The sequence below is a fragment of the Mesorhizobium sp. WSM3224 genome (genome assembly GCF_000427725.1).
GTDB lineage: Bacteria > Pseudomonadota > Alphaproteobacteria > Rhizobiales > Rhizobiaceae > Mesorhizobium.
In genome coordinates this window covers 1-111,244 of sequence record NZ_ATYO01000006.1, presented here as the reverse complement: position 1 = coordinate 111,244, position 111,244 = coordinate 1, and the positions used below count along the sequence as shown (strand labels likewise).

At 63.8% G+C, this 111,244-nt stretch carries 112 protein-coding genes, 1 tRNA gene and 1 pseudogene (1 of these 114 cut by a window edge); 62 read left to right on the top strand and 52 right to left on the bottom strand.

The window, feature by feature from the left end; all coding sequences use genetic code 11:
• Positions 1–360 carry the 5' portion of a helix-turn-helix domain-containing protein gene (locus YU3_RS0112830; protein ID WP_027166631.1) on the bottom strand. It extends 162 nt beyond the left edge of the window, so 360 of the gene's 522 nt are visible here — the first part of the coding sequence; the start codon lies at positions 358–360; its stop codon lies beyond the left edge, outside the window.
• A gap of 88 nt (positions 361–448) precedes the next feature.
• Between YU3_RS0112830 and YU3_RS0112825 the strand changes: the two genes are divergently transcribed.
• The 4 genes from YU3_RS0112825 to YU3_RS0112810 all read left to right on the top strand — a co-directional run bounded on the left by YU3_RS0112825 (position 449) and on the right by YU3_RS0112810 (position 2,907).
• Positions 449–1,273 (top strand): alpha/beta hydrolase, encoded by an 825-nt coding sequence (locus tag YU3_RS0112825; RefSeq protein ID WP_027166630.1) that lies wholly within the window; start codon positions 449–451, stop codon positions 1,271–1,273.
• A gap of 159 nt (positions 1,274–1,432) precedes the next feature.
• Positions 1,433–2,089 (top strand): glutathione S-transferase family protein, encoded by a 657-nt coding sequence (locus YU3_RS0112820; RefSeq protein WP_027166629.1) that lies wholly within the window; start codon positions 1,433–1,435, stop codon positions 2,087–2,089.
• Positions 2,090–2,095: 6 nt separating this feature from the next.
• Positions 2,096–2,431, top strand: a complete 336-nt coding sequence (locus YU3_RS0112815) for a metalloregulator ArsR/SmtB family transcription factor (RefSeq protein ID WP_027166628.1) — start codon at positions 2,096–2,098, stop codon at positions 2,429–2,431.
• Positions 2,432–2,442: 11 nt separating this feature from the next.
• Positions 2,443–2,907 (top strand): SRPBCC family protein, encoded by a 465-nt coding sequence (locus YU3_RS0112810; RefSeq protein ID WP_027166627.1) that lies wholly within the window; start codon positions 2,443–2,445, stop codon positions 2,905–2,907.
• Between the two features lie 62 nt (positions 2,908–2,969).
• Here the strand turns inward: YU3_RS0112810 and YU3_RS0112805 are convergent, their stop codons facing one another.
• The 3 genes from YU3_RS0112805 to YU3_RS0112795 all read right to left on the bottom strand — a co-directional run bounded on the left by YU3_RS0112805 (position 2,970) and on the right by YU3_RS0112795 (position 4,819).
• Positions 2,970–3,245: a metalloregulator ArsR/SmtB family transcription factor gene (locus YU3_RS0112805; protein ID WP_027166626.1), complete on the bottom strand. Its 276-nt coding sequence runs from the start codon at positions 3,243–3,245 to the stop codon at positions 2,970–2,972.
• 32 nt (positions 3,246–3,277) lie between these two features.
• Positions 3,278–4,525: an MFS transporter gene (locus YU3_RS0112800; protein WP_027166625.1), complete on the bottom strand. Its 1,248-nt coding sequence runs from the start codon at positions 4,523–4,525 to the stop codon at positions 3,278–3,280.
• 99 nt (positions 4,526–4,624) lie between these two features.
• Positions 4,625–4,819 (bottom strand): DUF1192 domain-containing protein, encoded by a 195-nt coding sequence (locus tag YU3_RS0112795; protein ID WP_027166624.1) that lies wholly within the window; start codon positions 4,817–4,819, stop codon positions 4,625–4,627.
• 112 nt (positions 4,820–4,931) lie between these two features.
• Here YU3_RS0112795 and YU3_RS0112790 point away from each other — a divergent pair, with 112 nt between their 5' ends.
• The 3 genes from YU3_RS0112790 to YU3_RS0112780 all read left to right on the top strand — a co-directional run bounded on the left by YU3_RS0112790 (position 4,932) and on the right by YU3_RS0112780 (position 7,328).
• A complete protein-coding gene (locus tag YU3_RS0112790; protein ID WP_027166623.1) occupies positions 4,932–5,942 on the top strand; it encodes an NAD(P)H-quinone oxidoreductase in 1,011 nt (336 codons plus the stop codon).
• Between the two features lie 298 nt (positions 5,943–6,240).
• The gene (locus YU3_RS39245) at positions 6,241–6,381 is read left to right on the top strand and encodes a DUF1127 domain-containing protein (RefSeq protein WP_084508056.1); all 141 of its coding nucleotides are present in this window, start codon (positions 6,241–6,243) and stop codon (positions 6,379–6,381) included.
• A gap of 254 nt (positions 6,382–6,635) precedes the next feature.
• On the top strand, positions 6,636–7,328 hold the full coding sequence (locus YU3_RS0112780; protein ID WP_027166622.1) for a DUF1013 domain-containing protein: 693 nt from the start codon (positions 6,636–6,638) through the stop codon (positions 7,326–7,328).
• A gap of 70 nt (positions 7,329–7,398) precedes the next feature.
• On the opposite strand, the gene YU3_RS0112775 is transcribed toward YU3_RS0112780, so the two are convergent.
• The 3 genes from YU3_RS0112775 to YU3_RS40540 form a co-directional block, all read right to left on the bottom strand.
• Positions 7,399–8,118: a YafY family protein gene (locus tag YU3_RS0112775; RefSeq protein ID WP_027166621.1), complete on the bottom strand. Its 720-nt coding sequence runs from the start codon at positions 8,116–8,118 to the stop codon at positions 7,399–7,401.
• A gap of 18 nt (positions 8,119–8,136) precedes the next feature.
• Positions 8,137–8,547: a hypothetical protein gene (locus YU3_RS0112770; protein ID WP_036258376.1), complete on the bottom strand. Its 411-nt coding sequence runs from the start codon at positions 8,545–8,547 to the stop codon at positions 8,137–8,139.
• A 208-nt stretch (positions 8,548–8,755) separates the two neighbouring features.
• Positions 8,756–8,920 carry a hypothetical protein gene (locus tag YU3_RS40540; RefSeq protein ID WP_156913455.1) on the bottom strand — a complete coding sequence of 55 codons (165 nt, stop codon included), beginning with the start codon at positions 8,918–8,920 and terminating at the stop codon, positions 8,756–8,758.
• Between the two features lie 185 nt (positions 8,921–9,105).
• Between YU3_RS40540 and YU3_RS36425 the strand changes: the two genes are divergently transcribed.
• Complete coding sequence (locus YU3_RS36425) at positions 9,106–9,285, top strand: hypothetical protein (protein WP_036258375.1); 180 nt, start codon at positions 9,106–9,108, stop codon at positions 9,283–9,285.
• Here YU3_RS36425 and YU3_RS0112755 read toward each other — a convergent pair.
• The 7 genes from YU3_RS0112755 to tkt all read right to left on the bottom strand — a co-directional run bounded on the left by YU3_RS0112755 (position 9,282) and on the right by tkt (position 18,800).
• Positions 9,282–10,034: an SGNH/GDSL hydrolase family protein gene (locus YU3_RS0112755; protein WP_027166619.1), complete on the bottom strand. Its 753-nt coding sequence runs from the start codon at positions 10,032–10,034 to the stop codon at positions 9,282–9,284. The two genes, YU3_RS36425 and YU3_RS0112755, sit on opposite strands and share 4 nt — an antisense overlap.
• 66 nt (positions 10,035–10,100) lie before the next feature.
• A complete protein-coding gene (locus tag YU3_RS0112750) occupies positions 10,101–10,841 on the bottom strand; it encodes a thioredoxin family protein (RefSeq protein WP_027166618.1) in 741 nt (246 codons plus the stop codon).
• Between the two features lie 155 nt (positions 10,842–10,996).
• Positions 10,997–12,022 carry a class I fructose-bisphosphate aldolase gene (locus YU3_RS0112745; RefSeq protein ID WP_027166617.1) on the bottom strand — a complete coding sequence of 342 codons (1,026 nt, stop codon included), beginning with the start codon at positions 12,020–12,022 and terminating at the stop codon, positions 10,997–10,999.
• A 117-nt stretch (positions 12,023–12,139) separates the two neighbouring features.
• Positions 12,140–13,336: a phosphoglycerate kinase gene (locus YU3_RS0112740; RefSeq protein ID WP_027166616.1), complete on the bottom strand. Its 1,197-nt coding sequence runs from the start codon at positions 13,334–13,336 to the stop codon at positions 12,140–12,142.
• Positions 13,337–13,597: 261 nt separating this feature from the next.
• Positions 13,598–15,487 carry a potassium/proton antiporter gene (locus YU3_RS0112735; RefSeq protein WP_027166615.1) on the bottom strand — a complete coding sequence of 630 codons (1,890 nt, stop codon included), beginning with the start codon at positions 15,485–15,487 and terminating at the stop codon, positions 13,598–13,600.
• A 155-nt stretch (positions 15,488–15,642) separates the two neighbouring features.
• The gene (gene gap, locus YU3_RS0112730; protein ID WP_027166614.1) at positions 15,643–16,653 is read right to left on the bottom strand and encodes a type I glyceraldehyde-3-phosphate dehydrogenase; all 1,011 of its coding nucleotides are present in this window, start codon (positions 16,651–16,653) and stop codon (positions 15,643–15,645) included.
• A gap of 155 nt (positions 16,654–16,808) precedes the next feature.
• Positions 16,809–18,800 carry a transketolase gene (gene tkt, locus YU3_RS0112725; RefSeq protein ID WP_027166613.1) on the bottom strand — a complete coding sequence of 664 codons (1,992 nt, stop codon included), beginning with the start codon at positions 18,798–18,800 and terminating at the stop codon, positions 16,809–16,811.
• 265 nt (positions 18,801–19,065) lie between these two features.
• Here tkt and YU3_RS0112720 point away from each other — a divergent pair, with 265 nt between their 5' ends.
• The 3 genes from YU3_RS0112720 to YU3_RS0112710 all read left to right on the top strand — a co-directional run bounded on the left by YU3_RS0112720 (position 19,066) and on the right by YU3_RS0112710 (position 20,553).
• The gene (locus YU3_RS0112720) at positions 19,066–19,338 is read left to right on the top strand and encodes a DUF4164 domain-containing protein (protein WP_027166612.1); all 273 of its coding nucleotides are present in this window, start codon (positions 19,066–19,068) and stop codon (positions 19,336–19,338) included.
• Positions 19,339–19,342: 4 nt separating this feature from the next.
• Positions 19,343–19,708, top strand: a complete 366-nt coding sequence (locus YU3_RS0112715; RefSeq protein WP_027166611.1) for a cell division protein ZapA — start codon at positions 19,343–19,345, stop codon at positions 19,706–19,708.
• A 185-nt stretch (positions 19,709–19,893) separates the two neighbouring features.
• Positions 19,894–20,553, top strand: coding sequence for a peroxiredoxin (locus tag YU3_RS0112710; RefSeq protein WP_027166610.1), 660 nt, complete (start codon positions 19,894–19,896; stop codon positions 20,551–20,553).
• A gap of 259 nt (positions 20,554–20,812) precedes the next feature.
• Here the strand turns inward: YU3_RS0112710 and rpoH are convergent, their stop codons facing one another.
• Both rpoH and YU3_RS0112700 read right to left on the bottom strand, forming a co-directional pair.
• Positions 20,813–21,724, bottom strand: coding sequence for an RNA polymerase sigma factor RpoH (rpoH, locus tag YU3_RS0112705; protein ID WP_027166609.1), 912 nt, complete (start codon positions 21,722–21,724; stop codon positions 20,813–20,815).
• A 216-nt stretch (positions 21,725–21,940) separates the two neighbouring features.
• Entirely contained in the window at positions 21,941–22,996 is a 1,056-nt protein-coding gene (locus tag YU3_RS0112700; protein WP_027166608.1) for an RluA family pseudouridine synthase, read from the bottom strand.
• A 26-nt stretch (positions 22,997–23,022) separates the two neighbouring features.
• Between YU3_RS0112700 and YU3_RS0112695 the strand changes: the two genes are divergently transcribed.
• The 6 genes from YU3_RS0112695 to YU3_RS0112670 all read left to right on the top strand — a co-directional run bounded on the left by YU3_RS0112695 (position 23,023) and on the right by YU3_RS0112670 (position 26,835).
• Positions 23,023–23,406 (top strand): hypothetical protein, encoded by a 384-nt coding sequence (locus tag YU3_RS0112695; RefSeq protein WP_027166607.1) that lies wholly within the window; start codon positions 23,023–23,025, stop codon positions 23,404–23,406.
• A gap of 11 nt (positions 23,407–23,417) precedes the next feature.
• Positions 23,418–23,831, top strand: coding sequence for a VOC family protein (locus YU3_RS0112690; protein ID WP_027166606.1), 414 nt, complete (start codon positions 23,418–23,420; stop codon positions 23,829–23,831).
• A gap of 86 nt (positions 23,832–23,917) precedes the next feature.
• Positions 23,918–23,992, top strand: a tRNA-Glu gene (locus tag YU3_RS0112685).
• Between the two features lie 747 nt (positions 23,993–24,739).
• Positions 24,740–25,321, top strand: a complete 582-nt coding sequence (locus YU3_RS0112680) for a VOC family protein (protein WP_027166605.1) — start codon at positions 24,740–24,742, stop codon at positions 25,319–25,321.
• Positions 25,322–25,343: 22 nt separating this feature from the next.
• Entirely contained in the window at positions 25,344–26,183 is an 840-nt protein-coding gene (locus tag YU3_RS0112675; RefSeq protein ID WP_027166604.1) for a glutathione S-transferase family protein, read from the top strand.
• Positions 26,184–26,457: 274 nt separating this feature from the next.
• Positions 26,458–26,835 carry a hypothetical protein gene (locus YU3_RS0112670; RefSeq protein WP_051333941.1) on the top strand — a complete coding sequence of 126 codons (378 nt, stop codon included), beginning with the start codon at positions 26,458–26,460 and terminating at the stop codon, positions 26,833–26,835.
• Positions 26,836–26,877: 42 nt separating this feature from the next.
• Here the strand turns inward: YU3_RS0112670 and YU3_RS0112665 are convergent, their stop codons facing one another.
• Positions 26,878–27,099, bottom strand: coding sequence for a hypothetical protein (locus YU3_RS0112665; RefSeq protein ID WP_027166602.1), 222 nt, complete (start codon positions 27,097–27,099; stop codon positions 26,878–26,880).
• 297 nt (positions 27,100–27,396) lie between these two features.
• Here YU3_RS0112665 and YU3_RS0112660 point away from each other — a divergent pair, with 297 nt between their 5' ends.
• The 8 genes from YU3_RS0112660 (at position 27,397) to phoB (ending at position 37,989) form a co-directional block, all read left to right on the top strand.
• Positions 27,397–28,326 (top strand): DUF2865 domain-containing protein, encoded by a 930-nt coding sequence (locus tag YU3_RS0112660; protein ID WP_027166601.1) that lies wholly within the window; start codon positions 27,397–27,399, stop codon positions 28,324–28,326.
• 618 nt (positions 28,327–28,944) lie between these two features.
• Positions 28,945–32,307 carry a response regulator gene (locus tag YU3_RS36415; protein ID WP_245273496.1) on the top strand — a complete coding sequence of 1,121 codons (3,363 nt, stop codon included), beginning with the start codon at positions 28,945–28,947 and terminating at the stop codon, positions 32,305–32,307.
• Between the two features lie 492 nt (positions 32,308–32,799).
• A complete protein-coding gene (gene pstS / locus YU3_RS0112645; protein WP_027166599.1) occupies positions 32,800–33,858 on the top strand; it encodes a phosphate ABC transporter substrate-binding protein PstS in 1,059 nt (352 codons plus the stop codon).
• 64 nt (positions 33,859–33,922) lie between these two features.
• Positions 33,923–34,909, top strand: a complete 987-nt coding sequence (gene pstC, locus YU3_RS0112640; RefSeq protein ID WP_027166598.1) for a phosphate ABC transporter permease subunit PstC — start codon at positions 33,923–33,925, stop codon at positions 34,907–34,909.
• Positions 34,910–34,912: 3 nt separating this feature from the next.
• Positions 34,913–35,764: a phosphate ABC transporter permease PstA gene (gene pstA / locus YU3_RS0112635; protein WP_027166597.1), complete on the top strand. Its 852-nt coding sequence runs from the start codon at positions 34,913–34,915 to the stop codon at positions 35,762–35,764.
• The gene (gene pstB, locus YU3_RS0112630; protein ID WP_027166596.1) at positions 35,761–36,564 is read left to right on the top strand and encodes a phosphate ABC transporter ATP-binding protein PstB; all 804 of its coding nucleotides are present in this window, start codon (positions 35,761–35,763) and stop codon (positions 36,562–36,564) included. The genes pstA and pstB overlap by 4 nt, the downstream gene beginning before the upstream one ends.
• 20 nt (positions 36,565–36,584) lie before the next feature.
• Positions 36,585–37,286, top strand: coding sequence for a phosphate signaling complex protein PhoU (phoU, locus tag YU3_RS0112625; RefSeq protein WP_027166595.1), 702 nt, complete (start codon positions 36,585–36,587; stop codon positions 37,284–37,286).
• A gap of 13 nt (positions 37,287–37,299) precedes the next feature.
• Positions 37,300–37,989 (top strand): phosphate regulon transcriptional regulator PhoB, encoded by a 690-nt coding sequence (gene phoB / locus YU3_RS0112620; protein ID WP_010911896.1) that lies wholly within the window; start codon positions 37,300–37,302, stop codon positions 37,987–37,989.
• A 316-nt stretch (positions 37,990–38,305) separates the two neighbouring features.
• Here phoB and YU3_RS0112615 read toward each other — a convergent pair whose 3' ends face one another.
• A complete protein-coding gene (locus YU3_RS0112615; protein ID WP_027166594.1) occupies positions 38,306–39,547 on the bottom strand; it encodes an ROK family protein in 1,242 nt (413 codons plus the stop codon).
• Positions 39,548–39,815: 268 nt separating this feature from the next.
• Here YU3_RS0112615 and xylF point away from each other — a divergent pair, with 268 nt between their 5' ends.
• The 4 genes from xylF (at position 39,816) to YU3_RS0112595 (ending at position 45,003) form a co-directional block, all read left to right on the top strand.
• Positions 39,816–40,856: a D-xylose ABC transporter substrate-binding protein gene (gene xylF, locus YU3_RS0112610; RefSeq protein WP_027166593.1), complete on the top strand. Its 1,041-nt coding sequence runs from the start codon at positions 39,816–39,818 to the stop codon at positions 40,854–40,856.
• A gap of 143 nt (positions 40,857–40,999) precedes the next feature.
• Complete coding sequence (locus YU3_RS0112605; RefSeq protein WP_027166592.1) at positions 41,000–42,316, top strand: sugar ABC transporter permease; 1,317 nt, start codon at positions 41,000–41,002, stop codon at positions 42,314–42,316.
• A 15-nt stretch (positions 42,317–42,331) separates the two neighbouring features.
• Positions 42,332–43,144 carry an ATP-binding cassette domain-containing protein gene (locus YU3_RS0112600; RefSeq protein WP_027166591.1) on the top strand — a complete coding sequence of 271 codons (813 nt, stop codon included), beginning with the start codon at positions 42,332–42,334 and terminating at the stop codon, positions 43,142–43,144.
• Positions 43,145–43,377: 233 nt separating this feature from the next.
• Complete coding sequence (locus YU3_RS0112595; protein ID WP_027166590.1) at positions 43,378–45,003, top strand: CHASE domain-containing protein; 1,626 nt, start codon at positions 43,378–43,380, stop codon at positions 45,001–45,003.
• Positions 45,004–45,085: 82 nt separating this feature from the next.
• On the opposite strand, the gene YU3_RS0112590 is transcribed toward YU3_RS0112595, so the two are convergent.
• From YU3_RS0112590 to YU3_RS0112570, 5 genes are all read right to left on the bottom strand, one after another.
• Positions 45,086–45,331, bottom strand: a complete 246-nt coding sequence (locus tag YU3_RS0112590; protein ID WP_027166589.1) for a YMGG-like glycine zipper-containing protein — start codon at positions 45,329–45,331, stop codon at positions 45,086–45,088.
• Positions 45,332–45,636: 305 nt separating this feature from the next.
• Entirely contained in the window at positions 45,637–45,807 is a 171-nt protein-coding gene (locus YU3_RS41225) for a hypothetical protein (protein WP_198021660.1), read from the bottom strand.
• A gap of 135 nt (positions 45,808–45,942) precedes the next feature.
• Complete coding sequence (locus YU3_RS0112580) at positions 45,943–46,974, bottom strand: PAS domain-containing sensor histidine kinase (RefSeq protein WP_036258368.1); 1,032 nt, start codon at positions 46,972–46,974, stop codon at positions 45,943–45,945.
• Positions 46,975–47,147: 173 nt separating this feature from the next.
• Positions 47,148–47,312: a DUF1328 domain-containing protein gene (locus YU3_RS39240; RefSeq protein ID WP_027166587.1), complete on the bottom strand. Its 165-nt coding sequence runs from the start codon at positions 47,310–47,312 to the stop codon at positions 47,148–47,150.
• Positions 47,313–47,482: 170 nt separating this feature from the next.
• The gene (locus tag YU3_RS0112570) at positions 47,483–48,277 is read right to left on the bottom strand and encodes a response regulator (protein ID WP_027166586.1); all 795 of its coding nucleotides are present in this window, start codon (positions 48,275–48,277) and stop codon (positions 47,483–47,485) included.
• A gap of 220 nt (positions 48,278–48,497) precedes the next feature.
• Here YU3_RS0112570 and YU3_RS0112565 point away from each other — a divergent pair, with 220 nt between their 5' ends.
• On the top strand, positions 48,498–48,701 hold the full coding sequence (locus tag YU3_RS0112565) for a NepR family anti-sigma factor (RefSeq protein ID WP_027166585.1): 204 nt from the start codon (positions 48,498–48,500) through the stop codon (positions 48,699–48,701).
• 2 nt (positions 48,702–48,703) lie between these two features.
• Positions 48,704–49,255: an RNA polymerase sigma factor gene (locus YU3_RS0112560; RefSeq protein ID WP_027166584.1), complete on the top strand. Its 552-nt coding sequence runs from the start codon at positions 48,704–48,706 to the stop codon at positions 49,253–49,255.
• Positions 49,256–49,295: 40 nt separating this feature from the next.
• Here the strand turns inward: YU3_RS0112560 and YU3_RS0112555 are convergent, their stop codons facing one another.
• Positions 49,296–49,616 carry a histidine kinase gene (locus YU3_RS0112555; protein ID WP_051333939.1) on the bottom strand — a complete coding sequence of 107 codons (321 nt, stop codon included), beginning with the start codon at positions 49,614–49,616 and terminating at the stop codon, positions 49,296–49,298.
• 213 nt (positions 49,617–49,829) lie between these two features.
• Here YU3_RS0112555 and YU3_RS0112550 point away from each other — a divergent pair, with 213 nt between their 5' ends.
• The 4 genes from YU3_RS0112550 (at position 49,830) to YU3_RS36405 (ending at position 51,982) form a co-directional block, all read left to right on the top strand.
• Entirely contained in the window at positions 49,830–50,591 is a 762-nt protein-coding gene (locus YU3_RS0112550) for a Crp/Fnr family transcriptional regulator (protein WP_027166582.1), read from the top strand.
• Positions 50,592–50,873: 282 nt separating this feature from the next.
• Entirely contained in the window at positions 50,874–51,200 is a 327-nt protein-coding gene (locus YU3_RS0112545) for a DUF883 C-terminal domain-containing protein (RefSeq protein WP_027166581.1), read from the top strand.
• Between the two features lie 6 nt (positions 51,201–51,206).
• Complete coding sequence (locus tag YU3_RS0112540) at positions 51,207–51,671, top strand: phage holin family protein (protein ID WP_027166580.1); 465 nt, start codon at positions 51,207–51,209, stop codon at positions 51,669–51,671.
• A gap of 107 nt (positions 51,672–51,778) precedes the next feature.
• Positions 51,779–51,982, top strand: coding sequence for a hypothetical protein (locus YU3_RS36405; protein WP_036258418.1), 204 nt, complete (start codon positions 51,779–51,781; stop codon positions 51,980–51,982).
• A 5-nt stretch (positions 51,983–51,987) separates the two neighbouring features.
• Here the strand turns inward: YU3_RS36405 and YU3_RS0112530 are convergent, their stop codons facing one another.
• Positions 51,988–52,908 (bottom strand): diacylglycerol kinase family protein, encoded by a 921-nt coding sequence (locus YU3_RS0112530; RefSeq protein ID WP_027166579.1) that lies wholly within the window; start codon positions 52,906–52,908, stop codon positions 51,988–51,990.
• A 244-nt stretch (positions 52,909–53,152) separates the two neighbouring features.
• Here YU3_RS0112530 and YU3_RS0112525 point away from each other — a divergent pair, with 244 nt between their 5' ends.
• Positions 53,153–54,517 (top strand): PRC-barrel domain-containing protein, encoded by a 1,365-nt coding sequence (locus tag YU3_RS0112525; protein WP_027166578.1) that lies wholly within the window; start codon positions 53,153–53,155, stop codon positions 54,515–54,517.
• Positions 54,518–54,622: 105 nt separating this feature from the next.
• Here the strand turns inward: YU3_RS0112525 and YU3_RS0112520 are convergent, their stop codons facing one another.
• A complete protein-coding gene (locus YU3_RS0112520; RefSeq protein ID WP_036258363.1) occupies positions 54,623–56,191 on the bottom strand; it encodes an alkaline phosphatase family protein in 1,569 nt (522 codons plus the stop codon).
• A gap of 214 nt (positions 56,192–56,405) precedes the next feature.
• Here YU3_RS0112520 and YU3_RS0112515 point away from each other — a divergent pair, with 214 nt between their 5' ends.
• From YU3_RS0112515 to YU3_RS0112500, 4 genes are all read left to right on the top strand, one after another.
• The gene (locus YU3_RS0112515; protein ID WP_027166576.1) at positions 56,406–57,338 is read left to right on the top strand and encodes a VOC family protein; all 933 of its coding nucleotides are present in this window, start codon (positions 56,406–56,408) and stop codon (positions 57,336–57,338) included.
• Between the two features lie 4 nt (positions 57,339–57,342).
• Positions 57,343–57,981 (top strand): alpha/beta hydrolase, encoded by a 639-nt coding sequence (locus YU3_RS0112510; protein ID WP_027166575.1) that lies wholly within the window; start codon positions 57,343–57,345, stop codon positions 57,979–57,981.
• Entirely contained in the window at positions 57,974–58,273 is a 300-nt protein-coding gene (locus YU3_RS0112505; protein WP_027166574.1) for a GNAT family N-acetyltransferase, read from the top strand. Before YU3_RS0112510 ends, YU3_RS0112505 begins: the two co-directional genes overlap by 8 nt.
• Before the next feature lie 261 nt (positions 58,274–58,534).
• On the top strand, positions 58,535–59,593 hold the full coding sequence (locus YU3_RS0112500) for a dipeptidase (RefSeq protein WP_027166573.1): 1,059 nt from the start codon (positions 58,535–58,537) through the stop codon (positions 59,591–59,593).
• 155 nt (positions 59,594–59,748) lie between these two features.
• Here the strand turns inward: YU3_RS0112500 and YU3_RS0112495 are convergent, their stop codons facing one another.
• From YU3_RS0112495 to YU3_RS0112480, 4 genes are all read right to left on the bottom strand, one after another.
• The gene (locus YU3_RS0112495; RefSeq protein WP_027166572.1) at positions 59,749–60,009 is read right to left on the bottom strand and encodes a hypothetical protein; all 261 of its coding nucleotides are present in this window, start codon (positions 60,007–60,009) and stop codon (positions 59,749–59,751) included.
• 2 nt (positions 60,010–60,011) lie between these two features.
• On the bottom strand, positions 60,012–61,250 hold the full coding sequence (locus YU3_RS0112490; RefSeq protein WP_027166571.1) for an aminomethyltransferase family protein: 1,239 nt from the start codon (positions 61,248–61,250) through the stop codon (positions 60,012–60,014).
• A gap of 253 nt (positions 61,251–61,503) precedes the next feature.
• Entirely contained in the window at positions 61,504–63,078 is a 1,575-nt protein-coding gene (locus YU3_RS0112485) for an NAD(P)/FAD-dependent oxidoreductase (protein ID WP_027166570.1), read from the bottom strand.
• Complete coding sequence (locus YU3_RS0112480) at positions 63,065–64,684, bottom strand: NAD(P)/FAD-dependent oxidoreductase (RefSeq protein WP_027166569.1); 1,620 nt, start codon at positions 64,682–64,684, stop codon at positions 63,065–63,067. The genes YU3_RS0112485 and YU3_RS0112480 overlap by 14 nt, the downstream gene beginning before the upstream one ends.
• A gap of 266 nt (positions 64,685–64,950) precedes the next feature.
• On the opposite strand from YU3_RS0112480, the gene YU3_RS0112475 reads away from it, so the two are divergent.
• The 5 genes from YU3_RS0112475 to YU3_RS0112455 all read left to right on the top strand — a co-directional run bounded on the left by YU3_RS0112475 (position 64,951) and on the right by YU3_RS0112455 (position 70,056).
• Positions 64,951–65,745 (top strand): class I SAM-dependent methyltransferase, encoded by a 795-nt coding sequence (locus tag YU3_RS0112475; RefSeq protein WP_027166568.1) that lies wholly within the window; start codon positions 64,951–64,953, stop codon positions 65,743–65,745.
• A gap of 6 nt (positions 65,746–65,751) precedes the next feature.
• The gene (betI, locus tag YU3_RS0112470; protein WP_027166567.1) at positions 65,752–66,438 is read left to right on the top strand and encodes a transcriptional regulator BetI; all 687 of its coding nucleotides are present in this window, start codon (positions 65,752–65,754) and stop codon (positions 66,436–66,438) included.
• A 48-nt stretch (positions 66,439–66,486) separates the two neighbouring features.
• Positions 66,487–67,569, top strand: a complete 1,083-nt coding sequence (locus tag YU3_RS0112465; RefSeq protein ID WP_027166566.1) for an ABC transporter substrate-binding protein — start codon at positions 66,487–66,489, stop codon at positions 67,567–67,569.
• A 115-nt stretch (positions 67,570–67,684) separates the two neighbouring features.
• Entirely contained in the window at positions 67,685–68,761 is a 1,077-nt protein-coding gene (locus YU3_RS0112460) for an extracellular solute-binding protein (protein ID WP_027166565.1), read from the top strand.
• Positions 68,758–70,056: a flavin monoamine oxidase family protein gene (locus YU3_RS0112455; protein WP_027166564.1), complete on the top strand. Its 1,299-nt coding sequence runs from the start codon at positions 68,758–68,760 to the stop codon at positions 70,054–70,056. The genes YU3_RS0112460 and YU3_RS0112455 overlap by 4 nt, the downstream gene beginning before the upstream one ends.
• Here YU3_RS0112455 and YU3_RS0112450 read toward each other — a convergent pair.
• From YU3_RS0112450 to YU3_RS0112440, 3 genes are read right to left on the bottom strand one after another with little or no spacing between them, the layout of a single operon-like run.
• Positions 70,020–71,093, bottom strand: a complete 1,074-nt coding sequence (locus tag YU3_RS0112450) for an ABC transporter ATP-binding protein (protein ID WP_027166563.1) — start codon at positions 71,091–71,093, stop codon at positions 70,020–70,022. The genes YU3_RS0112455 and YU3_RS0112450 overlap by 37 nt on opposite strands.
• A gap of 28 nt (positions 71,094–71,121) precedes the next feature.
• Positions 71,122–71,943 (bottom strand): ABC transporter permease, encoded by an 822-nt coding sequence (locus tag YU3_RS0112445; RefSeq protein ID WP_027166562.1) that lies wholly within the window; start codon positions 71,941–71,943, stop codon positions 71,122–71,124.
• The gene (locus YU3_RS0112440) at positions 71,940–72,857 is read right to left on the bottom strand and encodes an ABC transporter permease (RefSeq protein WP_027166561.1); all 918 of its coding nucleotides are present in this window, start codon (positions 72,855–72,857) and stop codon (positions 71,940–71,942) included. Before YU3_RS0112440 ends, YU3_RS0112445 begins: the two co-directional genes overlap by 4 nt.
• Positions 72,858–73,148: 291 nt before the next feature.
• Here YU3_RS0112440 and YU3_RS0112435 point away from each other — a divergent pair, with 291 nt between their 5' ends.
• Complete coding sequence (locus YU3_RS0112435; protein ID WP_027166560.1) at positions 73,149–74,567, top strand: aminotransferase; 1,419 nt, start codon at positions 73,149–73,151, stop codon at positions 74,565–74,567.
• A gap of 43 nt (positions 74,568–74,610) precedes the next feature.
• Here YU3_RS0112435 and YU3_RS0112430 read toward each other — a convergent pair whose 3' ends face one another.
• Positions 74,611–75,813 (bottom strand): aromatic ring-hydroxylating dioxygenase subunit alpha, encoded by a 1,203-nt coding sequence (locus tag YU3_RS0112430; RefSeq protein WP_027166559.1) that lies wholly within the window; start codon positions 75,811–75,813, stop codon positions 74,611–74,613.
• Between the two features lie 29 nt (positions 75,814–75,842).
• Positions 75,843–76,166 (bottom strand): hypothetical protein, encoded by a 324-nt coding sequence (locus tag YU3_RS40535; RefSeq protein ID WP_156913454.1) that lies wholly within the window; start codon positions 76,164–76,166, stop codon positions 75,843–75,845.
• 124 nt (positions 76,167–76,290) lie between these two features.
• Between YU3_RS40535 and YU3_RS0112425 the strand changes: the two genes are divergently transcribed.
• Positions 76,291–76,701 carry a hypothetical protein gene (locus YU3_RS0112425; RefSeq protein ID WP_027166558.1) on the top strand — a complete coding sequence of 137 codons (411 nt, stop codon included), beginning with the start codon at positions 76,291–76,293 and terminating at the stop codon, positions 76,699–76,701.
• Positions 76,702–77,063: 362 nt separating this feature from the next.
• Here the strand turns inward: YU3_RS0112425 and YU3_RS0112420 are convergent, their stop codons facing one another.
• Together YU3_RS0112420 and YU3_RS0112415 are read right to left on the bottom strand one after the other, a co-directional pair.
• Entirely contained in the window at positions 77,064–79,166 is a 2,103-nt protein-coding gene (locus YU3_RS0112420; RefSeq protein WP_027166557.1) for a sensor histidine kinase, read from the bottom strand.
• Positions 79,167–79,296: 130 nt separating this feature from the next.
• Positions 79,297–80,025 carry a response regulator transcription factor gene (locus YU3_RS0112415; RefSeq protein ID WP_027166556.1) on the bottom strand — a complete coding sequence of 243 codons (729 nt, stop codon included), beginning with the start codon at positions 80,023–80,025 and terminating at the stop codon, positions 79,297–79,299.
• 93 nt (positions 80,026–80,118) lie between these two features.
• Between YU3_RS0112415 and YU3_RS0112410 the strand changes: the two genes are divergently transcribed.
• Complete coding sequence (locus YU3_RS0112410; protein WP_027166555.1) at positions 80,119–80,805, top strand: response regulator transcription factor; 687 nt, start codon at positions 80,119–80,121, stop codon at positions 80,803–80,805.
• Positions 80,806–80,876: 71 nt separating this feature from the next.
• On the opposite strand, the gene YU3_RS41220 is transcribed toward YU3_RS0112410, so the two are convergent.
• Together YU3_RS41220 and YU3_RS0112400 are read right to left on the bottom strand one after the other, a co-directional pair.
• On the bottom strand, positions 80,877–81,041 hold the full coding sequence (locus tag YU3_RS41220; protein WP_198021659.1) for a hypothetical protein: 165 nt from the start codon (positions 81,039–81,041) through the stop codon (positions 80,877–80,879).
• Between the two features lie 36 nt (positions 81,042–81,077).
• A complete protein-coding gene (locus YU3_RS0112400; RefSeq protein WP_245273495.1) occupies positions 81,078–81,353 on the bottom strand; it encodes a hypothetical protein in 276 nt (91 codons plus the stop codon).
• Between the two features lie 385 nt (positions 81,354–81,738).
• Here YU3_RS0112400 and YU3_RS0112395 point away from each other — a divergent pair, with 385 nt between their 5' ends.
• On the top strand, positions 81,739–82,188 hold the full coding sequence (locus YU3_RS0112395) for a L,D-transpeptidase (protein ID WP_027166553.1): 450 nt from the start codon (positions 81,739–81,741) through the stop codon (positions 82,186–82,188).
• A 141-nt stretch (positions 82,189–82,329) separates the two neighbouring features.
• On the opposite strand, the gene YU3_RS0112390 is transcribed toward YU3_RS0112395, so the two are convergent.
• Both YU3_RS0112390 and YU3_RS0112385 read right to left on the bottom strand, forming a co-directional pair.
• Positions 82,330–85,413, bottom strand: a complete 3,084-nt coding sequence (locus YU3_RS0112390) for an efflux RND transporter permease subunit (RefSeq protein WP_027166552.1) — start codon at positions 85,411–85,413, stop codon at positions 82,330–82,332.
• Positions 85,410–86,717: an efflux RND transporter periplasmic adaptor subunit gene (locus YU3_RS0112385; protein ID WP_245273493.1), complete on the bottom strand. Its 1,308-nt coding sequence runs from the start codon at positions 86,715–86,717 to the stop codon at positions 85,410–85,412. Before YU3_RS0112385 ends, YU3_RS0112390 begins: the two co-directional genes overlap by 4 nt.
• 148 nt (positions 86,718–86,865) lie before the next feature.
• On the opposite strand from YU3_RS0112385, the gene YU3_RS0112380 reads away from it, so the two are divergent.
• A complete protein-coding gene (locus tag YU3_RS0112380) occupies positions 86,866–87,438 on the top strand; it encodes a TetR family transcriptional regulator (protein WP_027166550.1) in 573 nt (190 codons plus the stop codon).
• Positions 87,439–87,490: 52 nt separating this feature from the next.
• A complete protein-coding gene (locus YU3_RS0112375; RefSeq protein ID WP_027166549.1) occupies positions 87,491–89,092 on the top strand; it encodes an inorganic phosphate transporter in 1,602 nt (533 codons plus the stop codon).
• Between the two features lie 271 nt (positions 89,093–89,363).
• On the opposite strand, the gene YU3_RS0112370 is transcribed toward YU3_RS0112375, so the two are convergent.
• Positions 89,364–90,524: a patatin-like phospholipase family protein gene (locus YU3_RS0112370; RefSeq protein WP_027166548.1), complete on the bottom strand. Its 1,161-nt coding sequence runs from the start codon at positions 90,522–90,524 to the stop codon at positions 89,364–89,366.
• Entirely contained in the window at positions 90,517–91,305 is a 789-nt protein-coding gene (locus YU3_RS0112365) for an acetoacetate decarboxylase (protein WP_036258416.1), read from the bottom strand. Before YU3_RS0112365 ends, YU3_RS0112370 begins: the two co-directional genes overlap by 8 nt.
• Positions 91,306–91,531: 226 nt before the next feature.
• Here YU3_RS0112365 and YU3_RS0112360 point away from each other — a divergent pair, with 226 nt between their 5' ends.
• The 5 genes from YU3_RS0112360 (at position 91,532) to YU3_RS0112340 (ending at position 96,659) form a co-directional block, all read left to right on the top strand.
• The gene (locus YU3_RS0112360; protein WP_027166546.1) at positions 91,532–92,320 is read left to right on the top strand and encodes a 3-hydroxybutyrate dehydrogenase; all 789 of its coding nucleotides are present in this window, start codon (positions 91,532–91,534) and stop codon (positions 92,318–92,320) included.
• A 180-nt stretch (positions 92,321–92,500) separates the two neighbouring features.
• Positions 92,501–93,319, top strand: a complete 819-nt coding sequence (locus YU3_RS0112355; protein ID WP_027166545.1) for a chromate resistance protein ChrB domain-containing protein — start codon at positions 92,501–92,503, stop codon at positions 93,317–93,319.
• Complete coding sequence (gene chrA / locus YU3_RS0112350; protein WP_027166544.1) at positions 93,316–94,704, top strand: chromate efflux transporter; 1,389 nt, start codon at positions 93,316–93,318, stop codon at positions 94,702–94,704. The genes YU3_RS0112355 and chrA overlap by 4 nt, the downstream gene beginning before the upstream one ends.
• A 505-nt stretch (positions 94,705–95,209) precedes the next feature.
• Entirely contained in the window at positions 95,210–95,752 is a 543-nt protein-coding gene (locus YU3_RS0112345; protein ID WP_036258355.1) for a sigma-70 family RNA polymerase sigma factor, read from the top strand.
• The gene (locus tag YU3_RS0112340) at positions 95,739–96,659 is read left to right on the top strand and encodes an anti-sigma factor (RefSeq protein WP_027166542.1); all 921 of its coding nucleotides are present in this window, start codon (positions 95,739–95,741) and stop codon (positions 96,657–96,659) included. The genes YU3_RS0112345 and YU3_RS0112340 overlap by 14 nt, the downstream gene beginning before the upstream one ends.
• Before the next feature lies 1 nt (position 96,660).
• Here YU3_RS0112340 and YU3_RS0112335 read toward each other — a convergent pair whose 3' ends face one another.
• Together YU3_RS0112335 and YU3_RS0112330 are read right to left on the bottom strand one after the other, a co-directional pair.
• Positions 96,661–97,764 (bottom strand): ROK family transcriptional regulator, encoded by a 1,104-nt coding sequence (locus YU3_RS0112335; RefSeq protein WP_245273491.1) that lies wholly within the window; start codon positions 97,762–97,764, stop codon positions 96,661–96,663.
• 41 nt (positions 97,765–97,805) lie between these two features.
• Positions 97,806–98,456, bottom strand: coding sequence for an SGNH/GDSL hydrolase family protein (locus tag YU3_RS0112330; protein ID WP_027166540.1), 651 nt, complete (start codon positions 98,454–98,456; stop codon positions 97,806–97,808).
• A gap of 396 nt (positions 98,457–98,852) precedes the next feature.
• Between YU3_RS0112330 and YU3_RS0112325 the strand changes: the two genes are divergently transcribed.
• The 5 genes from YU3_RS0112325 (at position 98,853) to YU3_RS0112305 (ending at position 104,175) form a co-directional block, all read left to right on the top strand.
• On the top strand, positions 98,853–99,926 hold the full coding sequence (locus YU3_RS0112325; RefSeq protein ID WP_027166539.1) for an ABC transporter substrate-binding protein: 1,074 nt from the start codon (positions 98,853–98,855) through the stop codon (positions 99,924–99,926).
• Positions 99,927–100,008: 82 nt separating this feature from the next.
• Positions 100,009–101,535 carry a sugar ABC transporter ATP-binding protein gene (locus tag YU3_RS0112320; RefSeq protein ID WP_027166538.1) on the top strand — a complete coding sequence of 509 codons (1,527 nt, stop codon included), beginning with the start codon at positions 100,009–100,011 and terminating at the stop codon, positions 101,533–101,535.
• 37 nt (positions 101,536–101,572) lie between these two features.
• On the top strand, positions 101,573–102,484 hold the full coding sequence (locus YU3_RS0112315) for an ABC transporter permease (RefSeq protein ID WP_245273489.1): 912 nt from the start codon (positions 101,573–101,575) through the stop codon (positions 102,482–102,484).
• 27 nt (positions 102,485–102,511) lie between these two features.
• The gene (locus YU3_RS0112310; RefSeq protein ID WP_036258411.1) at positions 102,512–103,438 is read left to right on the top strand and encodes an ABC transporter permease; all 927 of its coding nucleotides are present in this window, start codon (positions 102,512–102,514) and stop codon (positions 103,436–103,438) included.
• Positions 103,439–103,494: 56 nt separating this feature from the next.
• Positions 103,495–104,175 carry an SGNH/GDSL hydrolase family protein gene (locus YU3_RS0112305; RefSeq protein WP_027166535.1) on the top strand — a complete coding sequence of 227 codons (681 nt, stop codon included), beginning with the start codon at positions 103,495–103,497 and terminating at the stop codon, positions 104,173–104,175.
• Between the two features lie 156 nt (positions 104,176–104,331).
• On the opposite strand, the gene dhaL is transcribed toward YU3_RS0112305, so the two are convergent.
• The 6 genes from dhaL to oiaX all read right to left on the bottom strand — a co-directional run bounded on the left by dhaL (position 104,332) and on the right by oiaX (position 109,935).
• Positions 104,332–104,943 carry a dihydroxyacetone kinase subunit DhaL gene (gene dhaL, locus YU3_RS0112300; protein WP_027166534.1) on the bottom strand — a complete coding sequence of 204 codons (612 nt, stop codon included), beginning with the start codon at positions 104,941–104,943 and terminating at the stop codon, positions 104,332–104,334.
• Between the two features lie 5 nt (positions 104,944–104,948).
• Positions 104,949–105,956: a dihydroxyacetone kinase subunit DhaK gene (locus YU3_RS0112295; protein WP_027166533.1), complete on the bottom strand. Its 1,008-nt coding sequence runs from the start codon at positions 105,954–105,956 to the stop codon at positions 104,949–104,951.
• Between the two features lie 111 nt (positions 105,957–106,067).
• Entirely contained in the window at positions 106,068–106,523 is a 456-nt protein-coding gene (locus YU3_RS0112290) for an RpiB/LacA/LacB family sugar-phosphate isomerase (protein WP_027166532.1), read from the bottom strand.
• Between the two features lie 10 nt (positions 106,524–106,533).
• Positions 106,534–107,301, bottom strand: a complete 768-nt coding sequence (locus YU3_RS0112285; RefSeq protein WP_027166531.1) for a triose-phosphate isomerase — start codon at positions 107,299–107,301, stop codon at positions 106,534–106,536.
• A 49-nt stretch (positions 107,302–107,350) separates the two neighbouring features.
• Positions 107,351–108,682: a four-carbon acid sugar kinase family protein gene (locus tag YU3_RS0112280; protein ID WP_027166530.1), complete on the bottom strand. Its 1,332-nt coding sequence runs from the start codon at positions 108,680–108,682 to the stop codon at positions 107,351–107,353.
• Between the two features lie 2 nt (positions 108,683–108,684).
• Positions 108,685–109,935, bottom strand: coding sequence for a 3-oxo-isoapionate-4-phosphate decarboxylase OiaX (gene oiaX / locus YU3_RS0112275; RefSeq protein ID WP_027166529.1), 1,251 nt, complete (start codon positions 109,933–109,935; stop codon positions 108,685–108,687).
• 186 nt (positions 109,936–110,121) lie between these two features.
• Between oiaX and YU3_RS0112270 the strand changes: the two genes are divergently transcribed.
• Positions 110,122–110,835: a transcriptional regulator NanR gene (locus YU3_RS0112270; RefSeq protein WP_027166528.1), complete on the top strand. Its 714-nt coding sequence runs from the start codon at positions 110,122–110,124 to the stop codon at positions 110,833–110,835.
• A 150-nt stretch (positions 110,836–110,985) separates the two neighbouring features.
• Here the strand turns inward: YU3_RS0112270 and YU3_RS41215 are convergent.
• Positions 110,986–111,244 (bottom strand): annotated as a pseudogene (locus YU3_RS41215) (hypothetical protein); the annotation flags it as partial.

The window sequence follows — 111,244 nt, the reverse complement described above, 5'->3', positions numbered from 1 at the left end:
TTTTTCGAGCAACTCGGCGCGGATCGAAAGCTCCTCGCTGACCGGCAGCCAGACGCGTCCCCAGGCGCCGAGATGCGCCATGATCGGCACGAGCGTGATCGCCATCTCGGTCAGGCTGTAGATCGCCTTCTGCTTGTGGCTTGGATCGTCGGCCTTGGTCAGCAGGCCCAGCTGCATCAGCCGCTTAAGCCGGTCGGCCAGGATGTTGGAGGCGATGCCCTCGAGCGAGAAGTTGAGCAGTTCGCGGAAGTGGCGTTTGCCGCCGAAGATCATGTCGCGCAGGATGATCAGGCTCCAGCGGTCGCCGAAAACCTCCAGCGACAGATTGATCGGGCAGCCGGATCGACGGTCGATGCTCATGGCGGTCTCCAGAAAAACCAGTTGCATTATGATATCAGTTTCATTATCGTGCAACTGATTGCAAAATGCAATCGGATTGGAGGAGCAGATGACCACTGCAGCGCACCCCGATATCGCTTCCGAGACGTTCGGCGACCCGGCCGATCCGGCGATCCTTCTGGTCATGGGCGCCATGGCTTCGATGCTGTGGTGGCCCGAAGCGTTCTGCCGGCAGCTCGCCGGGCGCGGCCGCTTCGTCATCCGCTACGACAACCGCGACACCGGCCTGTCGACCAAATATCCGCCAGGCGCGCCGCCCTATACGTTCGAGGACATGGTGGACGATGCCATGCGCGTGCTCGATGACCATGGCGCCGCAAAGGCGCATGTCGCCGGCATGTCGATGGGTGGCATGATCGCGCAGAACGTGGCGCTGAAATATCCCGAACGCGTCCGCGCGCTCACCGTGATCTCCTGTTCGCCGCTTGGTGTCGACACATCCGACCTGCCGGGAACGACCGAGGCCTACAAGGATCATTCGGCGGAAGGCACCAATGTCGACTGGTCTGATCGGCAGCAGGTGCTCGACTTCATGGTCAAGGACGCCCGCGCGATTGCCAGCACGCTCCATCCGTTCGATGAGAAACGGACACGCAAGATGATCGAGGAAGATTACGACCGCTCCGGCGGTCTTGCCAGCGCGACCAACCATTTCCTGCTCAAGGGCGGCGGTCCGCAGCGCACGGTGCGGGATCTCGACGCGCCGCTGCTCGTCATCCACGGCACCGCCGATCCTCTTTTTCCGATCGAGCATGGCGAAGCGCTTGCCGAGGCCGTGCCCGGCGCAAGGCTGGTGCGGATCGAAGGCGGCGGCCACGAGCTGCACCGCAACGACTGGCCGCAAATCGTCCGGGCCATCGCCGAACACGGGTAGCGCCGACAAGAAGCCGCCTTGACTCAAACCGTTCATGCCAATAGTGAAGTAGTTACTTCAGTATTGTCCAATCGCCTGGATATTGGTTGGGGCATGATCTTTTCCAAAAACCGATTTCCACTTTTTGGAATCATGCCCTGAAGCGAAAGAGAGCGAGAAATGTCCCTGACGCTGCATTTCCACCCGCTGGCCTCGTTCTGCTGGAAGCCGCTGATCGCGTTCTACGAGAACGACACGCCCTTCAAGCCGGTGATCGTCGATCTCGGCGATGAGCAGTCGCGCGCGGCCTTCCTGAAGGTGTCGCCGACCGGCAAGATGCCCGCATTGCGCGACGACTCGCGCGGCCGCACGGTACTGGAATCGACCATCGTCGTCGAATACCTCGCCGCGCATTATCCCGGGCCGGTCGCGCTCGTTCCCGCCGATGTCGATCTCGCCCTTCAGGTCCGCCAGGCGGATCGCTTCTACGATTTCTATGTGCAGCATCCGATGCAGAAGATCGTCGGCGACAGGCTGCGGCCAAAGGAGCAGACCGATCCGTTCGGTGTCGAGGAGGCGCGCGCGCAACTGCGCAATTCCTACGCCATTGTCGAAGAGGAGATGCAGGGCAAGAGCTGGGCGGTGGGCGAGACCTTCACCATGGCCGACAGCGCCGCCTCGCCGGCGCTGTTCTACGCCAACAAGGTCGAGCCCTTCGGCGACAAGTTCCCCGCCGTGAAACGCTACCACGACCGGCTGCTCGCGCGTCCGTCCTTCGCCCGCGTGATCGAGGAAGCGCAGCCCTATTTCAAGCTCTTTCCTTACAACGACGGCTAATTCGCGATGCTGCACGATCCCGCCCAGCTCGACCTCATGTTCCAGGCGCTCGCCGATCCCGCCCGGCGCAGCATGGTGGAACGGCTGTCGCGCGGCCCGGCATCGGTCAGCCAGCTGGCCGAGCCGCTGGCGATGTCGCTTTCGGCCGTCGTCCAGCATCTCAACGTGCTCGAGGCAAGCGGCCTGGTCAGGACCGAGAAGCTTGGCCGGGTGCGAACCTGCCGGATCGAGCCGCAGGCGCTTCGGGCCGCCGAGCACTGGATCAACGAGCGGAGGCTTGCCTGGGAGCGCAGGCTCGACCGGCTCGGCGATTTTCTCGATGAAACCAAAGACGAAACCTGAAGGGTCCTGTCATGAGCGAACGATCCGTCGTCCATTCCACCTTCGTCATCGAGCGCGTCTATCCGGCGGCGCCGGCCAAGGTCTATTTCGCGCTGAGCGACGCCGAGGCGAAGAAACGCTGGTTTTTCGATCCCGACAACCCGATGCCGAGCCGGCATGAAATGGACTTTCGCGTCGGCGGCAAGGAAGTGAACGCCGGCTGTCCCAGCGACGGGCAGATGCATTTCTACAACGCGGTCTACCAGGACATCGTGCCGAACCGGCGCATTGTCTACAGCTACGAGCTGCTGTTCGGCCAAACCCGGGTCTCGGTTTCGCTTGCGACGATCGAGCTCATCGCGGAAGGCAACGGCACGCGGCTGATCCTGACGGAGCAGGGGGCCTTCTTCGACGGCATCGACACACCGGCCACGCGCGAGCATGGAACGGGCGAGCTGCTCGACGCGCTCGGCGCGGCACTGGCGGCAGCCTATTGAGGCCTTGTGTCGGCCAAGGGCGCGATCACTTTCTCGTGCGCCTTTGGCTCGACGCCCATAAATCATTCCCCCGGCGATGTTTCCCAGAACTGGTCGAGCCAGATGTTGAGCCTGAGGAAGCCGGCGTTGCTGACGGTGTAGACGCGCCTTGTGCCTTCGGCCTTGGCTTTGACCAGGCCGGCATCGAGCAGGACTTTGAGGTGCTGGGAAACGGCGGGGCGTGAGACGGGCAATCCGGCCGCCAATTCGTTCACCGTCTTCGGGCCGCGCCGGAGTTCTTCCAAGAGATAGCGCCGGTTGGGATCGGCTATCGCCAAAAAGGCGTCAGAAAACATCATGCCTTTATTTGTGGGGCAAAGTTTTCCGAATCTCAACTATTGGTTTCAACCTTTCTGCGCGGATCGAGCCGCGTTGCCTCAGGCGTGACCGCGCGATCCGCGGGCTGCGTCTTAAAGGCATCGCGGTTTTCGATCGGCACCGGCGCGCGGGCGCGGATGCGCAGCAGCGTGTAGCCACCGAGGCTGAGATGCGCGAGCGCGGTTGCAAGGAAGAGCCCCTCCGGACGCATCGAACCCATCAAGGCCGCGGCCAAAAGCGGTCCGATCATCGTGCCAAAGCCGTAGAGCAACAGCAGGCCGCCTGAAACCTTGACGAAGTCCTCGGAGCGGGCGTGGTCATTGGCATGCGCGACGGCGATCGAATAGAGCGTATAGGCGAAAGCGCCATAGGCGGCGGTCATCACGATGACGAAGAGGCCCGAACGCGGCGCGATCAGGAAGATCAGCAGCGCGACCAGCGCGGCGCCGAAGGCCGCGCCGGCCAGCACGAAGCGACGGTCGGTTGTATCCGACAGGCGCCCGGCCGGAAGCTGCATGGCGGCGCCGGAAACGACGACAAGGCTCATCATCAGCGCGATCTCGGCGGTCGAGATACCGACGCGGGCGCCGTAGACCGCGCCCAGGGTGCCCCAGGCGCCGTTGGCGATGCCGATCAGAAGGCAGGCCACCGCCGACACCGGCGAATTGGCGTAGAGGCCTTTCACGTCGAGCTTGACGTCCTGCAGGGGCTTGGGATGCGACTGCGTCGACACCGCTGTCGGAATGAGCGACAGGCAAAACAGGATGCCGGTGATCATGAACAGCGAGGCCGACCGCACGTCGCCGCCGGCGACGATCATCTGGCCGCCCATGATCGAGGCATAGGTGACCATCATATAGAGGCCGAAGACGGTGCCACGGTTCTCGTTGGTGGCCTTCTCGTTCAGCCAGCTCTCGATGACCATGAAGGCCCCGGCCATGGTGAAGCCGGTGAAGGCGCGCAAGAGGATCCAGAAATACTCGTCGATGATAAGGCCGGTGAGCAGCGCGACGATCGCGCCCGACGCTGCGAAGGCGCCGAAGGCCCTGACATGGCCGGCGCGGCGCACGAGGCGCGGCGCGAAGAAGCAGCCAGCGACGAAGCCGCCGGCCCAGGCCGTGCCCATCAGGCCGAGCGATGCGGTCGAAAAGCCTTCCACCTGGCCGCGCAGCGGCAAGAGCAGCCCGTGCAGGCCGGAAGCGGCGAGCAGAAACGCCGTGCCGCGGAGCAGCGAGAGGATCGGTCTGTAGGTTGCAAACATGGTTGATCCGGCTGGAATTTCGGGGCGCAGGTCCGTTTCAGGGGGAGGTCTGGCAGTCGCAATCAGGCTTTTCCGGGGCGGGCAAACGCGCCGGCGAACCTATCCTCTACGAAATAGTGCCTCGGCCGCGGATTTGGTGGCGCCCTTGGCGGCCCGTTCCTCTTCCAGCCGGGCGATCTCTTCGCGCAGCATCGCAATGCGCTCGGATAGTTCGTCTACGGAAAGCAGCGACAGGTCCTGGCCGATCTCGTGCGGGCGCCGCTTCTTGCCGGGTTCGTCGTCGAAGATAGCCATCCGTCGCTCCTCCCCTACTTGGCCATTTGCCTGGTTTGGCAATCAGCATACATAGGGCAGGGGCGCCGATGCAAACAGCCGACACTGACCGGCACAGGGAGAACGGGACACGATGGCAAACGGACAGAAGATCCCGGCGAAGATGACGGCTATCGCGATCTCGCAGCCCGGTGGTCCCAGGGTGCTGAAGCCGGAAACGCGCGATGTGCCTGTGCCCGGTTCGGGCGAAGTGCTGATCCAGGTGCACGCGGCCGGCATCAACCGGCCGGATGTGCAGCAGCGCAAGGGCTCCTATCCACCGCCGCCCGGCGCCTCGGACCTGCCCGGCCTCGAGGTGGCCGGTGAAATCGCGGCGCTCGGCGACGAGATATCGCGCTGGCGCATCGGCGACCGGGTCTGCGCGCTGACGCCGGGCGGCGGCTATGCCGAATATGTCAAGGTGCATGCCGGCAGCGTGCTGCCGATCCCGGCCGGCTTCACCTATTCGGAGGCCGCCGCGGTTCCGGAAAACTATTTCACCGTCTGGCACAATGTGTTCGAGCGCGGCGGCCTGAAGAAGGGCGAGACGCTGCTTGTCCATGGCGGCTCGTCCGGCATCGGCACCACCGCCATACAGCTCGCCTCGGCCTTCGGCGCCTATGTGATCACCACCGCCGGCAGCAAGGAGAAATGCGACGCCTGCCTCAAGCTCGGCGCCGACCGGGCGATCAACTACCGCGAGGAGGATTTCGTCGCCGCGGTGAAGGATGCGACCGATGGCAAGGGCGCGAACGTCATCCTCGACATGGTCGGCGGCGATTATGTCGGGCGCAACTACGATGCCGCGGCGGTCGAGGGGCGGATCGTCCAGATCGCGGTGCAGGCCGGTGCCGTGGCAAGCGCCGACTTCTCCAAGGTCATGGTGAAGCGGCTGACGCATACCGGCTCGACGCTTCGTCCGCGCACCGTGGAGTTCAAGGCGGCGATCGCCGCTGCGCTGGAGGCCCAGGTGTGGCCGCTGCTCGGAACGCGCAAGGTGGCACCCGTCATGGACATGATCTTTCCGCTGACCGAAGCCTGGCGGGCGCATGAGCGGATGGAAGAGGGCGAGCATATAGGCAAGATCGTCCTCGACGTCGGGTGAGATGTATCGATATTCAGGTGAGGCCGGCCTGCAAATGCCGGCCTTCTGCGCTTCCGGTGCTCACGTACTTTAAGTACGCTCCGCTCCGGTTCTCGAAGCCCGCCATTTTCGACTGGCCTGACCTGAATCTCGACACATCTCGGCCGACCGCGGTGCGCCAGTTCCAAGCTGAACAAAGCTTTAATGGTGCAATGCACAAAACGCATTGCGGCCATGCAAAAGCGTCCGTTCAATTTGTGGGCAGGCATGCCTATTTAAGCGGCATCAAACGATTTGACCAACCGACTGGAGAACTATCATGAACCCGATCAGTGCTTACCGTAAGTGGCGCATGTACAACGAAACCGTGCGCGAGTTGAACAAGCTCAATGCCCGCCAGCTGAGCGACCTCGGCATCAACCGCGGCGACATCGAGCGCATCGCCCGCCAGGCTCTTTGATCGCGGCGCCCGGCCGCAAGGCCGGGGGCGGCGAGGAGAAGCCAGAGCCGTCGAGACGCTTGCTTTATCTCCGGTTCCGAACCCGCTGGACCTCGTCCAGCGGGTTTTGTCTTTTCAAGGCGGTGATTCAGCCCCTTCCCAAAAACATTGCGAAAATTCGAGGGAGCGTTTATACAGGCTGCGAATTTCCCATTTTGGTGGCTCTAAAACCACCGCCCGCGCGGGAACGCGGGCGAACGAGAAGGATTTTTGATATGGCCAATTCGCTGCTGATGCCCAAGGCGACCGCCGTCTGGCTGGTCGACAACACCGCGCTTTCCTTCGAGCAGATCGCGCAGTTCTGCGGGCTGCATCCGCTGGAGGTCAAGGCGATCGCCGACGGCGAGTCGGCACAAGGCATCAAGGGCATGGACCCGATCATCACCGGACAGTTGACGCGCGACGAGATCGCGCGCGGCGAGAAGGACATCAACTACCGGCTGAAGCTGTCGGAGCCGAAGGTGCGGGTGCCGGAATCGAAGCGCAAGGGCCCGCGCTACACGCCGCTGTCCAAGCGCCAGGACCGGCCGAACGCCATCCTGTGGCTGGTGCGCAACCATCCGGAGCTCAAGGACGCGCAGATTTCCCGTCTCGTGGGCACCACCAAGTCGACGATCGAGCAGATCCGCGAGCGCAAGCACTGGAATTCGGCCAATCTGCAGCCGATGGATCCGGTGACGCTCGGCCTCACCTCGCAGATCGACCTCGATCTCGAAGTCAACCGCGCTTCGCGCGGCCGCGAGCCGGCGCAGCCCGTCGGCGACACGCTGCTGCCCGCCGCACTCACCGAACGGCTGGTGCCGGCGCCCGAGAAGCCGAAGGACGAGGATGCAGAGCTCGACGCCAACGCCGTCTTCGCCAAGCTTTCGGCACTCAAGTCGAAAGACAAGGACGAAGACGAAGAATAAGCATCGCGAAGGTCCAACAAAAAAGCCCGCTCGAGCGGGCTTTTTTGTTGGACAATGGCTTGGGAGGAAGTCATGTCCGCGCGGCGCGGTCGGGCGCCATGCCGTAATCCTCGCTGCGCTCGACGGCGCGGTAGAAATCGGCCAGCTGCTTGCCGCGCTCCGGCTTGAAGATCCGGCCGGCGATGACGACCGAGGCGATGCGGTCGATGCGGAAGGCACGGAAATCGTCGCGCATCTCGCACCAGGCGACCAGGGTCCAGACCTTGCCCCAGAACCACAGGCCCAAGGGCCGGATGTCGCGCGCGGTGCCGCGGCCGGCCTCGTCGGAATAGTCGATGGTCAGCACCTGGCGTTTCTCGACGGCGCGCTCGATGAGGTCGATGGCTTCGCGCGCGGCGTCGCTCACCACCCACATCGGGGTGTGGATCTCGGTGCGGGCGATGCGGTCCTTCTCGGTATCGGGCAGCACGGCGCCGATCTTGACCAGCGCCTCGTCGGCGGCCCTGGCCATTGCCGCGCCGCCAAAGGCGCGCACCATGCGGGCGCCGGCAACCAGCGCGACGATCTCGTCACGCGTAAACATCAGCGGCGGAAGGTCGAAACCCTCCCTCATCATGTAGCCGACACCTGCTTCGCCGTCGATCGGCACGCCGGTCGACTGCAAGTCGGCTATGTCGCGGTAGATGGTGCGCTCGGAAACCTCGAGCCATGTGCCGAGCTTCTGCGCGGTGACCAGCCGGCCACCCCGCAAATGCTGCACGATCTGGAAAAGCCTGTCGGCGCGACGCATTGATTTCTCCCCCGGGGTTTATGGCTTAAGTCCTTCGCGCTTGCGCTGCGCGGCAACGAATTTCGCCCCGAAGGACAGTCTGCCAGTGGTCGGCGTCCCTGCGTCCAACACGCGCCAGAAGGGCGCTACATCGCTCAGCGCCATGCCGCGCTCAAAATCCTCATGGGCGGCCTCGGCAACTGTGCGCAGATGATAACCGATCGTCACCGGACATGTCACTTCGGCGCCATGCTCGATGGCCAAAGCGGTGCGCAGCGCGCGCACATCCATCTCCACCCCTACGGGGATCGAGCGGATGAACTCGTCGACCTGGCGCGCGGTCGGCACCAGCATCGACTGGCCCTCAACGACATCGCCGACCGTGCGCGGCGACGGCTTGATGCCGTTGATGCCCGGCGTGTTCAACCTGTCGTTCCAGCTTTTCACCATACGCGGACTACTCCGATAGTCGGATCAAGTTCGTTATTGTCAGGATCGAAGCCGCTCCAAATACCGCATTCCTCCTGACAACATGCTGTCAGGAGGCTGCGGCGAAGCTACCGGCAAACAAAGGCTTCCTTCCTGAAACTCGGCATCACTGGCTGCCATTACATCTGGGCGCGGTGCCGCCACAATCCAAGTCGCGGCGCCAAGATTTTCAGTTTTCACGCACGCGGCCGGTGTAAAGGTCCGGCCAGCCGATGTCCTTGCGGATATCCGCCGGCAAGTTGTTCAGAAAACGCTGGGTGCGGATCTCGTTGCGTACCGTGCGGATCCTGCCGACATAGTGCTGCACGCTGCGCAGGATGGTAAAACCGTTCATGACCTGACTCCTCTCTTTCTGATGAGGAGAGTATCTCACACCCCTCCTGACAGCAGTCTGTCAGGAGGTTGGCAGGGGTACGAAGAATGCGCCGCAAGGCCCGCGAGGGCCGTGGGAAACGCTATTTCGTCAGGGATGTTGCTACCGGGCAGTGGCGCCGAGAACGGCTTTGACAGGCGCGGACATTGCTGGTCAAAGGCGGCATGACGAAACTGCTCGCCCTTGTCATCATCGGCATCATGCTGATCCAGGTCATCAAGCCGCTGGGATGGCCGGGGTTGAAGCGGCGCGGCGATTTCTGGAAGCTGGCGCTGCTTGCCATGGCCGCGATGTCGCTGGCCGCTGCCTTGGGCCATTGGGCCTAAGCTTCATTGATATTCAGGTGAGGGCGGCCTGCACCGTCGCCCAGCACAAAATCCAGCAGATGCTCAGCCCAGGCGCGATAACCTGCTGCGGAGGCGTGGAAGCCATCGGAGGCAAAGCCGGCCTCCGGATTGGTGATCGGCAGACGCGCAGCGGCAATGGCGCCGCGCTCGTTGCAGAGCCGCGCACCCATGCGGTTCATTTCAATGGCGCGGATCTCGAGTATCCTGCCGAGCAATGGTGGCATTGCCGGCGCGCGGGTGAATTCCAGCACCGGCGACCAGACCACGCGGGCTTCCGGCCATTTGGCGCGCAGCGCATAGAGCAAGCCGCCGAACTCCTTCTTGAAGCGCGGCACGGCGTGAAAGTTCTTGGTGTCGTTGGTGCCGATGGCCAGAACGATATGCGTCCATGGGTCGGCGGACAGGTTGGGCAAAACATGGTCGCGGATCTGGCCGGACGTCGCCGAATTGAAGCCGGCGGCCCGCCAGCGCACAGTGCTGCCGGTGCGCTTGGCGATCAAACCGGCAAGCTGCGCGGCAAGCCCGTATTCGGATTGCTCGATGCCGACCGAGGCGGCGGAGGAATCACCCAGAACCAACAATGAGATGGCTGGCGCCTTGCCCGCAATCTCATGCATGACCGGCCCTTGCGCCGGCAGCATGCGGCTGGTGCGGCGGCGCACGCCGAGGCCCTGCCAGACATAGACCGGGAAGGCGAGCCAGGTGAGGAGGGCGAGCAGACGCTGCATGGCGGTTCCGTGGATGTGCCGCACTGCCATTAGCGCATGTTTGGACCGGCGTGAACGGTTTGCGGCTTACGCGCAGCAGTCCGGCCGATCCTTGGCCTTGTCCTGGTATTCGTCATGCAGCCGTACCCAGTCCATCAGGCCGTGATAGGGGCCGGTCTCATTGCGGCCCTTCGGCGTCATGTCGAGATAGTGATAGGTGCCGATCAGGGCGTCGCCGCCGCGGGCGCGCGACAGGAAGGTGAGGAAGATGTCGCTGTTCTCGTCGCGGTAGAAGATGCTGGTGCCCGGCAGGTCCTTCGAGCGCAACGGGCGCTTCTCGAAATTGTAGGTGGTGTCGCCCGCCGCGATCTGCTTGTCGGTGAACGAAACCTGCAGGTCGAAATTGAAATCGGACGCATAGGACGACAGCCACTCGAACTTCCAGCCCATGCGCTGCTTGTAAGGCAGGATCTCGGCCAATGGCGCGCGCGAGACGACGACCAGCGAGACGTCATGATGCTTCAGATGCTGGTTGGCGCCGTCGATATGGTCGGCCAGGAACGAGCAGCCCTCGCAACGGTGATCGGAGCCCGGCGTCATCATGAAATGATAGACGATAAGCTGGCTCTTGCCGGCGAAAAGTTCGGCAAGGCGCTTCGGCCCCGCTTCGCTCTCGAAGACATAGTCCTTGCGCAGCTTGAACCAGGGCAATTGCCGCCGCTCCGCGGCGATGAGGTCGCGAAACCGCGTCAGTTCCTTCTCGCGCTCCAGATGCTTTCGGTGCGCCTCGAACCAGTCCTCGCGCGAAACCACGGCATTGCGTTGCATGACTATCTCCTGTCCTCTCCTGCCAAGGACGTTCGACATCGGCCCGACCCGACACAGCCGCCGCTGTTTCGCTGCATCAGGTAGGAATGCGGCCCGCAAAAAACAAAAACCCGGGCGGTGGCCCGGGTTTTCCGTGTCCTGGGGAAGGGACGGCCTCAGGCCGCCTTTTCCAGCGCCGGCTGCCATTTTCCAAGCGCCGCCAGATGGTTCATGTGGGCGCGATGCGTGAAGGCGGCCTGGCCGGCGGCGACGTTCGACGCCTTGCCGCTCCAGGCCTTCTGCGGCGCCGCCTGCAGCGCGCGGCCGTAGGAGAAGGTCAGTTTCCACGGATGCGGGCCGATGGCGTTGATGGCGTTGAGATTGGCGGTCGCCTCCTCGTCGTCCTGGCCGCCGGAGAGGAAGGCAATGCCCGGCACCGCCGCCGGCACCACTTCGCGGAACAGCTTTATCGTCTTCTCGGCAATTTCCTCCGGACTGTCGGTCTTGCCCGATTTCTTGCCCGAGATGATCATGTTGGGCTTCAGGATGGAGCCTTCGAGCACGACGCGGGCGGCGTAGAGCTCGTCATAGAGCTTGACCAGCGTGGCCTTGGAGACGTCGTAGCAGGTGTCGATCGAATGAGCGCCGTCCATCAGCACTTCGGGTTCGACGATCGGAACGATGCCGGCTTCCTGGCAAAGCGCGGCATAGCGGGCCAAAGCGTGGGCATTCGAGGCGATCGAATTGGCGGAAGGCACGCCCTTGCCGGTGTCGATATCGATCACCGCGCGCCATTTGGCGAAACGGGCGCCGAGCTTGTAATAATCCGCCAGCCGCTCGCGCAGGCCGTCGAGGCCCTCGGTGATGGTGTCGCCGGGAAAATTCGCCAAGGGCTTGGCGCCGAGGTCGACCTTGATGCCGGGAATGGCACCGGCGGCCTTGATGATGTCGACCAGCGGCGTGCCGTCGGCCGCCTTTTGGCGGATGGTCTCGTCATAGAGGATGACGCCCGAAATATAACGGGACATCGCCTCCTTGGACCGGAACATCATCTCGCGATAGTCGCGCCGGCTGTCGGCGGTCGATTCGACGCCGATGACGTCGAAGCGCTTCTTGATGGTGCCGGAGCTCTCATCGGCGGCCAAAAGGCCCTTGCCATCGGCCACGATCGCGGCGGCGATATCTTCGAGACGTTCGCTCATGGTGCTCTCCTTGACGGTGTCGGTTCCGCGCTTAACGGAACTCTACCGCCAAAGGAATGACGCCGGAAAGCTAGAATCGATTGAAAGCCGGGTGCGTTCTGCCCGTTCGCGGACTGTTTACCGCTTCAGCACCTCGACGCCGGGCAGCGGCTTGCCTTCCATCCATTCGAGGAAGGCGCCGCCGGCGGTCGAGACATAGGTGAAGTCGTCGGCGACGCCAGCATGGTTGAGCGCGGCCACCGTGTCGCCGCCGCCGGCGACGGAGACCAGCTTGCCCTCCTTGGTGCGGGCAGCGGCATGCCTGGCCGCCGCCATCGTGGCGCGGTCGAAGGGCGCGATCTCGAAGGCGCCGAGCGGGCCGTTCCAGACCAGCGTGGCGGCGCGGTCGATCCACTCGTTGACGCTCTGCAAGGTCTTCGCGCCGACATCGAGGATCATGCCGTCGGCCGGCACGTCCGCGATGGCGACGGTCTCGCTGGCAGCGCCCGCCTTGAATTCCTTGGCCACCACGCCGTCGGCGGGCAGGATGATGGCGCAGCCGGCTTCCGCCGCTTCGATCATGATCTGCTTGGCGGTGCCGGCGAGGTCATGTTCGCACAGCGATTTGCCGACATCGGTGCCGCGCGCGGCAAGAAAGGTGTTGGCCATGCCGCCGCCGATCACCAGTGCGTCGACCTTCTTCACGAGGTTCATCAAGAGGTCGATCTTGGTCGAGACCTTGGCGCCGCCGACGATGGCGACAACCGGCCGAACCGGATTGCCGAGGCCTTTTTCCAGCGCGTCGAGCTCCGCCTGCATGGTGCGGCCGGCATAGGCCGGCAGCCGATGCGCCAGGCCTTCGGTGGAAGCATGCGCGCGGTGCGCGGCGGAGAATGCGTCGTTGACATAGATGTCGCCATTGGCGGCGAGCTTCTCGGTGAAGGCCGGTTCGTTCTTCTCCTCAGCCTTGTAGAAGCGGGTGTTTTCAAGCAGCAGCACGTCGCCGTCCTTCATCGCGGCGACTGCATCGGCGGCCTTGTCGCCGATGCAGTCGGAGGCGAAGCCGACAGGGCGGCCGAGCACGTCTGCCGTGGCCTTGGCGATCGGCTCGAGCGAGAACTCGGCCGATGGCCCGTCCTTGGGGCGGCCGAAATGGGCAAGCAGGATGACCTTGGCGCCCTTCTTGGAAAGCTCGGCGATGGTCGGGGCGATGCGCTCGATGCGGGTGGCGTCGGTCACCTTGCCGTCGGCGACAGGAACGTTGAGGTCGACGCGCACCAGGACGCGCTTGCCGCTGACGGCGCCGATATCATCGAGTGTCTTGAAGCCGGCCATGGTCGTCCTTCCTAGTTTTGACGCAATTCCGGACGGAAAACCGCACACACTTTTCCTGGAATTGCTCTAAAGCGTGTCGCGCTGAAACGGATTCAGGCGACACGCTTTAGGACTTTGTTTTTATGCATGTCGTTGTCCCAGAACCGCCGTACACTTCTGGGCGACATGCATTAGCGAAAACGCGGCGACCTTACCCGGCGCGAACGACGATGCAAGGGCCGCGTTGAAGCGCGCGCGCAAAAATGATGTCGCTGTGAGACATCAGCCTTGGCTGGTCGCCTTTTGCTCGTCCGGCGCGGGCGCCACGGCGTCGATCGGCACGTCCTCGACCGCCTGCTTTTCCACCGGTCTGCGCCAGTTGCGGATCAGGGCGGTTATGCGGTCGCCGATCTCGCCGGCGCTCATGAACACCGGCACGCGAGCCACCGGCGCGGTCGGCTCGAAGGAGAGGCCAAGCCCGGTGATCCTGCCTTTTTCGTCGACATCGCGCACGATCATCTCGATCGGGCCGATCACCACCCGGTCGGCATATTCGGGGTGGCCGCCAAGCCGATCCGAAACCAGCGCTGCAACGGTCAGCTTCTGTTCTGCCTCGGTCAGGCCCGGCGCATAGGCCGCTTCCAACTCCGCCGCCGAACGGGCAGGATCGACGGCGAAGGCGCCGAAGAAATCGGCATCCTCGGGATCGACCACGGCGCGGCTGGCAAAAAGCTTGTCGAGCAGGCGCGGATAGCGGTCCGGGACGAAGATATAGACATGATCGCCGGCAGCCAGCCGACCCATGTCCTGGAAGCGCATCGAGCGGCCGTCGCGCAGCACCAGCGAGGGCCGAGCCCAGCGCGGGATGCGCTCGCCGCGCGCCACCGGGCTGCCAGGCGCGACGCGATAGGCGAGCAGCTCATGATGGGCCGAGCCCGGCAATTCGAGTTCCACCTTGTCCAGCGGACCGAGACGGGCCGGCACGATCAGGCCGAGGCGCCGCGCCAGCGGACCGACCGTCCAGCCCTGCACCACCAGCGACACGAGCACGATGATGAAGGCGGCGTTGAAGATCAGGCGGCCATGCTCGAGGCCGCCGAGCAAAGGTGTGATGGCAAGCAGGATCGAGACCGCGCCGCGCAGGCCGACCCAGGAGACGAAGGCGACCTCGGGACGCGGCAGGTGGAACGGAATCAGGCAGAGCCAGACGGCGACCGGCCGCGCCACGAAGATCAGGAACAAGCCGAGCAGGATCGCCGGCACCAGGATCGCCGGGAATTGCGAGGGCGTGGCGAACAGGCCGAGGATCAGGAACATGATGATCTGCGCCAGCCACGACATGCCGTCCTGGAAGCGCTTCAGGATGGTGACGGCGCGGATGTCGGAATTGCCGGCGATCAGTCCGGCAATGTAGACGGCGAGGAAGCCCGAGCCGCCAATGGCTCCGGCTGCCGCGAACACCATCAGCGACAGCGTCAGCACGAAGATCGGCAGCAGGCCGTGGTCGAGGTTCAGCCGCTCGACAAGACGCACGATGCCAAAGCCGCCGAGCACGCCGACAACGGCGCCGAGCCCCATATTGGCAAGGAAGCCGAGCAAAAGGTTGGTGGCCAGCGCATTGGCCTCCGGGTTGGCATGCGCGGCGATGATCTCGACCAGGGTGATGGTGAGGAAGATGGCGATCGGGTCGTTGGTGCCGGATTCCACTTCGAGCGTCGCGCGCACGCGCTCGCGCAGATGGATCTCGCCGGCGCGCAGCAGGAAGAAGACCGCGGCCGCGTCGGTCGAGGCGACAGCGGCGCCAAGCAGCGAGGATTCCAGCCAGCTGAGTTTGAGAAAATAGGAGGCGGCAACGCTGAAGATGCCGGTGGTCAGGATGACGCCGATCGTGGCCAACGACAGCGCCGGCCCGACTGCTTGCCGCAGCGCGTTGAGCGGCGTGCCGAAACCGGAATCGAACAGGATGACGGCCAAAGCCAGTGAGCCGGCAAAATAAGCCAGTCGCGCATTGTCGAACTCGATGCCGAGGCCGTCGACGCCGGTGGCAAGTCCGATGCAGAGGAAGAGGAGCAGCAAGGGCGCACCGAAGCGGAAGGCGATCAGGCTCGAGAACGCGGCGGCCACGACAAGCGCGGTGCCAACCAGCGTTACAAGATAGATCGCATGCTCCATCCGCCAATGCCCCTCAAATCCGCGTCCCTCCCGCTTTGCGGCAGAGTGGGGCGAAGACATGACGAGTGCAAGGCGAAGGCGTGTTATTTGGCTCGCCGGCCAATAAAAAACGCCCGGCAGAACCGGGCGTTTCGAACTGCGGAATGTGCCTTGAATCAGGCGATGGTCTTGCCGAAGGCAACGGCGGTGTCGCCCATGCGGTTCGAGAAGCCCCATTCATTGTCGTACCAGGACAGCACCGAAACGAAGTTGCCGTCCATGACCTTGGTCTGGTCGAGCGCCACGATCGAGGAATGCGGATCGTGGTTGAAGTCGATCGAGACGTTCGGATGATGGGTGACCGAGAGCACGCCCTTGAGCTTGCCCTTGGAAGCGGCGATCAGCGCCTCGTTGATCTCCTGCGGCGTGGTCGAGCGCTTGGCGATGAACTTGAGGTCGACGACCGACACATTCGGGGTCGGCACGCGGATCGAGATGCCGTCGAGCTTGCCCTTGAGGTCGGGCAGCACGAGGCCGATCGCCTTGGCAGCACCCGTCGAGGTCGGGATCTGGGAGAGCGCCGCCGCGCGGGCGCGGTAGAGGTCCTTGTGCATGGTGTCGAGCGTCGGCTGGTCGCCGGTGTAGGAGTGGATCGTCGTCATCATGCCCTTCTCGATGCCGACGGTCTCGTGCAGCACAGCCGCCAGCGGGGCGAGGCAGTTGGTGGTGCAGGACGCGTTCGAGATGACGATATGGTCCTTGGTCAGCTTGTCGTGGTTGATGCCGTAGACGACCGTGAGATCAGCACCTTCGGCCGGAGCAGAGACGATGACGCGCTTGGCGCCGGCGGTCAGGTGCGCGGCGGCCTTGTCGCGAGCGGTGAAGATGCCGGTGCATTCGAGCGCGATGTCGATGCCGAGTTCCTTCCACGGCAACTGGGTCGGATCCTTGATCGCCGTGACCTTGAACTTCTCCTTGCCGACCGAGATCTGGTCGCCGTCGACCGCCACTTCGTGCGGGAAGCGGCCGTGCACGCTGTCATAGCGCAGCAGGTGCGCGTTGGTCTCGACCGGGCCGAGATCGTTGACGGCGACGACGTCGATGTCCTTGCGGCCGGATTCATGGATGGCGCGCAGGATGTTGCGGCCGATACGGCCAAATCCGTTGATGGCAACTCTGACGGTCATTGTTCTCTCCCTTGGGGACTGGAAAGCGGATGGGTCCGCAGCTTCATAACGGCGGACGGGTCAAGAATCCAGCCGGAGAAGGTCGAATTTAAATCGATTAGGTTGGTCCAGCCCGGCAAAACCGTTAATCGGCGTTGCCGGGCCTGGGCCAATTCCTACTTGCCGTGCAGACGCGCTTCGACTGCCTTGGCCGCAGCATCGGCGGTGATGCCGAAATGCGGATAGAGCTGCTCGATCGTGCCCGAAGCGCCGAAGCCGTGCATGCCGATGAAGATGCCGTCGGTGCCGATGAGGTGGTCCCAGCCCTGGCGGATACCCGCTTCGATGGCGACCTTGATTTTGGCATTGCCGATGGTCTTCTTGCGGTAATCCTCGCTCTGCTGGTCGAACAGCTCGAAGCAGGGCACCGACACGACGCGCGTCGGGTGGCCGTGCTTTTCCAGCAGGTCGCGCGCACCGAGCGCGATCTCGACCTCGGAGCCGGTGGCAAAGATCGTCACCGCGGCTTCGCCGCTTGCGGCGGCCAGTTCGTAGGCGCCCTGGCTGCTCAGGTTCTTGGCCGAATGCTCCGTGCGCACCGTCGGCAGGTTCTGGCGGGTCAGCGCCAGAGTCGAAGGCGTTTTTTCGGATTCGAGCGCGATCTGCCAGCATTCGGCGGTTTCGACCGCATCGGCCGGACGGAAGACATTGTGGTTCGGGATGGCGCGCAGCGCCGCCAGATGCTCGACCGGCTGGTGGGTCGGGCCGTCCTCACCGAGGCCGATCGAGTCATGCGTCATGACGAAGATCGAGCGGATGCCCATCAGCGATGCCAGACGCATGGACGGGCGGGCGTAGTCGGAGAAGCACAGGAAGGTGCCGCCATAGGCGATCAGGCCGCCATGCAGCGTCAGGCCGTTGATGGCGGCGGCCATGCCGTGCTCGCGAATGCCGTAGTGGACATAGCGCTGGCCGTAGTCGTCGGGCGTGATGTTCTTGGTCTGGCTGGTCTTGGTGTTGTTGGAACCGGTGAGGTCGGCCGAGCCGCCTATGGTTTCCGGCACCGCGCCGTTGATGACTTCCAGCGCCATTTCCGACGACTTGCGCGTGGCGACCTTCGGCTTGTCGGTCGAGAGCTTCTTCTTGTAGTCGGCGATGACGGCGTCGAAGTTGGAAGGCAGCTTGCCCGACAGGCGGCGCTCGAACTCGGCTTTCAGCTTCGGCTCGGCGTTGGCCAGACGGCCTTCCCAGTCCGCGCGCGCCTTGACGCCGCCTTTGCCGATGGCGCGCCAGGCGTCGAGGATGTCGGCCGGAATTTCGAAGGGCGGCGAGTCCCAGTTGAAGAACTTGCGCGCGCCGGCGATTTCCTCGGCACCCAGCGGCGAGCCATGCGCCTTGTTGGTTCCGGCCTTGGTCGGGGCGCCGAAGCCGATGGTGGTCTTGCAGGCGATCATCGTCGGCTTGTCGGAATGGCGCGCCGCCTCGATGGCGTAGGCGATGGCTTCGGGATCGGTGCCGTCGATGTGACTGGCGTTCCAGCCGCAGGCCTGGAAGCGGGCGACCTGGTCGGTGTTGTCGGCAAGCGAGACCGGGCCGTCGATCGAGATGTTGTTGTTGTCCCAGAAGACGATCAGCTTGTTGAGCTTCAGATGCCCGGCCAGCGCGATGGCTTCGTGGGAAACGCCTTCCATCAGGCAGCCGTCGCCGGCCAAAACATAGGTGTAATGGTTGACGAGGTCGTTGCCGAAGGCGGCGTTCATGATGCGCTCGCCGAGCGCGAAGCCGACCGAATTGGCAAGGCCCTGGCCGAGCGGGCCGGTAGTGGTCTCGATGCCGGCGGCATGGCCGTATTCGGGATGGCCGGCGGTCTTGGAACCGAGCTGGCGGAAATTCTTGATCTGGTCGATCGTCATATCCTCATAGCCGGTGAGGTAGAGGAGCGAATAGAGCAGCATCGAGCCGTGGCCGGCCGACAGGATGAAGCGGTCGCGGTCGGCCCAGTGCGGGGCCTTGGCGTCGAATTTCAGGAAGCGACTGAACAGCACCGTGGCGATGTCGGCGCAGCCCATCGGCAGGCCGGGATGGCCGGAATTCGCCTTTTCGACGGCGTCCATGGAAAGGAAACGGATCGCGTTGGCCATCCGGTCATGTTGTTCACGCGCGGTCATGCTTCCTCCGGAGAATTAAGTTGAGGGCCTTGGGAGAACCCTAGGGAAAGGGCTTGGCGACACATAGCAGGCACGGCCCTTTAGTCAACAAATGGGCGCGGTTTTTGCCGGGCTTGTGATGCCGTCGGGCGCCTTACATTAGCGATAGCGGGGGACAGTCGCGAGAGCTTTGTTGACGCGCCCTTCACCCGGTGCCTAATCTTTCCGAGGTAACGCGTTCTGAACGCGCGCGATTCGGTGATGGGCAGGGCATAGGACGAAGGCCATGACCGCGGATACGACCCTCAGGGAAGTCATCGCCCGGCTGAGCAAGGCCATGGAAGGGCTGGAAAACGCCGTGGCGGCGAAGCTCGAGCACGAGCGCGATTATTCGGAAGCCGAGGCCGAGGTGCAGCGCATGAACGCCGACCGTTCGCGCCTGGCGCAGGAGCTCGACAATTCCGAGGCGCGCGCCGAGCGTCTCGAAGACGCCAATAAGGAAGTGTCGCGACGGCTGGTGACCGCGATGGAAACCATCCGGGCGGTGCTGGACAGGTAAGGCAATGGCACAGGTCACGGTTTCCATTGACGGCAAGCAGTATCGCATGGCCTGCGACGAGGGCCAAGAAGAGCATCTGATCGACCTTGCCGAGCGCTTCGACCGCTATGTCTCGCATCTGAAGGATTCCTTCGGCGAGATCGGCGACCAGAGGCTGACCGTCATGGCCGGCATCATGGTGATGGACGAGCTCTCGGAGCTCGCCAAGCGCGTCAAGGGCATGGAGAGCGAAGTGCTGACGCTGCGCAAGACGCGCGACGAGGCGCTGACCAAGGCCGACAAGAGCGACAGCGTGCTCACAACCGCGCTCGGCGCGCTGGCGCAGCGCATGGAAGATCTCACGGCGACGCTGGCGATAAAGAAAGCCTGAGCGGCTCTTCCGATCGAAAAAGCAGAAAATACTGGCGCGGATTGCCGGTGATCATGAAAAAATTTCGTCCTGCGGCGGCCTCAGTCGCCGCTCTCGGCGTTTCACCGAAACCACGATAGTGCTAGCTTAGCAGCCCCGCCGGCCACGCTGGCGATCGTTTCACAAAAAAGGGTAGGGACAGGGTCATGAGTCTTCGTATCAACGATGTCGCGCCGGATTTCACGGCCGAAACCACACAGGGCACTATCAAGTTCCACGACTGGATCGGCGACGGCTGGGCGGTGCTGTTCAGCCACCCGAAGAATTTCACGCCGGTCTGCACCACCGAGCTCGGCACGATGGCAGGGCTCGAGGGCGAGTTCAAAAAGCGCAACGTCAAGATCATCGGCATCTCGGTCGATCCGGTGTCGAGCCACGACAAGTGGCAGGCCGACATCAAGACCGCCACTGGCCATACGGTGAACTATCCGCTGATCGGCGACCGCGACCTCCACGTCGCGAAACTCTATGAAATGCTGCCGGCGGGCGCCGGCGAAAGCTCGGATGGCCGCACGCCGGCCGACAACGCCACCGTGCGCTCGGTCTACGTCATCGGCCCGGACAAGAAAATCAAGCTGGTGCTGACCTATCCGATGACGACGGGCCGCAACTTCGACGAGATCCTGCGCGTCATCGATTCCATCCAGCTGACCGCCAAGCACCAGGTGGCGACGCCGGCCAACTGGAAGCAGGGCGACGACGTCATCATCACCGCCGCCGTCTCCAACGAGGATGCGGTCAAGCGCTTCGGCGCCTATGAAACGGTGCTGCCGTATCTGCGCAAGACCAAGCAGCCCGCGGCGTGAGCTTTCCTTCTCCCCGTTCCACGGGGAGAAGGTGCCCGAAGGGCGGATGAGGGGCGGCGCGGCGTTCGATGATGGCCGCGGCAAGCTGCCTCGCGATTGCCTTCGAATGATAACTTCGCAGTGTCGGCGCTGCCCCTCATTGCCCCACCGGGCATTTCTCCCCGTATAGTGACGGGGAGAAATGGCTGGTTCGCCGCTTTCGCCAAACAGAAAGGCGGCGCCGAAGCGCCGCCTTTTTCATTTTCTGCCTTGAGCAACTTTACGCCGCCGGCTGCGCCTCGATGGTGCGCAGCGCCTGCATCTGGCGCTTGGCGGCGGCCTTGACCGCGTCCTGCACCTTCTCGAAGGCGCGCACCTCGATCTGGCGCACGCGTTCGCGGCTGATGTCGAACTCGGCCGACAGCTCTTCCAGCGTCAGCGGCTCGTCGGCCAGGCGCCGCGCCTCGAAGATGCGGCGCTCGCGGTCGTTGAGCACGGACAGAGCGCCCGACAGCATGGAGCGCCGGTTTTCCAGCTCATCCTGTTCGATCAGCATCTCTTCCTGGCTCTCGTGGTCGTCGACCAGCCAGTCCTGCCATTCGCCGGACTCGCCTTCGCTCGCCCGGATCGGGGCGTTGAGCGAAGCGTCGCCCGACAGGCGGCGGTTCATCGACACCACTTCCGCCTCGGAAACGTTGAGGCGGGTCGCGATCTCGGCGATCTGGTCGGGCTTCAAGTCGCCATCGTCAAGCGCCTGGATCTTGCCCTTCACCTTGCGCAGGTTGAAGAACAGACGCTTCTGATTAGCGGTGGTGCCCATCTTGACCAGGCTCCACGAGCGCAGGATGTATTCCTGGATCGAGGCCTTGATCCACCACATGGCATAGGTGGCGAGCCGGAAACCACGCTCCGGTTCGAATTTCTTCACGGCCTGCATGAGGCCGACATTGCCTTCCGAGATCACCTCGCCGATCGGCAGGCCGTAACCGCGATAGCCCATGGCGATCTTGGCGACGAGCCGCAAATGGCTGGTGACGAGCTTGTGCGCAGCGGAAGTGTCCTCATGCTCGGCATAACGCTTGGCGAGCATGTACTCTTCCTGCGGCTGAAGCATCGGAAAGCGGCGGATTTCTTCCAGGTAACGGGCGAGACCGCCTTCACCGGAAACGATACTGGGTAGTGATTGGGCCATGATAGCGCCCCCTCTCTCTTTGGAGTGGATGCCCCCGAAACGCGGCGGGCATACGACGCGGATGCCAAAGGCTCATCCGCGACAACCTGTGTATATAGGAACAAAACCAGAAAAGACAGGCATTTGTTCAACGCTAAACAGTCTGTCACGCTAAAGTGAACAACGACGGTCAGGTTTTTTGATGGCTGGTTTGCAGCTTGTTCGTGGCGGGTCGGTTCAGAATTTCCGGAAGCCGCCGACGAGTTCCTCCATGTCTTCCGGTATCGGCGCTTCGAACCTCATCGTTAGATGGGTGGCCGGGTGCCGGAATTCAAGGAGCCAGGCATGCAGGGCCTGCCGGGGAAAGGCGTTGACCATGGCTTTCAAGGGTTCGGGCAGCCGGTTGGCCTTGGTGCGGAAGGCCTGCCCGTAGTCCGGGTCGCCGATCACGGGGTGGCCGATATAGGCCATGTGGACGCGGATCTGGTGGGTGCGGCCGGTCTCCAGCCGGCATTCGACAAGGCTTGCGGTGGCGAAAGCCTGCTGTGCTTCGCCGAAGCGCTCGACGACGCTGAAATGGGTGACGGCGTGGCGGGCGTCGTCGCGGCCCTGTGGAACGACGGCGCGGCGGACGCGGTCGGCGGCGCGGCCCAAGGCAGCATCGACGGTGCCGGTCGGCCGCTGCGGAATGCCCCAGACCAGCGCCAGGTAGGCGCGCTCCAGATCGCCGGTGCGGCCGTGGTCGGCAAAGGCTTCCGACAGCGCCTTGTGGGCGCGGTCGGTCTTGGCCACGACCATGACGCCGCTGGTTTCCTTGTCGAGCCGGTGGACGATGCCAGGCCGCCTGACGCCGCCGATGCCCGACAGGCTGTCGCCGCAATGATGGATCAGCGCGTTGACCAGCGTGCCGGTCCAGTTGCCGGCGCCGGGGTGGACGACCAGTCCCGCCGGCTTGTTGATGACGATCAGCTCGTCGTCCTCGTAAAGGACGTCGAGGGCAATGTCCTCGCCCTGCGGTTCGGCCGGCTCCGGTTCGGGCATGACGACCGAGACACGCTCGCCGGCCGCCATCTTGCGCTTGGCTTCCTCGACCGGCCTGCCGGCGATCGAGACCGCGCCCTGTTTGATCAGAGCCTTGACCCGGCTGCGCGACATGTCCGGGCCGAGCCGGGCGGCCAGCCACTGGTCAAGGCGCTTGCCGGCGGCGTCGGCGCCGGCTTGCAGCTCCACCGCTCCATCCCCGGTCGATTCATCCTCTATCAATATCGGGGTCTCTTCGTTATGAGCGCTCATCGAAACCCGCTGCGGATTGTTTAGCCATGGCCCGGCCGATCGCCGAAGAAGATGAGGAAAAGCCGCTCGACCCAGCGGCCGAAAACGTGCGCCGGAAGCTCGTCCGCTTCATGATCGTCAATCTCGGCCTTCTGTTCCTCGCCCTTATGGTGGTGATCGGGGCGCTTGTCTACAAAGCCCGCAATGCGCCGGTGGCCGGCTCGGCGCCTGCCGGCGATGTCCAGGCTCCCGCCGGCGCGCCGCTGTCGGGCGACATCGTGCTCCCCGTGGGCGCCAAGGTGGTCAGCCAGTCCTTGTCCGGCAACCGCCTGTCGATCGACGCCGAGCTTGCCGACGGCAGCCGTTCGATCTTCGTCTACGACATCGCCGAGCGCCGCATCATCGGCCAGTTCCCAATCCGTAACAAATGAGCCCGCACCAAATGAGCGGTTTGGCCGGACATCGCGGCATTGCCACCGTCGCGCTCGTCGTCGGCAATTATGACGAGGCGATTGCCTGGTATGTCGAACGGCTGGGTTTCGTCCTTACCGACGATGTCGATCTCGGCGGCGGCAAGCGCTGGGTGACTGTCGCGCCGCCAGACGGCAATGGCGCGCGGCTGCTGCTGGCGGAGGCATCGGGCGAGGAGCAGGCAAGCCGCATCGGCAACCAGACCGGCGGCCGGGTCTTTCTCTTCCTTGAGACCGATGATTTTTCCCGCGACCATCAGGCGATGCTCAGCAGCGGCGTCGAATTCCGCGAGGCGCCGCGCCATGAGGCCTATGGGACGGTGGCCGTCTTCGCCGATCTCTACGGCAATCTTTGGGACCTGATCGAGCCGAAGCGGCAGGGCTGACCAGGGCGGTTCGGCAAAGCGCGCGAAGCGGCCGAAAGCCCAGTTGCTTTTTCGCAGCCGCCAGCCTATGTAGCCGGTTCTTGAGCGCGCCCATCGTCTAGCGGTCAGGACACCGCCCTCTCACGGCGGGAACAGGGGTTCGATTCCCCTTGGGCGTACCAAACAACGGCTCGGCCGCTACTCCCCGACTCATCTACGCGTTCAGACAGACACCCGCGTGGGTCGCGTCGGCTGAATTGACGACCCCGCGAAAACCCTGCGGGTCCGTATGCCAGAATGCACCCAATTTAAGTCCGGCGGCGACGCTTGAAAGCGTAACAATCTCTGCTACTTGCGAGGTCGGGGGCAGCATCTGCGGCGGCGCGGATTTTGGGTTGGGTAGAGCTGAAATGGTGTCAGTGAAGATGATTTGCCTGCGCTGCCATGGCGGCGGCAAGGTTTTCGATTGCTCCAGATGGAGTGCGTCGAAAGGGTATTGCTGCCCGCACGGGACGCATCAGACCGGTTGCCCGGGGAAGACCCAGACGTGCGCCGACTGTGGCGGCCTGGGGATGCTTGGGGAAACGGAGATCAAGGCCGTCGCGTAATCGTGGCTTCGGCCAGGAAGCGATCAGGGCGGCTTCGTATCGCGATCGTGCCCGCCACCGCTTGAAAAAGGTCCTGCAATCTGTCGCGGCCAAGAGCCGATCACTGTCGTGCACCGATGAGGCTCGTCGCTTCTGGCGTAACATCGCGGATTGAATTAGCATCCCCTCATCAGCGCTTCGGCCGCAAACCAACAAGACGCGGAATGCCGAGCGCAGGGAAGTGAAGCGGGCGGCGGTTGCGTGCCAAGCGCCGGTCCAAGGGCGGCTGGGCATCTGAAAACTCGCCAGCCGGCAAGGCGCAATGCAGGCGGGGAGGGACCGATGCGGAAGCTGCAGTCGCAAGGCGTTCATCACATCACGCTGGTCGGTGCCGGGCGCCAGACCTCGATCGACTTCTGGGAGGGCGTGCTCGGCATGCCTTTCATCTTCGAGCAGCCCAATCTCGACAAGGCGAGCGAAAGCCATCTCTATTTCGATCCGGGCGACGGGCGGCTGATCACGGTCTTCACCGACGAAAGCCGGAGCCCGGTCAAGCGGCGGACACCGACCGATATCGGCTGCGTCCACCACATCGCGTTCTCGGTGTCGCGGGTTACCTTCCTGCAGGCGGTCGCGCGGCTCGACGAGCGCGGCATCAAGCACAGCGGCGTCAAGGATCGCGGCTTCATGGACTCGATCTATTTCGAGGATCCGCTGGGACTGTTGATAGAGCTCGCTTCCTACCGCTTCGAGCCGCCGGCCGGCTTCACTCATGCCGACGTGCTGATGGAAGCGCACAAGATCCGCGTGGCGCGTAGCGACTACAATATCGCCGAGGCGCACCTTGCCGACGCCATCCAGGCGCTGGTGGAGCGGTCGCGCGGAACCCTGTCGGAAAACAGGGCGGCAAAAAATCCATACTAACCAGGTCGGAGGGAGGACCAAGATGGCAAAGACAGCAACGAAGAGCATGAAGAAACCCGCGGCCAAGGCCGCGGCAAAGCCCGTGGCGAAAGCGGCCGCGAAGGCGAAAGCCGCACCCAAAGTGACGGCGAAAGCCGCACCCAAGGCCAAAGCAAAGCCGGCCAAGAAGCCTGGCGTAAAGCTCAGCATGCTGAGGCCAAGCGTCAACAACATGACGGTGCGGGTGTTCGCGCGCGCGGCCGGGCTCGATCCCGCGGAGACCGATGCCTGGGGCCATACGCGCTCGCCTGAGTTCATGGCGCGCAATCCGGCGCATCTGACACCGATGATCGAGGACAAGGGCCTGCCGCGCGGCGTGCTGTGGGAAAGCTGCGCCATCATGCAGTATCTCGCCAACAAGCATGGGCTGGAGAAGTTCTATCCGAAGGCGCCAGCCAAGCGGGCCATGGTGGACAGCGCCATGTTCTACCTCGTCGGCACGCTTTATCCCTATGTCGCCAGAGCCACCTATCCGGCGCTCGGCTTCCCGCAATATGCGGGCGAGGTCGGCCACAGCGATGCCCACCCGGAGAAGAAATCGGAAGCGCAGAAGGCGGCGATGGCCGCGATCGCCGAGCCGCTCGAGGTGTTCCACTCTTTCTTCCGCGACGGCAAACCGTTCATCGGCGGCAACAACCCGTCGATCGCCGATATAAGGCTGGCGGCAACGCTCGAGTTCCTGGCGGTCGTCGACTACGCGCTGCCCAGCTGGGCGAAGGAGTACATGGCGGCGCTGGAGAAGAAGCTCGGCAAAGCCTATGCGGAACCGGCCGGCGACGTGCGCGGCTACATCGCGCATGTGAAATCGCAGGCCAGGGCGTAGCAGTTCTTCGGGGTTAAGGTTTCGTTAACCCAAGGCCTGTCTACTGGTCACAGTCCTCGCCGCGACCACGGATGTACTGGCGCCATGACGAGGCAAGGGAAAGGTCGGCTCCGTGCCGGCCTTTTGCTTTATTGAGCCATCGCGCGGCAATCACGACAGTATGATTCCGCCGGCGCCGACCCCGGCGAATTCCTATTGTCATCCTCGAAAGCAGTCCTACCATTGTCTCTTAGGGGAGTGCATGAACGCGACGAGGATCGCGATGACGAAGGCAATGAGATTTTCGGTGATCGCGGCTGCCTTGCTTTTAGCATCTTCTCCTGTCGGCGCGGCACAGCTCAACAGCATGGACGAGGTTGGCGCCGCCCTGCAGGCTTGCTGGACCCCACCCGCCGATTCCGGGAACGCCTCGGTCACGCTCAGCTTCAGCTTCAAGCGCGACGGCACGCTGATCGGCCCGCCCAAACCAACGGCCATCAAGGTCGGCGGCGATGACAAGGCGCGTCAGGTCTTTGTCGACGCGGCGACGGCCGCCTTGCGCAATTGCCTGCCGCTCAGTTTCTCGCCGACGCTCGCGCAAGGAATGCCGGGAAAGGTCTTTACGCTTCAGTTCAATTCGCCAAAAGACAACGCAAAGCCAATTCAGAAATAAAGAGCGTCGCGCTGAAACGGATTCAGGGCGACGCGGATCGCACTACGCCGCATTGCGCCGGCGCCGGGCGGTTGCGTGCTTTTCCAGCTCCGGCATCTCAAAGACATAGTCGCTCCAGGCCGATTCCGGAATTTGTCCGGCCAGATAGCATTCCAGCAACAGATTTTGCTCAGCTGTCAAATGCCTCGGTGCCCGTTCGTGATCCAGCCCGAGTGAATGGATCAGGTTCCTGGTCAGGCCAGAGACGGTGAAGTGAATGGACATCTTCAGTCTCCTCTGCACTGCGCGGAACACATCATCGCCAACAACGTCCATCACCGGCCAAAGGTTTCATCAGCAATCCGTGATCGCGCCGCGGGCTGGGTCAAGGCGGCCCTGAAAATGGTTTTTCGACTACTGTCTCAATCTTGAGATGAAAGGGTAATATTCGTTTCACCAGATTGAGAGTAACACTTAAATCATATAGGAGAGTTTGCAGGTAATCTTCCGGTTCATGAGTACTAACTCAATTAGCCGGCGTTGATTAAGTCAATCGCGTGTTCCGAGCAGGGATGGCGCCCGATGACGGCTTTACAGCTTCTTAAGATCACCCTTCTGGTGACCATGGTGACTTTGACGCTGACGCAGGTTTCTTACGCCGATCCTTGCTCGGCGTTGAGAAGTCAGATGCAGTTCGGCGGTCGTGGCGCGGCGAGCCCAGAGCTCGCGCAACTGCGGCGCCAGCTTGCCGCGATCCAGGGGGTGGAGAGGCAGCGCCGCTGCACCGCCAGCAGCGTCGTCGGCGGTTTCTTCAATGCCTGCGCGGATCTTGCCCGCAACCGCGCCGAAGTGCTGCGCCAGATTGCCAGCATCGGCAACTCCGGCCGCGATTCCTCGGGGGTGCAGGCGAGATACGTCGCCCTAGGCTGTCAGGCGGCAGCCAAGCGGCAGAAGACGCAACAGACGCCCCAGACCGAAGCTTCCGGTCCGGCCTATGGCGGGAACGCGATGCTGTTTTGCGTTCGTCTTTCGGACGGTTATTTCTTCCCTGCGCCGAACTCGCAATTCGCGCAGTCCGGCGACCTCAAGGATACGGCCGATCAGTGCCGCTACATCTGCGACGATCCCGGCGTTGATCTCTACACGCTCAGCGACCCGAGCCTCGAGACCGATCAGATGGTCGCCGTCGATACGCGCAAGCCCTATACCGAGCTCCCAACCGCCTTCCGCTATCGCGATGCCGCCGCGTTCAAGGCCTGCGACCTCAAGCGCTATTCCCAGCGCGTGGCCGAGCTCAGGGCCCGCACGGTGACGCCGCGCAATATGGAAAACGCCATCATCCCCCTGCCGACAACAAGGCCCGACCTCGGCGCGGTCTCGGCCATTCCTTCGAGCGGCGCAGATGGTGGCGGAGCGAGCGAGGCCCGTGCGACAGCGCAGTCCGAAGCCGCCGTCGCGGTAAGCGCAAAGCCGGTGCGTGTGGTTGGGCCTACCTTTTTCCCCGCGAATTAACCAGGCCAGGTGCGGCCACTGCTTTCAAACGAGCGCGTCCCTCCGGCACTGCCAGAGGGGCGACGCGAGATCATTCGCAGACGACGCGATAGCGCTTCCCGGTTTCGCCGACGTTCCTGCATGTGAGGGGGCTCTGCCCGCTGGAAGACGTATCGGGCAGATCCTGGCCAAGGGATGGTGTCGTCGAAGCGGGCCTGGAATAGCGCCGGACAGCGGGGCTTGCCGGCGCGCTCGGCGGCAGAGGAAACAGGTCCGACGCGATCTGCCTCGACGCCGTCGTTCCCGGCGGCGCCCTATCCCAGACACGCCGGACGTCCATCCGGCTTGGAACGATCACCGTGCCGTCGTCGCTGCGCGCGCAACCGCCCGCTGCAAGCAGCGCCGGGCACAGGACGAAAGCCGCGATTCGACCAAACATTAGCAACACCTCAGGCATCTTATAATCCGTCATTGCCTTGTTCGCCAACCGGCGGATTACCACAGCCGCATTTGAGAATCCGCCTCCTCTCAACCAAACCCGCTTTGCCTGGTTGCAAATCATCATGGTTAGCGGATCGTTAATGCTTGTCGGGCACATTTTCGCCGGCGAACCGGCGCGGTTCGGCCCTGGGGGTGGCAATGGCGGATATGGACGGGACTGTCGGGTCGGACAGCGCGCGCGATTTCGACAAGGCGGATATGCGCGGCAACGGGGTCTCCCCCGGGGAGGGCCAGCATGTGGCCGGGGCTTCGGAGGCGCTCGCCAATCTCAGCCTGATGGTCGATTCGATGCCGATCGGCGTCATTGTTCTCGACGCGGAATTGCGGGCCGAGGTGATCAACCGGGCATTCTACGACTTCTGGAAGATCGATCCGCGGCGCGCTCCGGCCGGCAGCCGTTTTCGCGACCTCATGGAAGCCAGCCGCGACGCCGATCCCTATGGTGCCGATGACACCGTCTGGCAGGGTCACATGGCGGAACGCGAGGCCGAGATCCGGTCCGGCGCCGCAGGCTCCAGGCAGTTGCCGCGCAATGACGGCCGCACGCTGATCGCCTCGCTGGCGCCGCTTCCCGGCGGCAAACGGCTGATCTCCTATGTCGACATCACCGACATGAAACAGCGCGAGACCGAAGCCGAGGATGCGCGCAGGAACCTTGCCACCGTGCTGGAGTCGCTGCCGGCCGGCGTCATCATCTACGACCGCGACGACCGCTTCGTCTTCGCCAACCGCAAGCTGCAGGATACGCTGCCCGCACTGAAGCCGGCCTGGCAGCCGGGCCGCACGTTCCGCGAGGCGTTGGCGCTCGGCCATTCCGTCGGCTATTTCCGCTCGAGCGGCGACGCCGAGGTCGACAGCCTTCATGGCGTCGACACCGAGCGCTGGCTTGACGCCATGCTCAGACGGTACCGTTTGCCGAACTCTTCCTACGAACGCCTCAACTCCGACGGGCGCTGGTACCAGGTCTATGACATGCGCACCGACGATGGCACGTTCATCGGCGTGCGCGTCGATATCACCGACATCAAGGTCCGCGAGAAGGCGCTGCGCGACTCCATGCGCCAGATCGACCTCTACCGGCACGTGATGGACGAGCTGCCTGTGGCCGCTTTCATCAAGGCCGACGATCTCCGCATAGAATTCGTCAACAAGGCCTGGTGCGCGCTGACCGGCCTGCCCAAGGAAGAGGTGATCGGGAAGACGGACCGGGTGCTTTTCGCCACGCAAGAAGCTGACGGCTTCAGCGGCGACGACACTGAAGTCGTGACGACCGGCGCGGGACGCGAGGTCGAGGAAGCCGTCACCCATCGCGACGGCACGGTGCGGCAGCTGATGACGCGCAAGAGCCGGCTGGTTGCGACCGACGGCTCGGTGCATCTGGTCGGCTCCAGCACCGACATCACCGACGTCAAGGCGCGCGAGCAGGCGCTCCGGCAAAGCATGAGCGAGAACGAGGTGTTCCGCAGCCTCATCGACAATGTGCCGGTGTCGATCTACGCCAAGCGTTCGGACCTCAGGCAATTCTACGTCAACAAGGGCTGGTGCGATCTCACCGGCTTCAGCAAGGAAGAAGCGGTCGGCAAGACCGACGTCGAGATTTTCGGCCCGGACGGCGAAGCCTTCGTCGCCAGCGACCTTGCCGTGCTGCGCACCGGCGAGACGCAGGAGATCGAAGAGACGGTGACGATGCCGGACGGCAGCGTCAGGCACCAGTTCGCGCGCAAGGGCGCGATGATCGCCTCGGACGGCTCGCTCTATCTCATCGGCTCCACCACCGACATCACCGAGCTCAAGCAGCGCGAGGCCGAACTCAGCGAGGCGCGCCGGCGCGCTGTGCTCGCCGACCGGGCCAAGTCGGAATTCCTCGCCAATATGAGCCACGAGATCCGTACGCCGATGAACGGGGTCCTTGGAATGGCGGAGCTGCTGGCAAAGTCGGAGCTCGATCCGAAGCAGAAGACCTTCACCGACATCATCGTCAAATCCGGCAACGCGCTGCTCACCATCATCAACGACATCCTCGACTTCTCCAAGATCGATGCCGGCCAGCTGGTGCTCGACCCGGCGCCGTTCAATCTCGCCGAGGCGATTGAGGATGTGGCGACGCTGGTGTCGACACGCGCCAAGGAAAAGGACCTCGAGCTCATCGTCCGCGTCCAGCCGGGGCTCGACGGGCAGTTCGTCGGCGATGTCGGCCGCGTCAGGCAGATCGTCACCAACCTGCTCGGCAACGCGGTGAAGTTCACCGACGAGGGCCATGTGCTGGTCGACGTGACGGGCGAGCGGGTTCCGGCGGGAACGAGGCTCACCATCTCCGTCACCGACACCGGCATCGGCATCCCGGAAGACAAGCTGAAGCTGGTGTTCGAGAAATTCAGCCAGGTCGACACCTCCTCGACCAGGCGGCACGAGGGCACCGGGCTTGGCCTTGCCATCACCTCGCGGCTGGTCGAAATGATGGGCGGCGAGATCGGCGTCGACAGCGCCGAGGGCAAGGGTTCGACATTCTGGTTCAGCGTCACGCTGCCCAGGGCCGAGCAGGGCGGGCAGCGCATCACACCGGTCGACGTCACCGGCGCGCGCGTGCTCATCGTCGACGACAATGCCGTCAACCGCTCGATCCTGAGCGAGCAGATGGCGTCGTGGACGTTCGATTCCTGCGCGGCCGCAAGCGGCGCCGAAGGGTTGAAGGTGCTGATTGCCGCCGCCGCCTATGGCGTGCCGGTCGATTGCGTCGTGCTCGACTATCAGATGCCCGGCATGACCGGCGCCGAGATGGCGCGCATCGTGCGCAACACGGCGGGTCTGGCGCACACGCCGATCATCATGCTGACCTCGGTCGACCAGTCGCTTGCCAACACCGCCTATCGTGACCTCGGCATCGATGCGCAGCTGATCAAACCGGCGCGCTCCTCGATCCTGCTGGAAACGCTCGTAGCGACCATCCAGCGCCATCGCCACAGCAGCACCGCCGCGCACCCGCAACCGGCCGTCGGCACCGGCACGCAGCAAGCCGTGACGGCGCAGACGGCGGCGTCCGACCGCGCCATGCTGCAGCCACCGTCCGTGCGCGCGCGCCCACGCCCTGCCGATGCCGAGCGCGGGCTCGACATCCTCGTCGCCGAGGACAATGAGGTGAACCAGATGGTGTTCACCCAGATCCTTGGCGAAACCAGCTATCGCTTCGAGATCGTCGGCAACGGCCGCAAGGCGCTCGATGCCTTCGGCAGGCTCAATCCGCGCATGATCCTGATGGACGTGTCGATGCCGGAAATGAACGGGCTGGAGGCGACCGGCGCCATTCGCCGGCTCGAGGAGGACATGGGCACGCATGTGCCGATCGTCGGCGTCACCGCGCATGCGCTGAAGGGCGACCGCGAACGCTGCCTGGAGGCCGGCATGGACGATTACCTGCCGAAACCGATCAGTCCGCGCGCGCTGCTCGAAAAGCTCGAACGCTGGCTGGGCACGGACGCCGAGACCCGCCGCAACGCCGGGTAGCCGCGCCAAAATCGCGGACCGACGGATGGGACGCTTACGCATGCGTATGGTGCGATCGCACCATACCAAAGCAAACGCCAAGCTCTGACAATCAGGCATCGATTCTGCCCCTCGGTTACGGGCGGGAGCGGCGACCGCCAACAAGAAACAGTGTCGACTCTACCCCAACGGACCCTGTTTTCGGCGATGAGCTAGGCCATGATCCGCTCTGGCATTCAGGCAACGCGCTCTCGTCCGGTTTTTATTTCCCGGCGGCCGTGATCCGGCCGCCGGGATATTTTTTGTTTCAAAAGCCAGACAAGTCGCTGATTCCCGCGGCAAACCGCGGCCGGTCCACCGAGGCCGCCGCTGACCCCTCCAAGCGCCCCCGTTCAGCCGTTACCGGGCTGACATGAAACTGTCATGCGACTGTAATAATCGAGGGCTATTGCGCTGACCGGGCGCCGATACAACGGGTGCCGAAAGACCATCTTCCGAACAGGAGCAGGCCACATGAGACATTTCATCCGCTCGGCGGCCGTTGCGATTGCAATGGCTGCGGCATCCACCCTTAGCATCTCCGCCGCGATGGCAGCCGACATTTCCGGCGCCGGCGCCACCTTCCCCTATCCGATCTACGCGAAATGGGCCGACACCTACAAGAAGGAGACCGGCATCGGTCTCAACTATCAGTCGATCGGCTCCGGCGGCGGCATCAAGCAGATCAAGGCCAAGACGGTGACCTTCGGCGCTTCCGACGCGCCGCTCAAGGGCGAAGAGCTCGACTCCACCGGACTCGCGCAGTTCCCGATGGTGATGGGCGGCATCGTCCCGGTCGTCAACCTCGAAGGCATCAAGCCGGGCGAACTGGTACTCGACGGCCCGACGCTGGCCGATATTTTCCTCGGCAAGATCACCAACTGGAACGACGAGGCGATCAAGAAGCTCAACCCCGACGCCAAGCTGCCCGACCAGGCGATCGCGGTCGTTCACCGTTCGGACGGTTCGGGCACCACGTTCAACTTCACATACTATCTCGGCGACGTCAGCGGGGACTGGAAGTCGAAGGTCGGCGTCGACAAGGCAGTGGAATGGCCCGTCGGCATTGGCGCCAAGGGCAATGAGGGCGTTGCCAACAACGTCGCCCAGACCGGCGGTGCGATCGGGTATGTCGAGTATGCCTATGCCAAGCAAAACAAGCTGACCTACACCGATCTGGTGAACAAGGACGGCAAGAAGGTCGAGCCTACGGCGGCAGCGTTTTCGGCTGCGGCGGCCAATGCCGACTGGAACTCGCAGCCGGGCTACGGCGTGATCCTTGCCAACCAGCCGGGCGCCGAATCGTGGCCGATGACGGCGGCTACCTGGATACTTGTCTACAAGAAGCCCGACGACGCGGCGGCCACGACCGAAGCGCTCAAGTTCTTCGCCTGGTCCTACGCCAAGGGCGACGAGCAGGCCGCTGGCCTGGACTACGTACCGATGCCCGACGCGGTCGTGAAGAGCGTCGAGGAAATGTGGGGCAAGGACATCGTCGATGCGAGCGGCAAGCCGCTCTACTCCGGCATGTAATTTCCACGGAATAAGGGGGCGCCTCCCGGCGCCCTCTTGTCTGTTTCGAAATGCGAGGGGCCAGATGAGTGCCGTTTCCGAAGCCGTGACATCGTCAGCCATGCGGAGCAGGGAAGCGACAGTGCGCCGCTTCGCCCTCACAGACACGATCTTCCGGACGGCCACGCGCCTTTCCGCCATCCTCGTTCTGGTTATTCTCGGCGGTGTCGCCATCTCGCTGTTCGCCGGCTCGTGGGAGGCGCTGTCGAAGTTCGGCTTCTCCTTCCTGACCACCGAATCCTGGAACCCGGTCACCGAGAATTTCGGCGCTTTGGCGCCCATCTACGGCACTGTCGTCACCTCGGCCATCGCCATCATCATCGCCGTGCCGATCGGCATCGGCATCGCCATCTTCCTGACCGAGCTTTGCCCGCGTCCGCTCCGGCGTCCGATCGGCATCGCCGTCGAGCTGCTGGCCGGCATTCCCTCGATCATCTACGGCATCTGGGGCCTGTTCGTCTTCGCGCCGTTCCTGCAGACGACGATCCAGCCCTTCGTCATCTGGCTCTTCAAAGGCATCCCCGGCCTCAACAACCTGTTTGCCGGCCCGCCCTACGGCATCGGCCTGCTGACCTCGTCGCTGATCCTCGCCATCATGGTGCTGCCGTTCATCACCTCGATCACCAAGGACGTGTTCGACACCGTGCCGGCGGTGCTGAAGGAATCGGCATATGGCATCGGCTGCACGACCTGGGAAGTGACCCGGCGCGTGACGATCCCCTATACCCGCATCGGCATCATGGGCGGCGTCATGCTCGGCCTCGGCCGCGCGCTCGGCGAGACGATGGCCGTCACCTTCGTCATCGGCAACGCGCACCGCATCAGCGCCTCGCTGTTCGCGCCGGGCACGACGATCTCGGCAACGATCGCCAATGAATTCACCGAGGCCGACGGCGACCTCTACACATCCTCGCTGGTGTCGCTTGGTCTGATCCTCTTCATCATCACCTTCATCATCCTTGCCATCGCGCGCTACATGCTGATGCGCATCGACGCCCGCACGGGAGCCTGACCGATGTCGACATCCCTTGCACTCCACAACAGCCGCAAGCGAAAGAACGGCGTGATGATGACGCTTTGCGTCATCGCCGCCGGCATCGGCCTCGCCTGGCTGGCGCTGATCCTCGGCGCCCTGCTCTACAAAGGACTCTCGGGGTTGTCGCTGTCGGTGTTCACGCAAATGACACCGCCGCCCGGCGATGCCGGCGGCCTGCTCAACGCCATCTACGGCAGCATCGTGATGACCATCATCGGCATCGTCGTCGGCACGCCGATCGGCGTGCTGGCCGGCACCTACATGGCCGAGTATGGTCGCTTCTCGAAGCTCACCACGGTGGTGCGCTTCATCAACGACATCCTGTTGTCGGCCCCCTCCATCATCATCGGCCTGTTCGTCTATGAGCTGTTGGTGCGGCCGATGGGGCACTTTTCGGCGATTGCCGGCGCCGTCGCGCTGTCCATCCTGGTGATCCCAGTCGTGGTGCGCACCACCGAGGACATGCTCAACCTTGTACCCAACGCACTGCGCGAAGCGGGCGCCGCCATCGGCGCGCCGCGCTGGGTGGTGATCCGCTCCGTCGCCTATCGCGCGGCCCTGTCCGGCATCGTCACCGGTATCCTTTTGGCGATCGCCCGCATTTCCGGCGAGACGGCGCCGCTTCTCTTCACCGCGCTCAACAACCAATTCTGGTCGAGCAATCTCAATGCCCCGATGGCCAGCCTGCCGGTGACCATCTTCCAGTTCGCTCTCAGCCCTTACGAGGAATGGCAGCAGCTGGCCTGGACGGGCGCACTCATAATCACCATGACGGTTCTCGGCCTGAGCGTCATCGCCCGCAGCCTGACCGGACGCAGAGAGGACAGATGAAACCGATGTTGTCCACCGACCTGAACGCACCCGACACGACCGTCGAGAAGGCCAAGATCGAGGTCAAGAACCTCAACTTCTACTATGGTCAGTCGAAGGCGCTGAAGGACATCAACCTGTCCCTGCCCGAGCGCAGCGTGACCGCCTTCATCGGGCCGTCGGGCTGCGGGAAGTCGACGCTGCTGCGCGTGCTCAACCGCATCTACGAACTCTACCCGAAGCAGAGCGCCGAGGGCCAAGTACTGCTCGACGGCAAGAACATCCTCGACCGCTCGCAGGACCTCAACCTGCTGCGCACCAAGATCGGCATGGTGTTCCAGAAACCGACGCCGTTCCCGATGTCGATCTACGAGAACATCGCCTTCGGCGTCAGGCTCTATGAGAAGATCAGCAAGGCGGAGATGGACAGCCGCGTCGAGCAGGCGCTGAAGCGCGCGGCACTGTGGAACGAAGTCAAGGACAAGCTGAACGCCAGCGGCCTCAGCCTCTCCGGCGGTCAGCAGCAGCGTCTGTGCATCGCCCGCACCGTGGCGGTGAAGCCCGAGGTCATCCTGCTCGACGAGCCGGCCTCGGCGCTCGATCCGCTGTCGACCGCCAAGATCGAGGAACTGATCGACGAGTTGCAGGCCGACTACACGATCGTCATCGTCACCCACAACATGCAGCAGGCGGCGCGTGTGTCGCGGCAGACGGCGTTCATGTATCTCGGCGAGCTGGTGGAGTTCGACCGGACCGAGAAGATCTTCACCTCGCCCCGCGAGAAGCGCACGCAGGACTACATCACCGGCCGCTTCGGCTGAGTTCATACGAGGACATCATCATGGCCGAACATACCGTCGCTTCCTTCGACGAGGATCTGAGGCAGATCAGCCGGCTCATAAACGACATGGGCGACCTTGCAGCCTCCATGGTCGGCGCATCGGCCAGGGCCCTGCTCGAGACCGACAACGCGCTGGCGCAGCGCGTCGTCTCCGACGACGCCATCATGGACGCGCGCCAGCGCGAGCTTGACGACCGCGCCATCACGCTGATCGCCAAGCGGCAGCCGATGGCGGACGATCTTCGCCACGTGGTCGGCTCGATCCGCATGGCGGGCGACCTCGAACGCATCGGCGATCTTGCCAAGAACATCGCCAAGCGCGTCGGTTCGGTGGGCGTCAGCGCCGCGCCGCGCGATCTCACGCATTCGATCGATTCCATGGCGCAGCTGGTGCTGATCCAGGTCCAGGCCGTCATTCAGGAATACACGGTGGGCGACGCCACGGCGCTGGCCAAGCTTCGCAACGACGACGAACGCATCGACGTCAAATACACGTCCGTCTTCCGCGAGCTCCTGACCTACATGATGGAAGACCCGCGCAACATCACCGCTTGCACGCATCTTCTGTTCTGCGCCAAGAATCTCGAGCGCATCGGCGATCATGTGACCAACATCGCCGAGAACGCCTACTATGTGCTGACCGGCACGCAATTGCCTGCGAATCGTCCGAAGCAGGACGAGATGTCGGCGCCGGCGGCCTGAAGGGTAACTGGCAATGATCGCGCCACGCATCATGGTGGTGGAGGACGAGGAGCCGCTGGGGGTGCTGCTCCGCTACAACCTCGAATCCGAGGGTTACCAGGTCGAAGTGGTGACCCGCGGCGACGAGGCCGAAATCCGCCTTCAGGAAAACGTTCCCGACCTGCTCGTGCTCGACTGGATGGTGCCGGCCGTTTCCGGCATCGAGCTTTGCCGGCGCCTCAGGATGCGGCCCGAGACCGAGCGGCTGCCGATCATCATGCTGACCGCGCGAGGTGAGGAAAGCGATCGGGTTCGAGGTTTGTCCACCGGCGCCGACGACTATCTGGTCAAGCCGTTCTCGACGCCGGAGTTCATGGCGCGCGTCAAGGCGCTGCTGCGCCGCGCCAAGCCGGAGGTGCTGTCCAGCGTGCTCAAGGTCGGCGACATCGTGCTCGACCGGGAATCGCATCGCGTCTACCGCAAGAAGAGCGAGATCAGGCTCGGCCCGACCGAGTTCCGCCTGCTCGAATTCATGATGCGTCACCCCGGCCGAGTGTTCTCGCGCAGCCAACTGCTCGACAATGTCTGGGGCGAGACGATCTATATCGACGAGCGCACCGTGGACGTCCATGTCGGCCGCCTGCGCAAGGCGGTCAATAACGGCCGCATGCCCGACGTCATCCGCACCATCCGCGGGGCGGGATACGCGATCAGGGAAGATTAGGTGCAAGGTGCTGAAGCTCTGGCGGGCTTGGAACTTCAACATCTGCTTTGGTGATTAGCCGAGACGTTCCCGCTTCGTTATCCACGGGCGAAGCGAGGAGCGTAGCGACGCAGCGCAGACCCGAGGATCCATTCCGTGACTTCGACGCGCCGCGTCGGTGCAGAATTCTGCTCCGCTGCATCCTACGATCGAGGTAACGGCATGGATTCCAGGGTCTTCGCGACGGAGCTTCGCTCTGGAATGACGAAGCCGCGGGGTCTTCGCTAATTTCCGGCGCTTGGCGGGACACGGAACCCAACGATCACTTCCAGGCTGATCAGGCCACGTTCTTCCCCGCACTCGCCCTTGCCTGCACGCCCGGCGCGAAAATCTCCTGGTCGACGAAGGTCAGCGCGCGCATGGCGCAGCCCTCGCGGATCAACGGCAATTCGTTCGGCTCGGTGTCGAAGGAAATCGATTTCGAGTGCTGGCCGCCGGCGGTCTGGGCGATCGCCTCGCGCAGCGCCGGCTCGATCAGGTCGAAAGCCGCCGCGCTGACGCCGACCATGGCGACAGGCGCCGGGTCGATCAGCGCGAACAGGCTGCCAAGGCCGAAGCCCAGCGCCTCGCCCGCGCGGCGATAGGCCTCGCGCTCAGGACCGTCCGTCTCGCGCGCCTTTACGGCAAGCGCCCGCATGTCGGCGTCGCCGACGTCGACCGGCTCGGCGTCCTCGCTCATCTTCTTGGCGCTGCGCCAGATGGCGTAGTTGCCGGCATAGGCCTCGACGCAGCCGCGCCGGCCGCAGCGGCAGAGCGCCCCGCCCGGGCGGTGGATCATGTGGCCGAACTCGCCTCCGGAAGAATGCGTGCCCGTGAACAGCTCGCCCTTCAGCACCAGGCCCATGCCGATGCCGTGCGAGAGCAGGATGGCGATGAAATTGTCGCGATAGCGGTCCGGGTCGCGCCATTGCAGCGCCACCGCCATCATGTTGCAGTCGTTCTCCATGGTGGCGGGAATGCCGAATTCCGTTTCGAGCATGTCGGCGAAAGGAATGTCGGTCAGCGGCGTGATCGGCGACCACAGCATGGCGCGCGCCTGGGAATCGGTGATGCCCTGAATGCCCATGGCGATGCGGGCGACGCTGCCCACGTCGAGGTCGGGATCCTGCAGCCGGCGCCGGACGATTGCCATGCATTCGCCGATCAGCTCGTCGCGCGGCATGACAAGCGTGTCCAGGCGCTGCTGCTCCTCGGCGATCACCTGGCCGGCATAATCGATCACGGCGACTGACAGGAAGTTCAGCGACAGCACCACGGTCAGCACCGCGGCGGCTTCAGGGTTCAGCGCCAGGCCGATCTGCGGCCGGCCGCGTTTCAACGCCGTCGGCTCGTTGGCCTTGCTCTCGGTGAGAATCCCCTCCTGGATCAGATCGGCGGAAATCGCCGAAATGGTCGAGTGGCTGAGCCCGGTGGTCGCGGCAATCTCCGTCCGCGATGGCTGGCCGGCGCGGCGCACGGCCGAAATCACCATGGCGCGATTGCGCCGGCGCAAATCGTCGTGGCGGATTCCGACCGACATCGTCTCGCACGTCCTCCCGGTCATCGCGGCCCGGTGATGATGCCCTGGCCTGTCGCTGACACGCCAGGGATAGTGGCAGAAGCCAAAGCGCATGTCATTATTTATTGCGGACGTCGAAAAAAATGCCGAGACCCCTCAAAAGCCATCAGAATCGCAGTTGACAGCATCGTTTTGCTGGATCACTATTTTTTTGAGGCTCGAAAAAAAGCCTCTGTACCGGCCTTCGGGCCAGTTTGGGTCGCGCCGCACTGGGCGCAGGGAGGATATCATGAAGAAATTCGCAGCCGCCATTCTGGCGGGTGTCGCCATGTCGCTGACGCTGGCGTCGGTCGCCGAGGCGAAGGACAAGGTGATCGGCGTCTCGTGGTCGAATTTCCAGGAAGAGCGCTGGAAGACCGACGAAGCAGCGATGAAGGCCGCCATCGAAGCCGCCGGCGACAAGTATATCTCGGCCGACGCGCAGTCCAATCCGGGCAAGCAGCTGACCGACGTCGAAAGCCTGATCTCGCAAGGCGCGAACGCGCTGATCATCCTGGCGCAGGACGCCTCGGCCATCGGCCCGGCAGTGCAGAAGGCGCTCGACGAAGGCATCCCGGTCGTCGGCTACGACCGCCTGATCGAGAACAAGGACGTGTTCTACCTGACCTTCGACAACAAGGAAGTCGGCCGCATGCAGGCCCGCGGAGTGTTCAAGGCCAAGCCGGAAGGCAACTACGTCTTCATCAAGGGCTCGGGCGCCGATCCGAATGCCGACTTCCTGTTCTCGGGCTCGATGGAAGTGCTCAAGGAGGCGATCGACAGCGGCAAGATCAAGAATGTCGGCGAGGCCTATACCGACGGCTGGCTGCCCGCCAACGCGCAGAAGAACATGGAGCAGTTCCTGACCGCCAACGACAACAAGGTCGATGCGGTCGTGGCGGCCAATGACGGCACAGCCGGCGGCGTCGTCGCGGCGCTGACGGCGCAAGGTCTTGCCGGCACCGTTCCGGTCTCCGGCCAGGATGGCGACCATGCGGCGCTCAACCGCATCGCGCTCGGCACGCAGACCGTGTCGGTGTGGAAGGACGCGCGCGAGCTCGGCAAGAACGCCGCCGAGATCGCCTCGCAGTTGGCCGAAGGCAAGAAGATGGGTGACATCGCCGGCGCCAAGGATTTCACGACACCCGGCGGTAACACCGTCAAGTCGCTGTTCCTGACGCCGATCGCGATCACCAAGGACAATCTCAACGTCGTCATCGACGCCGGCTGGATCAAGAAGGACGAAGTCTGCGCGGGCGTTGCCGCCGGCAGCGTCGCGGTCTGCAACTGATCTCGAAGACGTCAGACAATGAAGCGCCGCGGCTGTCAGGCCGCGGCGTTTTTTCAAGAAGATTTGTGTTTCCGCCCCGGGCGGCTAACTTCTAGGCTGCATTCCGGCATCCGCGTCAGACGGCAGCCCGGCGGGAGGATTTCATGACCGACACGACCTCAAATGCACCGGCCGACACCGCGCGCGCGTCGGAGCTTGGCGCTGTCGCCCGGTTCCTGAAGGCAACCGAGCTCGACACCCGCATGCTCGGCATGATCGGCGCGCTGCTGGTCATCTGGATCGGCATTCACATCCTGTCGGGCGGACTTTTCCTGACGCCGCGCAATCTCTGGAACCTGTCGGTGCAGACTTCCTCGGTCGCGATCATGGCGACCGGCATGGTGCTGGTCATTGTCATGCGTAACATCGACCTTTCGGTTGGTTCCGTCGAAGGTGTGATCGGCATGATCATGGGCGTGGCGCAAGCCGAATTCCTCATTCGCGTCATCGGCTTCCAGCTTGGAAATCCCTGGCTCTGGATCATTGCGCTGGCCGCCGGCGTGGTGCTCGGTCTCCTGATCGGTGCATTCCAGGGCTTCATCATCGCCTACCTCGACGTGCCGGCCTTCATCGTGACATTGGGCGGCCTGCTGGTCTGGCGCGGCATGGCATGGCTCATCACCAACGGGCGCACGGTCGCGCCGCTCGACGCTACATTCCAGCTGATGGGGGGCGGACCGAGGGGCTCGATCGGCGCGACCGCCAGCTGGATCATCGGCGTAGTTGCTTGCGCGGCTGTCGCTTTCGCGCTGCTCAATGGTCGATCGCAGCGCAAACGGTTCAACTTTCCGCTGCGTCCCGTCTGGGCGGAAACCTTTCTCGGCGTCGTTGCCTGCGCTGCCATCCTTTGCGCGGTGTGGATCGCCAATTCCTATCCGTGGCCAATCGGCATCGTGCGCCAATACGCACAGCAGAACGGCATCGCCATTCCCGAAAATGGACTGTTCATCGCCCACGGCATTGCCATACCGGTGCTGATGGCAGTCGCAGTCGGCATCGTCATGACGTTCATCACCAAGCGCACCCGTTTCGGCCGCTACGTCTTTGCCATCGGCGGCAATCCGGAGGCTGCCAATCTTGCCGGCATCAACACGCGCTGGGTGACTACGAAGGTGTTCATGATCATGGGTGTGCTGGCCGCGATCAGCGCGGCGATCTCGTCGGCCCGCCTTAACGCGTCGACCAATGCGCTGGGCACCCTGGACGAGCTTTTGGTGATTGCCGCCGCCGTTATCGGCGGCACCTCGCTTGCCGGCGGCTCCGGAACGGTGCTCGGCGCCATGCTCGGCGCGCTGCTGATGCAGTCGTTGCAGTCCGGCATGGTGCTGCTCGGCATCGACTCACCGCTGCAGAGCATCGTCGTCGGCGCCGTGCTCGTCGTCGCGGTCTGGCTCGATACCGTCTACCGCAAGCGGGTCTAGGGAAGGAGAACCATCATGGCTGACAACACCGCTCCCGCACCTGTTCCTGCCGGCGCTCCGCTGGTCGATATGCGCAACGTTTCGATCGCCTTCGGCGGCATCCGGGCCGTCGACGACGCGTCGGTCGATCTTTTTCCCGGAGAAGTGATGGCGCTGCTCGGCCACAACGGCGCCGGCAAGTCGACGCTGATCAAGATCCTGTCCGGCGCCTACAAGCGCGACAGCGGACAGATATTCATCAACGGGGAGGAGGCTTCGATCTCCAATCCGCGCGATGCCAAGAAATACGGCGTCGAGACGATCTACCAGACGCTGGCGCTGGCCGACAATGTCGATGCCGCGGCCAATCTCTTCCTCGGCCGCGAGCTGATGACGGGCTGGGGCACGCTCGACGACGTCGCCATGGAGGCCGAGGCGCGCAAGGTGATGGGCCGGCTCAATCCGCGCTTCCAGCGCTTCAAGGAGCCGGTCATCAAGCTGTCGGGCGGACAGCGGCAGTCGGTGGCGATCGCCCGCGCCATCCTGTTCAACGCCCGCATCCTGATCATGGACGAGCCGACGGCGGCGCTCGGTCCGCAGGAGACGGCCCAGGTCGGCGAACTGGTCAAGCAGCTCAAGGCCGACGGCATCGGCATCTTCCTGATCAGCCACGACATCCATGACGTGTTCGAGCTTGCCGACCGGGTCTGCGTGATGAAGAACGGCCAAGTGGTCGGTACGGCGCGCACGACCGATGTCACCCAGGACGAGGTGCTCGGCATGATCATCTTGGGCAAGTGCCCACCGGGCGCCATTCCGGGTCCCGGAGCGCTGAAAATCGCGGCCTAAAGCGCGTCGCGCTGAAACGGATTCAGGCGACGCGCTTTAGGTCATTGTCTTGATGCATGTCGTTGTCCCAGAACCGCTGCACACTTCAGGGCGACATGCATTAAGGCCGTAATTTAGCTGGCTAATTCATGATTGGCTAATTTGACGGCCGGCGCGAGATTTGGCGTTGCCATTGTCTTGGAACGCAGACTTGCCCATAAAGGCGGTCAACCATCCATGGGCCGCACCCTGCGTTGAAGAAGCTCTTTCCGATCGTCGCATTCATTGCCGTCGCGCTGATCAGCCTGACGATGGCGGGGTTCGCCTATTTCGCGACCCAGGAGGCGGCACGCATTAAGTTCGAAGGCACCGCCGACGATGCGCTCAGCCGCATCGAAAGCCGCATCGACCTGCATCTGTCGCTGCTGCGCTCGACGCAGGCCCTGTTCGATGCGCGCAATGGCGACATCAAGCGCGGCGAATTCAATGCCTTCTTCACCGCGCTGAACATCGACGAGAACTTCGCCGGCCTGCGCGGCATCGGCTTTCTCAGACTCGCCAAGACCGGCGACGAGCCTGCGGTCGAGCGCGACATCCTGCACGACTACGGTTCGACGCATCCGATCTACCCGGCCACCACGCAGCAAGAGTGGCGCACGCCCATAGTGCTTTTCGAGCCGCTCGATAAATCCAGTCAGTCGGCCATCGGTTTTGATATGTTCAGCGACCCCGCGCGGCGGCTGGCGATCGAGAAGGCCATGGCCGACGACCAGCAGCATGCCAGCGGCCTTATCCAACTCGGCCAGGCCACCGGCGCGGCGCAGACCTTCCCCGGATTCCTGGTGTTCGTGCGGCTGAACGTGGAGACGGCCCCGGATGTCATCAATGCCAGCCGTTCCTCGACCGCCGGCTTTCTCTACGCCGCCTTCCGCGCGCGCGATCTGTTCCAGGTGGCGCTCAGCAAGGCTCCGCTGCTGCCGGTCAATGTCGAGGTCTATGACGGCAAGCCGGAGGCCGGCAAACTGCTTTTCCGTTCGGAAGCGCCGCCGGCGGAGCGTATCGGCGCGAAGCTTTTGGCGCGTCGCGATATTGTCGTCGCGGGCCGGCCCTGGACCATGCTGTTCAGGCCGACAAGCGCCTTCGAGCTACCGTCCTCTCGCGCCATTCCAGTGATGCTCGGGCTGTTCGGCCTGCTGCTTGCCGGGGCTATCGCCTTGGTGGCGCGCTATCAGGAGCGTGCCTATGACGCGAAATCGGCGCTGCACGAGGCGACGGAAAAGAGCCTGCTGGAAAAGGACCTGATCCTGCAGGAAATGAAGCACCGCATCAAGAATTCGATCACCCGCGTGCTGGCGATCGCGCGGCAGACGGCCTCGCAAGCCACCGACGTCAAGGAGTTTTCGGCATCGTTTTCGGCACGCCTCCAAGCCATGGCCGCATCGCAGGACATGCTGACGCGCTCGCGCTGGCAGAAGGCGGATCTCGGTGACCTCCTGCGCATCGAGCTCGGGCAGGTGTTCGGCAAGGACCTCCCCGACGGCGTGCTGTCCGGGCCGCAAGTGCTGCTCGACGAGACGACGACGCAGGCCCTCGGGCTGACCTTCCACGAACTCGCCACCAATGCGCTGAAATATGGCGAAGCCGGCAACTCAGTCGGCGCCCTCAAGGTCGATTGGAGCGTCAACGGGCGCGGCCACGAGCGGGAACTGGTCCTGAACTGGCGCGAAGCGGGTCAGAAGAACCTGGAAGCGCCGGAAAAGACCGGCTTCGGCACCAAGCTGATAGATCTCAACGTCACACGCGAGTTGCGCGGCACGATCGCGCGCAACTACCACGCAGACGGATTAACGGTGGAAATCAAAATCCCGCTGACCGCGTGAGCGGCCGAAATGTCCCCTGGTGGCGGGCGAACCAGCGGTTTGAACCGGAGGCCGGCAGCCGGCCTCCGGTTCTTTTCCGCTATTAGTTGCAGCGAGCCGTATAGATCCGGCCGCGATGATCGCGATACTGGCAGTAGCCGTTGCGCAGGTTGCGGACCAGCAAGCCCGACCCGGCGCCAACAGCCGCGCCGATCAGCGCACCCTTGCCGCCACCGACCAAGCCGCCCACACCGGCGCCGATCAGGCCGCCGCCGACGACGTCCTGCTCGGTCGTGGTGCAGCCGCTGACAGCAACCACGGCAACCATGGCAATGATCATCTTCCGCATAGAATTGCTCCTCACTTTTGTCCTCACTTTTGGCAGCGCCAGCCGCCATTTAGCATGAAAAAGCGGGCTTTGCCTGCCCGATCTCACTGTTGTTTAAGATAGTCTTTTTTCGGGGCGTTCGCCGTTCGACGCGGCAAGCATGCCCGAAACCTCCAAGGATGCGACCAGAGGGCCGTCGGGCCGCACGTTCCAAGCGATCCGGTGTTGGAGCTGAAGCGCGTCGAAATGGATTCGTGCGGCGCGCTTCAAGTCTCGTTTTGATGTCGTTCTTCTGTGCACTTTGGGCAAAAGCCGCATGCAGGGGATCAGAACAATTGCCAGGCCGCGGCCAGGGCAACGGCGGCGAGAAGCGCGATCGCGCCGAGGCGTAGTGCAAGATCGGATGATCGCGGCGCCGGCGGCGGCTCGGCATCCTGGAAGCCGCTCATCGAGACGCGGGCGGCCTGCTCCAGCCTGTTCATGTCGGCAGCCATCATTTCAATCTCCCAGGTCGCGCGGCGGGCGCGGATGGGTTTCCGGCGCATCCGTTGGCCGGGAGCATAGGATCGGACTTTATGGTGAACAGCCGGTTAAGCCTTCGCCCGGCAAAGCGCCGCCAAACGGCTGCGCAATCAATCCGTCTCGAAATTTCCGTGCGGGACGGTGAGGCGGTATTCCATCCGATTCTTGCCGATTTCAAGCGTCGCGGAGCCATTCAGCGACATCGGCACCACGCGCTCCAGCGCGACGCTGCCGAAGCGCTTCTCATTGCGCGGCGCGTCGCCGACCGCCTCCGTCCAGGTCAGCAAAAGGTTGGGCGAGGTTCCGTCTTCAGCCTCGAGCCTGGCGCGCACCTCGACGTGGCCGTCCGGCCGCGACAGCGCGCCGTAGCTCACGGAGTTCACGGCCAATTCGTGCATCGCCAAGCCGATGTGCAGGGCGGCGTTGGGATTGAGATAAGGATTTTCGCCCGCGAACCGCAGGCTTTGCGCCAGATCGCTGCTGTAGCGGCCGACCTGGCCGGATATGAGTTCCTGCAGTGCCGCTCCTCGCCAGTTGGAGGATGTGACCAGGTCCTGCGAGGAAGCGAGCGACTGCAGCCGGCCGCGAAACCGCGCCAGGAACTCACCAAGCGTCTCTGAATAGCGCCCGGTCTGGGTGGCGATGCTCTGGATGATGGCCAGGAGATTCTTCGATCGATGGCTGACTTCGCGCAGCAATGTCTTCAGCGTCTGCTCACGGCGTTTCTGCTCCGTCGTCTCCACCATGGTGGTGACGACGCCGAGAACTTCGTTGCCGTCGCCGCGGTCGGCGTCGATCCAAAGCTGGAACCAGCGGACGCCCTGGCTTCCCGGAATGCCGAGCTCAAACTGGTCCGCCTTACCGGATTCGATGACCTTGAGTTTGGCGGCTCTTATGCGTTCGGCCTGCGCCGGCGAAAGCAAATCCTTACCATCGGCGGTCTCGGACGCCCATGGCGCGCTCATGTTGCGCGCCCAGACCGTCTTCATCTGCCGATCCTGGTAGAGAACCGAAATTCCCGCATTGTGCAGGGCATGGAGCAATGCGCGCCCCAGCTGCATCCCGCTTTCGGCTGGATGGATCGCGATCACTTCGCCGTCCTGTTTTTCAACCCTGTCCTTCGTGGGATCCTCGGAAGACATTGGAACATCCCGCGCTCGGTCCTTGAACGGCTCAATCCGCAACTGGTTCCGCACGGCATCGAGGCCCAGAAATTGCGGGCTCTCCAAAAACGGTCCGCCGGACGGTGCTCTTTCGAGGCGCCGTCCGGCGGTGGCTGGAAACCGTTTGAGGGGTGCGGCTTCCAGTGTTGCGGTCAGGCTCTCCTGATGAGGCCTGCGATGAGCGAGATCACCAGGAAGGCGAGGAAGATGAAGAACAGGATCTGCGCAATGCCTGCCGATGTACCGGCGATGCCGCCGAACCCAAGCGCGCCGGCGATAATCGCAACTACGAGGAACACGAGCGCCCAGTACAGCATGATGCGTCTCCTTCTTATGTCGGGAAAAGAACGTGGCTCGGTGTCGTTTGTTCCACCATTTGCTGAAAAAGACGATCCCCTTGAAAGGGCTTTTCAGGCCGCAAACAGACAAGCGTCACACGGGGCGCGATGGCTTCGCATGACGCCCAAGGTCTGGGCTGCGGAAGGGATCAGGCGGCGGCTTTGGCCTGCCGGTCGAAGAACAGGGCCTGGCTGATCAACGCCTTGACCATGTCGGGATTGAAGGGCTTGGTGACCAGGAAGGCCGGCTCGGGGCGCTCGCCGGTCAGCAGACGCTCGGGGAAGGCAGTGATGAAAATCACCGGCACCGGCGTCGAGGACAAAATCTCGTTGACGGCTTCGATGCCCGAGCTGCCGTCGGCGAGCTGGATGTCGGCCAGAACCATTTTCGGCCGTGTCTTGCCGAACATGGCCACCGCTTCGGCATGCGTGCGCGCCGTGCCGACGACGCGGTGGCCGAGACTTTCGACCATCTCCTCGATGTCCATGGCAATCAGCGGCTCATCCTCGATGATCAGCACGTCGGTCGCGACCTGCCGGGAAATCTCGTTGCTTGCCTGGGCAAGCAGCTGCGAGAACTCATCCTCATCGACATCGAGAATTTCCGCCGCCTCGTCCTCGCTGAAGCCCTCGACGGCAACGAGAAGGAAAGCCTGCCTCGGCAGGGGCGCGATCGCGTTCAGATTGGCCGCGGCCCGCTGTTCCCAGGCGGTCTGCGCCTGTTCTTGCGGCACGCGGATGGCCACGGACGTGAACAGCCTGGCGAAAACCTTGTACAGCGCGATACGGTCATTGGAGGCTTCAGGGAAGATATCGGTATCGGCTATGATGGCTTCCAGCATCGCGGCGACCAGCGCGTCACCGCTCTCCTGCGATCCCGATACAGCGCGCGAGAAGCGGCGCAGGAACGGAAGATGCGGAGCGATGGTTGCGGACAAACTCATTGTTTACGTCTCCCTCAGATGACGTCTGACACTTAAGGCCACACTGATTGCCCAGCCCCAAAAAATCAAACGCCGGCTTTCAGAAAAAGTTCCGCAGGCTCTGGAACTAAATTAGCACGCCGGCGTTTGGGGTCTCGGGATGGGCAACCAGACGAGGGTTCCGCTTGCGTTGGGGTTTGCAGTCGAAGAGCGGTTTCGGGTGCTGGAAACTAGGGCTAGTATGAAAGAAATGTCAAAGAAACGGATGGCTGATGCCGCAAGCAGGCATCGGAACGGGGATGGCAACCCGCTTGGAGCAAACTCCGAAATCGCCCGCAAGCTCAAGCAATATTATGACGAGTTGGTCTCGGACCGTGTGCCGGACCGCTTCGCTCAGTTGCTCAGCCAGCTGGAACAAACCGAACCTGCCCAGAAAAAGGACTGAGCATGGCGGCGGTATCCCAAAGCTTCAAGACCGAGCTGCTCGGTGCGATCCCGAGCCTGCGTGCTTTCGCCGTGTCGCTGACGCAGAATGCCGATCGGGCCGACGACCTCGTCCAGGAGACGCTGGTGAAGGCGTGGGACAAGCATGAGAGTTTCCAGCCGGGTACCAACCTCAAGGCCTGGCTATTCACCATACTGCGCAACGAATTCTATTCGCAGATGCGCAAGCGCGGCCGCGAAGTGCAAGACAGCGACGGCATCATGACAGCCAGGCTCGCCGTTCACCCGGCCCAGCACGGCCAGCTCGACCTCAAGGATTTCCGCGGCGCGCTCGAGCAACTGCCCGAGGACCAGCGCGAAGCCATCATCCTGATCGGCGCTTCCGGCTTTTCCTACGAGGAAGCCGCCGAAATCTGCGGCTGCGCGGTCGGTACGATCAAGAGCCGTGTCAGCCGGGCGCGCACAAGGCTGCAGGAGATCCTCAAGATTTCCGGGGAGGACGAATTCGGGCCCGACGCGATCTCGGCGCAGGTGACAGGTTCCAACGCGGCGTAAGCCGGACCATCACCCATGGTGCTTGCTGGGGCGATTGCCGTCAGGCTGGGGCGACCCGGCCGCATGCCGCCGCGATGGCCACGATCAGATCTTCACCAGAGTATGGCTTGGTCAACAGCCGAATGTCCGGGAACGAGCTCCTTAATTCGTCCGGATCCGAATAGCCGGAGGCGAATACGAACGGCACACCCTCGTTGCGCAACCCCGCGGCGAAATCTAGGGTCGAGACCGCGCCGAGCATCAGATCGACAATAGCTGCGTCGAAGCGGGAAGGCAGCGCCTGCTCGTCGATCTCCGCCAGCTCGCGCGCGATCGTCACATCCGCGGCGCCGTGGTCTCGGCAAAGCTGCTCGAGATCCATCGCGATCAGGAGCTCGTCTTCCAGGACGAGGATACGGAGTCCGTCAAGCAATGCTGGCACTTATGGGTGTCTCCTCGGCAGGGCCGCACTCATGCGCGGAATCCGCCGCTATGTCATTTAAAAAAGACATGGGCGTGACGCCCGGCGGAACCCGTACCGGTCTCAAGCGTTCCTATGCGCCCATCAGGGCAGGGATTTCGAAGAGGGGTCGAAATGTCCAGCCAAAGCGCACATTCCGTTGCCAGTCGTCAATACTCTTGCGAAAAGTGCCCACTGCGGCCATTGCCCGCCTTTCGCGAATTCGACAAGCAGGAATTGTCATTTATAAGCACCTTCAAGCGTGGTGAATTAGCGGTCGACAAGGGAGCGACCGTCTTGGTCGAAGGCAGCCACAGCGCGCATCTCTACACGGTACTTTCGGGCTGGGCGTTTCGCTACAAACTCCTGCCCGACGGCCGCAGACAAATCCTCAATTATTCGATGCCCGGCGACCTCATCGGCTTGCAAGGCAGCCTGATGGGCGAGATGCAGCATTCCGTCGAAGCCCTGTCGTCGATGCTGCTTTGCGTTTTCGAACGCGAACAGTTGCAGGAACTCTATCGCAACCATCCCGGCCTTGCCTACGACATAACCTGGATCGCTTCGCGCGAAGAACGCATGCTGGACGAGAATCTGCTCAGCATCGGCCGCCGCACCGCGCTCGAACGTGCCGCCTATCTCATCGCCTTCATCGCCAGCCGGGCTCGCGGCGCCGGCGTCAACGGCAAGGCACCGGTGCAGATCCCGATCACGCAACAGCACATCGCCGACACGCTTGGCCTCTCGCTTGTCCATACCAACAAGACGATCCGCAAGCTGATGGACCGCAAACTGGTCATGTGGCGGGACGGCGGCTGCGAGGTTATCGATTATGACGGACTGAAGAGGCTCGCCCGCTGGGAGGGCATGGGCGAAGAACGCAGGCCGCTGATCTAGGTGTGTCGATATTCAGGTGAGGCCGGTCTGCAAGTGGCGTCCTCCTGCGCTTCCAGCCTTCGCCGGCCGAAGCATTCATCAGTAGTGTGGCAGTGAAATTAAGGCTATGGCCGGCGTAGGCCGGTGCTCACGTACTTTAGGTACGCTCCGCTCCGGTTCTCGGAAGCCACCATTTTCGACTCGGCCTGACCTGAATCTCAACGCACCTAGCTTTGAACCGTGGGACTGGAACCTTGGCCCCGGACGCACGTTGAAACCGAAGCAAACCCAAGGAGTTAGAGAATGGCAACCGCTGCCGGCAAATCCGCGACGAACGAAGCAACCACCGCCGACCTCGAGGCCGATATCGAGCAGCTGAAAGCCGATATCCAGAAACTCTCCGAGCAACTCGCCAAGACGGGTCAACACGGCTATGGAGCGGCTCGCCGCGCGGCCGCGGATGGCGTCGAACAATTGCGTACGCAGGGCGAAGCTGCATTCGAGAGCATGCGGGGAAGCGCGGAGGATATAGAAGCGCAACTGATCGCCAAGGTACGCGAGAAGCCGGTGACGTCGTTGGCGATCGCCGCGGGTGTCGGCTTCCTTTTCGCCCTTCTTTCCCGCCGTTAGCCGCAGATGGGGGCGCTTGTCTCGTTGATCTCGGCCTTTGCCTCGGGCGAGGCCATGGCGGCTCTGCAAAGAGCGCGGATGACGGCAATCCTTTACGGGCTTGCCGCCATTTTTGCACTGTGCGGCGTCGGCTTCCTCATCGGCGCAGCCTATATCTGGCTGGCGGCGCGCTACGGGCCGCTGACGACCAGTCTCGGCTTCGGCATCGGGTTCCTGGTGGTTGCCGGGCTCATTCTTGTCGTTCACAAGCTGACGGCCAGGATGCGCAGCAGGCGGCGGGCCAGACGGCGCCAGGCCGACATGACGGCGGTGGGCATCGCCGCAGCGCTTGCCCTGCTTCCGGCGCTTGCCAAGAGCAAGGGCGGGTTGGGAGCCGTTGTCGCACCCGCCCTGGCGGTCGTCGCCTACGCAATCTATCGGGAGAACGCCAAACCCACGCCACCCAAGCCGGACCCGGAAGAGATGTCTTAGGCTGAATTTTTCGGGATCGCTGATCCCCTCCACCGGTTCGGAACCTTCCGGAACAGAGCCCGTTACCCGCCTGAGGCGCCCGCCGCAGCGCGATATGGAGGCCGATGGTGACCAAGATCGTACCAGAAGACAAAGCGCGCCAAGGACATTGGGGCTGGCATGCCCTCAGAATCCTCGTCGCCGGGCTGCTGCTCGCCTTCATTGCGTGGGGGGCAGTCGAGATCTATGGAGAGCTGATCAAGTCGCCGGCGACGCAGCAGACGGTGCCGGAAGCGCCGCCCGCGGCTCAGAAATCCGACCAGGGCGGCTGACTTCATCATGCCGCTTGCGCCTGGGCATTCCTTGCCGGAACGAGCACCTTTAGCGCACCAGGGTGAATTTCAATCGTCGTTTCGCGCTCGAGCCTGATCAATTCGCCATCCAGGACAGCGCTGAACTTCCTGGTCGGCGAGTGGATTTTCAGCACAGCCTTGCCAGCCTGATGAACTTCGACATGCGCGCTCTGGCGCAGCCTGCCGCGCAGCATGTCCAGCAGCAGCTTGGCGAGGTGGTGACGCCGGCGCGCGACGCTGACATAGATGCCGAGCACGCCGCCGGCCGGGTTGTCTGCATAGGGCAGATGGCCTTCGCCGAACAGATTGTTGGAGATGCCGATGCCGGACGTGCGGGTGACGATCTCGGCCTTGCCGACAGTCAGGCTCACCTTGAGCGCTGGCGGGTTCTTGATCGTTGCCCACGCGGCGCGAATGGAAGCCCGCATTTTTCCAAGACGCGAACCGAAATCCATGGCCTCGCGAAGCTGAACCATCTTGGCATGCATGCCGACCGAGAACTGATGCACGAAAGGCCGGCCGTTGGCGCTCGCCATATCGACGGCGATCACCTCGCCATCGGCGAAAGACTTCAACGCAGCCTCCAGGGTTTGCGGAATGCCGAGGCCGCGCGCGAAGAGGTTCATCGTACCGGCCGGCAGAATGGCCAGGGCTTTTTTCTTGTTCATGAGAAGAGAGGCGGCCGTGGAAATCGTACCGTCGCCGCCGCCGGCGAGGATGACGTCGACGCGCCGCTTCGCAATGGCTTTTTCCAACGCCGCAGCGATGTCACGACCAGCGACGATTTCGATCTGAACGGAATGTCCGGCAGCTTCGAGTATCTGGCGCAGCTGATCGGAAAAAGCCTGGATATCAATGGTGCGCAGAGTGCCGCCGTCCTGGTTCAGCACTGCAGCAAACCGCATGCACGCTCCGTGTCGTTTTCAGCACCTAGGGCTGAATGACGCCTCAGCCCGAGGCCGAAACGAAAGTGCCGGCGCAAAAGTTCCCCGGGAGTCGGGAATCAGAACGCCGGGGCCGGCGGGCGTTTGGGAACAACGTCAACGGTCACAACGTTGTGAAGCTGTCGACAATGCCGCTTCCGACCGGCCGATCCGAGGCCTGGGCGGCAGGCGTCATGCACGAAATCAGGCACGAGGAGAGACCGTCATGATCCGCACTCTTTTTGCGACAACAGCGCTTGCAACGCTGCTTGCAACCGGCGCTTTTGCGCAGACGACAACGCCCGCCCCGGCGCAGGCCCCCGCAGCCGAAAACCCGGCCCCGGTCATGCGGGCCGATGGCGCGCTGATGACCAACATTATCGGCGAGTCCGTCTATAACGGCACCGGCGACGATGCCCAGGACATCGGCAAGGTCGACGATATCGTCTTCGATTCCGCCGGCAAGGCGAAGTCCGCCATTATTGGGGTCGGAGGCTTTCTTGGCGTCGGCACGAAAGACGTCGCCTTCGACTACAGCAAGCTGGAGTGGGCCGAGAAGAACGGCGACCGCTGGCTGGTGGCCAAGACCAGCAAGGATGAGCTGAACGCTTCGCCGGCGTTCGATCGCAAGCCTTACGATCCGCCGCCCGCGCAGTCGACCGACGCTACACAGCCCGCCGGCAACACGACTGCAACTCAGGCCCCGACGGCCGCGCCGGCCGAACCCGTGAAGAAGGCGGAGGGCAACCTCGCCACCAACATCATGGGCGAGTCGGTCTATAACGGCACCGCGGACGACGCCCAGAAGATCGGTGACGTGAAGGACATCGTGCTTGCCAAGGATGGCAAGGCGGACTCGCTGGTGATCGGCGTGGGTGGTTTCCTGGGCATCGGCACGAAGAACGTCACTTTCGACTTCGCTAAGGCCAAGTGGGCGGAGAAGAGCGGCGACCGCTGGCTGGTGGCCGAGACGACGAAGGAGGAACTGCAGGCGCAGCCGGACTTCAACCGCAAGGCCTATGATCCGGCGCCCGGGTCGACGGCGGCCGCGAACAATGCGCCGGTCAAGACCACGCCTGCGGTGGCCTCTTCGGACACGACCTCCGACAAGGGCGCCAAGCCGGCTCAGCCAGCCCAATCGACGGCTGAGAACAAGCCCGCGACGCCGCCCGCTTCGAGCACGGCTGAGAACAAGCCTGCTGACAACGGCGCCGCCACCGCCGACCAGACCAAGACCGCGTCCATCGACAAGTCGACGCTGACCGAAATGCCGATGGGCAACATCCGCGGCGACGATCTCAAGGGCACGACGGTTTATGGCGCGAACGACGCCGAAATCGGCTCGATCGGCGACGTCGTGCTGACGCCTGACAACAAGCCCGACGCGGTGATCGTCGATGTCGGCGGCTTCCTCGGCGTTGGCGCCAAGGAAGTGGCACTCGGCATGGACAAGCTCAAATTCATGACCGACAAGAACGGCAAGAAATATCTCTACACCAACTTCACCAAGGAACAGCTGCAGGCGCAGACGGCCTATGACAAGGGCAGTTATGCCGCCAACCGTGACCAGCAGAGGATGGTGCTGAAGTAAGGCAGTAGGGATTAGGCAGTAGGCGGAAGAAGAGTTGGCAAATCACCCGGCTGCCGGGATGTTCTACTGCCTACTGCCTACTGCCTACTGCCTACTGCCTACTGCCTACTGCCTACTGCCTACTGCCTTGGCAACGTGGCCGACCACGCCATCATCCGTCAGTTCCGCCAGCGCCAGCGACTGGTCCAGATGAGCGGCGCGCCAGGCGAGCATCCTCTCGGCGAGTTCCAGCCGCACCGGCAGATAGGCCGGATCGTCAGCCACATTGTTCAACTCGCCCGGATCTTTCGACAGGTCGAAGAGAAGCGGCGGCAGGCCGCCGCCGAAATGCACGTATTTGAAGTCCGCCGTGCGGATGACGGCGAGGTTGCAGGCGCGCGATCCGATGCCGAAATGGCGCTCGGCTTCGCCATCGGCGATTGAGCGGAAATCGAATTCCCAATGCGCTTCGTCGCGCCAGGTTTCTGGCTGTTTGCCGTCGATCCACGGTGCCAGCGACTTGCCGTCGAGATGCGGCTCCGGCGCGGCGCCGATCAGGTCGAGCACGGTCGGAAAGATGTCGACGGCCTCGGTGAAGCGGTCGACGGATGCGCCGGTGGCGGCGCTTCGGCGCGGATCGCGGATGATCAGCGGAATATGGTAGCTGGCGTCGAAGAAGCCGCCTTTGCCGAGCATGAAATGGTCGCCCATCATCTCGGCATGGTCTGAGGTGAGCACGATGACGGTGTCGTCCCAGGCGCCGGCTGATTTGATCGCTTGCCAGATGCGGCCGAGTTGCGCATCGACCTCGGAGATCATGCCATAATAGATCGCTCGGATGCGGCGGAAGTTCTCCTCGCTCCAATCCGGCACCTTGCCCTCGATGCCGGGGATGAATTTTCTCCTCTTCTGCCTGGCGAGATCGTAGGCGAGGTAGGGGTGGCTCCCGGCTTCGGCCTGCCGGCTTGCCGCCCGCTTGAAAGCGGGACCTTCGGCCGGGTCGTACATGGAGTTGTAGGGTTCAGGCACGATGAAGGGCGGGTGCGGGCTGATGAAGGAGATGTGCGCGAACCATGGCGCTCTTTTCTCCTGCTCGCCAAGCCAGCGGATGAATTCGCCGGCCAAGAACGCGGCCGGCGTCTGGTCTTTTGAATAGACCGGCGGCCCGTTGGTCGGGTCGCGAATGGCCTGCCCGCCCGCAGGACGATGAATATCCGGGCTGCCGGCGCTAGTATCGATACCTTGCGCTCGCAGCCATGACAGCCATTGCTTCTGATGCTCGGGCAAGGACTGCCGCACGGCGAAGCCGGGCAGCACGCCTTCATAGCTGCGCAGCCGCGGATCCCCGGCCGCAAGCTGGCGCGGATCGAGCGAGACATCGGTGTAGCCGAACAGGGTCGGGTCGTAGCCCGCCGCGCGCGCCGAAAGCGCGATGTTGCCATGGCGAGCATCGAGCGGCGTGCCGTTGCGGCAGACGCGATTGTTCATCTGGTAGAGCCCGGTGTAAAGGCAGGCGCGAGCCGGCGAGCAAGGCGCAGCCCCGCCATAGTGGCGCCGGAAGAGCACGCCTTCGGCGGCGAGCGCATCCACATTCGGCGTCTTTACCACCGGATGGCCGGCCGCCGACAGGCAATCGCCACGCCACTGGTCGCAGGTGATGAGGAGAACATTCGTGCGGCTCGTTGCATTGTCCAAGATAGTCTTCCTTAAGGAAGTGCCAGATGGAACGGAAAATCACCGGCGTTGCAAGCCAATGCCTGTGACGGAATGGTGAACGTATTTAGAGGCATCGTTCACTTTTATGATACAGTCCATTCTGTGTTTGCCGGCTTTGCCACTGACCGGGCTATCCTCATATTGGCCTGGACAGCGGCGAGGGCCGCACCAAGAATAGGGAAGGAGCAGCATCATGCTCAATCAGATCAAGGGCCTGCATCACGTGACCTCGATGGCCAGCGATGCGCGCCGCAACAATGAGTTCTTCACGAAAAAACTCGGCCTGCGCCGGGTCAAGAAGACGGTCAATTTCGACGCACCAGACGTCTACCATCTCTACTATGCCGACGAGGTCGGCACGCCGGGCTCGGTGATGACCTATTTCCCGTTTCCCGATATCGCCCGGGGCCGGCATGGCGTCGGCGAAGTCGGCACCACGGTCTTCTCGGTGCCGGAAGGCACGCTCGCCTATTGGGAAAAGCGCTTCACTGACGAGGGCGTGGGCAATGTTGCCCGCGGCGAAAGTTTTGGCGAGCAGCGGCTCACCTTCACCGGTCCCGACGGCGACAGCTTTGCGCTCGTCGAGGACAGGGCCGACAGCAGGGCGCCCTGGGTCAAGGGCGGGGTTCCCGCCGACGAGGCGATCCGCGGCTTTCACTCGGTTTCGCTGCGCCTGAAGGACAGCGGCGCCACCGAGGAGCTCTTGAAGTTCATGGGTTATGAGGAAGTCGACAAATCCGGCAATATCCGCCGGCTTGCGATCAAGGACGGCAACGGCGCCGATGTCGTCGACATCGAATCGCTACCGGGCGCCGGCTTTGCCAATCTCGGTGCCGGCTCGGTGCATCACGTCGCCTTCGCGGTCGAGGACCGCGCCAAGCAGCTCGAGGTGCGCAAGGCGCTGGTCGACACGGGTTATGGCGTGACGCCGGTCATCGATCGCGACTACTTCTGGGCGATCTATTTCCGGACGCCGGGCGGCGTGCTGTTCGAGGTGTCGACCAACGAGCCGGGCTTCGACCACGACGAGGACACCGCGCATCTCGGCGAGGCGCTGAAGCTGCCGACGCAGCATCAGCATCTGAGGCCCTATCTCGAACAGCACCTGCAGAAGCTGGAAGACTAAGACCATGAGCAAGGATGCATACGTCCACAAGGTGCTGCCCGGTTCGCCGGGCAGTCCGTTGCTCTTCGTGTTCCACGGCACCGGCGCGGACGAGAACCAGCTTCTTGGTTTCGGCCGCGAGCTTCTCCCTTCGGCGACGATCATCTCGCCGCGTGGCGATGTGTCGGAGCAAGGTGCTGCCCGTTTCTTCCGCCGCACCGGCGAGGGCGTCTACGACATGGACGACCTGGCGCGCGCGACATCGAAGATGGCGGGCTTCGTCAAGGCGCATGTCGAGGCGGCAAAACCGCCGGCGGTGTTCGGCCTCGGCTACTCCAACGGCGCCAACATCCTGGCGTCGGTGGTGTTCGCCGAGCCCGGCCTGTTCGATGCCGCGGCGCTGATGCATCCGCTGATCCCGTTCGAGCCTCAGGTGCAGGGAAATCTTGCCGGCCGCCACATCCTGATCACGGCCGGCAGGCGCGATCCGATCTGCCCGCCCAACCTGACGTCGCGGCTCGAGGCCTATTTGCGCGCCGACGGTGCCGATGTCACAGTGGAATGGCACGACGGCGGGCATGAGGTTCGGCCAAACGAAATCGAGGCGGCGCAGCGGCTCTTTGCTTCGGCGCCCGCTGCCGAAGGAGGCAAGAACAATGGCTGACCAGTTGCCCGAGATCGAACTGGAGGACCGCGGCTCCAAGGGGCGCTACGTGCTGCGCGGACCCGGCGGCGCCGAGGCCGAGATGACCTTCACCAAGATCGGCGAGCATCAGCTGATCATCGATCACACCGAGGTGCCGGATGTCTTTCGCGGCCAAGGCGCCGGGCTTCGGCTCGTCACCCGCGCGGTCGAGGATGCGCGTGCCGCCGGCAAGAAGATCATCCCGCTCTGCCCCTTCGCCAACGCCCAGTTCCGTCGCCATCCGGAATGGGCGGATGTGCTGAAGCAGTAGCACCGCTTCCCTTCTCCCCCTGTGGGAGAAGGTGTCGCCGAAGGCGACGGATGAAGGGTGTTCCAGGGAACGCCAACGCCTCACTCCGCGGGAACACCCCTCATCCGTCTCGGCGCTGGCGCGCCGATCCACCTTCTCCCACAAGAGAGAAGGAAAAGCGCCGGCCTGGCATTTGCGCCGCCCGGCCATCTTGCCTAAGTTGACGGTTCGCTCGGACGAAACTTGTCGTCCCGCCCGTCACCGATTTGAATGGCTCCCCCGATGACCGATACCGATTTGATCCCCGTTTTCGACGGACATAACGACACGCTGCTTCGGCTCTACCAGTCAAAGGGAGCGGACGTCGAAAAGCTGTTCATCGAGGGAACGCCGGGCGGCCATATCGACCTGCCGCGCGCCACGAAGGGCGGCTTTGCCGGCGGCATGTTCGCGATCTTTCCGCCGCCGGTCGAAAAGAGCAAACGCAGCGCGGTGCCGCCGGCGCCAAGCGACAATGAGCCCCTGCCGCCAGAATTGCCGCAGGCCGAGGCGATCACCTCGACCATCGGCATGGCCTCGATCCTGTTCCGCTTAGAGCGCGCCGGCGCGCTGACCGTCTGCCGCAGCGCCGGCGATGTGCGCGACGCGATGGCGAAGGGCTCGATCGCCGCGGTGTTCCATATCGAAGGCGTCGAGGCGATCGATCCCGAGCTTGCCATGCTCGACGTGCTGCACGCTGCCGGCCTGCGTTCGCTGGGCATCGTCTGGAGCCGCCCGAATGCATTCGGCAGCGGCGTGCCGTTCCGCTTTCCCTCGTCGCCGGACACCGGTCCCGGCCTCACCGATGCCGGCAAAGCGCTGGTCAAGGCCTGCAACAAGCTGAGGATCATGATCGACCTCTCGCATCTCAACGAGAAGGGTTTTCGCGACGTGGCCGATCTTAGCGATGCGCCGCTGGTCGCCACCCATTCCAACGTGCATGCGATCTGCGGTCATTCGCGCAATTTGACCGACTGGCAGCTTGGCGCGATCCGCGAGACCGGCGGCATGGTGGGACTGAATTTCGCCACAGGCTTCCTGCGCGAGGACGGCCGCATGAACGCCGACACCAGTATCGATATCATGGTGCGCCACATCGACTCGCTGTTGCAGGCGCTGGGCGAAGACGGGGTCGGGCTAGGTTCGGATTTCGACGGCGCCATGATCCCGGCCCCTATCGGCGACGTCGCCGGCCTGCCCAAGCTCATCGACGCGCTCGCCGCGCGCGGTTTCGGCCGCGCGCTGATTGAGAAGATCGCTTATCGGAACTGGCTGAGCGTGCTGGAACGCACTATCGGCTGAGACCCTATCGATATTCAGGTGATGCCGGCCTGCAAACAGCGGCTCTCTGCGCTTCCGGTGCTCAGGTACTTTAAGTACGCTCCGCTCCGGTTCTCGAGAGCCACTGTTTTCGACTCGGCCTGACCTGAATCTCGACAGGGTCTTGGCGGGACCTGTCAGCCGTAACCCATCCGCCGCAGCCATTCCTTGCCGACGCCGCGGTCGCGGATGATCGGCAGGGGATTTTCCGCATCCAGTCGCGCGCAGATTCGGTAGACCTCCAGCGTCTCGGCGTTCATCTCGCCGCGCTTGTAGAAATACATCGCCGCGGCATAGCGGGTGCGGCCGGACCACATCTCGCCGAGCGGGGTGTTGACCAGCGCCCACTGCTCGGCGGCTTCCGCCTCGGCTTCCAGGTTCCCGGCACCGCTTGCCATGGTCAAAAGTCCGCCGGCGGGTTGGCGGTGCGGCGGTCGAGCTTGACGAACGGCCGCGGCACGACTTTCGCCCGCTTCATCAGCTTCTGGTACTGCAACTCGCGCATGGCGTAAATCTCGACCCAAAGATCGTCGGCGATCGTGTCGCCATAGGGCCGCTGCAGCGAGGCAAGCGCGATGTTGCGCTTGGCCATGGGCGACCACATCGCCGCGCTCACCAGCCCGACCTCCTGATTCCGGCGGTAGTAGACGATGGCGTGCTCGGCGGGAATGTTGCCTTCGATCTCCAGCCCGACCAGCATATGGCGGAGCCTTTTCTTCGCTCGGGCTTCGAGGATGGCGCGGCGGCCGTTGAAGTGTCCTTTTTCCGGATCGATCATGAAGCCGAGGCCGATCTCGTCGGGCATGCGCAGGCGGTCGGTGCGGATGGCATGCTCGGAGGTGGTGAAGTCGGCATTGGCGACGATCAGCCCGGCTTCCAGGCGGGCGCGGTTCAGCGCCGTGTAGCCGATGGCGCGGATGCCGCGCGGCTCGCCCGCCGCCATCAGCCGGTCCCACAGGCTCAGCGCCTTGTCGGCCGGCGCGAACAGCTCGTAGCCGAGATCGCCGGTGAAGCCGGTGCGCGAGATGGTGACCGAAGTGCCGTCATGCGGGAACTCGGCGAGGTCGAACACCTTCAGCCGCTCGATGCCTGCAAAGCCCGCGTCGCGCAGGATGGCGAAGGAGGTCGGGCCTTGCAGCGCCAGCCCTGCGACGGCTTCGGTTTCTTCCTCGACGCCCACGTCATACTGAAAAGCGCTGTCGAGCAGCCACGGCAGATGCCGCTCCTGCGAGCACAGCCGGAAGCGTGTCGGCGAGAGACGAAACAGCGTGCCGTCGTCGAGCACGAAGCCGTCGTCGGCGCACCAGGCAGTGTAGTGGACGCGGCCGGGCTTGAGCCTGGTCACGTCGCGCAAGGTGACGCGGTCGAGATAGGCTTCGGCGTCCGGACCTTCGATCCGGTATTTGGTCATCGGCGAGATGTCGAACAGCGCCGCCTGGCTGCGGATGGCGAAATATTCGAGCTCCTCGTCCCACAGCGAATGCGGGGCGCGATAGCCGGCCCAGCTGTACCAGTCCTGCTTGAACCCCAGCGCGTCGATGCGCGGCTGGAACGGCGTGCCGAGCCGCAGCGTGCGGAAGTGGGATTGCGCGAGAGTGCGGGCGTGGCTTGGCGGCTTGATGGTGGGATGATGGTTCATGACGGCGTTCCTTCGCGCCCCCCTCTGTCCTGCCCGTCCTTCACAGCAGCTGCGCTGCAGCTTCGGAGGGTGGACCGGACATCTCCCCCACAAGGGGGGAGATTGGCTGTCGCCGAGGGTTTCGCCAATCTTCGACATTGCAGGAAGCGAGCCGGGCGTGGGTACAGCCGATCTCCCCCCAAGTGGGGGAGATGCCCGGCAGGGCAGAGGGGGGCGCCGTAGAGCGCTGCGTTTGTGAATAGCGAATTCATCCTCATGCCTTCATCGCGATGATGCGGCGCGCGGCGTTGAGGCCGGGCGCGCCGGAGATGCCGCCGCCCGGATGCGAGCCGGCGCCGGCGAGAAACAGTCCTTCGAGAGGTGTGTCATAGCCCGACCAGCCGGAGACCGGCCGCGACATCAGCATCTGGTCGGCCTGCAACTCGCCATGGTGCCACTGGCCGCCGGGCATGCGGTAGCGTATCTCGATATCGGCCGGCGTCAGAAGCTCGGCGTGGCGCACCGTCGCGCCGATGCCCGGCGCGTAGATTTCAAGCTGCGCCATGATCGCCTTGAGGAATTGCGGCTTGCCGGCGCTCCAGCCTTCTTTCAGCGCATAGGGCGCGTATTGCACTACCGCGGAGAGCACGCAGGCGCCGGACGGTGCGAGCGAGGCATCGACCAGGCTGGGCAGCGTGATCTCCATCACCGGCTCGGGCGAGAACTCGCCATATTTCGACGGGTTGAAGGCGCGCTCGACATGGTCGGGCGAAGGCGCAATGACGAGGCGGCCCGTGTGGCCGGCGGCGTCGACGCCCGCGAATTGCGGCGGCCGGTCGAGCGCCAGATGCAGTTTCGCCGCATCGCCCTTCATGCGGATGTTCTTGACCTTGCGGACGAAGCCAGTGTCGACCTCGCGCGGACCGACCAGATCGAGGATCGTCGTTGCAGGATTGATCGCGGAGACGACGGTTTTTGCCCGCAACATTTCGCCGCTTTGCGTGACGACGCCGACGGCGCGGCCTTTCTCGACGATGACCTTGGCGACCGGCGATGCCTGGCGAATAGAAACGCCGGCCTTTTCCGCTGCCGCGCGGATGGCGGCGACGATGGTGCCCATGCCGCCTTTCGGCTGCATCTGCGCACCGGCGAGGCCGCCGATCTCGCCGGCCAGGCGGTAGTAGAGGCCGAGCAGCGAAGTCGGCGAGCGCGGGCCGAGATGCGAGCCGAGCGTCGCGTCGAAAGCGAGCAGGCCCTTCAGCCGGTCGTCGGAGAGCTGCTCGTCGAGCAGGTCATAGACGTTCATCAGAAGCACACGCAGGAAGTCGCGCATGTCTTCCCTGCCGAGCTTCTTCAGCGCCAGCGCGGTCTGGCCGAGCCCGGTCATTTCGGCGAGCGACATGCCGGCAAGGTCGGGCGGCCGGCGCGACAGGAACGGTTTCAGGATGCCGGCGTAGCGCAACAGCTGCGCGCGCAACTCCTTCCAGGCGGATTGTTCCGAAGGGCTGGCGCCGGCCAGCACCTCGCCATAGGCGCCGTGCAGCACCAGCGGACCGTCCTTCGACAGCGCCACCGAGGGCACGAAATCGCCACGCTCGACCTTAAGCCCGTGGTGCTCCAGCTCCAGCGTCTTCGTCACATCGGGATGCAGGCGGTTGAGCAGATGCGCGACCGTGGAAACGCGAAAACCGGGCGCGAATTCCTCGGTGCGCGCGGCGCCGCCGACCTCGTTGCCGGCCTCGAGCAGCACCACCTTGCGGCCGGATTTGGCCAGCGTGGCGGCGGCGACGAGGCCGTTATGGCCGCCGCCAATGACGATGGCGTCCCAGTTCAAATCAGATGACGTCATGGGCCGGGCTCATATGCAGGGTTGGCTTGGCGAGGTCACGCAGGATCTCGGCGGCGGCGTTGCGTCCGGGGGCGCCCATGACGCCACCGCCCGGATGGGTGGAGGAGCCGCACATATAGAGCCCACTGAGCGGCGAGCGGTATTGCGCGTAGCCTGGCACCGGGCGGTTGAAGAGCAGCTGGTCGAAGGTGAGCTCGCCCTGGAAAATGTTGCCTTCGGTGAGGCCGACCTCGGCCTCGATCTCGCGCGGCGTGCGCACTTCCATGTGCAGGATGCGGTCGCGGAAGCCGGGTGAATATGCGGCGATCTGGGCAATCACGCTTTCGGCGAAGCCGTCGCGGTCGGCATCGGTCCAGTCGCGGCCGTCGATCTTGGGCGGCGCGTATTGCACGAAGCAGCTCATGAAATGCTTGCCCGGCGGCGCCATGGTCGGGTCGAGCGTGGTCGGGATCATCATGTCGAGGAAGGGATCGGCCGACCAGCGCCCGGCCTTCCAATCGTCATAGGCGCGCTCCATGCGCTCGATGGAATCGGTGAAATGCATGTCGGCGCGGTAGACCGGCGAATCCTTCGGCAGGGCCGGGAACTCGGGCAGCGAATCCAGCGCGATGTTGACCTTGCCGGAGGAGCCGCGGATCTTGAAGTTCCGGACACGGCGCAGGAAGATGTCGGGCAGTTCCTTCTCCTCGACCAGCTTGAGGAAGGTGCGCTTGACGTCGGCGTTGGAGATGACGAGCTTGCCGCGGATCTCCTCGCCGCCGGCAAGCACGACGCCCTTGGCCTTGCCGTTCCTGACCAGCACATGGTCGACCTCGGTGCCGGTGCGGATGGTGCCGCCGGAGGCCTTGAAGGAGGCGGCCAGCGCCTTGGTGACGGCGCCCATGCCGCCGCGCGCATAGCCCCAGGCGCCGACCGAGCCATCGACCTCGCCCATATAGTGGTGGAGGAGCACATAGGCCGTGCCGGGCGACATCGGTCCGAGCGCGGTGCCGATGATGCCGGAAAGCGCGAAGTTGGCCTTGATGACGTCGGTCTCGAAATATTCGTCGAGGAAGTCCGAAATCGACATCGTCCAGAAGCGCAAGGTCAGCGCCATCTCCTCGGCCGAGAGCCCGGCGAACTTCTTGCCGAGATAGATGAGTTCGCCGAGGTCGCGCGGCCTGAAGCTGGTCGGGTCGGGCGCGGTGCGCATCAGCAGCGGCTGGATGAAGCGGCACTGTCTGGTGACGTCGCGCGAATAGCGGTCATAGGCCTCGGCGTCGCGTTTGGAAAAGCGAGCGAATTCGCGTCGATGCGCGTCGTGGTCGCGGTAGTTTGCAAGGTAGTCGCCGTCGCGCGTGAACACCGCGCCGCCCTCATAGGAGATCACCTGCAGGCCGAAGCGTGGCAGCTCCAGGTCGCGCATGATCTCGGGCCGGAAGAGCGAGCAGACATAGGAGCAGTTGGAATAAAGGAAGCCCGGCGTCAGCTCGCGGCTGGTGGCGGCGCCGCCGACCCAGTCGTTCTTCTCGACCACCAGCACATCCAGACCGGCGCGCTGCAGGTAGCAGGCGTTGACCAGCCCGTTATGGCCACCACCGATGACGATCGCGTCCCATGCCTTCATACGCGCTGAACCTCCATTCGGGCTGCCTATCTTCTTGTTTTCATGCAATTCCGGACGGAAAATCGCTTCACACTTTCCTGGAATTGCTCGATGCGTTTTGTTCCCCGATTGCCCGAATTTGGCATGGATCACAGTTTTTTGTCCAGCCATATTGAATGAATGTTCAACAAATGGTGTTGCGTTTTCCCGTTGATGCGGTAGGCTTTGCTCACATTTCTGGCCTGAATTACCAAACGGGCCCACATCGGCATTGGGGCTAAGATCCGATGATCGAAACGGCTGACACCAAGCCGGAATATGACGACACCGCCATCCGCTTCCTGGAAGCGCTCTGGGGCGACGGCTACCTGTCGCCCGGTGGTCCGGAAGAGGTCGATCGCGTGGTCGAAGGCCTCTCGCTCAAGGGCAAGACGATCCTTGATATCGGCTGCGGTGCCGGCGGCATCACGCTGCATCTGGTTGCCAGGCACAGTGCGGCTCGAGCCACCGGCTTCGACGTCGAAAAACCGGTGATCGAGACGGCGCGGCGAGGGGCGGCAAGGCAAGGCCTCGAGGATCGCGTCAGCTTCGTCCAGGCGCCGCCGGGGCCGCTGCCGTTCGCCGCCGCTTCCTTCGATGTCGTCTTCTCCAAGGACGCGCTGTTGCATGTGCCCGACAAGGACGCGCTGTTTGCTGAAATCTTCCGTGTGCTGAAGCCGGGCGGCGTCTTTGCCGCGTCGAACTGGATGATCTCGCATGACGGCGAGCCGTCGCCTGAGATGAAGGCCTATATCGCGGCCGAGGGGCTCTCCTTCGCCATGGCCTCGCCGGAGCGCTACGTCGAAGCAATGCGGCGCGTCGGCTTCACCGACATCACGGTCCGCGACCGCAATCCATGGTACCGCGAGGTCGCGCGCGAAGAGCTGTCGCGGCTCAAGGGATCGTTCTACCACCGAGCCGCTGCAGCGGTCGGCGCGGCCTATGTCGACAAGAACATCAAGACCTGGGAGGCGATGCAGAAGGTGCTTGACAGTGGTGAGCACCGCCCCACTCATCTGCGCGGTTGGAAGCCGGTTGGATAGCCGGCGATGCTGGAGACCGTCACACCCATGAAGACTGCAGAGGCCACCGACAACGCGGATGAATCGGCGCGGAAAGGCGATGCCGAAAAGCGCGGCCGCAAGGCCTCGAAAGAGGTCAGGCGGCTGCAGCTGATCGAGGCGACGATCGATTCACTGGCCAAACGCGGCTATGCCGAAACGACGATGGCGGATGTCGCCGACGGCGCGGGTCTGTCGCGCGGCATCGTCAACTTCCATTTCGAGAGCAAGGAAAAGCTGCTGATCGCCACGCTGCAGCACATGTATGACGAGTATTCGGCGCATTGGCGCACCGCCTTGCAAAAGGCCGGCGACGATCCGGCGAGACAGCTGCAGCAACTGGTATGGGCCGATTTCGACCGTTCGATCTGCAACAAGCGCAAGCTTGCCGCCTGGCTGGCCTTCTGGGGCGAGGCCAAGTCGCGGCCGACCTACCAGGCGCTGAGCAGCTCGCGCGACGCCTATTACCAGCAGGTCTTCATCGACCTTTGCACGACGCTCAAGCAGAGCGCGGGCTACGCCTATGACCCGCAGGTCATGGCGCTGGCGCTGTCGGCCATGCTGGAAGGCCTGTGGCTGCGGCTGATGATGGGAACGGAGGACACGACCCGCGAAACCGCGCTGCAGGCGGCCAACGCATTTTTGGCCGCCGCTTTCCCGAAACATTACGGTTAGCAACAGCCGGCCGCCAAGACCGGCAAGACCAAAAGAGGATGGAACAGCATGAAAAAACTCAGCCGACGCCTGACTTTGACTTTGGCGCTTGGCGGCGCGCTCGCGGCCTCGGCGGCGGCGTTCGCCGTCGCCGCCGACAAGGACCTGATCGTGTTCGACTGGTCCGGCTATGAGGATCCGAGCTTCCATGGCAAATATGTCGAGAAGAACGGTGACTCGCCGACCTTCGCCTTCTTTGGCGACGAGGACGAAGCCTTCGAAAAGATCCGCTCCGGCTTCAAGTCCGATCTCGGCCATCCCTGCTCGCAGAGCGTGGTAAAGTGGCGTGAGGCGGGCTTGCTGCAGCCGCTCGACACCTCGAAGATCGCCGGGTGGAAGGACCTCAGTCCCGGCATCATGGCGATGAAGGACCTCGCCACGACACCCGACGGCAAGGCGTGGTTCATGCCGTGGGACTGGGGCGACACGCAGCTCACCTACAATTCCGACAAGATCGCCGAAGAGGACGTGCAGTCGCTGAAGGCCTTCGCCAATCCGAAATACAAGGGCAGGGTCTCGATCGGCGACAATGTCGACGACGCCTACGCGCTGGCCAGCCTCGCCATCGGGCTCAAGGACTGGACCAAGATGACGGACGAGCAATTCAAGCAGGCGTCCGACTTCCTGCGCCAGGTGCACAAGAATGTGCGTTCCTACTGGACCGACACCACCGATATCGTGCAACTGCTCAGCGGCGGTGAAGTCGATCTCGCCTGGGCCTGGAACGACGCCACTGTGCAGTCGGTCGCCGCGGGCGTGCCGATCAAGTCCAGGAAGGACACCGACGAGGGCATCTCGACCTGGGTGTGCGGCTATGTGCTGTTCAAGGACGCGCCCGGCAATGTCGACAAGGCCTATGACTACCTCAACGCCGTCAACGATCCCGAAGTCGCCAAGACGCTGGTCAAGGACTGGGGTTACGGCCAGGCCAATGCCAAAGGCATGGCCGGCGTCGACCCGGCGATGCTGAAGGAAAAAGGCTACGACAACGTGGAAAAATGGGTGGACAAGACGCTGTTCCAGCAGCCGCTGCCCTCGGAGCTCAAGCTCAAGATGATCGCCGAATTCGAGAAGATCAAAGCCGGCTATTGAGCTTTGCCCCCGGACCCGCCTGCTTCCCGCTCGAACGAAGCAGGCGGGCTCGCCAAAGCACCTGAATTCTCCTAACTTCGCTTCAAACGTTTGCGATGGGGGAGTTTCTCGCGCCATGAAATCCATGCTTCGCCGCCTTGCCTTGGCCGCCGTCGTCACCGTCGGCACGGGTAGCGCCTATGCGCTTGCCGAAGGTGGCGGCGACCTCGTCGTCTTCGACTGGTCCGGTTACGAGGACCCGCTGCTGCATCCGGCCTATGCCGCCAAACAGGGTGCCGAGCCGACCTTCTCCTTCTTCGGCGATGAGGACGAGGCCTTCGAGAAGATGCGCGCCGGCTTTAAGGCCGACATCGCGCACCCTTGCTCGCAAAGCGTGGTGAAATGGCGCGAGGCCGGGTTGCTGCAGCCGCTCGATACCTCGAAGATCGCGGGCTGGAAGGATCTCAATCCGGGCATCATGGCGATGAAGGATCTCGCCACCACCGCCGACGGCAAGGCCTGGTTCATGCCTTTCGACTGGGGCAACACCTCGCTGCTCTACCGCACCGACAAGGTGACGGCGCAGGAGGCGCGGTCGCTCAAGATCTTCGCCGATCCCAAGTTCAAGGGCCGCGTCACCATCGGCGACAATGTCGATGACGCCTATGCGCTGGCAAGCCTGGTCATCGGCCTGAAGGACTGGACCAAGATGACGGACGAACAGTTCAGTCAAGCTTCCGCCTTCCTGCGCGACGTGCACAAGAATGTCCGCTTCTACTGGACCGATGATACCGACCTCAACCAGGCCTTCACCGGCAACGAAGTCGACCTGGTCTGGGGCTGGAACGAGACCTATGTGACGCTGAAGGGCCAAGGCATGCCGATCGCCATGAACCGCGACACAATGGAAGGCATCTCGACCTGGGTGTGCGGCTATGTGCTGCTTAAGGACGCGCCGGGCAAGCTCGATCAGGCCTATGATTTCCTGAGCGCCGTCAACGCGCCGGGTGTTTCGGAGTATTTGGTGAAGACCTTCGGCTATGGTCACGGCAACAGCGCCGGCATGACGGCGATGGACCAGAAGCTGCTCACCGACCGCGGCTTCGACAATCTCGACAAGTTCCTCGACAAGACACTGTTCCAGCAGCCGGTGGCGCCCGACCTCAAGCAGCGCATGGTCGCGGAATTCGAGAAGATCAAGGCCGGCTATTGAGCAGTATCGTTGAAAGAGCCGACGTCGTCATCGTCGGCGCTGGCTTCACTGGCCTGTCAGCCGCGCTCGAACTGAAGCGCGCCGGCATCGATTTCCTTGTCGTGGAAGCACGCGACCGCGTCGGCGGGCGCGTGGAAGCCATCAGAAACGGGCTCGGCGAGCTGATCGACAGCGGCGGCCAGTTTTTCTGCGAGGACATGCCCGAGATAACGGCGCTCGCCAGGGCGCGCGGCAAGACATTCGTCAAAACCTATGTCGATGGCGAATTCATCACCTATCCGTCGATGTCGGCCGTAAAGACCGAGCGCATGTATCGCACCGCCATGGCGATCCGCGAGCGCATGAACAGGATCGAGCCGGACGATCCGGCGATCACCGGCTTGAGCGTTGCCGACTGGCTTGAACGCCAGCAGGATGAAGCCGATGCCAAGGCCGGCTTTCGGTCGATGATCGAGGGCCTGTGGTGCCTGCCGCTGCATAAGGTGCCGCTGTGGTATCTCATCGACAATGACCGCCGCATCACCAATGAGGTGCCGGAGCTGCAATATTCCCTGGGCGAGACCATGCAATCGCTCGCCGACGATCTGGCGAGCGATCTCGGCGATCGGCTGCGGCCGAATGAGCCGGTCATGCGGATCGAGCATGGGGTGCAAAGCGTTCGCGTAGCCACCCCCAGCGGCCTTATCGAAGCGCAGGCGGTGCTCGTCGCGGTTCCGCCTGCAACGGCCGCGAAGCTCGCTTTCGCACCCGCCTTGCCGCCGGCCTTGTCGAAGGCGCTCGGTGTCTGGGAAAGCGGCGCCGTGATCAAGATGCTGGTGCGCTATGCCAGACCGTTCTGGCGCGAACGGGATTTGAGCGGCATGGTGATGTGGCGCGACCTGCCCGGCCTGTTTGCCTGCGATGCCAGCCAGGATGCCGGGCATGCCGCGCTCACCGTCTTCGTCGGCGGGCCGCGCGCTTTGCGCTGGCGCCAGCTGGGCGAGACGGCGTTGCGCGCGGAGGTGACGGCAAGGCTTGTCGATGCGCTCGGCCCGCAGGCTGCCGACATCGTCGATTTCAGCTCGCGCGACTGGACAAACGACCGTTGGAGCGGCGGCGCCTATAGCGATCTCATCGTCGATGTGATGGCGCACGATGCCGAACGCATCATCCTTGCCGGCGCGCCGCCGGTCTATTTCGCCGCTTCGGAAGTCTCGCCGTCTTTCCCAGGCTATGTCGAGGGCGCGATCGTTGCGGGACGCATCGCGGCGGCCAAGATTCAGTCGGCCATCGCCACCAGCGCCTCGGGGTCGTAGGCGAGACGGATCGGCGCGCCGACCGGAATGTCGTCGGCGCCGAAATCGTTGGTCTCGGTCACCGACAGGGGTTTTTCCAGTCCCGGAATCTCGACGATCAGATGCGTGATCTCGCCGAAATAGTGGCGCTCGACGACCTTGCCGGCGACTTCGAATTTCGCCGTCGTGTTATCCCAGAGCACACGCAGCCGCTCCGGCCGGATGCCAAGCGTGGCCGCGCCGCCATTGCGCACGAAAGCCCTCGGCTTGTCGGTCCTGACGCGGCCGAAACCCAGCGTGTCGAGCAGCAGCGAAGCGCCGTTCTCCTCGACGATCTCGGCCTTGACGAAGTTCATGCCGCCGAGGAAATCGGCCACTTGGCGATTGACGGGGCGCTGATAGATTTCCTTCGGCGAGGCGACCTGCGCGATGCGGCCGCCGAACATCACGGCGATGCGGTCCGACATCGCCAAGGCCTCATACTGGTCATGCGTGACCAGCACGAAGGTGATGCCGACCGCCTGCTGCAGCCGGCGCAACTCGACCTGCATCTGCTCGCGCAGCTTCTTGTCCAGCGCTGAAAGCGGCTCGTCCAGCAGCAGCACCTTGGGACGCATCACAAGCGCGCGGGCGAGCGCGACACGCTGGCGCTGGCCGCCGGAGAGCTCGGTGGCGTGGCGCTTGCCGAGACCGATCAGCGACACCTGCGCCAGCGCTTCCTCGACGCGGCGCTTCTCCTCGCCGGCGCCGAGCCTCAGCCGCTTCAGCCCATAGGCGACATTCTGCTCGACATCGAGATGCGGGAAGATCGCATAGCTCTGGAAGACCATGTTGGTCGGCCGCCTGTTGGCGGGAATGCCGTCCATCGGCTGGCCGTCGACGGCGATGGAGCCGCTTGTCGGCGTGTCGAAGCCGGCGATCATGCGCAGCAGCGTGGTCTTGCCGCAGCCGGAGGGCCCGAGCAGCGAGAAGAACTCGCCCTCCCGGATCGCCAGCGAGGCGTTGTCCAGCGCCTTGAACGATCCGTAGCTGCGGGTGACGTCGCGGATCTCGATCATGGTGCGGTCTGATTGGGACTGGACCCGCTCAAGCATAGAGGCCTCCCTCGTTGTGGGTGCGTCTGGCCGCGCGGCGGCGCAGGATCTCGGCAATCGTCATCAGCACGAAGGACGCCAAGAGCAGCAATGTGCCAAGCGCCAACACGCCGGGAAGCTTGGCCGCAAAACGCAGTTGGCCCCAGATGTAGATCGGCAGCGTCGCCTCGGTGCCGGTGAGGAAAAAGGCGATGATGAATTCGTCCAGCGAGATGGTGAAGCAGACGAGCAGGCTGGAGATGATCGCCGGCGCGACCATCGGCAGCGTCACGCGCCGGAAGGTGCCGAAGGCGCTTTCGCCGAGATCGGCGGAGGCTTCCTCGAGGCTGCGGTCAAAGCCTTCGAAGCCGGAGGTCAGCACCGTCATCGAGTAGGGGATGCAGACCAGCACGTGGCCGAGCACGACGGTGAACAGCGACAGGCTCAAGCCGAGCTGAAGCATGACCAGGAGCATCGAGATGGCGACGATCACCTCTGGCAGCACCAGCGGCGCCATGATCAGGCCGTTGATGGCGCGGCGGCCGGGATAGCGGTATCGGGTGATCGAGCGGGCGGCGAGAATGCCGAGCACCGTCGACAGGATCGAGGCCGAGACGCCGACGATGAGGCTGTTCCAGGTAGCGTCGATCAGCGCCGGCGTGCGCGGCAGATCCTCGTACCAATGAAGGGTGACGCCCGAGAGCGGGAATTTCGGCGTCGCTGCCGTGTTGATCGAGAAGATCGGCAGGAAGATCACCGGCAGATAAAGGAAAAGCAAATAGAGGACGGCGTAACTCGACAGCCAGCCGGGCAGGAAACGCCTTATCGCCGTCATCGCGCCAGCCTCTGCAGGGCGCGGAAGACCAGCACGGTGGCACCGGCCATCAGCGAGACGATGATCATGGTGGTGACGGAGAGCGCGGCACCCAGCGGCCAGTTCGACGCCTTGCCGAACTGCGCCTGGATGGCATTGGCGATCATGACGCCGTCCTTGCCGCCGACCAGCTTGGGCGTGACATAGTCGCCGACGGTCGGGATCATGACGATCAGCGCGGCCGAGATGACGCCGGGCGCCGACAGCGGCAGGGTCACGCGCAGGAAGGAGCGCAGCGGCCCGTCGCCAAGGTCGGTCGCCGCTTCGACCAGGGTTCGGTCGACCTTCTCCAGCGAAACGAAGATCGGCAGGATGGCGAAGGTCGCCCAGGCATGGGTGAGCGTGATGATGACCGCGGTGGAATTGTAAAGCAGCGCGGTCGACGGCTCGTCGATGATGCCAAGGCCCATCAGGCCAGAGTTGAGCACGCCATTGTAGCCGAGGATCACCTTCCACGACATCACGCGCAGCAGGTAGCTCGTCCAGAACGGGATGGTGATCAGGAACAGCCACAGGCTCTTGTGGCGGCCGCCATGGAAGGAGATGAAGTAGGCGATCGGATAGGCCAGGGCCACGGTGAGCAGGCTGACCGTCAGCGAGATGTAGAGCGAGCGCCAGAGCAGGTCGCGGTAGATCGGCTCGGTCAGCGCGATCCGGTAGTTCTCCAGCGTGAAGGTGTGGTCGATGGTCAGATAGTGCTGCGTCCAGAAGGAATGCGCGATGACGACCAGGATCGGTAGGACGAGAAGAATAAGGGCATAAACGAAGGTCGGGCTGATCAGGGCAAAGCCCTGGACGGCTTCCGATTGCAGAAGGGGGCTTCGTCTCAATCCCGCCACGCGTAACGGGGGCGACCCTTCCACCGCCGCCGTCATTGCAGCGCTCCGGGCGTGATCTCGGTAGCTGGCTCGGACTGTCCCGCCATGCGGCCTTCCCATTCGTAGCGCCGGCTGCCTGTTCCCGATTTATGCTGGGAGCGTGATCGCTCCCTGGCTTGCCGGCTTTCTTTCATCATGAGCGCATCCGCCGATTGAAATCAAGCGCTATTTCTGTAATATTGATTGAACGGACATTCAAAATGAAGTGAAGAAAGACCGAATTTCCAAGGCTTTTCGCACCTCTTGGTGTCCAAGGAAAATTCTGCAACCTAGTGATGTGAGGCGAAGATGGCGGCTCAAAGCAAGATCAAGGCAAGCGAACTCGTCGAGCCCGGCGATGACGACGCGGTCGCGCTCGCCAAGCGCCATCTCGTGCAGCCCTGGCCCTATGCCGGCTCGGTCGGCAAAGAGGCGCGTGCGCTGATCGCCGAGGGCGACGGCATCTACATCACCGATGCCTCCGGCAAGCGGCTGATCGACGGCCCCGCCGGCATGTGGTGCATCAATGTCGGTCATCGTCGCGAGGAGCTGGCGAAGGTCATGTACGACCAGGCGATGGCGCTGTCCTACAACACGCCATGGTATACGATGAATGCGCCGTCGGCCGAGCTTGCGCGGCGTATCGCCGATGCCGCGCCTGGCGACCTCAGCCACACCTTCTTCACCACCGGCGGCTCGTCAGCGGTGGAGACGGCGCTGCGCTTCATGCAGTTCTACAACAATGTGCGCGGACGGCCGGAGAAGAAGCTGATTCTTAGCCGCGGCGGCGCCTATCACGGCTCGACCTACCTGTCGGCTTCGCTCAATGGCCGCCCGCGCGACCGCGACTGGATGGACGGCGCCGACGAGCTGGTGGTGAAGCTATCCTCGCCCGATCCGTTCCGGCGGCCGAAGGGCATGAGCATCGCCGTCTTCACCGATTTCCTGGTCGACCAGTTCCGCGACACGATCGCGGGCGTTGGCGCCGATCGGATCGGCGCTTTCGTCGGCGAGCCGGTACAGGCTTCCGGGGGCGTCATCGTGCCACCGGACGGGTATCTCAAACGCATCCGCGACATCTGCCGCGAGAACGACATCCTCTATGTCTCGGACGAGGTGGTGACGGGCTTCGGGCGGCTCGGCCACATCTTTGCCTCCGGCGATGTATTCGGCATCGAGCCGGACATGATCACTTTCGCCAAGGGCGTGACATCGGGCTATTTCCCGCTCGGCGGCGTCATCATCTCCGAGCGGCTGCTTGAAGAACTGCGTCGTTCGAATCATCCCGACGCCTTGTTCGGCCATGGCCTCACCTATACCAGCCATCCGATCGGCTGCGCGGTGGCGCTGAAGAACCTCGACCTGCTGGAAGAGAGGGTGCTCCAGCACACGCGCGAGATCGCGCCCTATTTCCAGGCGCGGCTGAAGACGCTGGAAGAGCTGCCGCTGGTCGGCGAGGTGCGCGGCGTCGGCCTGATGGCTTGCGTCGAATGCGTGGCTGACCGCGACAGCAAGGACCCGCTGCAGCTCGACAAGGATGTCGGAAAACGCATCGACGCGCATTGCCACGAGCTTGGCCTTTTGGTGCGGCCGCTGATCAACATGTGCGTGATGTCGCCGCCGCTGATCATCTCACGCGAGCAGGTCGACGACATGGTGGCGATCCTGCGCGAGGGGATTTCGCGGACCATGGATGATTTGAGGAAAGAAGGGGTCTGGCAGGGGTGAGAGCCCATTTCCTTCTCCCCGTGGAACGGGGAGAAGGAAGAGCTTACCCCCTCGACCTCAGCGCGTCGTTCAGCCCCCACATGTCCTTTTCCTCCGGCGCCGTTTCGAGGTCCAGCACCGGAACCTGCTTGCGCAGGTGGTCGTGGTGGGTGCGCACGCCATATTCGAGGTCGGAAAGGTAGAAACCCTCGAAGGCTTCCGACAGCATGGACTCGTTCGACCACACCGAAAGCTGCACGTCCTCGTTCATCGTGTCGCGGTCGATGCGGTAGGCGAGGTAGCGCGCCGCCGCCTGTTCGCGTGTCTCGTCCTTGTAGCGGTAGATGGCGCCGCGCAGCAGCGTCTCGCCGGTCGACAGCGGGAACTCCTGATAGAACTGGACGGATTCCGGCATGATCGACAGCGCGTTGTTGGGGAAGATGCCGTAATAGATCCAGGCCTTGCGAAGATGCTCCGGCAGGCGCGAGGCATCGGGCGCCAGCTTGAGGTATTCGCGCACGCTCCAGCGCCGTCCGGCATGCAGATTGTAGGTGGCGAAGGACCGCGACACGCCGTTGATGAAGGGTTCGTCGAAATAGGTCGCGCCATAGAGGTCCTGCAGCGCCGGGTGCGCCATGGCGACGTGATAACCTTCATTGTCGACGTCGCGCACCGACTTCCAGTTCACCGGCGACTTTTGCGTCCAGATGCCCCAGGAAGGCACCATGCCCGCGACATTGTAATGCGCCATTTCGGCTTCGATCGGCTTCAGGAGCTCGGCCACCGAAGGCTGGGGGCCGCCCTTGCGGAAGCGGATGAAGATGAAGCCCATCCAGATCTCGAGATCGAGCGGCATCAGGCCGAATTCGGTCTTGTCGAGCTCGGGGAAGGAGCGCGGGCGTGCCGCACCGCGCAGCGTGCCATCGAGATTGTAGACCCAGCCGTGGAACGGACAGACCAGCGCATTCCTGCAGGTGCCTTGGCTGTCGGCGACGACGCGGCTGCCGCGGTGGCGGCATATGTTGTTGAAGGCGCGCACGACACCGTCCTTGCCGCGCACGATCAGCGCCCGCTCGCCGACCACGTCCATGGTCAGATAGTCGCCAGGGTCAGGCACGTCGGAGACATGGCCGGCGATCTGCCAGTGATTGCGGAAGACGTATTCCTTCTCGAGTTCGAGAAGGGCATTGGAATGATAACTCCACCCCGGCAAACCCCGCCGGTCCCAATCATTGGGGATCGCCACGTCACGGAGGTGCGGGTTCATGGGGCAGGGCCCTTCTTTTTGTTGAATACTCATTCAATATAGGCATATTTTTCATTGAAATGCAATGGCTTGCGGAAATATGAAAATTTCTTGGCTGCAAGCCAAAGCCAGCCCGAGCCGGAAAAATCCCGGAAAATCCGAGCCTTAATCGAGGAATCGGAACAGCAATTCCGAGCGCCGATAGCTCTCGAGGATGGCATGTTTCGGTGGCATGCGGCGTGCGGCAGACAGAGGCGACGCGCTGGATTCAAGCGTTGCTGTGTGAGGCCGTTTACAGTCAGCCGGGCGCGGCGGGTGCATATGTCCGCCGACCAGCTTCGGCGGAAGTCGAATGGTTGCGGCAGGGTGAGCATGCCGGGTAGCCGGCGCCTGTTTCAAATCCTGTTACACAGGCAGTCGCCGCCAATCATCCGGCTGTTACCTGGTGCGATTAAGTTCGTTTCATAGCAAAAAGAAAGATAACGAAGGGGACAACCGATGTTTGCGAAAGTTCGCGCTGCCGACACCAACCGCCGCCTGGACGGACCGGAGCGTAATGACCGCCGGCCGAAGCTTGCGTTGCGCCAGCGCGCCAGCGACCATCCAATGGCGATGTTCATGCTGATCGGCGCTTGCGCCTTCGTCGGCATGCTGGCTGCGCCCGCCTCCGGCCCGGCTTTCGCATCAATCAATCCGCCGGCCAATGTCGTCGAGGGTGCGCAGACCACGCTCAAGACCGCCCGCCTGCCGGAGCCGCAGATCGAGTTTGCCTGTAAGGGCCAGAACTGGGGCGCCGAGAGCCTCGACTGCCTGCGCGCCATCGCCGAGCAGTCCGGCCAGCACAGGGAGCGTGCGGTACGCATGATTGCCAACGCTGCGCCGCCCACCAACACGCCGAACGTTTTCTAGAAATTAATCGACCTCCCCTGAGCGCACCTCCAGCGCTCGAGTCAGGCTCCCGCCGCATGGTCGGTCGGGAGCCTCTTTTTTAGCTCTGTCGAGATTCAGGTGAGGCCGGCCTGCGAAGGGCGGCTTCCTGCGCTTCCGGCCTTCGCCGGCCGAAGCACTCATGGTGGCGTGGCGGTCAAATCAGGGCTACGGCCGGCGTAGGCCGGTGCTCACGTACTGAAAGTACGCTCCGCTCCGGTTTTCGGAATCCACCCTTCTCGGCTCGTCCTGACCTGAATCTCGACAGAGCCTGCGGCGGCGCGAGCTCAAGGCTCGCCTACGCCTCTGTTGCGATCTCGTTCTGGCCCCCAGACCAGTCCCGCTCAGATGTGAGCGCCGTTGTTGGCGGCAGCCTCGTCGGCAATCGTTGCGAGGACGCCGCGGACATCGAGCGTCGAGAACGGCTTTTCCAGGATCTGCGGCCGCTGTTGCGGCGGCAGCGCCTCGATCTCCGCCTTGGCGCCGATCAGATCGCCGGTGACCAGCACGAAGCGTTGCGCCAGTCCCGGCCGTTCCGCCAGCAGTTCGCGGTAGATCGCAATGCCACTGATGCCTGGCATGCGCAGGTCGGAAAAGACGATGTCCGGCGGCATATAGCCGTTCAACACGTCGTCGGCCGATGTCCAGCTCGCCACGACGCGCGATTTCAGCCCCATCAGCTCCAGAATGTCGGACAATGAGGCGGCGACGTCCGGCTCGTCGTCGATCACCAGCGCATGGCGCAGCCCGCTCGACCGCGCTGGAGCCTCGCCGGGCGTGGCGCCCTTGCCCTCGATCGCCGGCAGTTGCACGACGAAGCGCGCGCCGTGCGGCTCTGCCTCCTCGAACCATATGTTGCCCTTGTGGCGCTCGACGATCGATTTCGAGATCGACAGGCCAATGCCGGTGCCGACGCCGACCGGCTTGGTGGTGAAATAGGATTCGAAGATGCGCGAGCGGATCGTCTCGGGAATGCCCGGACCATTGTCCTCGACGGAGAAGCCCGGATCGCCGCGCTCGCTGCGGAACGTCCGCACCTTGATGCACCGCTCGCCGGCGATGCCGGCCAGCGCGTGCTGGCTGTTGATGAGGAAGTTCGCCGCGACCTGCGTGACGTGGTCGGCGTCGGCCATGGCAAGCAGCGGTCCGATGGCGAAATCGGTGTCGATGATGATGCCGCTGGAACGCGCGCCATAGGCGGTGACTTCGAGCGCCGCCCGCACCACCTGGTTGAGATCCGTCTCGGCCTGCTCGGTCGGGTGCAGCCGCACCATCGACAGGAAGCTCTTGACGATGCGGCCGCAGCGTTCGGCGGCGGCGCGCACCTTCTCGGCGCGCACCTTGGTCTGCGGGTCGCTGGCGAATTCGTGCAGCAGCGTCGATTGCGCCACCACCACCGCCAGCGGGTTGTTGAGCTCGTGCGAGACGCCGGCCAGCAGCGACCCCATCGCAGCCATCTTTTCGTTCTGGTGCAGTTTCTCGCGCTGGCGGTTGATTTCTTCCTCGGCCTGCAGCTTTTCGCGCAGGTCGCGGATCGAGCCGAAGATCAGGCGGCGGTCGGCAACGCGCATCTCCGTTGCGGTCAGTTCGATCGGGAAAACCTCGCCGGCGGCGTTCTGGGTGACGGTCTCCAGCCGCTGGCCGACCATCGGCGCGCCGCGGCCGGCCATGTAGTCGGCGCCTGACGCATAGCCCTTGCGGTAGTAGATCGGAACGATGGTATCGAGCAGGTCCTTGCCAAGGATGGCGCTGCGCTGGAAGCCGAACATCTTCTCGGCGGCCGGATTGAATTCGATGATCGAGCCCGACTCGTCGATGACGATGATGGCGTCGAGCGAGGCCTGCAGCATGGTGCGGCGGATCACTTCGCTGGCATGCGCCTCGGACGGCGAGCGCTCGATGGCGTCGCCGATGGCCAAAGCGATGATGTGCAGCGTCGCTTCTTCCTCGTCCGTCCATTCGCGTTCGGCGACGCAGTCATTGACGGCGAGCGTGCCCCAAAGGTGACCATGCGCGAAAACCGAGACCGACAGGAACGACTTGATGCTCTGTTTTTCGAAATCGGCTCTCAGGAAACCGTCGAGGTTACGTGTGTGGCCGGAGAAGATCTTGCCCTGCCGCTCGTCCTCCTGAAGCCGCTCCAGCAGCGAGTCCGAGTTGATGATCGACTGCATGATCACGGTGGGGGAGGCGAGTTCACCGCCGAAATCCGGATCGATCCAGTAGACGGCGACGGATTGGGCAAAGCCTTCGCCCGGCAATTCGCGCAAGCGGAACAGAATGCCGCGCTGGCATTCCATTTTGCGGCACACCGTTTCCAGTATGCCGTCCATCTCGCGCTGCCAGTCGCCCGCCTCGCGCAGGCGGCGCACGACATGGACGGCCGCCATCGCGGCGCCACCCGGACGCGAGCCATGCATATCGGGACGTGCTGCATCAGCAGTCATGGTCGGCCGTCTCTCGAACCCGCTTAGGCGCGTCACGTCGAAAAGGATCGAGCGACACGCTTAAGCCCGTGTTTGTGATGCATGTTGCCCAAAACCGCTGCGCACTTTTGGCAACATGCATTGGGCGGGTTCAATTGCTGTCGCCGCCCGGCAGCGAGAAGATATAGCCTTCGCCACGCACTGTGCGCAGGAATTTTGGATTGGCGGGGTCGGCCTCGATCTTCTTGCGCAATCGCATGATGCGAATGTCGACCGCGCGCGACGATTCCGGGTCCTCGACGAAGCCGATGGCTTCCGAAATCGCCGACCGCGTCAGAAGCCGGTTGGCGCGGGTGAGGAAAACCTCGAGCACGTCGAACTCGCTCTTGGCCATCTCGATGACCGCGCCATTGGCGCCGATGACCAGACGGCCGTCGAAATCGGCCTGGAAGCCGCCGAAATTCATGAAGCGGCGGTTGCCGGTTTCGGCCTTCGCCGTTTGCGGCTCGGCCAGCTGCGGCACGCGGCGCAGCACGCTGCGCACCCGCGCCAGCACCTCGCGCAATTCGTATGGCTTGACGATGTAATCGTCGGCGCCGAGCTCCAGCCCGACGATGCGGTCGAGCGCGGTGCCGGCGGCCGTGGCATAGATGACGCCGATCGGCGTTTTCGAGCGCAACCAGCGGCCGAGCGACAGCCCGTCCTCGCCGGGCATGGCGATGTCGAGGATGGCGAGGTGGAAGGACTGCGCCTCGAACAGCGTGCGCGCGGCCGCGGCATTCTCGGCCGTGACGACGTCATAGCCGTTGGCGCCAAGATACTCGGCCACGGCTTCCCTCAGATCCGGTTCGTCCTCGACGACGATGATGCGTGCCTTCACGATGCGCTCGCTCCCGCTTTCAGTGGAAAGTAGATTGGGTATAAACGTCATGTCCAGCACTCATCTCGAGTTGTCTGTGGCGGGGTGGAAAAAATGGCCGCACGATCCGTCATTGCGCTTGTGTGCGTCGCCGAGGTGGTGGCGGGCGATCTCGCCAATCATCTCGACCGGCGCGGGCACGACGTACGCAAGGCGCGCCAGCCCTGGGAAGCGGAGACGCTGCTTTCGTCTGGAGATATCGATGTCGTGATCATCGGCGACGACGTCAGCCAAGCGGAAGGTCGGGAGTTGCTCAGGCGTTACGGCGGCGAGGGCGGTCCCGATTTCATCCTGATCTGCCGGCCGCGCGATCTCGTCGACAAGGTTCTGGCGCTCGAGCTTGGCGCCGCCGATGTGATTGAAAGCCCGCTCAACGTGCGCGAGCTTGCCGCGCGCATCGGTGGCCTGCTGACCAGACGCGGCAGGGTCGGCGGGGAATTGATCGTGCTCGAGAACGCCACCGTCGATCTGCGGTCGGCCATGGTCATGCATCGCTCCGGCGCGGAAGACCAGCTTTCCCCAGGTCAGGTGGCGCTGCTCAAGCTTTTTCTGGCGAGCCCGCGCAAGGTGCTGACGCGCGACGACATCATCGCTGCCGCACCGGCCGAGAATGCCGACGCTTTCGACCGTTCGATCGACTCGCGCATCGTGCGGCTGCGCCGCAAGCTCGACACCGAGACCATCATCACCATCAGGGGCGCCGGCTACCGTTTCGATCCGCCGGTCTCGCGCAACGAATGAGCTCGAGTCAGCGAGCCCTTTGAGCATCGGACTCCCCAAAGCGGCGGTCATTTGGCTCCGACGCCTGGCGCTCAGCGCACCACGATGACCGAGGGGCCGGATGACAGGTCGGCGCTGGCGGTTATCTCCGCCTGGGCGTGCTCCCTGAGCAGTACCGTTGCAAGCGCGGCAAAGCCCAGCAAGCCTTGCGCGTAAAGAAGTGCGGAAAGCACTGAGGCAGCAAATTTCGTCTTCATCTCTTCAAATCCTCAAATCTCGAAATCGTAGGTGCTTCAGGAAACTCCCGAAGCGCCCGCGCCGCCGACGGAGCCCCCCGCTGCGGCGCGGGCCTTCGGTCCTCTCGGCAGCAAGCAGCCGGAGGGGCCGCGTGTCCTCATCAGCCGAAGGCCGACCCGCCAGAGGGCCTTCAGCCGGTGGACGCGCAGGCTGGAAACGATCCAGACCGTGGCGATGAACAGAGGCATGTGCAGCGTCGAAACCTCGCCGGAACTCATCGTCGCCTGGGCCGTCACCGAGGTCCCAACCGCTGAGCCGGCGCCGCCGAGCACGATCGCCGCGACACTAATCCCGAAAGCTAGGAGCGGAGTTTCGATTTTCGTTTGCAGATGTCTGTTCCCGTTGCGTCAACCTGACGCCGGCCTGTATCCACATCATGCCGCCGGAGAGGCAGATTGTTGCAGATCGGTTTCGAAATTGGCTGTCAGGCCTTCATATAAGGGTCAAATACACTTTCGTTTGCGCTGCAGCCTGCCCCATTAGTTGCAAATTGAGAGGAGCGGTCTCTCCAGTTTGGGATCTCCGGCGTTAACTTTTGGAAACAGATTCGAAACAGAAACGAGCGTCAAGCGAAATTCAACTGAAACAGGCGCGCTCAATAAGGCGATCCATCGAAATGAAGCCGGCGCGACCGGCAAAAAACAGAGAGGGACCGTCATGCATATTTCCGCCAAGCTCATCCATGTCGCTGCCGCGGCGCTCACCGGTGCGGCGCTGCTCTTCGGCGCCGGCAACGCCGCACACGCCAATCAGATCGTCGCCAAGGTTTCGCTGTCGCAGCAGATCATGGAAGTCACGGTCGACGGCCGTCCGACCTACACGTGGAAGGTGTCGACCGGTGACAGAATGCACATCACGCCGACCGGCTCGTTCAGGCCGACCAGCATGCATGAGATGTGGTATTCGAAGAAATACGACAACGCGCCGATGCCGCATTCGGTGTTCTTCAGCGGCGGCTACGCCGTTCACGCCACCTATGCCATCAGCCATCTCGGCCGTCCCGCCTCGCATGGCTGCGTGCGGCTACATCCGGATGCAGCGGCCGATTTCTATCAGCTGGTCGAGGTCTTCGGCCCCGCCAACACCAGCATCGTCATCGTCAAATAACAGGCTGGGGTAAGAGAACGGGTCAAGTAGCAGGCGGATTGCCGCCTTCGGAATAGCTCTGGCACCGAAGCTGTGGGGCGACCGCCAAAAAAAGAGGCCGGGATTTTCCGGCCTCTTTTGTTTTTTTGCTTCGTCGCCTTCTCAGCTCGGCAGCGCCGGCATCAGGTTCGGATCAGGCTTTTCGGCAAGATGCGGCAGGTCCTTGCTGGCGATGAAGGTGTAGAACATCGGCACGACGAAGAGCGTGAACATGGTGCCGACCAGGATGCCGGTGAAGATGACCAGGCCCATCGAGTAGCGCGCTGCCGCGCCCGCGCCGCTGGAGACGATCAGCGGCAAGACGCCGAGCGCCATGGCCGCCGTGGTCATCAGGATCGGCCGCAGGCGCACCTTGGCCGAAGCGATGATGGCGTCGCGCCGCCGCATGCCATGTATTTCACGCTGTTGGTTGGCAAATTCGACCAGCAGGATGCCGTGCTTGGTGATGAGGCCGATCAGCGTGATCAGACCGACCTGGGTGTAGATGTTGAGCGTTCCCAGGCCAATGTTGAGCGGCACGATCGCGCCGAAGATCGACAGCGGCACCGCCATCATGATGATCAGCGGGTCGCGGAAGCTCTCAAACTGGGCTGCCAGCACCAGATAGATGACGATGACGGCTGCCGCGAAGGCAATCAGGATGGTGTTGCCCTGCTCCTTTTCCTGCCGCGACTGGCCGGAATAGTCGATGAAGAAGGTGTCGGGCAGCGTCTCCTTGGCAATATTCTCCAGCGCCTGAAGCCCGTCGCCGGTGGTGACACCCGGCAGTGGCAAGGCCGAGATGGTGGCGGAATTCAGCTGGTTGAACTGTTCGATCGCGGCCGGCGAGGCGTTGGTCGAAATCTTCACCACAGCCGACAGCGGCACCATCTTGCCGTCGACGCTGCGAACGAAATATTCGCCGAGCTTCTCGGGATTGTCGCGGAACTGCTTCGGCACCTGCGGGATGATGTCGTAGCTGTTGGAATCGCGGTCGAACTGCGCCACTTCCGCACCGCCGACAAGCAGCGTCAGCGTGTTGCCGATGTCGGCGATCGGAAGGTTCAACGCCGCGGCGCGCTCGCGGTCGATTGTGACGGTCACCTGCGGCGCGTCATAGGACATCGAGTTCTGCACCACGATGAAGCGACCCGAGGCTTGCGCCTTGTTCTTGATCTTTTCCGCCTGCTCGAAGACCTCCGAGGAGCCGCCGGTGGAGCGCACGACCATGGCAATCGGCAGGCCGCCGCCGGAACCGGGCAGCGTCGGCGGTGCGAAGACGAACGCCTCGACGCCCGCCACCTTGGCGAGGCGGCCCTGGATGTCGGCCTGAAGCTGCTTCGAATTGCGCTTGCGCTGGGCCCAATCCTTGAAGGCGAAGCCGACGAAGGCGCTGTTGGTCGTGCCGCCGAAGGCGACGGCCGAGAACTGCGCCCTGGTCTCGGGAATGTCCCTCACCAGGCCCAGGATCTGGTTGACATAGGACTCGGTGTAGTCCGATGTCGCGTAGCGCGGCCCTGTCACGATCGAGAGCAGGAAGCCCTGGTCTTCTTCCGGCGCCAGTTCGCCGGAAGTCTTGGTGAACATGAAGCCGGTGAGCGCGACCAGCGCGACGACGATGATCAGCGTTACTGGCCGGTTTCTCAAGGAGGCGGTGACGGCCCGCTCGTAGACGCGCTCGACGCGGCCGAAGACGCCGTCGACAATGCGTTGGAATCGGCTGTGCGCGCCTGCCTTCAGGAGGCGGGCCGACATCATCGGCGTGATGGTGACGGCGATCACGCCGGACAGCACCACGGAGCCGGCCAGCGTGACCGCGAATTCGCGAAACAACGCACCGGTCAGGCCACCGGTGAAGGCCAGCGGCGCAAACACGGCGGCTAGGGTGATGGTCATGGCGACGATAGCCGAGAAGATTTCGCGCATGCCGTTGAAGGCCGCCTGCATCGGCGACATGCCTTCTTCTTCCATGTGGCGGTGGATGTTCTCCACCACCACGATGGCGTCGTCGACGACGAGGCCGATCGCCAGCACCATGGCGAGCAGCGACAGAAGGTTGATCGAGTAGCCGACCGTAAACAGTATGAAACAAACGCCGATCAGCGACAGCGGGATGGTCACGATCGGCATCATCACCGAACGGAACGAGCCGAGGAACAACAGGATGACCAGGATGACGATGGCAACCGCCTCGCCGATGGTCTTGAACACCTCCTCGATCGAGGCGCTGATCTGGCCGGTCGCATCGTAAACGACCTCGATCGTCATGCCTTTCGGCAGTGTCTCCTGGATCTGCGGCACGAGCCTGGTGACCGCCGCCGCCGTCGTCAACGGATTGGCCGCCGGGGTCGGGAAGATGGCCAGGAAGGTGCCTGGCTTGCCGTTGAAGCTCACCCTGGTGTCGGTGCTCTCCGCGCCGAGCTCGACACGCGCGACATCGCGCAGGCGCACCACCTGGCCATCCGTCGAGCGTATCGGGAGCTGGGCGAACGCCTCGGGCGTTTGCAGGGTGGAATGCACCGTGATCGAGGAGACCACATATTCGTTCTGGGTGTTGCCGGGCGCCGACAGGAAGTTCGAGTTGTTGATCGCGGTCAGCACGTCCACGGCCGTGGCGCCGCGGGCGGCGAGCCGGATCGGGTCGATCCAGACGCGCATCGAATATTCCTGAGCGCCGAAGATCTGGACGTCGGCGACACCTTCCACGGTCGAAATGCGAGGCCGTATGACGCGCTCGATATACTCGGTGAGCTGCTCCTTCGTCATGTTCGGATTCTGCATCGAGATGTACATCATCGCGAACTGCTGCCCGGTGCCCTTGACGATCACGGGGTCCTTGGCGGCGTCCGGCAGGGTTCCGCGCACGCCCTGGACCTTGGACAGCACCTCGGTGAGCGCGACGTCGGGATTGGAGCCGAGCTTCATCTGCACCGTCACCGTGCTGGAAGACGGACGGCTGGACGAGGTCACGTAGTCGATGTTTTCCGTCGAGGCGACGGCGCGCGCGATCGGGGCGGAGATGAAGCCCTGGATCAGGTCGGCGCTGGCGCCAGGATAGGCGGTGGTGATGGTGATCGCCGTCTCGTCGACCTTCGGGTACTGGCGAATCGACAAGTTGAAGATGCCCTGGAAACCCAGGAGCAGGATCATGCAGGCCAGCACCGTCGACAGGACAGGCCGGCGAATGAAGAGGTCGGAAAAGCTCATTGCTGAACCTGCTTGTTCGCCGATTTGCTGGGGTCGATGGTGTTGTCGACGGCAACCGACATGCCGTTGAAGAGCCGGTTCTGACCGGCCGTGACGACCTGGTCGCCATCCTTGAGGCCCTCGGTGATCTCGACCATGCCGTTGTTGCGGCGGCCGAGCTTGACGAACACCTGCGAGATGACGAGGGCCGGCTGCTGCGCGGCGTCAGCCGGCTTGGCGCCCTCGGCAGCCGCCTTGTCGGCCGGCTTCGTGTCAGCCGGCTTTGCCGCGTTGTCAGCGGGTTTGGAGGCGTCCGCCTGCGGCTTGGCGGCATCGCCAGACGCCTTATCGGCGCCAGCCTTCTGCTCGTCCGGCTTTGCCGGCGCAGCCGCGGCGCCTCCGGCAGATTTTGCCGGCTCGACGACGAAAACAAAATCGCCGTAAAGGCTCGTCGTCACCGCCGTCTGCGGCACGGAGATGACATTGTTCTCCTGCGGCAGCTCGACGCGGATCTGGACGAACTGGCCCGGGGTCAGCTTGCCTTCCGGATTGGCGACCTCGCCGCGGATCGAAACCAGCCGGCTTGCCGGGTCGATCTTGGGATCGATGCCGCGAATGGAGCCGGTAAACGACATGTCGGCGAGATTGCCGCCAAGCTTGATGGCCTGGCCGATCTTGAGCAGCGGCAGCTGCTGTTCGGGAACGGTGAAGTCGACCCTCATCGTGTCGAGATCCTGGATGGTCACGACCGCATTGCCGGGCGCCAGATACTGGCCGATGTCGATCTTCGGAATACCAACCGTGCCGCCGAAGGGCGCGGACAATTGCTTCTGCTCGAGCACCGCCTGCAGCTTGATCACCTGCGCGGCCGAGGCATCCGCCGCGGCGCGCGCAGCATCGAGCGTGGCGTCGGTTCCGACGCCGCGCCGCTGCAGTTCGATCGCACGGGCGAGCGCGGCCTGATCCGAAGCGGCCTGCGCCTTCTGCGCCACCAGATCGGCTTTTTCCACGGCATCGTCGAGCTGCACCAACACCGCGTCGGCGGCAACCTTCTGGTTGGCGTGGAAGAGGATGTCCTTGACGATGCCGCTCGTCTCGAGGGTCAGGTCGACGCCGCGCACGGCATTGACGGTGCCGATCGCCTCGATGCCGGGGGTCCACTCCGAAGGCTTGACGGTCACTGTCGAAACCGTCGCGGCCGGCGGCTTCATGGTGGCGAAAAACTGCTTGATGCCGGCATCGCGCATGAAGTTGAAGCCAACGATGCCGACGCACACCAGGGCGAGCAAAAGCAAAAATCCGGCGATGATGAAAAAGCGCTTCACGGAGAGACCCCTCGAGCCGGCAACCGGCAAAACAATCGATGCCGGGACACATATCGACGATAAGTCCCGATTTCAAATGGCGGGCGCCTTACTGTACCGGCTGGACGGTCTTGTCAATTCCGCCTAGGCTAATGTACGGGGAGGCGCGATGAGAGTACCCAGGGCAAACTCACGCGAAAAGATCCTTGCCGCCGCCGCCGACGTGGCACGCGAGGCAGGCCCGGGAAGCCTGTCGCTTGAAGCTGTCGCCAGCCGCGCCGGAGTGTCGAAAGGCGGCCTGCTCTACAACTTCCCGACCAAGGCCAAGCTCATGCAGGGGCTTGTCGAAAGCTATCTCAGCGACTTCCACAAGGCATTGGAAACACGCGCGGCCGAGGCCGACCATGAGAGCGTGCTCTCGGCCTATATCAAACTTTCGGCCGACGATTGCGAGCGGCCGAAACCCTCGGCCTCCTGGATGTTCTCGGCGATCGCCGAAGATCCCGACTTCCTGACGCCGATAAAGGCGTTCAAACGCCAGCTGTTCGAACGGCTGAAGGGGGAGACGGACGATCTCGGCTCGCTGCTGGTCTGCTTTCTCGCCATCGAGGGCATGCGCAGCATGAATCTCTTTGATTCAGACGTGCTGTCGCAGGACGAGCGCGAGCTTCTGGTTTCCTCGCTGCTGAAGATAGCCGGTAGATCACCAACGGTTGAGAGCGTCACACCAGCTTCATCCTAGCGACATAGCGTCCTCCACGGTTCTTTGCTGCGAATGCAAAAGGAGTGGGACAATGGTGGACGTAGTTTCCAGTGAGGCGGGGATCCCGAGACCGGATCATCCTCTAGCACAATCGGGCGGTGCCAAGTGGTTCCTGCCGGCTTTCGGCGTGCTGGTGCTCGTCGGCATCATCTATGTCGGCTATGCGCTCAGCCAGGACCTGGCCGAAGCCAAGACGGTGCCCTGGATCCTGCTCGGCATCGCCCTTTTGATCGCGCTGGGCTTCGAGTTCGTCAACGGCTTCCACGACACCGCCAACGCGGTCGCCACCGTCATCTACACGCGTTCGCTGCCGGCCGAATTCGCCGTCATGTGGTCGGGTGTCTTCAACTTCCTCGGCGTGCTGACCTCGAGCGGCGCAGTGGCGTTCGGCATCCTGTCGCTGCTGCCGGTCGAGCTTATCCTGCAGGTCGGCTCGTCCTCGGGCTTCGCCATGGTGTTCGCCCTGCTGGTCGCGGCCATCCTGTGGAACCTCGGCACCTGGTTCCTCGGCCTGCCGGCTTCGAGCTCGCACACGATGGTCGGTTCGATCATCGGCGTCGGCCTCGCCAACCAGTTCACGGCTCCGGCCGGAAGCGCCACCAGCGGCGTCGACTGGGGGCAGGCGACCAATGTCGGCACCACTTTGCTGGTCTCTCCGATCATCGGCTTCTTCGCCGCCGCCGTGCTGCTCTATGCGATGAAGCTCCTGGTGCGCAACCCGGCGCTCTACGAAGCGCCGAAGGGCAACACGCCGCCGCCGTGGTGGATCCGCGCACTGCTGATCTTCACCTGCACCGGCGTCAGCTTCGCGCATGGCTCCAATGACGGCCAGAAGGGCATGGGATTGATCATGCTGATCCTGATCGGCGTGGTGCCGACCGCCTTCGCACTCAATCGCACGCCCGACATCAACTATCTCGAAGCCTACAAGTCGGCCTCGGTCTCCGTCGAGCAGGCGCTGGGCAAATATGTCAAACCTGGCGTGACAGCCGCCGATCCGAAGGCCGCTGTCCAGGAGGCCGTGCGCAGCAAGACCTGGAACGATCAGACGACGGTCGCGCTGCAGACCTACATCCACAACACGACCGCCGAGCTGCAGCCCTATGCTTCGGTCGACAAGGTGCCGACCGATCTGGTCAGCAACGCGCGCAACGACATCTACCTGATCGGCGAAGCGCTGAAGCTGATCGACAAGAAGAAGTTGCTGCCGATGCAGGCCGATGACCTCAAGGCGGTGACCGACTATCACAAGGCGGTCGACAACGCGACGAAGTTCATACCGCTATGGGTGAAGGTCGCCGTGGCGCTGGCGCTGGGTCTCGGCACCATGGTCGGCTGGAAGCGCATCGTCGTCACCGTCGGCGAGAAGATCGGCAAGAGCCACCTGACCTATGGCCAGGGCGCGGCTGCCGAGCTGGTGGCGATGATCACCATCGGCATGGCCGACCGGCTCGGCCTGCCGGTGTCGACCACCCATGTGCTGTCGTCCGGCGTCGCCGGCACGATGGCGGCCAACGGCTCCGGCCTGCAATGGTCGACCGTGCGCAACCTTTTGCTTGCCTGGGTGCTCACGCTGCCCTGCTCGATCGCGCTCGCCTTCGTGCTGTTCGTGATCCTCCGCCAGGTGTTCTGAGCGGCGGCAATGGCATCAACGGTGCCAGCTTTCAGGCCCCGTATCCCTTCAGGTTATCCCGAAACGCTGGCGGGACAGCACCCCCTCTGTCCTGCCGGACATCTCCCCCGCAAGGGGGGAGATCGAATGTTACGCCGGCTTTCGCCAATCATCAACGTTGGGAAATGAACGCCGACGGTCGAGCTGCCAATCTCCCCCCTTGTTGCGGGGGAGATGTCCGGCAGGACAGAGGGGGGTGTGAAGGAACTCGACCGTGGTGCTTTGCCGGACCTTAGGTCGGATCTTCGCGATGCAGGTCGTGGATGGCGACGCCCTCGACATTGGTCGGCAGCATCAGCCACTTCTTGTGGCGCAATGTGCGCTCGGTGTCCTCCAGGCCCATTTCCCAATGCTCGCGCATCGAGGTGCCCGAGAATTCGTAGTCCTTAGCGTGGCCTTCATAGCCTTTGTGCTGGTAGATCAGGTGAACGATGTTGACGACGCCGGCGTTCGAATAGTCGGCGATCAACTCACTCTCGCCGTCCTTGAGCTGTTCCGGCGGCACCCGCTTGAGCGCATCGAGCAGCTTCATCTTGAGTGCGTGGATGCGTTCGAAATTGTCGGTGTTCTGGCGCGTGCGGCTCGAATACATGATGTCCTTGTGGCGCGACAGGACGTCGGCCATGCCGCGCGGCAGCACGCCGCGGGCGCTGAACAGGTCGACCTGGAAAACCAGCGAAGACCGGTCCTCTTCCTGGTCGAGCAGATATTGCAACGGCGTGTTGGAAACGATGCCGCCGTCCCAATAATACTCGCCCTCGATGCGGATCGAGGGAAAGGCCGGCGGCAGCGCGCCGCTCGCCATGATGTGCTCCGGCCCGATGCGAACCTTGTCGGTGTCGAAATAGACGAAGTTGCCGGTTCGGACGTTGACCGCGCCGACGCTCAGCCGCTTCCTGCCGTCGTTGAGCAGGTCGAAGTCGATCAGGCTTTCCAGCGTGTCCTTGAGCTCGGCGGTGTCGTAGAAGCTAGTGGCGCCTTCAGCGCCCGACAGCTGGAACCAGGGATTGGGACTGCGGGGCTTGAAGAAGCCGGGCTGGCCCATCGTCATCGTCATCAATGACGAGGTCTGGTTGCGGATATCGCGGTAGATGTCGCCTTCGGGCGTATAGGCCCAGATCTTGCGGCCCGAAATCGTCTGCCAGAACTGTTCCAGCCGCTGCAGGCGGCGGCTCGGCTCGTTGCCGGCGATGATCGAGGCGTTGATGGCGCCGATCGAGACGCCGGAGAGCCAGCTCGGCTCGCAGCCGGCATCGGCAAGCGCCTGATAGACCCCCGCCTGATAGGCTCCAAGCGCGCCGCCACCCTGGAACACCAAGGCGATGCGGTCATATTGCGCCGTGATTTCGGCAATGGTGGCGGCGGCCGCCTTGCTGCGGTTGCGCTCAAGCACCGGCTTTCTCCAACTGGGTCGCACCGGCGGCGGATTGGTTGTGGCCGGCGAGGTAATCATGCACGACTTCGCCCAGGCCGAGCGTCAGATCGGCGGTGAAGTGGACGGCCGAGACGATGTCCAGCACAGGCAGCTTGGCCACATCGGCCATGACATGCGGGCGAAGGTCGAGCGCGGCGGGCGCCGTCCAGGCTTCCTTCAGCGTGATGTCGGTGAGGTAGTAGCGAACCAGCTCGCAGATGCGCGGACTGCCGTCGACATGTGGGATGATCTTGATGAGGAAATTGGGCGCGGCGAGCGAGGCCAGCACCTGGTCATGATCGGCCTCGCGGTGCTTGTAGCCCATCGTGCCGGTGGCGCACAGAACGCTGCCATAGTGCAGCGTGCCCACCACCACCTCGCCCTCATGCACGATCTTGGGGCTGGCGAGCTTCTTCGGGAACCCCCAGAGCTCGCGGCCGCCGGCGATCGGCGCGTCGTCGTCGAGATACATCGAATGGACATAGCCGCCATGCTGGCCCTTGTAGCGCACCGGTATGACCTGGCCGGTTTCGGTGTAATCGCCGAAGCCGGTCGAATCCGGCATGCGAATGAACTCATACTTGACCAGCGGCTCGTCGATCTCGAGCGGCGCCGGCACGACCGCTTCCAGTGCCTCGCGCGTGGTGCGGTAGGTGATGATGATGTATTCGCGGTCGAAGAAACGATAGGGCCCGGGCGGGAAGGACGGATTGGTAAGCGGCATCGCATAGGCGCGCTTCACGACGTCGGCGATTTCCAAGCTGTTCACCCATCGGTTCAGGAATGACACGCGCGAAACGCGCAGGAAGAGTATGTTGCACGGCACCATGACAGTGCCATGTCATGGTTCTTGAGCGCCAGCTTCGTGGATCGAGAACAGCATCACAACATTGTAATCGCAACGACATACGGCCATGGCATTGTCATGCTGCGGCGCACAAACTATGTGCCCTCATGGTCCCTCCTACCTGTCGCGAGATTTTCCCATGGGTTCCCTGTCTTCGAAGAATGCGCTCGTCACCGGCTCGACCAGCGGCATCGGCCTTGCAATCGCCCGCGCCTTTGCGGCGGAAGGCGCCAACGTCACCATCAACGGCCTGGGCGACGCCGCGGCGATCGAGCAGGAGCGGGCCGGCATCGAGAAGGATTTCGGCGTCAAGTGCCGCTACTCTGGCGCCAACATGATGGACGGCGCCGCCGTCACCGCCATGATTCACGAGGCCGAGGAAGCGTTCGGCAGCCTCGACATCCTGGTCAACAATGCCGGCATCCAGCATGTCGCGCCGATCGAGGAATTTCCCGACGACAAGTGGGAAGCCATCATCCGCATCAACCTTTTGGCCGCTTTCTATGCGATCAAGGCGGTGGTGCCCGGCATGAAGAGCCGCAAATGGGGCCGCATCATCAACACGGCTTCCGCGCATGCCCTGGTCGCCTCGCCGTTCAAGTCGGCCTATGTCTCGGCCAAGCACGGCATTGCCGGCCTGACCAAGACGGTGGCGCTGGAAGTGGCGCAGGATGGGATCACCGTGAACGCGATCGCTCCCGGCTATGTCTGGACGCCGCTGGTCGAGAAGCAGATCCCCGACACGATGAAGGCGCGCGGCATGACCGAGGAACAGGTCAAGCACGACGTGCTGCTGGCGGCGCAGCCGACCAAGGAGTTCGTCACCGTCGAGGAGCTTGCCGCGCTGACGCTCTTCCTGTGCTCGGATGCCGCCAGGCAGATGACCGGCACGACCCTGCCGATGGATGGCGGCTGGACTGCGCAGTAAGGGCGAATGCCGTTTCAGGGAAAGGTCGGGGCGGAGTTCCCGTCTTCCCCGGCAATTTGAATTCTTGACAATCGTGGGGGAGCGTTCCAGCATCGCGGCCAAGGGGTTCCCCGCGACGACCCCGTGAGGCGTCAGCCCAACGATCGCGTCCAAACTCTCTTTTTTCAGGAGGTGGACGCCATGCCGTCAACTACCGCAATTACCGTTCCGCAGCTTTCCCGTCTCGTCGGCCTGCCGGATGCGCCGGTCCTCATCGACGTGCGCATCGATGAGGATTATGAAGCCGATCCGCGGCTGCTGCCGACTTCCCGCCGGCGCGATTTCAGGACCGTCTCGACCTGGGCGGCCGAGTTTTCCGGATGCAAAGTCGTCGTGATCTGCCAAAGAGGGCAGAAGCTCTCCCAAGGTGTTGCCGCCTGGCTGCGCCACGGAGGCATCTCGGCGGAGTCGCTGGAAGGCGGCTTCGAGGCGTGGGCCGCCGCCAAGGCGCCGTTGGTCACGGCCGGGGCGATCCCGCCCCGCGACGAGCAGGGCCGCACCGTATGGGTCACGCGTTCCCGGCCGAAGGTCGACCGTATCGCCTGTCCCTGGCTGATCCGCCGCTTCGTCGATCCCGATGCGGTGTTCCTGTTCGTCGATCCGGCCGAGGTGCCTCTGGTGGCTGATCGCTTCGCCGCAGTTCCCTTCGACATCGAAGGCGTGTTCTGGAGCCATCGTGGCGATCGCTGCAGCTTCGACACGATGATCGAGGAATTCGGCCTGCGCATCGATGCGCTCGATCGCCTGGCGCTGATCGTGCGCGGAGCCGATACGGCGCGCCTCGACCTCGTGCCGCAGGCGGCCGGGTTCCTCGCCGCCTCGCTCGGCCTGTCGCGCATGTTCCGCGACGATCTCGAGCAACTCGAAGCCGGCATGCTCCTCTACGACGCCTTCTTCCGCTGGTGCCGCGACGCGGCGGAAGAGACGCACAACTGGCCCGTCGCAGGCAAGGCGCAATGACCGCGCTTGCCAAGGACGGCGCCGCGCGGCCGTCCGAGGTCCCGGCCATGCCGAGCTTCCGCGAGGCGACGCGGCTCTGGGCCAAGATCGGGCTGCTGTCCTTCGGCGGGCCGGCCGGACAGATCGCGCTGATGCACAAGGAGCTGGTCGAGGAGCGCCGCTGGATCGGGGAGGAGCGTTTTCTGCACGCGCTCAACTACTGCATGCTCCTCCCCGGTCCCGAGGCGCAGCAGCTTGCCATCTATGTCGGCTGGCTGCTGCACCGGACGGCGGGCGGCCTCGTCGCCGGCATCCTGTTCGTGCTGCCCGGCGCGTTGGTAATGCTGGGCTTGAGCAGCTTCTACATGCTCTACAATGACGCTCCGGTCGTCGAGGCGCTGTTCTTCGGCGTCAAGGCGGCGGTGCTGGCCGTCGTCGTCGAGGCGGTGATCCGCATCGGCAAGCGGGCGCTGAAGAACCGTGCCATGGTGGCGATCGCGGTGGCGGCCTTCCTGGCCATCTATGTCGCCAGGCTGCCGTTCCCGCTGATCGTGCTCGCGGCAGGCCTCATCGGCTGGATCGGCAATCGTTTTGCTCCGGGGGTGTTTTCCGGCTCGGCGCACGGCAAGGGCCGCGCAACTGCCGACAGCCATGGTGTGGTGGATATGATGTTCGAACGCGGCGAGCTCGGCCACACCGTGCCGACGCGGTGGCATGCGGTCCGCACGATCGCCATCTGGCTGCCACTCTGGCTCGGACCGGTGGCGCTGATCGCCGTGCTGGCGGGGCCGGGGAGCGTGTGGGCGCAGATCGGCGGCTTCTTCAGCCTGATGGCCGTCGTCACCTTCGGCGGCGCCTATGCGGTTCTAGCCTATGTCGCGCAGGCGGCGGTGACCTCGTTCGGCTGGCTTTCGCCCGGCCAGATGGTGGACGGGCTCGGGCTTGCCGAGACGACGCCCGGGCCGCTGATCCTGGTGCTGCAGTTCGTCGGCTTTGCCGCAGCCTACCGCCATGCAGGCTTTGCCAACCCGCTGTTGGCCGGATCGCTCGGGTCGGTGCTGACGCTCTGGGCCACCTTCGCGCCCTGCTTCTTCTGGATCTTCCTCGGCGCGCCCTACATCGAGCAGTTGCGGCAGAACAAGGCGCTGGCAGCGGCGCTCGGCGCGATCACCGCGGCGGTGGTCGGCGTGATCATGAACCTTGCGCTGTGGTTCGCGCTGCATGTCGTCTTCGGTCAGGTCGGAAAAGTCGGCTGGGGCGTCGAGGTTCCAGTCCTGTCCTCGCTCGACTGGCGCGCCGCGCTGCTGTCGGCGGCGGCGATGGTCGCGATGCTAAGGCTGAAGCTCGGCATGCTGCCGACACTGGCGGGATCGGCGCTGGCGGGGCTCGCATTGCTGGCGCTGTGAGGTCGCCCGACAAGCCCGTTATATCAGCGTGAACGAAAAAAGCCGATCGCCGGGAATAAACGGCGGAGTTAGCTGGTCTCCAAGGCATGCGCCACGTGCGCGCAACAGCAGGAGACCACCATGAAACGGCATGAAGACAGAAGCGCAAGGGCCGACGAGGGCGAAGGGCTCAACTGCCGTCGTCCTTTGGAGCGCTGCAGCTGGACACACCTGTTCTGGGCGATACCGCCCGGTCGCCGATCCTGATCGGTGCCGATCGCAACAATCGAGATCCACGACCATGACGGCGAGCATCTCATTGCAGCCAGCGATGCGCGGTCCTGTTCCGAGGCGCCGTTCTCTTCCAATGTGCTTGACTCCGGTGACACCAATGCCTTCTCCTCCCCCGAAGCAGGTGCAATCGCCTGCAGTCGCGATCTTCACCCGCACGAGCAGGGACAGGTCCGCGCCACCTGCCGCGGGTGGCCGCAAGCCCCTGGCGGGAGCGCCTGACGGTGGAACGGTGTTGAGCGAAAAGATGTTGGCCGCGCGTTTTGCCGAGGTGGTGCTGCCGCATCTCGGCGATGCGCTGTCGCTGGCCCGCTGGCTGACCGGCAACACCGTCGACGCCGAGGATGTGGTGCAGGAGGCCTGCCTCAAGGCGCATGCGGGCATTGCCGGGTTCGCTGGGGGAAACCCCCGCGCGTGGCTGCTCACCATCGTGCGCAACGCCTCCTATACGTGGATGGCGCGCAACCGTCCGCGCAGCGTGGTGGCCGTCGGCGACCTCGCCGATCTCGACGACGTGTCGCCGCCGCCCGACCACGACGACGACAGCCCGGAGGCGGCGCTGATCGCCAAGGCGAATTCGGCGGCGGTGGAAGCAGCGATCGCAAGACTGCCGCAAGCGTTCCGCGAAACGCTTGTGCTGCGCGACATAAACGGTCTCAGCTATCGCGAGATCGCCGCCATGCTCGGTGTGCCGCAAGGCACTGTGATGTCGCGGCTGGCACGGGCCCGAGGCCTCTTGATGACGGAACTTGGAGGGCGCCACCATGAGCCCGCATGAAAATCGCCCGCGTGAGGATGGATTGCCGAAAGACCCGCAGGATATGAAGCTGATGATCCACGCCGTTGTCGATGGCGAGCTCGATGCCGCAGCCGCCCTGGCGGTCGAGCGCCGCATGGCCGCCGATCCCGACCTTGCCGCCGAGCATGCGCGGCTGTTGGCGCTGCGCGGCGCTGTCGCCAACGTGCCGCGCCCGACCGTCAGCGACGATTTCCTGGCGCGCATCGCGGCCATCGCCGAGGTTAAAGGCGCCGAGGAAGCTGCCCAACCCACGGCCGCCAAGGCAGAGTCGTCCGCGCAGCAACAGCAGCAAGGCAAGGTCGTTGAGATGCGGCCGCGCGCTTCGGCGCGCCGGTTCAACTCCTTCGACTGGCGCCAGATGGCGGCCTCGATCGTGCTGACGGCGTTTCTCGCCAGCGGCGCGACGCAGTGGCTGACGACAGCGGACAATGGGTCCGACAGCTTCGCGGTCGCTGTCGCCAACGGCCATCGCCGCAGCCTGCTCGCGGCGACGCCGGTCGACATCGTCTCGTCCGACCGCCATACGGTGAAGCCATGGCTCGACGGCCGCATCGGCGTCTCGCCGGCGGCGCCCGACATGGCCAAGGACGGCTACGCGCTGCTTGGCGGGCGCGTCGAGGTCATCGGCGACAGGCCGGTGCCGGCGCTGGTCTATCGCCATCATGAGCATCTGATCACGCTGGTGGCCGCACCCCGGCAGAACGAGGCCAAATCGGTGCCGGTGGCGGATGATCTGTCGGCGGGCGGCTTCCTGCTGGTCCACTGGACCGACGACGCCTTTTCCTACTGGGCGATCTCGGATGCCGAACGCCCCGCGCTCGACGATTTCGTCGCCCGCTTCCGGGCCGCCGTCATCGCCAATCCGGCGGCCGGCAGCCCGGGGTGAATTACTCCACCATGAACCTCGAGCTGAACGGAAGGCTTGCGGCTCCGACAGCCTTGGGCGAGCGCTCGATGTTGCCGGCAATGGCGGTTGTGCCAGGCATGGCCTGCTCCAGCTCCCGGCAAATCGCCTTGCAGACCGCCTGCGGCGCATAAGAGGACAGGACGACCGAAGCCACCGGAACGAACGGCTTCAATGCGGCTATCGACGACTTCATCTGCTCCAGCAGATCGCGTTGCCATGCAATCTCGGCATCGCCGAACGAAGGCCAGTCCGCGCCCCGCTCCCACAGTTCGGAGGGGGAATTGCCTTTTTTCCGGATCTCCTCCTCCAGGCGCAGGATGCCGACGTCAAAGCTCACCGCGGCAGTGGTGTTGTAGATCTGATGGTTGAGGACCAGGCGGCTGTGCAGGCGCGCGCCGAGATAGAAGAAAAGGTAGTCCGAAAGATGCTTTGCGACGCCGAACATGCTTTCGCCGCCGGCTGCAGCGGTGATGTCGTTCTGGACGTAGACGGGATAGCCGATCTCCCTCTCGACTTCCTCCTGCAGGGCGTCGAACCGCTCGCGGGCCGCTTTCGGCGTCAGCTCGAGTTCCGCTTCGTCGCCGGGCAAGGCAAGACCGATACCGGCAATGCGTGAGTGGAGGTGCTGAGGCAGATTGGCGATGGCCTTGGCGACAGCGCTCATGAACTGCGGATGGTTGGTGTCCTGGGCGGCCGTAGAGAACGGCAGCACCGTGCGTGAGCGGATCGAGCCGACAAAGTCGACGAGCACGACCTCCACCTGCCGGTGGCCGACGCTGATGCCGACGGAATAGGCGCCTTCAGGATTGAGCGAAATGGGCACGGTCGGCGGCCCGACACGGCCACGCTGGGCCTCGCCCTTGGCGATCAACCCTTCCTGCTCGAGCGAGCGCACGATAACGGACACCGTCTGCGCCGACAGGCCGGTCCGCGCGCCGATCTCGAGGCGGGTGATGTCCTTGCTCTGGAGCAGCAGCGACAGCACCAGGCGCTCATTGTAGCCGCGCACGCTGACGGCGTTGAGGCCGCTGGCGCGGTCCGCGATGCGCAGCGGATTGGGAGGCGCAAAGCGCATGTCAGGCATGGTGCGTCCTTCCGCGACCGGTCGCGGGAGTTATGCCGCGGTCACTTCTCATCCGGCCACCCGATTGCTTCAACTTCGCGGGCCAGCGCGCTGCCCAGCAACGCATGCGCTCGCCCGTTGATGTGGAACCCGTCCAGCGGGTCGCAGGTGACAACCGAACCCGCGTCGAAGAAATGCACTTCGAGTGAATCGGCGATGATCTCGAATTCGAGCGCCAGTTGCCGTGACTTCTCCGGCGCACTGGCGAAGATCGACCGCCATTCCTTGATGTCGTCCAGCATCGGCGGCGGCGAAACGATCATGATCTCGGGCACGCTGCCGCCCGGACCGGGCTTCAACTCCTTGATGTCGTAGACAAGGCAGCCCATGGCCATAGCGACTTCCGAGGCCGGCTGGTTGAAGCGAGCTTTGAGATCGTTGGTGCCCAGCATGATGATGACGAGATCGAGAACGGCATGGCTCTGCAGGCAGGGCCTGAGATATGTGCGCCCGTTCTTGTGGGCTCCCTCGATCGGATCATCGCGCACCGTCGTGCGGCCGCTCAGGCCTTCCTCGATGACATGCCAGCCCGGGCCCAGCTCCCTTGCCATGACGCCGGGCCAGCGTTCAGCCGGACCGTAGCGCTCAAGCGGCGTGCCGCCTGGTATTTGCCCATGCGTGTTGGAGTCGCCGTAGCACAAGACCGATCGCATGCTCCTCCCCGATCCAGCCAAGGTTCTGATTTGCAGAGGTTTATCGGACGAGTGTCGCTCGTCCGCCAGTGCCGCAACCCTGCCATCTGGCGGAAAGGTAGCGCAAGCCGCAAAGATAATCCATCACTCTGAATAATTATTGACAGCCGGTCGGATCGATGCTTGAAAAGGGCCTGGGAGGAATGCCCCGAACCATTTGCGCCGACCGTCTGCCATGATCCATGGCGGCGACACTGGACCTGTGTCTCCGGCGGCCGTGCGCGCGGGTTGAGCAATAAGCTGAAGCAATGCCGGGATCGTCCGGCAGGTGCGGCGTTTGGCCATGGCCGACCGCCGATGGGGAAGTCGTGACCCTGGCATCCAGGGTCCGTGGAGCTTGAGAAGGAGGATGGCTCAGTGAGACGGATTATCAAATCAATCGCAGCGGCAGTGATCGCGACCACGATGTGGTGCGCTCCCTCGTTTGCAGATGAGGTATCGCTGCTTGACGGGGTTACCGCCCGCGCAGGCGACAACCCGACGGTCGAGGCTGCGAAGTTCAAGAAGGATTCGCCCTGGGTCATCGGCATGAGCCATTTCGGCGTCAACGCGAACACCTGGACAGTGCAGGTCGCGCATGAAGCCGAGGCGGCCGCCGCCAAGGACAAGCGCATCAGCAAATTCATCCTGCTCGATGCCGGCTTCGACCAGAAGAAGCAGGTCGCCGACATCGAGGACCTGATAGCCCAGAAGGTCGACGCCATCATCGTCCAGCCGGTCACCTCCACTTCGGCGGATGCCAGCATCGCCAAGGCAGTCGCGGCAGGCATCCCGGTCATCGTGCACACGGGCCGCATCGAATCCGACGCCTTCACCACCGAGATCCAGGGCGGCGCCGAGCATTTCGGCAAGGTGATGGGCGACTTCCTGGTCAAGGAGCTCGGCGGCAAGGGCAATATCTGGGTGCTGCGCGGGCTTGCCGGTCACCCGGAGGACACCAACCGCTACAATGGCCTGCTGCAGGCGCTGAAGGGGACCGATGTCAAGATCATCGCCGAGGAGCATGGCGACTGGCAGTACGACAAGGCCAAGAAGCTCTGCGAGACGCTCTACCTTAACAATCCCGAGGTCGACGGCATCTGGTCTTCTGGCGCCGACATGACGCGCGCGTGCGTCGACGTCTTCAAGCAGTTCGGCGCCAAGATCCCGCCGATCACGGGCGAGGGCAACAACGGCTTCTTCGGCCAGTGGATCGCCGACGGCTTCAAGTCGATCTCGGCGGAATACAGCCCGGCGCAGGGCGCCGCCGGCATCCGCGCCGCCGTGGCCCTGCTCGAAGGCAAGGAGTTGAAGAAGCACTACGACTACAACCCGCCCGGCTGGGATCTCGAGAAGGTCAAGAAATACTATCGCGATGATCTCTCGGCCAATGTCTGGTGGCCGTCGGAGCTGCCCGAAGACAAGCTCAAGGAGTTCTACGCCAAGAAGTAAAGGGTGGCGTCACGGTGGCGCGGGCAGCGGCGACGCGGGGCCCGCGCCACGGAATTCCCCTGGATGCAGCGGTGCTTGTTTCGTGAAAACCCTTGTCGAAATGTCCGATATCCGGAAGGCGTTCGCCGGCACGGCGGCGCTGAAGGGCGTCTCGATCGCGCTCCAATCCGGCTCCGTCCATGCGCTGATGGGCGAGAACGGCGCCGGCAAATCGACGCTGATGAAGATACTCGCCGGCGTCCACCAGCCGGACGGCGGCGCCATCCTGCGCGACGGGCGTCAGGTGGCCTTTCACAGGCCGAAGGACGCGCTGCAAGCCGGCATCTCGACCGTATTCCAGGAATTGTCGCTGCTGCCCAACCTGACGATCGCCGAAAACATGTTTCTCGGCCGTGAGCCGACCACCGCTTTTGGCGGGGTCGATCATCGGCGTATGCGGCGCGAGGCGGGCAAGGCGCTTGCCGAACTCGGCCTCGCGCTCGATCCCGGCACGCTCATTTCGAGGCTCAGCATCGCCGAGCGGCAATTCGTCGAGATCGCGCACGGCATCATGACCGACGCCAGCGTGTTCATCCTCGACGAGCCGACGGCGGCGCTGAACGCCGCCGATGTCGAAGTTCTGAACCGCCACATCCGCAGGCTGAAGGATGAGGGCAAGGCGGTGGTCTACATTTCGCACCGCATGGACGAGATCTTCGCCATCTGCGACACAGTCACGGTTCTCAAGGATGGCGAACTCGTCGGCACCAGGCCGGTCGCCGAGATGACGCCGGCGGCGTTGATCGCGATGATGGTCGGCCGCGAGCTCACCGATCTCTTCCCGCAACGCGGCGACGCCCCCGGCCCCGCTATGCTTTCGGTCGAGGATTTCCGCGTCACCGAGCGCTCCAGACCGTTCTCGTTGTCGCTGCGCCGCGGCGAGATTGTCGCGCTGGCCGGCCTGGAAGGGCAGGGCCAGCAACGCTTCGTGCGCTCGCTGGTCGGCCAATACCATCCCTTCGCCGGCCGAGTGACAATCAAGGACAGGTCGCTGCCATTGCCGGTGTCGCCTGGCGGCGGGGTGCGCCGGTTGCAGGCGATGGGCGTCGGCTTCGTGCCGGAGGATCGCAAGGAGGACGGGCTTTTCCTCGGCCTCTCCGTCGCGCACAACATAGCCGCCGCACTCCATTCGAAACGGTCGGAACTGGCGCTGGCCGCGAGCTATCACCGGCGGATCGCCGACACTATGTCGAGCCTTGCCGTGAAAGCCAGCGGTCCTGGCGCTGCCGTCGGCACGCTGTCGGGCGGCAACCAGCAGAAGGTGCTGCTCGGCCGCTACCTCGCCGCCGACATCGACATCCTTCTCGTCGAGGAGCCAACGCGCGGCGTCGATATCGGCGCAAAGTCCGAGATCTACCGGCTGCTGCGCGACTTTGCGCGGAAGGGCGGCGCGGTGCTGGTGCTGTCGCGCGAGACGGTCGAGCTGATCGGACTCTGCGACCGCATCTGCGTCGTCCACAACGACACGATCGTGAAGGAAATGCCGGCGGCCGACGCCACGGAGCACAACATTCTCGACGCGGCGCTCAGCGCCAACGGGACGGCGAGGACCATCAATGACAGCCATTAGCAGACGCCTGACAGGCGCGAGAGGATCCAGACAGGGCATGTGGTTGCTGCCCTTGCTGATTACCGTGGCGATCGCGCTTTGGCTAAGCCTCCAGACGAAGCAGTTCCTCTATGGGGAAAACCTGCTCAACCTGGTGCCGCAGGCGATGCCGCTCGTCATCACGGCGGTCGGCCAGATGTTCGTCATCCTGCTCGGCGGCCTCGATCTTTCGGTTGGCTCGATGATCAGCTTCACCACGGCAGTGCTCGCCCTCGGCGGACCCGCCTGGGTGCTGATCCCGACCGTGTTCGTGCTGGCCGGGCTGGTCGGTGTCACCAACGGCTTCATCATCACCCGCTTCAACGTGCATCCGATCATCGCGACGCTGTCGATGCAGTATATTCTGCTTGGCGTCACGCGGGTGTTGCGGCCAGTTTCGGGCGGCACGGTGCCGGATGTCGTCATCAGTGCCGTCGCCGGCTCCTTCCTCGGGGTACCCATGCCGGTGTTCTGGGGAATATTTACCATCCTGGTTGCCTGGAAGCTGGTCTACGGCTCGCGCTTCGGGCTGCACCTTTTCGCGATCGGCGGCGGCGTGTCGTCCGGCGTGGAGGATGCGGCGCATAATTTAGGCATAGCCGACCGGCGCAACATCGTTCTTGCCTATGTGATCTGCGCCTGCTTCGCGGCGCTTGCCGGCATCTTCCTCGCCGGGCGCATCGTCTCGGGCGACCCGAATGTCGGACTGCTCTTCGAACTCGACGCGATCACCGCCGTCGCCATCGGCGGCACCCAGCTTTCCGGCGGCATCGGCAGCCTGCACGGGACCGTCATCGGCGCACTCGTCATGGCGCTGCTCGCCAACGGCATGAACCTGACGAACGTGTCGCCATTCATCCAGACCACCATCAAGGGGGCGATCCTGCTCCTGGTGGTCGCCTTGCAATCGCGCAAGAAAATGGGGTTGTAAGTGCCTGCCGCGCTCGCCATTCCCGTCATGCGCCGCCTGCTGCGCATCCCGCCGGCCTACTACGTCTTTGCCGTGCTGCTGCTGATTCTGTGGGTCGCGCGGCCGAATATGCTCAATCTCAACGTCATGGGCATATTCGTGCGCCAGATCGTGCCGCTCGGCATATTGGTGCTCGGCCAGCTTCTGGTGATGCGGGTGCGAAGCATCGACCTGTCGGGCGGGGGCGTCATCCTGCTCATCAATTACACCATCTCGTCCGGTGTCTTTCCCGGTGCCTCGATGATTTTCTTGATTGTCCTGGCACTGGCCACCGGCCTCGCCGTCGGCCTCTTCAACGGCCTGATGGTCGGGGTCAGGCGGGCCTCGGCCGTCATCGTCACGCTCGCGGTCGGCATCGTGCTGGTCGGGTTCGTGCAATACCTGTCGAGCGGCAAGCCGCCTGGCGATGTGCCCGGCATGTTCGGCGATATCTACAACACGAAGCTTGGTCCGGTGCCCACGCCCGTGATCTTCTGGGTGGTGGTTTCGGCAGCGCTGTCGCTGTTCCTGTCCCGGACGGTCTTCGGCCGCTACGTGACGTCGGTCGGCGAGAACGTGCAGGCGGCGCATTTCTCCGGCGTCCCGGTCGCCCGCACCGTGGTGCTTGCGCACACGCTGGCGGGCCTGCTCGCGGGTGTTTCGGCGCTGGTCCAGACGGCCTCGATCGCCGTCGGCAGCGTCAGGGTCGGTCTCGACCTGCCGATCCTGGCGGTCGCAGCAACCATCCTTGGCGGCGTCGTTTTCGGCCGCGGGGAAGGCGGCGTCTGGGGACCGTTCTTCGGCGTGCTCTCGTTCGCACTGCTGTTCGTCGTGATGACGACCTTCGGCGTGGACGAGCCCGGCAAGCTGATTGCGCAGGGGCTCATCATCCTGCTCGCCGCAATCTTCTACGGCGTCAGGAGCAGGTCGAGCTGAGGGTGGCAAGTTCGGAACGGCCAATAGTCAATCGCGTACGGAAATGGATTGGAGACATGAGCAAAAGATCGATTTTGTGTTTTGGAGATTCGCTGACCTGGGGCTGGATTCCGGTCATCGAGGGATCGCCGACGCATCGCTATGCCTATCAGGACCGCTGGACGGGTGTGATGGCCTCGCATCTTGGCGACGGCTGCCATGTGATCGAGGAAGGTCTGAGCGCCCGCACCACCAGCCTCGACGACCCCAACGATCCGCGCCTCAACGGCAGCGCCTACCTGCCCTCGGCCATCGCCAGCCACCTGCCGCTCGACTTGGTCATCGTGATGCTCGGCACCAACGACACCAAGTCGTTCTTCCGCCGCACGCCCTACGAGATCGCCAACGGCATGGCCAAGCTCGTCGGCCAGATACTCACCAGCGCCGGTGGTGTAGGCACTCCCTATCCGGCCCCGCAGGCGTTGGTGATCGCGCCGCCGCCCCTGACCCCGATGCCGCATCCCTTCTTTCAGGGCATGTTCGCCGGCGGCCATGAGAAGACGGCTGCGCTCGCGGCTGAATATCGCGCCATGGCCGACTTCACGAAGGTCGATTTCCTCAATGCCGGGGATTTCATCACCACCGACGGCTGCGACGGTATCCACTTCACCGCGCAGAACAACCGCGACCTCGGCAAGGCGATAGCGGCCAAGGTCCAGGAGATCTTCGCGCGCCAACCCGATCGCAAAGTTGCCTGAGGGTTCGAGTTTCAAAGCGCATCGGCCCCTCCAGACCGATGCGCCGATTGCGGGACCGGCGCGGCACCGTCGGCCCGCAACTTTTTCCACTGGCTTGCTGGAAGACGTGGCGATCCCGACAGGAATCGAACCTGTGACCTACAGATTAGGAATTTGTCAGACGGCCTTTCCCATCGCATTGCAGATTTCTTCGACCAGCATTGCGGCCGAAACCGAGCCCGGGTCGGGATGGCCCAACGAACGCTCGCCGAGACGCGCGGCGCGGCCGATGGTTGCGATCATGTCGCGCGTCGCTTCCGCGCCCTGGCGGGCAGCGGCGGCTATGGCGTCGGCATCCTGGCCATCGACTGCCGCGTCCGCGGCCGGAGCCCAAGCGTCGAGCATCGTCTTCTGGCCGGGTTCCGCCTTGCCGCGCTGGGCGATGCCGTCGCGGATTGCCGCAATAACGGTCCGCAACTCGCTGCGCGGCATCGATCCGCTCGGACCTGCGGCCTTGCCGGCGCGCAGAAGGGCGGTCGCGTAGAGTGGTCCGGAGGAGGCGCCGACTGCGTTGAGAAAGCCTTTGGCGGCGGCATTGAACACATCCTGCAGCGTGCCTTCGGCGGTTTGGGCCGCATCGGCTGCGGCCTTCATGCCTTGCTCCATGGCGATGCCGTGATCGGCGTCCCCGATCACCCCGTCAAGCGCGCAGAGCCTGTCGCGCTCGGTGGCCATCCGCGCGGAGAAGGCTCGAAAAAGGGCTTTCAAATCCCCGGTCGTGAACTCCATTGGGCTCAGCTCCGGAACATGGCGCAGTCGCACGGATGGTCGATCATACGCTGCAATTCGTCATCGAGATGCATGATGGTGATCGAGGCGCCGGCCATGTCGAGCGACGTGCAATAAGGGCCGACCAGAGTCTTGTGGACGACCAGTCCCGCAGCCTTCAGGCGCTCCGCGATCCGGGCATTCAGGATGTAGAGTTCCATCAGCGGCGTCGCGCCGAGCGAGTTGACCAGCACCGCGACACGATCGCCGGCCGGCGCCTTCATTTCCGCCAGGATCGCGTCCATGATCTCGTCGGCGACATCGTTGGCCGAACGCAATGGCCCGCGCCGCACGCCCGGCTCGCCATGGATGCCCATGCCGATCTCCATCTCGCCGACGGGGAGATCGAAGCTCGGACGCCGCGTCTGCGGCAGGGAACAGGACGAGAGCGCCACCCCCATGGTGAAGGTGCGGTCGTTGGCGTGACGGGCGATCCGCTCCACCTCTCCCAGCGGCATCATCATGTCGGCGGCCGCCCCCGCGGCCTTGAAGATGAACACGTTGCCGGCCACGCCGCGGCGCTTTTGCCGCTGGTTGCGCGGCGCCGACGCGATGTCGTCGGTGGTCAGCACCGTGCGCGCCTCGACGCCTTCCATCTCCAAAAGCTCGGCGGCCATGTCGAAGTTCATCACATCGCCGGCATAATTGCCGTACATGAACAGAACGCCGGCGCCGCCACTCGCGGCCATCGCCGCGTCGACCGCCGGCTGCGGCGGGGGCGAGGCGAAGACGTTGCCGATCGCGGCGGCATCCGCCAGGCCCTTGCCGACATAGCCGAGGAACGTCGGCTCATGGCCTGAACCGCCGCCAACTACCAAAGCCACCTTGCCGGTCCGCGGACCATGCCTGGCGACGATCGCACGCGGCGCGTTGTCCGGGCGCCAAAGATGCTCGGGATGCGCGGCCAGGATGCCGGCCAGCATTTCGTCGACCGCCGCATTGCCGTCATTGATCAGCTTCTGCGTCAGGCTCATTCGCATCTCCCCTGCATGGTCTTCGACCGCAAGACTAGAGCGTTTCGCGGCTGCGTGGAATCGTTCTTATTCTGGTCCAGCCAAGGTCGCGAAGCGAGATGTATCGAAGGTTCAGCGAACGTTGTACTTGGCGTCGACTTGATCGATGGCGGCGACATTGCCAGCCGACCGTCCCTTCGGATCGAACGTCTCCTTGAGGAAGGCATCGGCGATCGCCTTCGCCAGCTCAGGCCCGATCACCCGCGCGCCCATGGTGATGATTTGGGCATTGTTCGACAGCGCGGCACGCTCGGCGGAGTAGGTGTCGTGCGTTAGCGCCGCGCGGATGCCCGGCACCTTGTTGGCCGAGATGCAGACGCCGATCCCCGTGCCGCAGATCAGAATAGCACGGTCATACTTGCCGGCCAGCACATCGCTCGCGACCCGATCGGACAGATTGGCGTAGAACGGGTCGGGCCCGGTTTCGGTGTGCGACACTTCCGACACCTCGTGCCTGTCCTTTAAATGATCGGCCAGAACCCGGGCCAGGCCTTCGCCGGCACTGTCCCCTGCAACCGCGAGCTTCATGAACGTCTCCTCATAGTTTGGCGACGCATCTGGACAGGATGTCGAGGTAGCCCTCCACCTGCCAGGCGGCGCGTCCGATGAACAACCCGTCGATATGCGGGCATGCGATGAGTTCGGCGCAATTGTCCTGGTTGACCGAACCGCCATAGAGGCAAGGGACGCGGTGGCCGAGCACGTCCTGGGCGGCAGCGATGATCTCCGCCTGGCGGGCGTCGGCGTAGTCCGAGGTTGCCGGAATGCCGTTGACGCCGATCGCCCAGACCGGCTCGTAGGCAAGCAGGATCGGCGCGCGCTTCTGCGCGGGGCCAAGTTTGGAAAGCGCGCCGCGCACCTGCCGGTCGAGAACGTCGCGGGCGAGGCCGGCCTCGCGCTCGGCCAGCGTCTCGCCGATGCAGATCAAGGGGACCAGGCCGTGGCGCAAGGCGGCTTCCGTCTTGAGGCCCACGGTTTCGTCGGTTTCGCCGAAATGCTCGCGGCGTTCGGAATGGCCGAGCTCGACGATATCCAGATCGCAATCCTTCAGCATCACCGGCGAAATCTCGCCGGTCCAGGCGCCGTCGTCGGCCCAATGCATGGTCTGCGCTCCGACCTTGACGGATGTATCCTTCAGCATCGCCTTGACCTCTCGCGCCGCCGTGAAGGGGGGGATGACGAAGCGCTGGATGCGCGGGTCGCCTTCCGGGTCGGCGAGCAGCCCGCTGGCGAAGGCGAGCGCCTCCGCCAGCGTCTTGTTCATCTTCCAGCTTGTGCCGATCCAGACTTGAGGCGTCTGTGTCATCGATCAGTCTCCTGGCGAACCGAATGCGGATGAGTGCGGCATGGTGCTGTCAATCGCCAAGGCCGTCACGGATGGCCGAGAAATAGCGATCGGTTCCGACCTGCCCGCCCTTAAGCGCCACCTCCAGCCCGTCGATCGCCCCTATGCTCGAATGGGCGACGCACAGCGGCGAGCCGGGCGATGCCGGCAGCGGCATTCTCACCGTCAGCGCGTCGACGCCCATCTGGCCGAGCGCGTGGCTCGACGTGTCGCCGCCGGCGATGATCACACGCTTCAACTCCTGCTCCACGGCCAGTGCGCGCAGCAGTTCGCCCAAGCCGCGGCCGAGCTTGTGGCGGGCGCCTTCCTGGCGATCGATCTCGTCGCCGCGATCGGCGGCGGGGCCAAGCGCCGTGTAAAGGATCACGCTGCGCCCCGCTTCGAGGCTGGCGTTGCCGGCTGCCGTCGCGCGTGCGATGGCCTTGTCGGAATGCTCAGAGACCAGTTCGACCGGATCGACCTCGATGCCGTCGAAGCCGTCGGTCATCGCATGGCGGATCTGCCGCTCCGTCGTCGGCGAGCAACTGCCCGACACCACCGCGATGCGGTCGGCTGCTCCCGGCGGCGGGAAGCTGCCCTCGCTGCCCGGAGCGGTATCGCCAGCCCATTCGGAAAGCAGCGCATATTCGATGCCGGAGGAACCGACGACGAAGTGCCCGCCCGGCTTTCTGGTGCGCCATATTTCCTTGCCGGCAAGCGCCTGCGTCTCGCGGCTGTCGACATCGACAAGCACGATGCTGCTGTCTCCGAGAAGGCGGTCCATGGCGTCCGATCGGGATGGCGATTGCAGCGTTGCCAGGTCGAGCAGTCCCGTGGTCAGTTTCGTTTGGCGTGACAGATGCACAAGCAGGTCAGATTCATCCATCGGCGTCGCCGGGTGGCGGCTCATCACCGGGTGGCGGTCGATGCGGTAGTATCTGTCGCGATAGGCGGCGAAGAGGTGGCCGAATGCGGTGTAGCGCTTGAGCTGCGGCGCGCCGACCACCAGCGGCACGCAGTCCTGCGCGAACACCGCGCGGCCGACCTCGATCGCCCGGCCGATGCTGCCGATCGTCGGGCTGGAATCGAAGGTCGAGCAGACCTTGTAGTGGCAAATCTCAGCGCGAAGCGACTTCAACCAGGTGAAAGCCGCTTCGAGATGCGTGTCCATCCATCGCGGGGACTCGCTGCGGCTGGTGCCGGCGAGCCCGACGGCACGGCAATGCGCGAAGCGCGCCATCAGTCCGGCATCCGGCTTGCGCATGAAAAGTACTGTCGGCACGCCGCCGAGTTCCAGCGCTTCCATGACGTCGGTCGAGCCGGTGAGGTCGTCGCCATAATAGCTGAGGAGCAGGTCCCGCACGCTCAGGCCGCCTTGCCGTCGGCGAACTTCTCGATCGAGCGCGCCAGCTCGACATGGCTCTTGGCAAAGTCCTCGAGCGGAATACCCTCGACCGCCGCCTGCCAGGCCTGTTGCACGGCGCGCACGCCGGCGCCCGGCCCGTCCGGGTGGCTGACGATGCCGCCGCCGCAGAGATAGAGGAGGTCGACAGTCCGGCCTGTGCGTTCGTATGTCTCGGGCGCCTGTCCGCCCCACTGGCCGGAGCCCGCCACCGGCAGGGCGCAATCGTCGGGCGAAAACAAAGGCGTCGTCACCGCCTCGAAGGAGCGGATGAAGGAGTCGTCCGGTTCCCAGTATTTCGAGGCGATGCCGTTGATCTGGAACTGGTCGACGCCGAGCAGCCGCCAGAACTGCTGCCAGACCCTGAAATCCATGCCGAGGCCCGGATGGCGGGTGAGGATGTCCCAGCCGTTGCGATGCGCGTGCAGCACCAGGCCGGAACGCTTCCTGAGGTAAGCCATGCCGCCGAAGCCGATGGAGTTGATGTTGACCACCGCGCAATTGCCGCCGGCTTCAAGCACCAGATCGTGGTTGCGCATCATCTCGTCGGGATCGGCGTGCGAGATGCCGAAGGCATACATTACCTTCTTGCCGGTTTTCTGCTCATGGTCGAGGATCAGCGGCATGATCGCCTTCACCCGTTCCGATAGCGGCGAATAGGCCGGGCTCATCAGCTTCTCGTCGTCCTTAATGAAGTCGACGCCGGCCTCAATCAACTCGCCCACCATCTCGGCCGTCTCATGCGGCCTCAAACCCAGCGCCGGCTTGACGATGGTGCCGATGATCGGACGGCCCTCGACGCCGGTCAGCCTGCGGCTGCCGGCGACGCCGAATTGCGGGCCGGGATGGGAGCCCCTGAATTCCTCGGGCAGCTTCATGTCGATGACGCGGATGCCGGACAGTCCCCTGATCGAATAGGTGCCGCCGATCGCAATCGTCATCAGCGCCGCGAGATCGGTGCCGATCGCGTCGAACGGAAAAGCGATGTCGACATCGGCGCGCTTGAAGGGACCGCCGCCGGCTTCGGGTATCGAAGGTTGCGCCGCGTCCGGCAAAGGCCGGATCGCCAGCACGCGCGCTGCCACCCGTGCCTTCAACTCCTCGGTCTCGCCGGGCAATGCGACGAAGGTGCCGGTCGACTGGTCGCTGGCGATCTTGGCCGCCAGCACCTCGATGCTCCCCGGGGTCTCGATGCGATAGGTGAGGGTGATCATGGCCGGCCAGACTCAGTCGAAAGTCAGGAAAAGAATTCCCTGCGCTCGAAATCTGGTATAATGAGTACATAAGCATTGCAAGCAATATCCTGCCCGGCGGAGACGCCATGCGACAGGCGACGGGCATTCCGGAAATTGCGGCCGCGGTGATAGGTTGGGACTGGGTCAAGGGAGTGATTCGCGACGATGAACCGTTCGGAACCGATCGTCCGGCGCAAGCTTTCCGACGAAGTCTTTGTCAGGCTGAAGCGCCTGATCACCAGCGGCGAATTGCAGCCTGGCGACGACATGCCGTCCGAGCGCGAGCTGATGGAGCGCTTCGAAGTCGGCCGGCCGGCAATCCGCGAGGCGATGCAGGCGTTGAGCAACATGGGTCTCGTCGCCATCTCGCATGGCGAACGCGCCAAGGTGCTGCAGCTCACCGCCAAGTCGATCATCAAGCAGGTCGACGGTGCCGCCAAGATCATCCTGTCGTCGTCGAAGGACACGCTCGAACACCTGAAGAGCGCGCGCATCTTCTTCGAGCGCGGCATGGTCAAGGAAGCCGCGGAGAAGGCGACGCCCGACGACGTGCAGCGGCTCAGGGCAACCGTCGCCGAGCAACGAGCGGCGCGTGGCGATGCCGAGGCGTTCATCTCCGCCGACATGCGCTTCCACACCCAGATCGCGGCGATTTCAGGCAATCCGATCTATGTCGCGGTCAGCGAGGCGATGCTTGGCTGGCTGAAGGAATATCACACCGAGATGCTGATCTGGACCGGCAAGGAAAAGTTCACCCTGACCGAGCACGAGGAGATCATCGGCTGCATCGAGAAGAAAGACGCCGAAGGCGCCGAGAAGGCGATGATCAAGCACCTCGAACGCTCGCGCGCCCTCTATGTGATGAACTCCGGAAAGTAGCTTCGTTCAGATCAGGATGACGTTTCGTTGAATCGCCGTCCTGATCGAGCTTTTTGTTGGAGCATGATCTTCTCCGAAAACCGGTTCCCACTTTTCGGGATCATGCTACCTAAAGCGCGTCGCGCTGAAACGGATTCCACGGTACACGACTCAGGCGTTTTTTGAGCTGATCATCGATCTTCGGGGTGCTTTTTCGAGCCACGCGTGGGCGGCTGCTTTGGGGCAGTTGACGATCCAGTCTCTGAGTGCGTCGAGACCGATGCGGAACCAGGATTTTTCGCGGCGGCCGTGGCTTTTGCGGGGTATGGCCTTCATGCCCATGGTTTGGGTGGCGCATCGGTAGGCCCATGTGATGGCGAGCATCACGATGACGATGAGGCTTGCGAGCTTCTCGGGATTGGTGATGTGG

Bases quoted from the DNA above. Each gene is read 5' to 3' on its own strand.
- YU3_RS0112825 (WP_027166630.1), top strand. From the start codon at position 449: ATGACCACTGCAGCGCACCCCGATATCGCTTCCGAGACGTTCGGCGAC.
- YU3_RS0112820 (WP_027166629.1), top strand. From the start codon at position 1,433: ATGTCCCTGACGCTGCATTTCCACCCGCTGGCCTCGTTCTGCTGGAAG.
- YU3_RS0112815 (WP_027166628.1), top strand. From the start codon at position 2,096: ATGCTGCACGATCCCGCCCAGCTCGACCTCATGTTCCAGGCGCTCGCC.
- YU3_RS0112810 (WP_027166627.1), top strand. From the start codon at position 2,443: ATGAGCGAACGATCCGTCGTCCATTCCACCTTCGTCATCGAGCGCGTC.
- YU3_RS0112805 (WP_027166626.1), bottom strand. From the start codon at position 3,245: ATGATGTTTTCTGACGCCTTTTTGGCGATAGCCGATCCCAACCGGCGC.
- YU3_RS0112800 (WP_027166625.1), bottom strand. From the start codon at position 4,525: ATGTTTGCAACCTACAGACCGATCCTCTCGCTGCTCCGCGGCACGGCG.
- YU3_RS0112795 (WP_027166624.1), bottom strand. From the start codon at position 4,819: ATGGCTATCTTCGACGACGAACCCGGCAAGAAGCGGCGCCCGCACGAG.
- YU3_RS0112790 (WP_027166623.1), top strand. From the start codon at position 4,932: ATGGCAAACGGACAGAAGATCCCGGCGAAGATGACGGCTATCGCGATC.
- YU3_RS39245 (WP_084508056.1), top strand. From the start codon at position 6,241: ATGAACCCGATCAGTGCTTACCGTAAGTGGCGCATGTACAACGAAACC.
- YU3_RS0112780 (WP_027166622.1), top strand. From the start codon at position 6,636: ATGGCCAATTCGCTGCTGATGCCCAAGGCGACCGCCGTCTGGCTGGTC.
- YU3_RS0112775 (WP_027166621.1), bottom strand. From the start codon at position 8,118: ATGCGTCGCGCCGACAGGCTTTTCCAGATCGTGCAGCATTTGCGGGGT.
- YU3_RS0112770 (WP_036258376.1), bottom strand. From the start codon at position 8,547: ATGGTGAAAAGCTGGAACGACAGGTTGAACACGCCGGGCATCAACGGC.
- YU3_RS40540 (WP_156913455.1), bottom strand. From the start codon at position 8,920: ATGAACGGTTTTACCATCCTGCGCAGCGTGCAGCACTATGTCGGCAGG.
- YU3_RS0112755 (WP_027166619.1), bottom strand. From the start codon at position 10,034: ATGCAGCGTCTGCTCGCCCTCCTCACCTGGCTCGCCTTCCCGGTCTAT.
- YU3_RS0112750 (WP_027166618.1), bottom strand. From the start codon at position 10,841: ATGCAACGCAATGCCGTGGTTTCGCGCGAGGACTGGTTCGAGGCGCAC.
- YU3_RS0112745 (WP_027166617.1), bottom strand. From the start codon at position 12,022: ATGAGCGAACGTCTCGAAGATATCGCCGCCGCGATCGTGGCCGATGGC.
- YU3_RS0112740 (WP_027166616.1), bottom strand. From the start codon at position 13,336: ATGGCCGGCTTCAAGACACTCGATGATATCGGCGCCGTCAGCGGCAAG.
- YU3_RS0112735 (WP_027166615.1), bottom strand. From the start codon at position 15,487: ATGGAGCATGCGATCTATCTTGTAACGCTGGTTGGCACCGCGCTTGTC.
- gap (WP_027166614.1), bottom strand. From the start codon at position 16,653: ATGACCGTCAGAGTTGCCATCAACGGATTTGGCCGTATCGGCCGCAAC.
- tkt (WP_027166613.1), bottom strand. From the start codon at position 18,800: ATGACCGCGCGTGAACAACATGACCGGATGGCCAACGCGATCCGTTTC.
- YU3_RS0112720 (WP_027166612.1), top strand. From the start codon at position 19,066: ATGACCGCGGATACGACCCTCAGGGAAGTCATCGCCCGGCTGAGCAAG.
- YU3_RS0112715 (WP_027166611.1), top strand. From the start codon at position 19,343: ATGGCACAGGTCACGGTTTCCATTGACGGCAAGCAGTATCGCATGGCC.
- YU3_RS0112710 (WP_027166610.1), top strand. From the start codon at position 19,894: ATGAGTCTTCGTATCAACGATGTCGCGCCGGATTTCACGGCCGAAACC.
- rpoH (WP_027166609.1), bottom strand. From the start codon at position 21,724: ATGGCCCAATCACTACCCAGTATCGTTTCCGGTGAAGGCGGTCTCGCC.
- YU3_RS0112700 (WP_027166608.1), bottom strand. From the start codon at position 22,996: ATGAGCGCTCATAACGAAGAGACCCCGATATTGATAGAGGATGAATCG.
- YU3_RS0112695 (WP_027166607.1), top strand. From the start codon at position 23,023: ATGGCCCGGCCGATCGCCGAAGAAGATGAGGAAAAGCCGCTCGACCCA.
- YU3_RS0112690 (WP_027166606.1), top strand. From the start codon at position 23,418: ATGAGCGGTTTGGCCGGACATCGCGGCATTGCCACCGTCGCGCTCGTC.
- YU3_RS0112680 (WP_027166605.1), top strand. From the start codon at position 24,740: ATGCGGAAGCTGCAGTCGCAAGGCGTTCATCACATCACGCTGGTCGGT.
- YU3_RS0112675 (WP_027166604.1), top strand. From the start codon at position 25,344: ATGGCAAAGACAGCAACGAAGAGCATGAAGAAACCCGCGGCCAAGGCC.
- YU3_RS0112670 (WP_051333941.1), top strand. From the start codon at position 26,458: ATGAGATTTTCGGTGATCGCGGCTGCCTTGCTTTTAGCATCTTCTCCT.
- YU3_RS0112665 (WP_027166602.1), bottom strand. From the start codon at position 27,099: ATGTCCATTCACTTCACCGTCTCTGGCCTGACCAGGAACCTGATCCAT.
- YU3_RS0112660 (WP_027166601.1), top strand. From the start codon at position 27,397: ATGACGGCTTTACAGCTTCTTAAGATCACCCTTCTGGTGACCATGGTG.
- YU3_RS36415 (WP_245273496.1), top strand. From the start codon at position 28,945: ATGGCGGATATGGACGGGACTGTCGGGTCGGACAGCGCGCGCGATTTC.
- pstS (WP_027166599.1), top strand. From the start codon at position 32,800: ATGAGACATTTCATCCGCTCGGCGGCCGTTGCGATTGCAATGGCTGCG.
- pstC (WP_027166598.1), top strand. From the start codon at position 33,923: ATGAGTGCCGTTTCCGAAGCCGTGACATCGTCAGCCATGCGGAGCAGG.
- pstA (WP_027166597.1), top strand. From the start codon at position 34,913: ATGTCGACATCCCTTGCACTCCACAACAGCCGCAAGCGAAAGAACGGC.
- pstB (WP_027166596.1), top strand. From the start codon at position 35,761: ATGAAACCGATGTTGTCCACCGACCTGAACGCACCCGACACGACCGTC.
- phoU (WP_027166595.1), top strand. From the start codon at position 36,585: ATGGCCGAACATACCGTCGCTTCCTTCGACGAGGATCTGAGGCAGATC.
- phoB (WP_010911896.1), top strand. From the start codon at position 37,300: ATGATCGCGCCACGCATCATGGTGGTGGAGGACGAGGAGCCGCTGGGG.
- YU3_RS0112615 (WP_027166594.1), bottom strand. From the start codon at position 39,547: ATGTCGGTCGGAATCCGCCACGACGATTTGCGCCGGCGCAATCGCGCC.
- xylF (WP_027166593.1), top strand. From the start codon at position 39,816: ATGAAGAAATTCGCAGCCGCCATTCTGGCGGGTGTCGCCATGTCGCTG.
- YU3_RS0112605 (WP_027166592.1), top strand. From the start codon at position 41,000: ATGACCGACACGACCTCAAATGCACCGGCCGACACCGCGCGCGCGTCG.
- YU3_RS0112600 (WP_027166591.1), top strand. From the start codon at position 42,332: ATGGCTGACAACACCGCTCCCGCACCTGTTCCTGCCGGCGCTCCGCTG.
- YU3_RS0112590 (WP_027166589.1), bottom strand. From the start codon at position 45,331: ATGCGGAAGATGATCATTGCCATGGTTGCCGTGGTTGCTGTCAGCGGC.
- YU3_RS41225 (WP_198021660.1), bottom strand. From the start codon at position 45,807: ATGATGGCTGCCGACATGAACAGGCTGGAGCAGGCCGCCCGCGTCTCG.
- YU3_RS0112580 (WP_036258368.1), bottom strand. From the start codon at position 46,974: ATGTCTTCCGAGGATCCCACGAAGGACAGGGTTGAAAAACAGGACGGC.
- YU3_RS39240 (WP_027166587.1), bottom strand. From the start codon at position 47,312: ATGCTGTACTGGGCGCTCGTGTTCCTCGTAGTTGCGATTATCGCCGGC.
- YU3_RS0112570 (WP_027166586.1), bottom strand. From the start codon at position 48,277: ATGAGTTTGTCCGCAACCATCGCTCCGCATCTTCCGTTCCTGCGCCGC.
- YU3_RS0112565 (WP_027166585.1), top strand. From the start codon at position 48,498: ATGAAAGAAATGTCAAAGAAACGGATGGCTGATGCCGCAAGCAGGCAT.
- YU3_RS0112560 (WP_027166584.1), top strand. From the start codon at position 48,704: ATGGCGGCGGTATCCCAAAGCTTCAAGACCGAGCTGCTCGGTGCGATC.
- YU3_RS0112555 (WP_051333939.1), bottom strand. From the start codon at position 49,616: ATGGATCTCGAGCAGCTTTGCCGAGACCACGGCGCCGCGGATGTGACG.
- YU3_RS0112550 (WP_027166582.1), top strand. From the start codon at position 49,830: ATGTCCAGCCAAAGCGCACATTCCGTTGCCAGTCGTCAATACTCTTGC.
- YU3_RS0112545 (WP_027166581.1), top strand. From the start codon at position 50,874: ATGGCAACCGCTGCCGGCAAATCCGCGACGAACGAAGCAACCACCGCC.
- YU3_RS0112540 (WP_027166580.1), top strand. From the start codon at position 51,207: ATGGGGGCGCTTGTCTCGTTGATCTCGGCCTTTGCCTCGGGCGAGGCC.
- YU3_RS0112530 (WP_027166579.1), bottom strand. From the start codon at position 52,908: ATGCGGTTTGCTGCAGTGCTGAACCAGGACGGCGGCACTCTGCGCACC.
- YU3_RS0112525 (WP_027166578.1), top strand. From the start codon at position 53,153: ATGATCCGCACTCTTTTTGCGACAACAGCGCTTGCAACGCTGCTTGCA.
- YU3_RS0112515 (WP_027166576.1), top strand. From the start codon at position 56,406: ATGCTCAATCAGATCAAGGGCCTGCATCACGTGACCTCGATGGCCAGC.
- YU3_RS0112510 (WP_027166575.1), top strand. From the start codon at position 57,343: ATGAGCAAGGATGCATACGTCCACAAGGTGCTGCCCGGTTCGCCGGGC.
- YU3_RS0112505 (WP_027166574.1), top strand. From the start codon at position 57,974: ATGGCTGACCAGTTGCCCGAGATCGAACTGGAGGACCGCGGCTCCAAG.
- YU3_RS0112500 (WP_027166573.1), top strand. From the start codon at position 58,535: ATGACCGATACCGATTTGATCCCCGTTTTCGACGGACATAACGACACG.
- YU3_RS0112495 (WP_027166572.1), bottom strand. From the start codon at position 60,009: ATGGCAAGCGGTGCCGGGAACCTGGAAGCCGAGGCGGAAGCCGCCGAG.
- YU3_RS0112490 (WP_027166571.1), bottom strand. From the start codon at position 61,250: ATGAACCATCATCCCACCATCAAGCCGCCAAGCCACGCCCGCACTCTC.
- YU3_RS0112485 (WP_027166570.1), bottom strand. From the start codon at position 63,078: ATGACGTCATCTGATTTGAACTGGGACGCCATCGTCATTGGCGGCGGC.
- YU3_RS0112480 (WP_027166569.1), bottom strand. From the start codon at position 64,684: ATGAAGGCATGGGACGCGATCGTCATCGGTGGTGGCCATAACGGGCTG.
- YU3_RS0112475 (WP_027166568.1), top strand. From the start codon at position 64,951: ATGATCGAAACGGCTGACACCAAGCCGGAATATGACGACACCGCCATC.
- betI (WP_027166567.1), top strand. From the start codon at position 65,752: ATGCTGGAGACCGTCACACCCATGAAGACTGCAGAGGCCACCGACAAC.
- YU3_RS0112465 (WP_027166566.1), top strand. From the start codon at position 66,487: ATGAAAAAACTCAGCCGACGCCTGACTTTGACTTTGGCGCTTGGCGGC.
- YU3_RS0112460 (WP_027166565.1), top strand. From the start codon at position 67,685: ATGAAATCCATGCTTCGCCGCCTTGCCTTGGCCGCCGTCGTCACCGTC.
- YU3_RS0112450 (WP_027166563.1), bottom strand. From the start codon at position 71,093: ATGATCGAGATCCGCGACGTCACCCGCAGCTACGGATCGTTCAAGGCG.
- YU3_RS0112445 (WP_027166562.1), bottom strand. From the start codon at position 71,943: ATGACGGCGATAAGGCGTTTCCTGCCCGGCTGGCTGTCGAGTTACGCC.
- YU3_RS0112440 (WP_027166561.1), bottom strand. From the start codon at position 72,857: ATGACGGCGGCGGTGGAAGGGTCGCCCCCGTTACGCGTGGCGGGATTG.
- YU3_RS0112435 (WP_027166560.1), top strand. From the start codon at position 73,149: ATGGCGGCTCAAAGCAAGATCAAGGCAAGCGAACTCGTCGAGCCCGGC.
- YU3_RS0112430 (WP_027166559.1), bottom strand. From the start codon at position 75,813: ATGAACCCGCACCTCCGTGACGTGGCGATCCCCAATGATTGGGACCGG.
- YU3_RS40535 (WP_156913454.1), bottom strand. From the start codon at position 76,166: ATGCTCACCCTGCCGCAACCATTCGACTTCCGCCGAAGCTGGTCGGCG.
- YU3_RS0112425 (WP_027166558.1), top strand. From the start codon at position 76,291: ATGTTTGCGAAAGTTCGCGCTGCCGACACCAACCGCCGCCTGGACGGA.
- YU3_RS0112420 (WP_027166557.1), bottom strand. From the start codon at position 79,166: ATGACTGCTGATGCAGCACGTCCCGATATGCATGGCTCGCGTCCGGGT.
- YU3_RS0112410 (WP_027166555.1), top strand. From the start codon at position 80,119: ATGGCCGCACGATCCGTCATTGCGCTTGTGTGCGTCGCCGAGGTGGTG.
- YU3_RS41220 (WP_198021659.1), bottom strand. From the start codon at position 81,041: ATGAAGACGAAATTTGCTGCCTCAGTGCTTTCCGCACTTCTTTACGCG.
- YU3_RS0112395 (WP_027166553.1), top strand. From the start codon at position 81,739: ATGCATATTTCCGCCAAGCTCATCCATGTCGCTGCCGCGGCGCTCACC.
- YU3_RS0112390 (WP_027166552.1), bottom strand. From the start codon at position 85,413: ATGAGCTTTTCCGACCTCTTCATTCGCCGGCCTGTCCTGTCGACGGTG.
- YU3_RS0112380 (WP_027166550.1), top strand. From the start codon at position 86,866: ATGAGAGTACCCAGGGCAAACTCACGCGAAAAGATCCTTGCCGCCGCC.
- YU3_RS0112375 (WP_027166549.1), top strand. From the start codon at position 87,491: ATGGTGGACGTAGTTTCCAGTGAGGCGGGGATCCCGAGACCGGATCAT.
- YU3_RS0112360 (WP_027166546.1), top strand. From the start codon at position 91,532: ATGGGTTCCCTGTCTTCGAAGAATGCGCTCGTCACCGGCTCGACCAGC.
- YU3_RS0112355 (WP_027166545.1), top strand. From the start codon at position 92,501: ATGCCGTCAACTACCGCAATTACCGTTCCGCAGCTTTCCCGTCTCGTC.
- chrA (WP_027166544.1), top strand. From the start codon at position 93,316: ATGACCGCGCTTGCCAAGGACGGCGCCGCGCGGCCGTCCGAGGTCCCG.
- YU3_RS0112340 (WP_027166542.1), top strand. From the start codon at position 95,739: ATGAGCCCGCATGAAAATCGCCCGCGTGAGGATGGATTGCCGAAAGAC.
- YU3_RS0112335 (WP_245273491.1), bottom strand. From the start codon at position 97,764: ATGCCTGACATGCGCTTTGCGCCTCCCAATCCGCTGCGCATCGCGGAC.
- YU3_RS0112330 (WP_027166540.1), bottom strand. From the start codon at position 98,456: ATGCGATCGGTCTTGTGCTACGGCGACTCCAACACGCATGGGCAAATA.
- YU3_RS0112315 (WP_245273489.1), top strand. From the start codon at position 101,573: ATGTGGTTGCTGCCCTTGCTGATTACCGTGGCGATCGCGCTTTGGCTA.
- YU3_RS0112310 (WP_036258411.1), top strand. From the start codon at position 102,512: ATGCGCCGCCTGCTGCGCATCCCGCCGGCCTACTACGTCTTTGCCGTG.
- YU3_RS0112305 (WP_027166535.1), top strand. From the start codon at position 103,495: ATGAGCAAAAGATCGATTTTGTGTTTTGGAGATTCGCTGACCTGGGGC.
- dhaL (WP_027166534.1), bottom strand. From the start codon at position 104,943: ATGGAGTTCACGACCGGGGATTTGAAAGCCCTTTTTCGAGCCTTCTCC.
- YU3_RS0112295 (WP_027166533.1), bottom strand. From the start codon at position 105,956: ATGAGCCTGACGCAGAAGCTGATCAATGACGGCAATGCGGCGGTCGAC.
- YU3_RS0112290 (WP_027166532.1), bottom strand. From the start codon at position 106,523: ATGAAGCTCGCGGTTGCAGGGGACAGTGCCGGCGAAGGCCTGGCCCGG.
- YU3_RS0112285 (WP_027166531.1), bottom strand. From the start codon at position 107,301: ATGACACAGACGCCTCAAGTCTGGATCGGCACAAGCTGGAAGATGAAC.
- oiaX (WP_027166529.1), bottom strand. From the start codon at position 109,935: ATGATCACCCTCACCTATCGCATCGAGACCCCGGGGAGCATCGAGGTG.
- YU3_RS0112270 (WP_027166528.1), top strand. From the start codon at position 110,122: ATGAACCGTTCGGAACCGATCGTCCGGCGCAAGCTTTCCGACGAAGTC.